General features: G+C 66.7%; 104 protein-coding genes, 4 tRNA genes and 1 pseudogene (1 of these 109 cut by a window edge). 40 read left to right on the forward strand and 69 right to left on the reverse strand.

Going from position 1 to position 112210, the window contains the following annotated elements; genetic code table 11:
- The first annotated feature begins 40 nt into the window (after window positions 1–40).
- Both AC3WON_RS09070 and AC3WON_RS09075 read left to right on the forward strand, forming a co-directional pair.
- On the forward strand, window positions 41–937 hold the full coding sequence (locus AC3WON_RS09070) for an ABC transporter permease (protein ID WP_011615051.1): 897 nt from the start codon (window positions 41–43) through the stop codon (window positions 935–937).
- A 1-nt stretch (window position 938) separates the two neighbouring features.
- Window positions 939–1733 carry an ABC transporter ATP-binding protein gene (locus AC3WON_RS09075; RefSeq protein WP_011615050.1) on the forward strand — a complete coding sequence of 265 codons (795 nt, stop codon included), beginning with the start codon at window positions 939–941 and terminating at the stop codon, window positions 1731–1733.
- A gap of 94 nt (window positions 1734–1827) precedes the next feature.
- Here the strand turns inward: AC3WON_RS09075 and AC3WON_RS09080 are convergent, their stop codons facing one another.
- From AC3WON_RS09080 to AC3WON_RS09090, 3 genes are all read right to left on the reverse strand, one after another.
- Entirely contained in the window at window positions 1828–2805 is a 978-nt protein-coding gene (locus tag AC3WON_RS09080; protein WP_492320528.1) for a Bug family tripartite tricarboxylate transporter substrate binding protein, read from the reverse strand.
- Window positions 2806–2948: 143 nt separating this feature from the next.
- Complete coding sequence (locus AC3WON_RS09085) at window positions 2949–3773, reverse strand: phosphate/phosphite/phosphonate ABC transporter substrate-binding protein (protein WP_492320527.1); 825 nt, start codon at window positions 3771–3773, stop codon at window positions 2949–2951.
- A complete protein-coding gene (locus AC3WON_RS09090; protein WP_492320526.1) occupies window positions 3770–4771 on the reverse strand; it encodes an ornithine cyclodeaminase family protein in 1002 nt (333 codons plus the stop codon). The genes AC3WON_RS09085 and AC3WON_RS09090 overlap by 4 nt, the downstream gene beginning before the upstream one ends.
- A 194-nt stretch (window positions 4772–4965) precedes the next feature.
- On the opposite strand from AC3WON_RS09090, the gene AC3WON_RS09095 reads away from it, so the two are divergent.
- The gene (locus AC3WON_RS09095; protein WP_492320525.1) at window positions 4966–5853 is read left to right on the forward strand and encodes a LysR family transcriptional regulator; all 888 of its coding nucleotides are present in this window, start codon (window positions 4966–4968) and stop codon (window positions 5851–5853) included.
- An 18-nt stretch (window positions 5854–5871) separates the two neighbouring features.
- Here the strand turns inward: AC3WON_RS09095 and AC3WON_RS09100 are convergent, their stop codons facing one another.
- The 3 genes from AC3WON_RS09100 to AC3WON_RS09110 are packed head-to-tail and all read right to left on the reverse strand — an operon-like array spanning window position 5872 to window position 8305.
- Window positions 5872–6141 carry a hypothetical protein gene (locus tag AC3WON_RS09100; protein WP_492320524.1) on the reverse strand — a complete coding sequence of 90 codons (270 nt, stop codon included), beginning with the start codon at window positions 6139–6141 and terminating at the stop codon, window positions 5872–5874.
- Window positions 6138–7550: a LutB/LldF family L-lactate oxidation iron-sulfur protein gene (locus tag AC3WON_RS09105; RefSeq protein ID WP_492320523.1), complete on the reverse strand. Its 1413-nt coding sequence runs from the start codon at window positions 7548–7550 to the stop codon at window positions 6138–6140. The genes AC3WON_RS09100 and AC3WON_RS09105 overlap by 4 nt, the downstream gene beginning before the upstream one ends.
- Before the next feature lie 29 nt (window positions 7551–7579).
- Complete coding sequence (locus tag AC3WON_RS09110; RefSeq protein WP_011615043.1) at window positions 7580–8305, reverse strand: (Fe-S)-binding protein; 726 nt, start codon at window positions 8303–8305, stop codon at window positions 7580–7582.
- Window positions 8306–8540: 235 nt separating this feature from the next.
- On the opposite strand from AC3WON_RS09110, the gene AC3WON_RS09115 reads away from it, so the two are divergent.
- The 3 genes from AC3WON_RS09115 to AC3WON_RS09125 all read left to right on the forward strand — a co-directional run bounded on the left by AC3WON_RS09115 (window position 8541) and on the right by AC3WON_RS09125 (window position 11643).
- Window positions 8541–9326, forward strand: coding sequence for an IclR family transcriptional regulator (locus tag AC3WON_RS09115; RefSeq protein WP_013956405.1), 786 nt, complete (start codon window positions 8541–8543; stop codon window positions 9324–9326).
- A 139-nt stretch (window positions 9327–9465) separates the two neighbouring features.
- Entirely contained in the window at window positions 9466–10215 is a 750-nt protein-coding gene (locus tag AC3WON_RS09120; protein WP_492351650.1) for a FadR/GntR family transcriptional regulator, read from the forward strand.
- 15 nt (window positions 10216–10230) lie between these two features.
- Window positions 10231–11643: an FAD-binding oxidoreductase gene (locus tag AC3WON_RS09125; protein ID WP_492351651.1), complete on the forward strand. Its 1413-nt coding sequence runs from the start codon at window positions 10231–10233 to the stop codon at window positions 11641–11643.
- Window positions 11644–11712: 69 nt separating this feature from the next.
- On the opposite strand, the gene pbpG is transcribed toward AC3WON_RS09125, so the two are convergent.
- The 5 genes from pbpG to AC3WON_RS09150 form a co-directional block, all read right to left on the reverse strand.
- A complete protein-coding gene (gene pbpG, locus AC3WON_RS09130) occupies window positions 11713–12936 on the reverse strand; it encodes a D-alanyl-D-alanine endopeptidase (RefSeq protein ID WP_492351652.1) in 1224 nt (407 codons plus the stop codon).
- Window positions 12937–13219: 283 nt separating this feature from the next.
- Entirely contained in the window at window positions 13220–13942 is a 723-nt protein-coding gene (locus AC3WON_RS09135; protein ID WP_492320518.1) for a nitroreductase, read from the reverse strand.
- Window positions 13939–14418 carry an acyl-CoA thioesterase gene (locus AC3WON_RS09140; RefSeq protein ID WP_492351653.1) on the reverse strand — a complete coding sequence of 160 codons (480 nt, stop codon included), beginning with the start codon at window positions 14416–14418 and terminating at the stop codon, window positions 13939–13941. Before AC3WON_RS09140 ends, AC3WON_RS09135 begins: the two co-directional genes overlap by 4 nt.
- Window positions 14419–14474: 56 nt before the next feature.
- The gene (locus AC3WON_RS09145) at window positions 14475–15401 is read right to left on the reverse strand and encodes a DMT family transporter (protein WP_492351654.1); all 927 of its coding nucleotides are present in this window, start codon (window positions 15399–15401) and stop codon (window positions 14475–14477) included.
- Entirely contained in the window at window positions 15398–16318 is a 921-nt protein-coding gene (locus AC3WON_RS09150; RefSeq protein WP_041687266.1) for a histone deacetylase family protein, read from the reverse strand. The genes AC3WON_RS09145 and AC3WON_RS09150 overlap by 4 nt, the downstream gene beginning before the upstream one ends.
- Window positions 16319–16659: 341 nt before the next feature.
- Between AC3WON_RS09150 and phaP1 the strand changes: the two genes are divergently transcribed.
- Window positions 16660–17238, forward strand: coding sequence for a TIGR01841 family phasin PhaP1 (gene phaP1 / locus AC3WON_RS09155; RefSeq protein ID WP_011615034.1), 579 nt, complete (start codon window positions 16660–16662; stop codon window positions 17236–17238).
- A 241-nt stretch (window positions 17239–17479) separates the two neighbouring features.
- Here phaP1 and amrS read toward each other — a convergent pair whose 3' ends face one another.
- The 7 genes from amrS to aceE form a co-directional block, all read right to left on the reverse strand.
- A complete protein-coding gene (gene amrS / locus AC3WON_RS09160) occupies window positions 17480–18568 on the reverse strand; it encodes an AmmeMemoRadiSam system radical SAM enzyme (protein ID WP_492351655.1) in 1089 nt (362 codons plus the stop codon).
- Window positions 18565–18759: a hypothetical protein gene (locus tag AC3WON_RS09165; protein WP_492320513.1), complete on the reverse strand. Its 195-nt coding sequence runs from the start codon at window positions 18757–18759 to the stop codon at window positions 18565–18567. The genes amrS and AC3WON_RS09165 overlap by 4 nt, the downstream gene beginning before the upstream one ends.
- A 93-nt stretch (window positions 18760–18852) precedes the next feature.
- Complete coding sequence (locus AC3WON_RS09170; RefSeq protein WP_492320512.1) at window positions 18853–19290, reverse strand: universal stress protein; 438 nt, start codon at window positions 19288–19290, stop codon at window positions 18853–18855.
- Window positions 19291–19606: 316 nt separating this feature from the next.
- Complete coding sequence (gene lpdA, locus AC3WON_RS09175; RefSeq protein ID WP_492351656.1) at window positions 19607–21391, reverse strand: dihydrolipoyl dehydrogenase; 1785 nt, start codon at window positions 21389–21391, stop codon at window positions 19607–19609.
- 33 nt (window positions 21392–21424) lie between these two features.
- Complete coding sequence (locus AC3WON_RS09180; RefSeq protein WP_492320510.1) at window positions 21425–22102, reverse strand: MFS transporter; 678 nt, start codon at window positions 22100–22102, stop codon at window positions 21425–21427.
- Between the two features lie 73 nt (window positions 22103–22175).
- Window positions 22176–23840, reverse strand: coding sequence for a dihydrolipoyllysine-residue acetyltransferase (gene aceF / locus AC3WON_RS09185; protein ID WP_492351657.1), 1665 nt, complete (start codon window positions 23838–23840; stop codon window positions 22176–22178).
- A gap of 167 nt (window positions 23841–24007) precedes the next feature.
- Window positions 24008–26695 (reverse strand): pyruvate dehydrogenase (acetyl-transferring), homodimeric type, encoded by a 2688-nt coding sequence (gene aceE / locus AC3WON_RS09190; RefSeq protein ID WP_492351658.1) that lies wholly within the window; start codon window positions 26693–26695, stop codon window positions 24008–24010.
- Window positions 26696–27118: 423 nt separating this feature from the next.
- On the opposite strand from aceE, the gene AC3WON_RS09195 reads away from it, so the two are divergent.
- On the forward strand, window positions 27119–29704 hold the full coding sequence (locus AC3WON_RS09195) for a PAS domain S-box protein (protein WP_492351659.1): 2586 nt from the start codon (window positions 27119–27121) through the stop codon (window positions 29702–29704).
- A gap of 170 nt (window positions 29705–29874) precedes the next feature.
- Window positions 29875–30507 carry a response regulator transcription factor gene (locus AC3WON_RS09200; protein ID WP_010813074.1) on the forward strand — a complete coding sequence of 211 codons (633 nt, stop codon included), beginning with the start codon at window positions 29875–29877 and terminating at the stop codon, window positions 30505–30507.
- A 102-nt stretch (window positions 30508–30609) separates the two neighbouring features.
- On the opposite strand, the gene AC3WON_RS09205 is transcribed toward AC3WON_RS09200, so the two are convergent.
- A complete protein-coding gene (locus tag AC3WON_RS09205; RefSeq protein WP_492351660.1) occupies window positions 30610–31302 on the reverse strand; it encodes a hypothetical protein in 693 nt (230 codons plus the stop codon).
- A gap of 159 nt (window positions 31303–31461) precedes the next feature.
- Between AC3WON_RS09205 and folD the strand changes: the two genes are divergently transcribed.
- The 5 genes from folD (at window position 31462) to AC3WON_RS09230 (ending at window position 37743) form a co-directional block, all read left to right on the forward strand.
- Window positions 31462–32313 (forward strand): bifunctional methylenetetrahydrofolate dehydrogenase/methenyltetrahydrofolate cyclohydrolase FolD, encoded by an 852-nt coding sequence (folD, locus tag AC3WON_RS09210; RefSeq protein ID WP_492351661.1) that lies wholly within the window; start codon window positions 31462–31464, stop codon window positions 32311–32313.
- Between the two features lie 103 nt (window positions 32314–32416).
- Complete coding sequence (locus tag AC3WON_RS09215) at window positions 32417–34501, forward strand: M3 family metallopeptidase (protein ID WP_492351662.1); 2085 nt, start codon at window positions 32417–32419, stop codon at window positions 34499–34501.
- A complete protein-coding gene (xth, locus tag AC3WON_RS09220) occupies window positions 34498–35328 on the forward strand; it encodes an exodeoxyribonuclease III (protein WP_492351663.1) in 831 nt (276 codons plus the stop codon). The genes AC3WON_RS09215 and xth overlap by 4 nt, the downstream gene beginning before the upstream one ends.
- Window positions 35329–35414: 86 nt before the next feature.
- Window positions 35415–35933 carry a homoprotocatechuate degradation operon regulator HpaR gene (gene hpaR, locus AC3WON_RS09225; RefSeq protein ID WP_492351664.1) on the forward strand — a complete coding sequence of 173 codons (519 nt, stop codon included), beginning with the start codon at window positions 35415–35417 and terminating at the stop codon, window positions 35931–35933.
- A 19-nt stretch (window positions 35934–35952) separates the two neighbouring features.
- A complete protein-coding gene (locus tag AC3WON_RS09230; protein ID WP_492351665.1) occupies window positions 35953–37743 on the forward strand; it encodes a SulP family inorganic anion transporter in 1791 nt (596 codons plus the stop codon).
- 221 nt (window positions 37744–37964) lie between these two features.
- Here AC3WON_RS09230 and AC3WON_RS09235 read toward each other — a convergent pair whose 3' ends face one another.
- On the reverse strand, window positions 37965–38228 hold the full coding sequence (locus tag AC3WON_RS09235; protein ID WP_010813081.1) for a DUF1488 family protein: 264 nt from the start codon (window positions 38226–38228) through the stop codon (window positions 37965–37967).
- Window positions 38229–38454: 226 nt separating this feature from the next.
- Here AC3WON_RS09235 and AC3WON_RS09240 point away from each other — a divergent pair.
- Window positions 38455–38530 (forward strand) — tRNA-Lys (locus AC3WON_RS09240).
- A gap of 115 nt (window positions 38531–38645) precedes the next feature.
- Here the strand turns inward: AC3WON_RS09240 and AC3WON_RS09245 are convergent.
- Together AC3WON_RS09245 and AC3WON_RS09250 are read right to left on the reverse strand one after the other, a co-directional pair.
- A complete protein-coding gene (locus AC3WON_RS09245; protein WP_492351666.1) occupies window positions 38646–40034 on the reverse strand; it encodes an 8-oxoguanine deaminase in 1389 nt (462 codons plus the stop codon).
- 133 nt (window positions 40035–40167) lie between these two features.
- Window positions 40168–41076, reverse strand: a complete 909-nt coding sequence (locus AC3WON_RS09250) for a LysR family transcriptional regulator (protein WP_492351667.1) — start codon at window positions 41074–41076, stop codon at window positions 40168–40170.
- Window positions 41077–41226: 150 nt separating this feature from the next.
- Here AC3WON_RS09250 and AC3WON_RS09255 point away from each other — a divergent pair.
- From AC3WON_RS09255 to AC3WON_RS09265, 3 genes are all read left to right on the forward strand, one after another.
- A tRNA-Lys gene (locus tag AC3WON_RS09255) sits at window positions 41227–41302 on the forward strand.
- Between the two features lie 341 nt (window positions 41303–41643).
- Complete coding sequence (locus tag AC3WON_RS09260) at window positions 41644–42621, forward strand: tripartite tricarboxylate transporter substrate binding protein BugE (RefSeq protein ID WP_492351668.1); 978 nt, start codon at window positions 41644–41646, stop codon at window positions 42619–42621.
- Between the two features lie 319 nt (window positions 42622–42940).
- On the forward strand, window positions 42941–43264 hold the full coding sequence (locus tag AC3WON_RS09265) for a hypothetical protein (RefSeq protein WP_492351669.1): 324 nt from the start codon (window positions 42941–42943) through the stop codon (window positions 43262–43264).
- A gap of 81 nt (window positions 43265–43345) precedes the next feature.
- On the opposite strand, the gene scpC is transcribed toward AC3WON_RS09265, so the two are convergent.
- The gene (gene scpC, locus AC3WON_RS09270) at window positions 43346–44863 is read right to left on the reverse strand and encodes a succinyl-CoA:acetate CoA-transferase ScpC (RefSeq protein ID WP_492351670.1); all 1518 of its coding nucleotides are present in this window, start codon (window positions 44861–44863) and stop codon (window positions 43346–43348) included.
- Between the two features lie 394 nt (window positions 44864–45257).
- On the opposite strand from scpC, the gene AC3WON_RS09275 reads away from it, so the two are divergent.
- Both AC3WON_RS09275 and AC3WON_RS09280 read left to right on the forward strand, forming a co-directional pair.
- Entirely contained in the window at window positions 45258–45812 is a 555-nt protein-coding gene (locus AC3WON_RS09275) for a MarR family transcriptional regulator (protein WP_492351671.1), read from the forward strand.
- A gap of 168 nt (window positions 45813–45980) precedes the next feature.
- Window positions 45981–50837 (forward strand): NAD-glutamate dehydrogenase, encoded by a 4857-nt coding sequence (locus AC3WON_RS09280; RefSeq protein ID WP_492320496.1) that lies wholly within the window; start codon window positions 45981–45983, stop codon window positions 50835–50837.
- Between the two features lie 17 nt (window positions 50838–50854).
- Here AC3WON_RS09280 and AC3WON_RS09285 read toward each other — a convergent pair whose 3' ends face one another.
- The 4 genes from AC3WON_RS09285 to AC3WON_RS09300 form a co-directional block, all read right to left on the reverse strand.
- Window positions 50855–51214 (reverse strand): hypothetical protein, encoded by a 360-nt coding sequence (locus AC3WON_RS09285; protein ID WP_492320495.1) that lies wholly within the window; start codon window positions 51212–51214, stop codon window positions 50855–50857.
- Between the two features lie 102 nt (window positions 51215–51316).
- On the reverse strand, window positions 51317–51505 hold the full coding sequence (locus AC3WON_RS09290; RefSeq protein WP_010813090.1) for a hypothetical protein: 189 nt from the start codon (window positions 51503–51505) through the stop codon (window positions 51317–51319).
- A gap of 91 nt (window positions 51506–51596) precedes the next feature.
- A complete protein-coding gene (locus AC3WON_RS09295) occupies window positions 51597–51830 on the reverse strand; it encodes a hypothetical protein (protein WP_492320493.1) in 234 nt (77 codons plus the stop codon).
- 40 nt (window positions 51831–51870) lie between these two features.
- The gene (locus AC3WON_RS09300) at window positions 51871–52179 is read right to left on the reverse strand and encodes a DUF6566 family protein (RefSeq protein WP_234788122.1); all 309 of its coding nucleotides are present in this window, start codon (window positions 52177–52179) and stop codon (window positions 51871–51873) included.
- A 304-nt stretch (window positions 52180–52483) separates the two neighbouring features.
- On the opposite strand from AC3WON_RS09300, the gene AC3WON_RS09305 reads away from it, so the two are divergent.
- From AC3WON_RS09305 to AC3WON_RS09320, 4 genes and pseudogenes are all read left to right on the forward strand, one after another.
- Window positions 52484–52744 (forward strand): hypothetical protein, encoded by a 261-nt coding sequence (locus tag AC3WON_RS09305; RefSeq protein ID WP_492320492.1) that lies wholly within the window; start codon window positions 52484–52486, stop codon window positions 52742–52744.
- Window positions 52745–52787: 43 nt separating this feature from the next.
- Window positions 52788–53294: a cupin domain-containing protein gene (locus AC3WON_RS09310; RefSeq protein ID WP_492351672.1), complete on the forward strand. Its 507-nt coding sequence runs from the start codon at window positions 52788–52790 to the stop codon at window positions 53292–53294.
- 199 nt (window positions 53295–53493) lie between these two features.
- A complete protein-coding gene (locus AC3WON_RS09315) occupies window positions 53494–53664 on the forward strand; it encodes a BrnT family toxin (RefSeq protein WP_492351673.1) in 171 nt (56 codons plus the stop codon).
- Window positions 53648–53923 (forward strand): annotated as a pseudogene (locus AC3WON_RS09320) (BrnA antitoxin family protein); the annotation flags it as partial. The gene AC3WON_RS09315 and the pseudogene AC3WON_RS09320, both read left to right, overlap by 17 nt.
- A 551-nt stretch (window positions 53924–54474) precedes the next feature.
- Here AC3WON_RS09320 and AC3WON_RS09325 read toward each other — a convergent pair.
- From AC3WON_RS09325 to phaZc, 14 genes are all read right to left on the reverse strand, one after another.
- Window positions 54475–54786, reverse strand: a complete 312-nt coding sequence (locus AC3WON_RS09325) for a hypothetical protein (RefSeq protein WP_492320489.1) — start codon at window positions 54784–54786, stop codon at window positions 54475–54477.
- A 141-nt stretch (window positions 54787–54927) separates the two neighbouring features.
- Window positions 54928–55004: transfer RNA gene (locus tag AC3WON_RS09330), tRNA-Pro, on the reverse strand.
- Between the two features lie 55 nt (window positions 55005–55059).
- A complete protein-coding gene (locus tag AC3WON_RS09335; protein ID WP_492320488.1) occupies window positions 55060–55485 on the reverse strand; it encodes a MerR family transcriptional regulator in 426 nt (141 codons plus the stop codon).
- Window positions 55486–55601: 116 nt separating this feature from the next.
- Complete coding sequence (locus AC3WON_RS09340; protein ID WP_037024300.1) at window positions 55602–56012, reverse strand: integration host factor subunit alpha; 411 nt, start codon at window positions 56010–56012, stop codon at window positions 55602–55604.
- 101 nt (window positions 56013–56113) lie between these two features.
- A complete protein-coding gene (pheT, locus tag AC3WON_RS09345) occupies window positions 56114–58561 on the reverse strand; it encodes a phenylalanine--tRNA ligase subunit beta (protein ID WP_492351674.1) in 2448 nt (815 codons plus the stop codon).
- Between the two features lie 57 nt (window positions 58562–58618).
- Complete coding sequence (pheS, locus tag AC3WON_RS09350) at window positions 58619–59650, reverse strand: phenylalanine--tRNA ligase subunit alpha (RefSeq protein WP_010813101.1); 1032 nt, start codon at window positions 59648–59650, stop codon at window positions 58619–58621.
- Window positions 59651–59888: 238 nt separating this feature from the next.
- Complete coding sequence (rplT, locus tag AC3WON_RS09355) at window positions 59889–60245, reverse strand: 50S ribosomal protein L20 (protein WP_008650487.1); 357 nt, start codon at window positions 60243–60245, stop codon at window positions 59889–59891.
- A 28-nt stretch (window positions 60246–60273) separates the two neighbouring features.
- A complete protein-coding gene (gene rpmI / locus AC3WON_RS09360) occupies window positions 60274–60471 on the reverse strand; it encodes a 50S ribosomal protein L35 (RefSeq protein ID WP_006575466.1) in 198 nt (65 codons plus the stop codon).
- A gap of 167 nt (window positions 60472–60638) precedes the next feature.
- On the reverse strand, window positions 60639–61160 hold the full coding sequence (gene infC / locus AC3WON_RS09365; RefSeq protein ID WP_078195944.1) for a translation initiation factor IF-3: 522 nt from the start codon (window positions 61158–61160) through the stop codon (window positions 60639–60641).
- Window positions 61161–61208: 48 nt separating this feature from the next.
- Window positions 61209–63116: a threonine--tRNA ligase gene (gene thrS, locus AC3WON_RS09370; RefSeq protein ID WP_454749836.1), complete on the reverse strand. Its 1908-nt coding sequence runs from the start codon at window positions 63114–63116 to the stop codon at window positions 61209–61211.
- A gap of 361 nt (window positions 63117–63477) precedes the next feature.
- Window positions 63478–63554 (reverse strand) — tRNA-Val (locus AC3WON_RS09375).
- A gap of 21 nt (window positions 63555–63575) precedes the next feature.
- Window positions 63576–65795 carry a RelA/SpoT family protein gene (locus tag AC3WON_RS09380; RefSeq protein ID WP_492320486.1) on the reverse strand — a complete coding sequence of 740 codons (2220 nt, stop codon included), beginning with the start codon at window positions 65793–65795 and terminating at the stop codon, window positions 63576–63578.
- Window positions 65796–65810: 15 nt separating this feature from the next.
- Complete coding sequence (locus AC3WON_RS09385; protein ID WP_010813105.1) at window positions 65811–66173, reverse strand: RidA family protein; 363 nt, start codon at window positions 66171–66173, stop codon at window positions 65811–65813.
- Between the two features lie 44 nt (window positions 66174–66217).
- Window positions 66218–67099: a 3-hydroxybutyrate-oligomer hydrolase PhaZc gene (gene phaZc, locus AC3WON_RS09390; RefSeq protein ID WP_492320485.1), complete on the reverse strand. Its 882-nt coding sequence runs from the start codon at window positions 67097–67099 to the stop codon at window positions 66218–66220.
- A 205-nt stretch (window positions 67100–67304) separates the two neighbouring features.
- On the opposite strand from phaZc, the gene AC3WON_RS09395 reads away from it, so the two are divergent.
- Complete coding sequence (locus AC3WON_RS09395; RefSeq protein WP_492320484.1) at window positions 67305–68081, forward strand: 3-hydroxybutyrate dehydrogenase; 777 nt, start codon at window positions 67305–67307, stop codon at window positions 68079–68081.
- A 10-nt stretch (window positions 68082–68091) separates the two neighbouring features.
- Window positions 68092–68574 (forward strand): DUF411 domain-containing protein, encoded by a 483-nt coding sequence (locus AC3WON_RS09400; protein WP_010813108.1) that lies wholly within the window; start codon window positions 68092–68094, stop codon window positions 68572–68574.
- 37 nt (window positions 68575–68611) lie between these two features.
- Here the strand turns inward: AC3WON_RS09400 and AC3WON_RS09405 are convergent, their stop codons facing one another.
- The 3 genes from AC3WON_RS09405 to AC3WON_RS09415 all read right to left on the reverse strand — a co-directional run bounded on the left by AC3WON_RS09405 (window position 68612) and on the right by AC3WON_RS09415 (window position 70571).
- Window positions 68612–68995 (reverse strand): putative zinc-binding protein, encoded by a 384-nt coding sequence (locus AC3WON_RS09405; RefSeq protein ID WP_492320483.1) that lies wholly within the window; start codon window positions 68993–68995, stop codon window positions 68612–68614.
- Between the two features lie 224 nt (window positions 68996–69219).
- Window positions 69220–69858: a CoA transferase subunit B gene (locus AC3WON_RS09410; protein ID WP_010813109.1), complete on the reverse strand. Its 639-nt coding sequence runs from the start codon at window positions 69856–69858 to the stop codon at window positions 69220–69222.
- Between the two features lie 11 nt (window positions 69859–69869).
- Window positions 69870–70571, reverse strand: coding sequence for a CoA transferase subunit A (locus tag AC3WON_RS09415; RefSeq protein ID WP_492320482.1), 702 nt, complete (start codon window positions 70569–70571; stop codon window positions 69870–69872).
- A gap of 182 nt (window positions 70572–70753) precedes the next feature.
- Here AC3WON_RS09415 and AC3WON_RS09420 point away from each other — a divergent pair, with 182 nt between their 5' ends.
- A complete protein-coding gene (locus tag AC3WON_RS09420) occupies window positions 70754–71299 on the forward strand; it encodes a LuxR C-terminal-related transcriptional regulator (RefSeq protein WP_018310311.1) in 546 nt (181 codons plus the stop codon).
- Between the two features lie 15 nt (window positions 71300–71314).
- Here the strand turns inward: AC3WON_RS09420 and AC3WON_RS09425 are convergent, their stop codons facing one another.
- From AC3WON_RS09425 to AC3WON_RS09445, 5 genes are all read right to left on the reverse strand, one after another.
- A complete protein-coding gene (locus AC3WON_RS09425; RefSeq protein WP_492351675.1) occupies window positions 71315–71716 on the reverse strand; it encodes an acyl-CoA thioesterase in 402 nt (133 codons plus the stop codon).
- Window positions 71717–71768: 52 nt separating this feature from the next.
- Complete coding sequence (locus AC3WON_RS09430) at window positions 71769–72797, reverse strand: DctP family TRAP transporter solute-binding subunit (protein ID WP_492320481.1); 1029 nt, start codon at window positions 72795–72797, stop codon at window positions 71769–71771.
- Between the two features lie 49 nt (window positions 72798–72846).
- On the reverse strand, window positions 72847–74151 hold the full coding sequence (locus AC3WON_RS09435; RefSeq protein WP_492320480.1) for a TRAP transporter large permease: 1305 nt from the start codon (window positions 74149–74151) through the stop codon (window positions 72847–72849).
- On the reverse strand, window positions 74148–74750 hold the full coding sequence (locus AC3WON_RS09440; protein ID WP_492351676.1) for a TRAP transporter small permease: 603 nt from the start codon (window positions 74748–74750) through the stop codon (window positions 74148–74150). The genes AC3WON_RS09435 and AC3WON_RS09440 overlap by 4 nt, the downstream gene beginning before the upstream one ends.
- A 270-nt stretch (window positions 74751–75020) precedes the next feature.
- Window positions 75021–75806, reverse strand: coding sequence for an SDR family oxidoreductase (locus AC3WON_RS09445; RefSeq protein WP_010813116.1), 786 nt, complete (start codon window positions 75804–75806; stop codon window positions 75021–75023).
- 311 nt (window positions 75807–76117) lie between these two features.
- On the opposite strand from AC3WON_RS09445, the gene AC3WON_RS09450 reads away from it, so the two are divergent.
- Complete coding sequence (locus AC3WON_RS09450; RefSeq protein ID WP_492320478.1) at window positions 76118–77806, forward strand: electron transfer flavoprotein-ubiquinone oxidoreductase; 1689 nt, start codon at window positions 76118–76120, stop codon at window positions 77804–77806.
- 91 nt (window positions 77807–77897) lie between these two features.
- Window positions 77898–79264 (forward strand): IS3 family transposase gene (locus AC3WON_RS09455; RefSeq protein ID WP_492351677.1). Its coding sequence is split into 2 segments (ribosomal slippage): window positions 77898–78375 and window positions 78375–79264, totalling 1368 coding nucleotides; the frame shifts between segments, so codons are not numbered across the junction.
- A 69-nt stretch (window positions 79265–79333) separates the two neighbouring features.
- Here the strand turns inward: AC3WON_RS09455 and AC3WON_RS09460 are convergent.
- The 3 genes from AC3WON_RS09460 to AC3WON_RS09470 all read right to left on the reverse strand — a co-directional run bounded on the left by AC3WON_RS09460 (window position 79334) and on the right by AC3WON_RS09470 (window position 82456).
- Window positions 79334–80383 carry a lipase secretion chaperone gene (locus tag AC3WON_RS09460; protein WP_492351678.1) on the reverse strand — a complete coding sequence of 350 codons (1050 nt, stop codon included), beginning with the start codon at window positions 80381–80383 and terminating at the stop codon, window positions 79334–79336.
- Complete coding sequence (locus AC3WON_RS09465; protein ID WP_492320476.1) at window positions 80370–81479, reverse strand: esterase/lipase family protein; 1110 nt, start codon at window positions 81477–81479, stop codon at window positions 80370–80372. The genes AC3WON_RS09460 and AC3WON_RS09465 overlap by 14 nt, the downstream gene beginning before the upstream one ends.
- 89 nt (window positions 81480–81568) lie before the next feature.
- Window positions 81569–82456: a flagellar brake protein gene (locus AC3WON_RS09470; RefSeq protein ID WP_492320475.1), complete on the reverse strand. Its 888-nt coding sequence runs from the start codon at window positions 82454–82456 to the stop codon at window positions 81569–81571.
- 242 nt (window positions 82457–82698) lie between these two features.
- Here AC3WON_RS09470 and AC3WON_RS09475 point away from each other — a divergent pair, with 242 nt between their 5' ends.
- Window positions 82699–83412, forward strand: coding sequence for a FadR/GntR family transcriptional regulator (locus tag AC3WON_RS09475; RefSeq protein ID WP_492320474.1), 714 nt, complete (start codon window positions 82699–82701; stop codon window positions 83410–83412).
- Between the two features lie 37 nt (window positions 83413–83449).
- Window positions 83450–84556 (forward strand): NAD(P)/FAD-dependent oxidoreductase, encoded by a 1107-nt coding sequence (locus tag AC3WON_RS09480; protein WP_492351679.1) that lies wholly within the window; start codon window positions 83450–83452, stop codon window positions 84554–84556.
- Here AC3WON_RS09480 and AC3WON_RS09485 read toward each other — a convergent pair.
- From AC3WON_RS09485 to AC3WON_RS09505, 5 genes are all read right to left on the reverse strand, one after another.
- Window positions 84478–85752, reverse strand: a complete 1275-nt coding sequence (locus AC3WON_RS09485; RefSeq protein ID WP_492320472.1) for an MFS transporter — start codon at window positions 85750–85752, stop codon at window positions 84478–84480. The two genes, AC3WON_RS09480 and AC3WON_RS09485, sit on opposite strands and share 79 nt — an antisense overlap.
- Window positions 85753–85764: 12 nt before the next feature.
- Window positions 85765–86874, reverse strand: a complete 1110-nt coding sequence (gene aroC, locus AC3WON_RS09490; protein WP_492351680.1) for a chorismate synthase — start codon at window positions 86872–86874, stop codon at window positions 85765–85767.
- 85 nt (window positions 86875–86959) lie between these two features.
- Window positions 86960–87682 (reverse strand): glutathione S-transferase C-terminal domain-containing protein, encoded by a 723-nt coding sequence (locus AC3WON_RS09495; RefSeq protein WP_492351681.1) that lies wholly within the window; start codon window positions 87680–87682, stop codon window positions 86960–86962.
- A 27-nt stretch (window positions 87683–87709) separates the two neighbouring features.
- A complete protein-coding gene (locus tag AC3WON_RS09500; protein ID WP_492320470.1) occupies window positions 87710–89608 on the reverse strand; it encodes an MFS transporter in 1899 nt (632 codons plus the stop codon).
- A gap of 150 nt (window positions 89609–89758) precedes the next feature.
- Window positions 89759–90205 carry a CBS domain-containing protein gene (locus AC3WON_RS09505; RefSeq protein WP_492351682.1) on the reverse strand — a complete coding sequence of 149 codons (447 nt, stop codon included), beginning with the start codon at window positions 90203–90205 and terminating at the stop codon, window positions 89759–89761.
- A gap of 239 nt (window positions 90206–90444) precedes the next feature.
- On the opposite strand from AC3WON_RS09505, the gene AC3WON_RS09510 reads away from it, so the two are divergent.
- The 3 genes from AC3WON_RS09510 (at window position 90445) to AC3WON_RS09520 (ending at window position 92999) form a co-directional block, all read left to right on the forward strand.
- Complete coding sequence (locus tag AC3WON_RS09510) at window positions 90445–91755, forward strand: O-acetylhomoserine aminocarboxypropyltransferase (protein ID WP_492351683.1); 1311 nt, start codon at window positions 90445–90447, stop codon at window positions 91753–91755.
- Window positions 91755–92579, forward strand: coding sequence for an alpha/beta fold hydrolase (locus AC3WON_RS09515; RefSeq protein WP_492351684.1), 825 nt, complete (start codon window positions 91755–91757; stop codon window positions 92577–92579). Before AC3WON_RS09510 ends, AC3WON_RS09515 begins: the two co-directional genes overlap by 1 nt.
- A gap of 102 nt (window positions 92580–92681) precedes the next feature.
- A complete protein-coding gene (locus AC3WON_RS09520) occupies window positions 92682–92999 on the forward strand; it encodes an Mpo1-like protein (protein WP_492320468.1) in 318 nt (105 codons plus the stop codon).
- 29 nt (window positions 93000–93028) lie between these two features.
- Here AC3WON_RS09520 and AC3WON_RS09525 read toward each other — a convergent pair whose 3' ends face one another.
- Complete coding sequence (locus tag AC3WON_RS09525) at window positions 93029–94375, reverse strand: YihY family inner membrane protein (protein ID WP_492320467.1); 1347 nt, start codon at window positions 94373–94375, stop codon at window positions 93029–93031.
- A 166-nt stretch (window positions 94376–94541) separates the two neighbouring features.
- Between AC3WON_RS09525 and wrbA the strand changes: the two genes are divergently transcribed.
- From wrbA to AC3WON_RS09540, 3 genes are read left to right on the forward strand one after another with little or no spacing between them, the layout of a single operon-like run.
- Window positions 94542–95144: an NAD(P)H:quinone oxidoreductase gene (wrbA, locus tag AC3WON_RS09530; RefSeq protein ID WP_340529997.1), complete on the forward strand. Its 603-nt coding sequence runs from the start codon at window positions 94542–94544 to the stop codon at window positions 95142–95144.
- Complete coding sequence (locus tag AC3WON_RS09535) at window positions 95141–95548, forward strand: DUF2069 domain-containing protein (protein ID WP_035817523.1); 408 nt, start codon at window positions 95141–95143, stop codon at window positions 95546–95548. The genes wrbA and AC3WON_RS09535 overlap by 4 nt, the downstream gene beginning before the upstream one ends.
- A gap of 19 nt (window positions 95549–95567) precedes the next feature.
- A complete protein-coding gene (locus AC3WON_RS09540) occupies window positions 95568–96986 on the forward strand; it encodes an FAD-binding oxidoreductase (RefSeq protein ID WP_492320466.1) in 1419 nt (472 codons plus the stop codon).
- A gap of 13 nt (window positions 96987–96999) precedes the next feature.
- Here the strand turns inward: AC3WON_RS09540 and AC3WON_RS09545 are convergent, their stop codons facing one another.
- The 11 genes from AC3WON_RS09545 to AC3WON_RS09595 form a co-directional block, all read right to left on the reverse strand.
- Window positions 97000–97848: an N-formylglutamate amidohydrolase gene (locus AC3WON_RS09545; RefSeq protein ID WP_492351685.1), complete on the reverse strand. Its 849-nt coding sequence runs from the start codon at window positions 97846–97848 to the stop codon at window positions 97000–97002.
- Between the two features lie 2 nt (window positions 97849–97850).
- Window positions 97851–98888, reverse strand: a complete 1038-nt coding sequence (locus AC3WON_RS09550) for a porin (RefSeq protein ID WP_492351686.1) — start codon at window positions 98886–98888, stop codon at window positions 97851–97853.
- A 165-nt stretch (window positions 98889–99053) separates the two neighbouring features.
- Window positions 99054–100013: an ABC transporter ATP-binding protein gene (locus tag AC3WON_RS09555; RefSeq protein WP_492351687.1), complete on the reverse strand. Its 960-nt coding sequence runs from the start codon at window positions 100011–100013 to the stop codon at window positions 99054–99056.
- Window positions 100010–100972 (reverse strand): ABC transporter ATP-binding protein, encoded by a 963-nt coding sequence (locus AC3WON_RS09560; protein ID WP_492351688.1) that lies wholly within the window; start codon window positions 100970–100972, stop codon window positions 100010–100012. The genes AC3WON_RS09555 and AC3WON_RS09560 overlap by 4 nt, the downstream gene beginning before the upstream one ends.
- A 10-nt stretch (window positions 100973–100982) precedes the next feature.
- Window positions 100983–101939, reverse strand: coding sequence for an ABC transporter permease (locus AC3WON_RS09565; protein ID WP_492351689.1), 957 nt, complete (start codon window positions 101937–101939; stop codon window positions 100983–100985).
- Window positions 101940–101990: 51 nt separating this feature from the next.
- A complete protein-coding gene (locus tag AC3WON_RS09570) occupies window positions 101991–102962 on the reverse strand; it encodes an ABC transporter permease (RefSeq protein ID WP_492320460.1) in 972 nt (323 codons plus the stop codon).
- A 33-nt stretch (window positions 102963–102995) separates the two neighbouring features.
- Window positions 102996–104621 carry an ABC transporter substrate-binding protein gene (locus AC3WON_RS09575; protein WP_492351690.1) on the reverse strand — a complete coding sequence of 542 codons (1626 nt, stop codon included), beginning with the start codon at window positions 104619–104621 and terminating at the stop codon, window positions 102996–102998.
- Between the two features lie 192 nt (window positions 104622–104813).
- Window positions 104814–105572, reverse strand: coding sequence for an IclR family transcriptional regulator (locus AC3WON_RS09580; protein WP_492351691.1), 759 nt, complete (start codon window positions 105570–105572; stop codon window positions 104814–104816).
- 343 nt (window positions 105573–105915) lie between these two features.
- Entirely contained in the window at window positions 105916–106707 is a 792-nt protein-coding gene (locus AC3WON_RS09585; RefSeq protein WP_492351692.1) for a GntR family transcriptional regulator, read from the reverse strand.
- An 83-nt stretch (window positions 106708–106790) separates the two neighbouring features.
- Window positions 106791–107783, reverse strand: a complete 993-nt coding sequence (locus tag AC3WON_RS09590; RefSeq protein WP_492351693.1) for an HpcH/HpaI aldolase/citrate lyase family protein — start codon at window positions 107781–107783, stop codon at window positions 106791–106793.
- A 45-nt stretch (window positions 107784–107828) separates the two neighbouring features.
- Window positions 107829–108890, reverse strand: coding sequence for a MaoC family dehydratase (locus tag AC3WON_RS09595; protein ID WP_492320455.1), 1062 nt, complete (start codon window positions 108888–108890; stop codon window positions 107829–107831).
- Between the two features lie 255 nt (window positions 108891–109145).
- On the opposite strand from AC3WON_RS09595, the gene AC3WON_RS09600 reads away from it, so the two are divergent.
- The 3 genes in view from AC3WON_RS09600 to AC3WON_RS09610 are tightly spaced (at most 20 nt apart) and all read left to right on the forward strand, a layout consistent with a single transcriptional unit that may run on beyond the window.
- Window positions 109146–110312 (forward strand): acyl-CoA dehydrogenase family protein, encoded by a 1167-nt coding sequence (locus AC3WON_RS09600; RefSeq protein WP_492351694.1) that lies wholly within the window; start codon window positions 109146–109148, stop codon window positions 110310–110312.
- Between the two features lie 16 nt (window positions 110313–110328).
- Window positions 110329–111705: an MmgE/PrpD family protein gene (locus tag AC3WON_RS09605; protein WP_492351695.1), complete on the forward strand. Its 1377-nt coding sequence runs from the start codon at window positions 110329–110331 to the stop codon at window positions 111703–111705.
- A 20-nt stretch (window positions 111706–111725) separates the two neighbouring features.
- Window positions 111726–112210: the 5' end (the start) of a CaiB/BaiF CoA transferase family protein gene (locus AC3WON_RS09610; RefSeq protein ID WP_492351696.1), read on the forward strand. 757 nt of this gene lie beyond the right edge of the window; only the first 485 of its 1242 coding nucleotides appear in the window; the start codon lies at window positions 111726–111728; its stop codon lies beyond the right edge, outside the window.

Below are 112210 nucleotides of genomic sequence, written 5' to 3' on the forward strand. Positions count from 1 at the left end.
GCGCCAAGGCAGCCGCCAGCCCCTGCAACAGGATTCCCCCATGTCCCTCTTTTCCCTTCTGGGCGCCCTGGAGATCGGCCTGATCTTCAGCCTGGTGGCGCTCGGGGTGCTGATCTCCTTCCGCATCCTCAACTTTCCCGACCTGACCGTTGATGGCAGCTTTCCGCTCGGCGGCGCCGTCGCCGCGACGCTGATCGCCGCCGGCCAGGACCCGTTCATGGCCACTGCCGTGGCGATCGCTGCCGGCGCGCTGGCAGGCTTCATCACCGGCTGGCTCAATGTGCGCCTGAAGATCATGGATCTGCTCGCCAGTATCCTGATGATGATCGCGCTGTACTCGATCAACCTGCGCATCATGGGCCGCCCCAATGTGCCGCTGATCACCGAGCCCACGCTGTTCACCATCCTGCAGCCCGAATGGCTGCCTGACTACGTGCTGCGCCCGCTGGTGCTGCTCGTGGTGGTGGTGGTGGCCAAGGTCGGCCTGGACTGGTTCTTCAGCTCGCAGCTGGGCCTGGCGATGCGCGCCACCGGCGCCAACCCGCGCATGGCCCGCTCGCAGGGCATCCCTACCGGCCGCGCCACGCTGGCCGGCATGGCGCTGTCCAATGCGCTGGTGGCACTGGCCGGCGCGCTGTTCGCGCAGACCCAGGGCGGCTCCGATATCTCCATGGGCATCGGCACCATCGTGATCGGCCTGGCCGCGGTAATCATCGGCGAAACCATCCTGCCGGCACGCCGCCTGATCTGGACCACGCTGGCCGTGGTGCTGGGCGCCATCCTGTACCGCTTCTTCATCGCACTGGCACTGAACAGCGACTTCATCGGCCTCAAGGCGCAGGACCTGAACCTGGTGACCGCAGCGCTGGTGACGATCGCGCTGGTGCTGCCGGCAACCCGCAAGAAGCTGTTCGCCCGCAAGAACGGAGGTGCCTGAGATGCTGCGCGCACAAGACCTGAAACTCACCTTCAACCCGGGCACCCCGATCGAGACCCGCGCCCTGCGCGGCCTCAGCCTGGAGATCCCGAGCGGCCAGTTCGTGGCCGTGATCGGCTCCAACGGCGCCGGCAAGTCGACCTTCCTGAATGCGATCAGCGGCGACCAGATGGTCGACTCGGGCCGCATCACCATCGATGACACCGACGTCACGCGCCAGCCCGCATGGGACCGCGCCCACCTGGTGGCCCGCGTGTTCCAGGACCCGATGGCCGGCACCTGCGAGGCGCTGACGATCGAGGAGAACATGGCCCTGGCCATGGCCCGCGGCAGCCGCCGCGGCTTCCGCCCGGCGCTGAACCGCACCTCGCGCGAGCTGTTCCGCGAGAAGCTGCGCCTGCTCAACCTGGGCCTGGAAAACCGCCTGACCGACCGCATCGGCCTGCTCTCCGGCGGCCAGCGCCAGGCGGTGAGCCTGCTGATGGCTTCGCTGCAGCCGTCGCGCATCCTGCTGCTGGACGAGCACACCGCCGCGCTGGACCCGAAGACCGCCGCCTTCGTGCTGGAGCTGACCGCGCGCATCGTCGAGGAAAGCAAGCTGACCACGATGATGGTGACGCACAGCATGCGCCAGGCACTGGACTACGGCCAGCGCACGGTGATGCTGCACCAGGGCCAGGTGGTGCTGGACGTGTCCGGCGACAAGCGCAAGGGGCTGGATGTGCCGGACCTGCTGAAGATGTTCGAGCAGACCCGCCACGAGCAGCTGGACGACGACGCGCTGCTGCTGGGTTGAAGAAGACCTGTAGCGATTAAAAAACGGGGAGCTTCGGCTCCCCGTTTTGTTTTGATATGTGCGCCGGCTAGTAGCGCTACCTCGCCTTCAACCCTCAATCGATCGTGATGTTCCGCTGGCGAATCACGCCGGCCCAGCGCGTGCTTTCCTTCTGGATGGCAGCGGCAAGCTGCTGCGGCGTGCCGCCGGCCGCCGCCATGCCCAGCGTGGCCAGTCTTTCCTTGAGCGCGGCGTCGGCCAGCACGGCATCGACATGCTGGCTGAGCTTGCGCACGATTTCCGCGGGCGTACCGGCCGGCGCCATCAACGCGTACCAGGAAACCGCCTCGAACTTCGGGAATCCCTGTTCGGCAATGGTCGGCACCTCGGGCAGGATCGCCGAACGTCTGGCGCTGGCAACCCCCAGCGCGTGCAGCTTGCCGGCCCGGATATACGGCAACGCCACGGAAAGCGGCGCGAACATCATCGTCACCTGGCCGCCGACCACATCGGTCATCGCCGGACTGATGCCCTTGTACGGGACGTGGTTCAGCTTGATATGGGCATCGAGCTGCAGCAACTCGCCCGCCAGGTGGGCCTGGCTGCCCGCGCCGGGCGACGCGAAGCTCAGCTCGCCCGGTTTCTGCGTGGCCAGCTTGCGCAGGTCCGCCAGCGACCGGGCCGGCGTTGCCGCATTGACCACCAGCACGTTTTCGGCGGTGGCCAGCATTGCCACCGGCGCCAGGTCTGCCGGCTTGTACGGGAGATTAGGCATCAGCGTGGGGTTCACCGCAATATTGCCCACCGGTACGACGGCCAGGGTATAGCCGTCAGGCGCGGCCTTGGCCACCATGTCGACGCCGATGGTGCCCGCCGCGCCGGCCTTGTTGTCGACCAGCACGCTCTGGCCAGTGGCCTTGGCGATGCCCTCGCCAACCGCCCGGCCGAGCACATCGGCCGGGCCGCCGGCAGCAAACGGCACCACGATCCGCACCGGCTTGGCGGGATAGCCCTGCGGCTGGGCAAGCGCGGGCGGGGCCGCGAGCCACGGCGCGCAGGCCGCCACGCAGGCGAGCACGCAACGCATGGCCATACGCCGCAGATCTGCTCGTACGGCGGGCTTTACAGCATGTTCTACAGCGGGTTTCACAGTGGAAATCATTACAGTTCCCCTATTCGGCAGTTATCAGGCTTGGCTCCCCCACCGCGCCGGCAGTCTGGTTATCGTGCACCGGTTCAAGACGGCTGCATGCCGGCATCGGTCAATGCAAATCCCGCCTGGTCGGCTTCGCGCGCCATGGCGGGCAACACTGCGTAGTCGGAGGGCCGCACCGCGGCAAAGCGTGCCAGCCCCAACATGGCCAGCAGATCCGTCCCCGCTGCGTCTTCATGCAGCGTCAGCAGCGCAGTACGCACGCGCGCGCTCTGCCACGGATCGATCTGCGCCGCGGCCACCAGCGGCGGGATCGGCGCGGCTTTGGTGACCTCCAGCGTTCTCAGCTGCGCCACGAGCGCGGGCTCGAAGCGGCGCAGCAGGTCCAGCACGTAGCTGTCGACCACACCCACGTCGGCACGCCCGGCGATCAGCGCTTCGATGACTTCGCGCGGCGTCGGCGTGGTCACCTCGGTCGCCCGGTACAGCGCGCGCGTGCCCGCCGGCGCCAGCCGCATCAGGTGGTGGCGTGGTGCGTTGTAGCCCGAGTTTGACTCAGGCAGCATGCATGCCAGCCGTCCGCCGAAGGTCAGCGCCAGCGTCTGCGCCGATGCATCGGCGCGCACGATGAACTCGGTGAAATACACCGGGCGCCCGCCGTAGCGCGGCAGCGACGGCACCGGCGCCGCCAGCAGTTGCGGCGAGGCCGGCGCGCTGGCATAGGGATAGCCGCACATGAACACGCAGCCACAATCCGGCCGCGCCCATAGCGCGCTGACCGGGGCGGGTGCTGCGTGCTCGACATACGGCAGGTCCACGCCGGCGCACTCGGCCACGTGCGCCAGCAGCGCACGCCATGCCTGCCCGGCCGGCGTGCTCACCGAGTACATGCGAGCGTTGGCGATCATGCGTAGACCAGCCTCTGGCCCAGCCCGCGGCTTTCGGCCTTCTTCAGGATGGCGTGGCCCAGCGCAATATCGCTCAGGGACAGCCCGCGGTGCCAGAACAGGTTGGTCTCGTCATCGCTCTGGCGGCCCGGCTTGCGCCCTGCGGCGATTTCGCCCAGTTCGGCATAAAGCGTCTGCTCCGACAGCTTGCCGGCTTCCACATGCGCGCGCAGCGAGCCAAACATGCCCCCCTTGCACTGCCCCCAGTCGTCCACCACCAGCTTGGCCATGATGTCGGTCAGCGACAGCTCGACCGCGCTCATGGTGCCGTAGGGCACGACAAAGGCACCGCGCTTGATCCATTCGGTCTTGAGCATCGGCGTCGGGCGCTCCAGGCGCGAAGCCTCGACCACAATGTCGGCATCGCGCACGCATGACTCCCAGTCTTCGGTCACCACGATCTTCTTGCCGAGATCGCGCTCCAGCCGCGCGGCGAAGGCATTGCGGCTTTCCGGGCGGCGCGAGTGCACGCGGATCTCGTCGAAGTCGAACAGGCTGTCGAGCAGGCGCACGTTCCAGTAAGAAGTGCCGCGCGCCCCGATATGGCCCAGCACCTTGCTGTTGCGGCGCGCCAGGTGCTTTGCCCCGAGCGCGGTAAGCGCGCCGGTGCGCGCATCGGTGATGAAGGTGGCATCGATCATCGCCACCGGAGCACCGGTACGCGGATCGAACAGGTTGAGCATCGCCATTTCCGATGGCAGGCCAAGCTTGTAGTTGTCGACGAAGTCACCCACGATCTTGACGCCGGCCAGCCCCAGCGGCGCCACGTAGCCGCGCAGCACATTGAAGTGGCCGTTGAAGGCGGGGTCGGGAATCAGGTGCACGCGCGGCTCGATCACGGTCTGCCCGTTGCCTTGCGCCACCAGTGCTTGCTCGACCGCGTCCAGGATCTCGGCGTCGGCCATTTCCAGGCGTGCGATGTCCTTGCCGTTGAGATAGGTGAGATGGATGTCGCTCATACAGTCCTTTCCTCCAGGGTTATGCCGGCACACTGCCGGTGCCTCTTGCACCGCATCGCGGCCGCCGCGCTTCCATGTGGTGCCGTGCCTGCGTTGCAAAGGCTCGGCGTGTTTCGATGGAATTCAGTGTAGGTATGGCGCCATTGACTGTCATATGCTTATATGTCCGCCAGCCTTAACATCAGGTTAATGCCATGAAAATGAACCTGCGCCAGATCGAGGTGTTCCGCGCGGTCATGCTGACCGGCTCGATCAGCGGTGCGTCCAAGCTGCTGTATGTGTCGCAGCCGGCAATCAGCCGGCTGATGTCGCACACCGAGCAACGCCTTGGACTGGAATTGTTCCGCCGCACCAAGGGACGGCTTTACCCCACGCCGGAGGCGCGGCGCTTGCTGGGGGAAGTGAATGCGGTCTACGAAGGCATCGAGCGCGTCAACGAGATCGCCGAAGACCTTGCCGCCAACCGCACCGGCAGCCTGCGCATCTCATGCAGCCCCAACCTGGGCCAGACCGTGTTGCCGCGTGCAATCGCCGGCTTCCGCGCGGCGCACCCGGCGGTGCGGGTGGTGGTGCGTACGCAGATTCCGGGCAATATGCTGCGCGCGGTACTGTCGGGGCAGGTGGATCTGGCGGTGTCGAACATGCCGCTGGTGCATCCCAACCTGGAAGCACGACTGCTGGTGAAGAACCCGATCGTGGCCTTGGTGCCGGCAGGGCACCCGCTGGCCGCGCGCAAGTGGGTGCGCCCGGCCGACCTGATCGGCGAAGACCTGATCGGCTACGGGCCGGACGTCCCGTTCGGCCTGCTGGTGCATGAGATGTTCGGCAACGAGGGCGACCAGCCCGATATGCGCGTCCAGGTTGAACAGGCGCATGTGGCGCGCGCGCTGGCGCAGGCCGGCGCCGGCATCGCGCTGGTCGACGCCATGACCGTGTTTGGCGCGGCCTGGCCCAATATTTTCGCGGTGCCGGTGCGCACCAAGGTCAATGCCTCAGTGCAGATTTTCCATATGCAGACCGAGCCGCTGTCGCGGCTGTCGCTGGAATTCGTCGATACGCTGACGGCGATGATGAAGCGCTGACGCGCTGAGTGGCTGGCGTCAGACCGTCGCGGCCTTGTCCAGCCAGCGCCCCATCTGCTCCGTCACCGCCGTGCTGGAGAACGAGCAGCTGTCCTGCGCAAACACCGCGGACATCTCCATGCGGCGCAGCAGCTCTTCCATCGCCTGCCCGTAGACCGGCGGCAGCGCCAGCCCGCTGCCGGCTTCGCGCCAGGCGCGCACCAGGTCGGCGGCGGGCATCGATCCCGCCAGGTGCTGGTCCAGTGCGGCACGCATGCGCGCCAGGGCTTCGCGGTTGGTTGCGCTCATGAACGTGCCCTCCTTTCCTTGTACAGTTCGCGGAACGTGCGGCCCGACGGGGCCGGCATGTCGCGGGTTTCGGTCCAGCCCTTGCCCGCCATCGGCAGGCTGGCAATCAGCTTGTTGCTGCCGCCCATGCGGCCCAGCAGCCAGGCGCCGATGCGAGTGGCAAAGGCGTACAGCTCCGGGCGCTTGGCGACGTAGCCCCACACTTGCAGCGCGAAGCGTTCCTGCCACGGGCGCAGCCCGCGCTCCATCTGCTTCTCGCGCAGCTTGCGCAGCAAGTCGGACAGCGGGATCGAGGCCGGACACACGCGGTTGCACTCGCCGCACATGGTCGCCGCCTGCGGCAGGTCGATCGCATTGGCGAGGCCGACATAGCTCGGCGTCAGCACGCTGCCCATTGGGCCCGGGTAGACCCAGCCATAGGCATGGCCGCCGATCTTCTGGTACACCGGGCAATGATTCATGCAGGCGCCGCAGCGGATACAGCGCAGCATCTCCTGGAAGTCGCCGCCGATCAGCCCGGTGCGGCCGCCATCGACCAGCACGAAATACATATGCTCGGGGCCGTCGCGCTCGCCCTCGGCGCGCGGGCCGGTCAGCAGCGAGAAGTAGTTCGAGATGGCCTGGCCGGTGGCCGAGCGCGGCAGCAGGCGCATCACCGTGGCCAGGTCTTCCAGCGTCGGCAGCACCTTTTCGATGCCGGTCACGGCCACGTGCACGCGCGGCAGCACCGTGCACATGCCTTCGTTGCCCTCGTTGGTGACCACCGCCACCGAGCCGGTCTCGGCAATGATGAAGTTGCCGCCGGTGACGCCCATGTCGGCGCTCAGGAACTCGGGCCGCAGCACTTCGCGCGCCTCGCGCGTCATCTCCGGGATCTCGGTCAGCCGCGGCTTGTGGTGGACCCTGGCGAACAGGTCGGCGATCTCGTCCTTGTCCTTGTGCACCACCGGCGCAATGATGTGCGACGGCGGTTCCGAGTCGTTGATCTGCAGGATGTATTCGCCCAGGTCGGTCTCGATGCTCTGCACGCCCATCTCGCCCAGCACCTGGTTCAGGCGCATTTCCTCGGTCACCATGGACTTGCTCTTGATGACCTTCTTCACGCCGTGCTTCTGCGCGATCTCGGCCACCAGGCGCGCGGCATCGGCGGTGGTCTCGGCAAACAGCACCGTGGCGCCGCGCCTGGTCGCGTTCTCTTCGAAGGTGGCGAGCCAGACGTCGAGGTTTTCCAGCGCGCGGTTGCGGCGCTCTTTCAGTGCCTCGCGCGTGGCGTCGAAGTCGATGTCGAGGATCGCGTCGGCGCGGGCCGTGACGAACTTGGTCGAAAGCTTCTTCAGGTTCTGCTGCAGGCGCTGGTCGGCCAGCTTCTGGCCGGCGCGCGCCTTGAATTCCATGCTGTGGACTTGCATCGTGGCGATTCCCCGGATTTCAGCGGATGTCAGGCGTCGCCCGCCAGCACCTGGGCGATATGCAGCACGCGCGTGCTGCTGTCGCCGGTGCGGCGCAGGCGGCCTTCGATATTGAGGATGCAGCCCAGGTCGCCCAGCACCACCGTATCGGCGCCGCTGGCCTTGATGTTGGCGCACTTCTCGTCGACGATCGCGGTCGAGATATTGCCGTACTTGACCGAGAAGGTGCCGCCAAAACCGCAGCAGGCTTCGCAATCCTTCATTTCGGTCAGCTGCACGCCCGGCAGCCGCGACAGCAGCTCGCGCGGCTGCTGCTTGACGCCCAGCTCGCGCAGGCCGGAACAGGAATCGTGGTAGGTGACATGGCCCGAGAACGACGACGGCAGCGTCTGCACCCTGGCCACGTTGACCAGGAAATCCGTCAGCTCGAACACGCGTTCGCGCAGGCGCTCGTAGCGGCCGTTGAGTTCGGGATCGTTGTGCAGCAGGTCGCCGTAATGCTGCCGGATCATGCCGCCGCAGCTGCCCGACGGCACCACGATGTAGTCGAACATCTCGAACTCGCGCAGGAATTTCTCCGCGAGGTCGCGCGACACCGCGCGCTCGCCCGAGTTGTAGGCCGGCTGGCCGCAGCAGGTCTGCGCCTCAGGCACCATGACCTCGTAGCCGGCGGCTTCCAGCAGCTTGAGCACCGAAAACCCGATTTCCGGACGCATCAGGTCCACCAGGCAGGTGGCGAACAGACCAACTCGCATTGTCGACTTCTCCAGACCCCGAAACCCCGCAATTATGCGCGTTTGCGTCGCACGTGGCGCACAAACCGTTCAGCAAGGGCGTGAATCCGGTGCAATGCACATCACTTCCGGGAGCAACATCACCGGGCGATTCTTACGGTAATGTCATTTCACCTATTGAAATTTTCACAATGCGAGATAGAATCAGGCAGACGCTTAAAAATGCCGCAAAGCAACATTTCTCTTTTTTCCATCTATGTCCGACGCAGACAAGTCACCCGGCAAGACGTCCATCCAGGTCATCGAGCGCATGATGACCCTGCTGGACGCGCTCGCGCAGCACGCCGACCCGGTCAGCCTGAAAGAGCTGTCCCTGGCCACGGGGCTGCATCCCTCCACCGCCCACCGCATCCTCAACGACATGGTGGCCTGCCGCTTTGTCGACCGTTCCGATCCCGGCAGCTACCGGCTCGGCATGCGGCTGCTGGAACTGGGCAACCTGGTCAAGGCACGCCTGTCGGTGCGCGACGCGGCGCTGGCGCCGATGCGCGCGCTGCACCGCGTCACCGGCCAGACCGTGAACCTGTCGGTGCGCCAGGGCGATGAAATCGTCTACATCGAGCGCGCCTACAGCGAGCGCTCGGGCATGCAGGTGGTGCGCGCCATCGGCGGCCGCGCGCCGCTGCACCTGACCTCAGTCGGCAAGCTGTTCCTGGCCGCGGACGAAGCCGCGCGCGTGCGCAACTACGCCACCCGCACCGGGCTGGCCGGGCATACGCGCACCTCGATCACCGACCTGACCAAGCTCGAGCGGGAGCTCAGCTGGGTGCGCTCCAACGGCTATGCGCGCGACAACGAAGAGCTGGAACTGGGCGTGCGCTGCATTGCCGCCGGCATCTATGACGACTCGCGCCGGCTGGTTGCCGGGCTGTCGCTGTCGGCGCCGGCCGACCGGCTGCAGGACAGCTGGCTGCAAAACCTGAAGGACACGGCGCTGCAAATCTCGCGCGGCATGGGCTACGTGACCGAAGCCGCCGCCTGAAGACCGAATCGCCAGCCACCGCCAACGCGCGGGCTGCCATCATGGCAGTCCGCGCGTTTTGCTTTGGGGCTGCGGCCATCTCAATTCAATGGTTTACCCTTAGTTTTCAGATAACCAGCAAACCTTATAATCGGCTCCCATGCGAACCCGTGCCGTCACCCTCACCGAACAGGTCACCCGCCAGCTGCGCGCCGATATCGAAAGCGGCGCCTACCCGGTCGGCAGCCGGTTGCCGACCGGCAGGCAGCTGGCCGAGCAGTACGGCGTCAGCGCCGCGGTGATCCGCGAAGTCACCGAGCACCTGCGTTCGCAGGGCTTCGTCGAGTCACGCCAGGGCGTCGGCTGCACGGTGCGCTCGCGTACCGGCGCGGCGGGATTCCAGCTGCCACGCGAACCCGATATCGACGCCAGCGGGCTGGCCGACCTGTACGACCTGCGCATCGACCTGGAAGGCGCCGCCGCGGCGCTGGCCGCCGTGCGCCGCACCGATGTGGACGTGGCCGCACTGAGTGCACTGCTGCAGCGGCTGCGCGCTCATCTCTATGACCCGCAGCCGGCGGCCGATATCGACGCCGCCTTCCATATCGGCATTGCCGCCGCCACGCACAACCCCTACTACCGCCAGCTGCTGCAGTACCTGAACCTGCAGCTGCATCAGGCCGTGGCCACCGCGCGCGCCAATACGCTGCGCCAGGCAGGCCTGGCCGAGACCGTGCATGCCGAGCATGAAGCGATCGTCGATGCCATCCGCCGTGGCGATGCCGCGGCCGCCCGCGCGGCCGCGGTGATGCACCTGCAATGCGCGGCGCGCCGGCTTGGCCTGGCGCTGCGCACGCGCGCCGATGAAGCGTCGCCAGCGCGCGCAGCCAGCTCCCCTTCCCTTTCCTGAGACGACACCGCCATCATGCAAACCGGCCAATTCGCCCAGCGCCTCACCGAGGCCCTCGGCGCCGACACCGTCCTGACCAACCCCGACGACATCGCCCCGTGGCTGTCCGACTGGCGCGGCATCTATCGCGGCCAGGCCCAGGCCGTGCTGCGGCCGCGCACCGTGGACGAAGTCTCGCGCGCGCTGGCGCTGTGCCAGCAGGCCGCGGTGCCGGTGGTGCCGCGCGGCGGCAATACCGGCCTGTGCGGCGGCGCCACGCCCGATGCACAGACGCAGAACGTGGTGCTGAGCCTGGACCGCATGAACGCGGTGCGCTCGCTCGACACCATCGCCAACACCATGGTTGCCGAGGCCGGCTGCATCCTCGGCAACCTGCGCCGCGCGGCGCAAGACGCCAACCGGCTGCTGCCGCTGTCGCTGGCCGCCGAAGACTCGTGCCAGATCGGCGGCAACCTTGCGACCAATGCCGGCGGCGTGAACGTGGTGCGCTATGGCATGGCGCGCGAACTGGTGCTGGGCGTGGAAGCGGTGCTGCCCAACGGCGAGGTCTTCCATGGCCTGCGCACGCTGCGCAAGGACAATACCGGCTATGACCTGAAGCAGCTGCTGGTCGGCTCCGAAGGTACGCTTGGCGTAATCACCGCGGCCGCGCTGCGGCTGTTCCCGCGCACCGACACGCGCAGTGTGGTGCTGGCGGCGGTGGCCTCGCCGGCGCAGTCGCTGGCACTCTATGAACTGCTGTTTGAGCAATGCGGCGCGCGCCTGCAGGCGTTCGAGTTCTTTACCGGCGATTGCCTGGACCTGGTGCTCACGCACGCAGAGGGCGTGCAGGAGCCGTTCGCGCAACGCTACCCCGCCTATGTACTGGTGGAACTGGCCGACACCACGGACGAAGATGCGCTGAACGCGTTGCTCGAACGCGTTATCGGCGAAGCGCTGGAGCGCGAGCTGTGCCTCGATGCAGCCGTGTCTGCCTCACTCGCACAATTGCAGGCGCTGTGGAAACTGCGCGAGGAAATCTCCGAGGCGCAGCGCGCGGACGGCCCGCACCTGAAGCACGACATCTCGCTGCCGATCGAGCAGATCCCGGCCTTCATGACCTCGATGGAAACGCGGCTGCGTGGGCTCGATCCCGCCATCCGGCCCTTTATCTTCGGGCACTTCGGCGACGGCAACCTGCACTACAACCTTTCGCGCCCGGCCGGCGCGCCCAAGGACTGGGCGGCCACGCGAGGCGATGCGGTGACCGACGCGGTGCTGGACGAAGTAATGCGCTACGGCGGCAGCATCAGCGCCGAGCATGGCATCGGCCAGCTCAAGCGCCATGCCTTCCTGGCCATGAAGGACCCGCTGGAACTGCGGCTGATGCGCGAGATCAAGGCCGTGTTCGACCCGGCCGGGATCATGAACCCAGGCAAGCTGCTCTGACGGCCGCGGCCGCCAGAAAGAAAAACGCGCCGTGGCACGGCGCGTTTTTTTCCGGTCAGGCATTCCGTATCAGATGCCGCGCGACTGCTGCGAAGCCAGGATCGCGTGCGCGCCGCCCGGAGCCTGTGTCAGGTTCGGCGACGACGGGAAACCACGCTGCGGCGACGATGGCGACGGCGCATGCTCCAGCCAGTCCTTGACGCGGTTGGCATCGGCAAAGCGCGACAGCTTGCCGGCCGAGTCCAGGAACACCATCACCACGTTGCGGCCCTGGACCTTGGCCTGCATCACCAGGCACTGGCCGGCTTCGGAGATAAAGCCGGTCTTCTGCAGGCCGATCTCCCAGTTGCCGCCGCGCACCAGGCGGTTGGTGCTGACGTAGTGCTGGGTGCGGCCCAGCACGTTGACCTCATGCTCGGTCTGCGTCGAGAACTCGCGGATGGTCGGGTTGCGGTACGCCGCGTTGACCATGCGCACCAGGTCCGTCGCGCTCGACACATTGCTGCTCGACAGCCCGCTGGAATCGACGAAGTGGCTGTCGTTCATGCCCAGCTCGCGGGCCTTGCGGTTCATCGCCTGGACAAAGGCCGGCAGGCCGCCCGGGTAGTTGCGGCCCAGTGCCGACGCAGCGCGGTTCTCAGACGACATCAGCGCCAGCAGCAGCAGTTCCTGGCGCGTCAGCTGCGTACCAAAGCGCAGGCGCGAGCCGCTGTGCTTTTCGGTGTCGCGGTCTTCCTCGGAGATGGTCAGCACTTCGTCCATCGGCAGGCGGGCGTCCATCACCACCAGCGCGGTCATCAGCTTGGTGATCGAAGCGATCGGCAGCACCGCACTGGCGTTCTTCTGGAACAGCACCTCGTTGGAGTTCTGGTCCATCACCAGTGCCACGCTGGAACGCAGTGCCAGCGCGTCGTCGGTGTCGCGCAAGCCCATGGCTTCGCCCAGCGACGGCTTGGCCGGGGTGAAGGCGGCGCGCACGGGTGCGGCGCGCTGGGCCACGACAATATGGCGCTTGCCATTTTTCAGCACCACCACTTTGCGTGTGCTGCTTGCTTCGCGCTTGGCAACCTTGCCGCTACGCGAGCTCTTGGCAACAGCCTTCGAAGCACTCTTTTTCTCGGCGTTAACCGATTTTGCCTGCTTTTTGGACGTTTTTTGGGTAGTTGCGGACTTGGTGGCCGCTTCGGCCACAGGTGCCGCGACCATCGACACCGATACCAGGACCGCGGTGGCAACAGCGGACAGGGGTGCGGAGCCGAAGAATCTGGAAAAAATGGAATCAGACCGGAACATGATTCGTTCAGCGCATAGGAATGGCGCTAGTGTAGGAAAGAAAGAAATTGTTAGCAAGATTAAAGACTTACAGACGCTCCTTAAAGTTCGATTTGCAAACATTTCCACATTGTGGAAAAAGCAACCAAAAGGTCACGTTTGCATGCGAACCGCCTCTGGCTTGCCCCAGGCGTACCCGGGTTCACCTTGCTGCCCCTTGGAACACTCCCAGCCAATACACGGACGTCGTCTTGTATATCGGCACTCATCGTTACACATTGATACAAACTTTTCTCAAACTTTGCTATGAGAGGAAACGCGCGAACCCGCTGACCGGCTCACGTTCCGTCATCAGTTGGTTCTCGATCGCTTCCGGGTCGGCAAAACCCAGTGACATGCCGCATACCACCATTTCCTCCGGTGGCAGCCGCAGGTGGCTGCCAATGATCTTGTGGAACTGCGTGAACGCCGCCTGCGGACAGGTATCAAGTCCGCGCGCCCGGGCGGCGACCATGATGCTTTGCAGGAACATGCCGTAGTCCAGCCAGCTGCCCTGCTCCATGATGCGGTCGATGGTGAAGATCATCCCCACCGGCGCATCGAAGAAACGGAAATTGCGCGCGTGCTGCTCATGCATGCGCGCCTTGTCTTCGCGGCTGATCTCAAGCAGCCCGTACAGGTCCCAGCCCACCTTGCGCCGCCGCGACAAGTAGGGATCAGCCCACTCGCGTGGGTAGTACGGATACTCTTCCAGGTACTTGCTGTCGCGCTCGGGGTCTTCGTAAGCGCCCAGCACATCGGCGCACAGCTTGGCCTTGGCCTCGCCGGACAGCACATAGACGCGCCACGGCTGCGTATTGGTGCCCGACGGCGCACGGCTGGCTACGGCCAGGATTTCTTCGACGGTCCGGCGCGACACCTGCGTATCGAGAAAGGCCCGCACCGAACGCCGCGTCAGGATCGCGCGATCCACGCAGTCCACGGCATCCTGCGAACCGAATTGCACCTCGTGGGACATCTTGTTCATCTCCTGTTGCCCCGTTCTTCCCCTTGCCCGCCCGTCACCGCGTCGGTCATCACCAACGGCAGCAGCGCCTCGCGCAGCGGCTCCGGCAACGGCACCGGCCGGCGCGTGGCGCGATCGACATAGACGTGGATGAAATGCCCCTGCGCGGCGGCGGTCTCGTTGTCGCCGCTGAACAGCCCGACCTCATAGCGCACGCTCGACGTACCCAGCCTTGCCACGCGCAGGCCGGCCACCACGGTCTCGGGAAAGCTCAGCGACGAGAAGTAGTTGCACTGCGTCTCGATCACCAGCCCGATCGTGTCGCCCGACGTGACATCGAGCACGCCCTGCCGGATCAGGTAGGTATTCACCACGGTATCAAAGTAACTGTAGTAGACAACGTTGTTAACGTGGCCATAGACATCGTTATCCATCCAACGCGTGGTGATCGGCTGGAAGTACGGATAGGCACTGCGCGACTCGGCTTGCGGTTTCATGAGACGTGGACGGGACAGGATGGGATAGGAATACTGAAGTAGCCGCATACGCGACACTACCGGCGGATGACAAGTGCGACACCAAGCGCCGCGAGCACCATCCCGGCAGCGGCCAGCGGCGGAAAGCGCTCACCGAAGAGCAGCCAGGCCATCACCGCGGTAGTGGGCGGCGTCAGGTACATCAGGCTCGACACCTTGGTGGCCGCGCCCCGCCGGATCAGCAGGAACAGCAACGAGATCGCGCCGATCGACAGCGCCACCACCGACCACGCCATGGCACCAAGCATCGCGGCACGCCACTGCACTGCGCGGGTTTCAAAGAGGAACATGAACGGCACGCACGCAAGTGCCGCAGCGGCGAACTGGATCACCGAGCCCATGCGCAGGTCGAACACCGGGCAGAAGTGCTTCTGGTAGACCGTGCCGACGGTGATGCTGAGCAAGGCGCCACCCGCCAGTGCCAGGCTTGCCGGTGTGAGTCCGCTGGCACCGAGCTTGTTGGCCACCACCAGCGCCACGCCGGCGATGCCGAGCAGCAGGCCCAGCCACTGGCGCGCGCCGATGCGCTCACCCATGCGCGTGGCGATCAGCGCGGTCAGGATCGGCTGCATGCCGACGATCAGCGCCGATACGCCGGCAGGCATGCCAAGCTTGATCGCAGCCCAGACGCCACCGAGGTAGCCCGTCTGCAGCAGCAGCCCCGCTACGGCGATATGCCCGACCGCGCGCCAGTCCGTTTGCGCCTTGCCTGGCAGGCGCGGCAGCGGCACGCGCGCCAGCAGCACGAATGGCACCATCAGCACCACCACGCCGGCAAAGCGCAGGAACAGGAAGGTCATCGGCTCCGCATACGGCATGCCGTATTTGGCGACGATAAAGCCGGTGCTCCAGATCAGCACGAACAGCCACGGCATCGACGCCACCCACAGCGTGGTGCGGGCGCTTGACGCTGCTGCGCCGCCTTGCTCCATCACGCCGCTCATGTGGCCAGCAGCGCCTGTGCATGGCGCGCGTGATATTGCGCGGCCAGGCTTACGGTCTGCGCGTGGACCGCAACCGTGTCCTCGATCTGGTTGCCGTAGCCGCCCGCCATCGCCACCGCCACCGGCAACTGGCGTGCATGCGCGGCATCGAACACCAGCCGGTCGCGCCGTGCCAGGCCCGCCAGGGTCAGCCTGAGCCGCCCGAGGCGATCGCCCTCATGCGGATCGGCGCCGGCCAGGTAGATGATCAGCTCGGGATCGAAGCGGCTGAACAGCGTGTCCAGCGCCGCCTGCAGCGCCTGCGCATAGGTGTCGTCGTCGCAGCCGTCCGGCAGGCCGACGTCCAGGTCGCTGGCCTCCTTGCGGAACGGATAGTTCTTCTCGCCATGCAGCGACAGCGTGAACACGGACGGATCGCCTTGCAGGATCGACGCGGTGCCGTTGCCCTGGTGCACGTCCAGGTCGACCACGGCCACGCGGCGCACGGCGCCATCGCGCTGCAGCACGCGCGCCGCAATCGCGGCATCGTTGAACACGCAGAAGCCGCCGCCCTTGTCGGCATACGCATGGTGGGTGCCGCCCGCCAGGTTCACGGCAATGCCTTCGCGCAGCGCCGTCCGGCAGGCCTCGATGGTGGCGCCTGCGGAGCGCCGCGAGCGTTCCACCATGGCCTCGGACCACGGGAAGCCGATCTCGCGCTGGCGCGCCGCGTCGAGCGTGCCGGCTGACGCGGCCTGCACGTACCCGGGCGTGTGCGCCAGCAACAAGGCATCGTCGCCCGCGCGCGGCGCCTCCACCAGGCGCAGCCCCGGCACCTGCGCCGCGACGGCATCGCGCAGCATGCTGTACTTGCGCATCGGGAAACGGTGCCCGGGTGGCAGTGGCAGCACAAAATGGTCGGCGTAGAAAGCGAGCATGGAAGTGGCCTGGGCGGTTCTGTTCACGTCTTTGTTGGTTCCCGGCGCGGGCAATCTGCGATGGTAGCACCCCCTGCCCGGCCATCGCCCGGAGCCCCCCGGAGTGGCGTCACGGCCGCACCCGTGTATCGCCAGCAACGTTGTTTGTGCATTGCACAAAATCCGCTTGACATTGAATCGTGCAGCTCTAAAATAGGAATTGTTGCGGCGCACCAAATAAAAAATGCGCCTTGACCCACCCACACGCCTGGGCTGGCCGAATCGGGCACAACACCGTCACGGCCCTGACATCTAGGCGGCTTAATTTGCTAGACCTTGAAGTTCACCACTGGAGACCAGCAATGATCCTCACCCCGGAACAAGTTGCAGCAGCGCAAAAGGCCAACCTCGAAACGCTGTTCGGCCTGACCACCAAGGCGTTTGAAGGCGTCGAAAAGCTCGTCGAGCTGAACCTGCAGGTCGTCAAGACTTCGTTCGCAGAAGGCGTTGACAACGCCAAGAAGGCGCTGTCGGCCAAGGACGCGCAGGAACTGCTGGCCATCCAGGCCGCAGCCGTGCAGCCGGTTGCCGAAAAGACCCTGGCCTACACCCGCCACCTGTATGAAATCGCTTCGGAAACCCAGAGCGAGTTCACCAAGGTAGCTGAGGCCCAACTGGCCGAAGGCTCGAAGAACGTGCAAGCGCTGGTCGAGAACCTCGCCAAGAACGCCCCGGCCGGTTCGGAATCGACCGTGGCCATCGTGAAGTCGGCGATCTCCGCTGCCAACAACGCCTACGAGTCGGTGCAGAAGGCGACCAAGCAAGCGGTCGAAATCGCTGAAACCAACTTCCAGGCTGCGGCAACGGCTGCCACCAAGGCTGCCCAGCAAGCCAGCGCCACGGCCCGTACGGCCACGGCGAAGAAGACGACGGCTGCCTGATAGCTGCCTTCGTTGAAGATGGACCGGCTGCGGCCGGTCCGTTGGCAAAGCATATCGACGCCTGGCGTTTGCGGTGTGCTTTGCCAACGATGAAGGTAGTGCCCTGACTGAGCTGCATCGGCGCTGCCTTGTCTGCCGATGTCTCCTCGGTACCGCGGTCTCCTTGTCCAAAGGTATCGTTAAACCCGACCTCTACAGGTCGGGCTTTTTTTTGTTCTTCACCTTTCCACCAGCTTGCGCCCTATTCCCCGATGCGCACAGGAATCCGCCGCCGCCCGAACTGACGCTCAAAATTCCCGAAACGTCCCGCAATCTGCGCAAGGCAGTCCGGGCAAGTTCCCGTGGGAGTCAGGCGATAGCTTTCGATCGCGTGCCAGTCGCGCACGATGAGCTGCGCGCGGCAAGCGGGGCAATGGGTGGTGGCACCGGCGGTGTCGTGGACGTTGCCGGTGTAGACGTAATGCAGTCCCTCCGCCAGCGCGTGCTTGCGGGCGCGCACAAGGGTGGAACATGGTGTCGGCGGCACGTCGCGCATCTTGTAGTCCGGATGGAATGCGGTGAAGTGCAGCGGCACGTCGGGACCAAGCTCCCTGGCAATCCACCGGGCCTCGGCGCGAATCTCGTCATCGCTGTCGTTCTTGCCGGGAATGAGCTGCGTCGTGATCTCGAGCCAGACATCGGTTTCGTGCTTCAGGTACTGGAGCGTCTCCAGTACCGGCTGCAGGTGCGCCCCGGTGAAGGCAACATAGAACGCGTCGCTGAAGCCTTTCAGGTCGACGTTTGCCGCATCCATCCTGGCGTAGAAATCACGCCGCGCCTCGGCGCCCATATATCCTGCGGTCACCGCCACCGCCTTGATGCCCAGTTCGTGGCAGGCATCGGCTATGTCCATGGCGTACTCGGCGAAGATCACCGGGTCGTTGTAGGTGAAGGCCACGCTCTTGCAACCGTGCGCCGCCGCCGATGCGGCGATCGCTTCGGGCATGGCCGCATCGGCCAGGGTCTCCATCTCGCGCGATTTACTGATATCCCAGTTCTGGCAGAACTTGCAGGCCAGGTTGCAGCCGGCCGTGCCGAACGACAGGACGGCGGAGCCCGGGTAGAAGTGGTTGAGCGGCTTCTTTTCGATGGGGTCGATGCAGAAGCCCGACGAGCGGCCATAGGCGGTCAGCACCATCCGATCGCCGACCCGCTGGCGCACGAAGCAAGCGCCGCGCTGCTCGCCATGCAGGCGGCAGTGGCGCGGGCACAGGTCGCATTGCATGCGGCCGTCATCCAGGAAATGCCAGTAGCGGCCGGCATAGCTCCCTGAACCGGGCACATCCTTCATAAATGGTCCTTGTGCGGCTTGCTGATCACGGTTACCGACAAGACATCCAGGTCGAAGAACGGGCTGTCCGCCGGAGGCGGGGGCAATCCGGCACCCCATCCGGCGATGGCATGCTTGATGTACTCTGCCATCTGCTCGTCGGCAACGTCCCTGGGCTGGTCGATCATCACGACATAGCGGCGAGTGCTCATGGCAGATCCTTTATGGCGCCCATGACAGGCAACCATGGTGGCATCACGAACGTATCCGGCGTCATCAATGCCGGCGGCCCATTCACGCGACATCTAGCGATAGACCAGCACCGGAATCTTGCTGTGGGTCAGTACCTTCAGGGTTTCGCTGCCAATCAACAGCCCCTTCACACCCCGGCGCCCATGAGACGCCATGACAATCAGGTCACAATCGTTTTCTTCTGCAGCCTTGATGATGGCATCGTAGGGATGATCGTCGACCACGCTGCTGGTGTCGCAGGGCACGCCTGCCGCGGCGGCCTCTCGCGCGATGCCGTCGAGGTATTTCGATGCGTCCTCGAGGACAGCCTCTTCGAACTGCTCTCGCGTGTCGGTGAGCATTTCGGTGTGGTAAGTCGTGATGTGAAAATCCGGGCAGGCGCGCAGCGCCGTAATGCTGGCCTGCGTCTCCTGCGCGAACGCCAGTGCCTTGCGAAAGGCCGCTTCGGCCAGAGCGGAGCCGTCTACCGCAACAAGAAGATGCCTGAACACGTCGTGCCTCCTTGTCAGCTGAACGGTAGCCACCGGGGGCCACCGGATCCCGCCAGCAGGCATCCGGCAGCGATCGGCCGCGCCCGAATATGCAGCGCCGGCCTCGGTCGCCTTGGGGTGCATGGCGGCTCCATTCAGTATAGGCAGCGAAGGTCTTGCACCGCTCCTGTCGCAATCTGCACCTTGGCCGCCGACGCGAGCGGTGCTGGCAGGCAGACCTCGTGGGACGCCGGCAATTCCTGGCGGTTAATTGCATAATTGGCGATGAAAATGCCCGCCTGGCCAGGCGGGCATTCTCGCTTGCAGCGAACGGCGCTCAGCGCTTGCGCGGCGGCGGCACGTCAGTACACGTACCTTCATAGATCTCCGCCGCCATGCCGATCGATTCACCCAGCGTCGGGTGCGGATGGATGGTCTTGCCGATATCCACCGCATCGGCGCCCATCTCGATCGCCAGGCAGACCTCGCTGATCAGGTCGCCCGCATGCGTGCCGACGATGCCGCCGCCGATCACGCGATGGGTTTCCTCGTCGAAGATCAGCTTGGTGAAGCCTTCGTCGCGGCCGTTGGCGATGGCGCGGCCCGAAGCCGCCCAGGGGAACACGCCCTTGCTGTACTTGATCCCCTTCTCCTTGCACTCGTCTTCGGTCAGGCCAGCCCAGGCCACTTCCGGATCGGTGAAGGCCACCGACGGGATCTGCTTGGCATCGAAGTAAGCCTTCTCGCCATGCGCGGCCTCAGCGGCAACGTGGGCTTCATGCACCGCCTTGTGCGCCAGCATCGGCTGGCCGACGATATCGCCGATCGCAAAGATATGCGGCACATTGGTGCGCATCTGCTTGTCGACGTTGATAAAGCCGCGCTCGCTCACGGCCACGCCGGCCTTCTCTGCGCTGATGCGCTTGCCGTTGGGCGAGCGGCCCACCGACACCAGCACCAGGTCGTAGCGCTGCGGCTCGGCCGGCGCGGCCTCGCCTTCGAACTTGACGTAGATGCCGTCCGGTTTGGCTTCCACGCCGACGGTCTTGGTCTTCAGCATGACCTTGCCGAAGCGGTCCTTGTTCTTCTTTTCCCAGACCTTGACCAGGTCGCGGTCAGCGCCGTTCATCAGGCCGTCGAGCATTTCCACGACGTCGATGTCGGCACCCAGCGTGCTGTACACCGTGGCCATTTCCAGGCCGATGATGCCGCCGCCGATGACCAGCATCTTGTTAGGCACTTCGGGCAGCTCCAGCGCGCCGGTCGAGTCGACGATGCGCGGATCTTCCGGGATGAACGGCAGTTTCACCGCCTGGCTGCCGGCAGCGATGATGGCCTTCTCGAAGCGGATCACGGTCTTCTTGCCGGTGCTGCGCTTGCCCTCGCCTTCAGTCAGCTCGACCTCCATGTGATGCGGGTCGAGGAAGTTGCCGATGCCGCGCACCACCTGCACCTTGCGCGCCTTGGCCATGCCGGCCAGGCCGCCGGTGAGCTTGCCGACCACCTGGTTCTTGTAGTGGCGCAGGCCGTCCAGGTCGATCTTGGCTTCGCCGAAGAGGATGCCGTGGGCGGCCAGCGCCTTGGCTTCGTCGATCACCGCGGCATTGTGCAGCAGCGCCTTGGACGGGATGCAGCCCACGTTCAGGCAGACGCCGCCAAGCGTGCTGTAGCGCTCCACCAGCACGGTATTCATGCCCAGGTCTGCGGCGCGGAAGGCGGCCGAGTAGCCGCCGGGGCCGGCGCCCAGCACCAGCATCTCGCACTGGATATCGGCGCCACCGCTGTGGCTGGCGGCAGCAGGAGCCGGGGCCGGAGCCGCCGCCGCGGGTGCGGGAGCCTGCGCCGGTGCCGGAGCTTGCGCGGGCGCCGGGGCGGCCGCGGCCTGCTGGGCCTCGATGGTGCAGATCACCGCGCCCTGGCCGACCTTGTCGCCGACCTTGACCTTGACCTCGACCACCTTGCCGGCGGCCGACGACGGCACGTCCATGCTGGCCTTGTCGGATTCCAGCACGATCAGGGACTGTTCCACCTCGACCGTGTCGCCGGACTTGACCAGCACCTCGATCACTTCCACCGCGTCGAAATCGCCGATATCCGGCACCTTGACTTCGATCACACTCATGTTTGCTCCTCTATGCGCGCCCGCCTCTCGGCTTCAGGGCGCGCCGTCGTTGTTGGTTGCCACGCTGTCGGGTGCCGTACTGCCGGTTGCCGGATTGCCGCCCGAGGCACCGCCAGGCGCCGGCGCCGGTGCGGCGTCACCCTCGTGCAGCCGCACGGTGTGCACCTCGATCGGCCCCGCCGAACTCTTGTCGAACTCCACGCCTGCATCGACGCCGATGCGCGCGATCTCGCCCGCATCCAGGTCCGGCCGGTCATAGACCGCATGCATCGCGCCCAGCGCGTAGTTGCGGCCCGAGCCGATACCCCAGAAGCGGTCGAACGAAAACACCTCGCGGTACGAGTAGACGCCGAAGATGCCCGCCGGATTGGCGATCAGGCATACGATCTGCGACGACTCGTAGGGATCGTCCTCGTCTTCCTTGGTGTTGACGTAATAGTCCGACTTCAGCTTCTCATGCACCTTCAGGAAGGTGCGGAACACGTCATCGCGCGAGCCCAGCCGGCACTCTTCGCCAAGCCCCGCCAGCAGCGTGCGCATGACCGGGAAGTGCGCGGTGGTCCCGGCCAGCGCGATAAAGCCATCGCCCACCGGGAACACCTTCTGGTTGCGCTCATAGGCGCGCGACAGGCGCGTGTCGCCAAAGGTCACCAGCGCGTCTGCCGCGATGGCCACCTCGGCGCCCTTCCTCACGACCACGCAGGTAGTCATGGCTCGCTCCCGGTTGCGCGTGGTGCGCCGGGGCGGGCAGGCCGACGGCCTGGCCTGCCCGGCGCAACCCCGCTTACAGCAGGATCCGGCGGAAATCCGCCAGCAGTTGCCCGAAGTACGTGTTGAAGCGCGCCGCTTCGGCACCGTCGATGACGCGGTGGTCCCACGACAGCGACAGCGGCAGCGTCAGGCGCGGCGCGAACTGCTTGCCGTCCCACACCGGCTTCTGGTACGACTTGCACACGCCCATGATGGCCACTTCCGGCGCGTTGATGATCGGCGTGAAATATGTGCCGCCGAGGCCGCCCAGCGAAGAGATCGAGAAGCAGCCGCCCTGCATCTGGTCCGGCTTGAGCTTGCCGTCGCGGGCCAGCTTGGCGAGCTCGCTCATTTCCTGGCTGATCTCCAGCACGCCCTTCTTGTCGGCGTCCTTGATCACCGGCACGACCAGGCCGTTCGGGGTGTCGGCGGCAAAACCGATGTTGAAGTACTTCTTCAGCACCAGGTTGTCACCATCGAGCGACGCGTTGAAGTTCGGGAACTTCTTCAGCGCCGCCACCGTGGCCTTGATCATGAACGCCAGCATCGTCACCTTGATGCCGGACTTCTCGTTTTCCTTGTTCAGCTGCAGGCGGAAGGCTTCCAGCTCGGTGATGTCCGCTTCGTCATGGTTGGTGACGTGCGGGATCATGACCCAGTTGCGGTGCAGGTTGGCACCCGAGATCTTCTTGATGCGCGACAGGGCCTTGCTTTCGACCTCGCCGAAGCGGGTGAAATCGACCTTCGGCCACGGCAGCAGGCCGAGCTCGCCACCACCGGCGCCAGCCGCGGCGGCCTGTGCGGGCGCGGCGGCCTGGCCGCTCATCACGCCCTTGACGTAGCCCTGCACGTCTTCCTGGGTGATACGGCCCTTGGGGCCGGTGCCCGGCACGCGCGACACGTCCACGCCCAGCTCGCGTGCGAACTTGCGCACCGAGGGGCTGGCGTGGGCGGCCTTGCCGGTTACGCCAGCGGCGGCCGGCGCGGCAGCAGGTGCTGCGGCCGGTGCCGGGGCGGCGGCTGCGGGGGCCGGTGCCGGTGCGGGCGCGCCGGCAGCCGGAGCCGGTGCCGCGGCGGCAGCTGCCGGGGCGGCGGCTGCGGCGGCGCCTTCCAGGATCAGCAGCAGCGTGCCTTCGGCGACGTTGTCACCGACCTTGACCTTGACTTCCTTGACCACGCCGCCTTGCGGCGACGGCACGTCCATGGTGGCCTTGTCGGACTCCAGCGTCACCACGGCGTCTTCGGCGTTAATGGTGTCGCCCGCCTTGACGTGGACTTCGATGACCGGCACGGCGTCGTAGTCGCCGATATCGGGCACCTTGACCTCGATGGTGCCGCCACCGCCAGCGGCCGGGGCCGCGGCTGGGGCTGCTGCGGGGGCAGGAGCCGGTGCGGGGGCTGCGGCGGCCGGCGCCGGTGCTGCGGCAGCAGGGGCAGGTGCGGCGGCGGCGGGCTCGTTGGCCGCCTCCAGCATCACCAGCACCGAGCCTTCGGACACGTTGTCGCCCACCTTGATGCGGACGTCCTTGACCACGCCGGCCTGCGGCGAGGGCACGTCCATGGTGGCCTTGTCCGATTCCAGCGTCACCAGCGCGTCTTCCGCGTTGATGCTGTCGCCGGGTTTCACATGCACTTCGATGACGGGAACGGCGTCATAGTCGCCGATATCCGGCACCTTGATTTCAATCGCTTGACTCATTCAGTGTCTCCTGGGCAGGCCGGCACGCGCGACATCCGCAAGCGGCGAGATTACCTTCGCCGCCCGCTTCTGTCACGCCGCCATGCCGCAAGGCGCCGTCCGGCATCTGGCCGGGGCGCCCGCGGCACGGCGTTGCCGTACTGCGGGGGTTGGTGCAGGCTGCCGGATCAGACCGACATCGGGTTGGGCTTGTTCGGGTCGAGGTTGTACTTCTTGATGGCCTCGGCAACCTTGTCGCGGCCGATCGCACCCTCGTCGGCCAGCGCCTTGAGCGCGGCCAGCGTGACCCAGTAGCGGTCCACTTCAAAGAAGTGGCGCAGCTTCTCGCGCGTGTCCGAGCGGCCGAAGCCGTCGGTGCCCAGCACCACGTAGCGGCGCGGCACGAACGGACGGATCTGCTCGGCAAACGCACGCACGTAGTCGGTGGAGGCGATCACCGGGCCGCGGGCCGACTTCAGGCTCTTGGCCACGTGCGATTCGCGCGGGGTCTCGGTCGGGTGCAGCAGGTTGAAGCGCTCGACGTCGTGGCCTTCGCGGGCCAGTTCGGTGAAGCTCGGGCAGCCCCACAGGTCCGACTCCACGCCCCAGTCCTTCTTGAGCAGGTCAGCAGCGGCGATCACCTCGCGGAAGATCGTGCCCGAGCCCAGCAGCTGCACGCGCGGCGCGTTGCTGTTCTCGACGCCCTTGCGGAACTGGTACATGCCCTTGACGATGTCCTGCTCCACGCCAGCCGGCATTTCCGGATGCTCGTAGTTCTCGTTCATCACCGTCAGGTAGTAGTAGACGTCTTCCTGCTCGGCGTACATGCGGCGCAGGCCGTCCTGCATGACCACCGCCAGCTCGTACTGGAAGGTCGGGTCGTACGAGATGCAGTTCGGGATCGCGGCGTGGAACACGTGCGAGTGGCCGTCTTCATGCTGCAGGCCTTCGCCGTTCAGCGTGGTGCGGCCGGCGGTGCCGCCCAGCAGGAAGCCGCGCGAGCGCATGTCGGCAGCGGCCCAGCACAGGTCGCCGATACGCTGGATGCCGAACATCGAGTAGTAGATGTAGAACGGGATCATCTGCACGCCGTGCGTCGAGTACGACGTCGCGGCCGCGATCCAGTCGCACATGGCGCCGGCTTCGTTGATGCCTTCCTGCAGCACCTGGCCAGTCTGCGATTCCTTGTAGAACATCAGCTGGTCATGGTCTTCCGGCACGTACTTCTGGCCTTCCTGGTTCCAGATGCCGACCTGGCGGAACAGGCCTTCCATGCCGAAGGTGCGCGACTCGTCCGGCACGATGGGCACCACGTGCTTGCCGATCTGCTTGTCTTTCAGCAGCGTGTTCAGGATCCGCACGAAGGCCATGGTGGTGGACACTTCGCGGCCTTCGCCGGTGGCCTTGAGCAGCGCGTCGAACGCGGACAGCTGCGGGACCGGCAGGGCTTCGGCCTTCTGGCGGCGGGCCGGCAGGTAGCCGCCCAGGTTCTGCCGCGCCTGGCGCATGTATTCCAGTTCCTTCGAACCTTCCGGGAAGGTGATGTACGGCACCTCTTCGAGCTGGTCGTCGGCAACGGGGAGGTTGAACTGGTCGCGGAACTTGCGGATCGCGTCCACCGGCATCTTCTTCTGCTGGTGGGCCACGTTCATGGCCTGGCCGGCGTCGCCCATGCCATAGCCCTTGATGGTCTTGGCCAGGATCAGCGTGGGCTGGCCCTTGTGCTCGCTGGCGGACTTGTAGGCGGCGTAGATCTTGTGCGGATCGTGGCCGCCGCGGTTCAGGCGCCAGATGTCGTCGTCGGACCAGTCGGCCACCATCGCCTTCAGCTCAGGCGTGTTGAAGAAGTGCTCGCGGACGTAGGCGCCGTCCTTGGCCTTCATGGTCTGGTACTCGCCGTCGACGCATTCCATCATGCGCTTCATCAGCAGGCCCTTGGTGTCGCGCGCCAGCAGCGAATCCCACTTGCTGCCCCACACCACCTTGATCACGTTCCAGCCGGCACCGCGGAATTCGGATTCCAGTTCCTGGATGATCTTGCCGTTGCCGCGCACCGGGCCGTCCAGGCGCTGCAGGTTGCAGTTGATGACGAAGACCAGGTTGTCGAGCTTCTCGCGGCCGGCCATGCCGATCGCGCCCAGCGATTCGGGCTCGTCGGTCTCGCCGTCGCCCAGAAAGGCCCAGACCTTGCGGTCGCCTGCCTTGGCCAGGCCGCGGCTGTCCAGGTACTTCATGAAGCGGGCCTGGTAGATGGCCATGATCGGGCCCAGGCCCATCGACACCGTCGGGAACTGCCAGAAGTCCGGCATCAGCCACGGGTGCGGGTAGGACGAGATGCCCTTGCCGTCCACTTCCTGGCGGAAGTTGTCGAGCTGGTCCTGGGTCAGGCGGCCGAGCAGGAAGGCGCGCGAATACACGCCCGGAGCCGAGTGGCCCTGCACGAACACCAGGTCGCCGCCGCTGGCTTCCGACGGGGCGCGCCAGAAGTGGTTGTAGCCGACGTCATACAGCGTGGCCGCCGAGGCGAACGACGAGATGTGGCCGCCGACGTTGGTGTGCTTGTTGGCGCGCAGCACCATCGCCATGGCGTTCCAGCGGGTGTACGAGCGGATCCGGTGCTCGATGTCCTGGTCGCCGGGGATGCGGGCCTGCTGCTCGACCGGAATCGTGTTGATGTACTGCGTCTCGGCGTGGAACGGCTGGGTGACGCCGTTCACGCGTGCGTATTCGATCTGCTTGTCGATCAGGAAAGCGGCGCGCGCCGGACCTTCGGCGGCCAGGACGCCCTGCAGGGCGTCGAGCCATTCATGGGTTTCCTGGGGATCGGCGTCGTTGGCGCTCGAGGCGCCGAGAATCTGCTCTGGTACGGCGGACATGACTGTCTCCTGGGTGAATTCTTTGCATCCGCGCCCGCGCTGGCAGCGCCCGGACACGACTTTACGTATGACTCGCACCGACTTGCGGATCCGGCGCCATGCCGCCTTGCATCGGGGCCGCCGCCGGGAAACCTGTTCCGGTTTCTCCGCGCGGCAGGCGCATGGCTGCCGCCCGCATTCTTGGGTCGAACCGATTCTATGGAAGCCCAAAGTCCAGCACAAGTGAAATTTTCAAATTGCGGTATCGTTTTTTATAATGTGGAATTATGCGGCAGCGCACCAAGAATCACTGCCCGGCTGGCCCGCCATGCGCCATAAGCCTGCCCGCCCCGGCCGCAGCAGCAATGTTTTCATTGGCGCTTTCCCCAAGCGACGCACCGCAATAATCTCGGTACACTGGTCGGTCAGCCGTCAATCCCTCCCATGCCGTTTTTCAACCGACTCCTTTCCAGCCTGCGTGCAGCCATGCTTCCTCCCGACGCGTCGGGGTCAGCCAAGGCGGCCGGAGGCGATCCCGCGCACGCCCCTTCGCCGGCTGCCGGACTGGGGCCGATCGAGCCGCTGGGCCCCGACGACGGCGCCCCCGTGGCCGCACCGCGCGGGCTGTGGTGGCTGCGCTGGCGCAACCTGGTGGCCACCAGCTGGTTCATGTTCATCCCGCTGGTTGCCATCGTACTGTTCACGGTGGCCATGGGCGTGATCCTGTGGTCCCTGCACGAGACCGAGCGCCAGCAGCAGCGCGACGCCCTGTACCGCGACGCGGCCTGGGCACAGCAGCGCGTGCGCCTGTCGCTGCTAAGCAACCAGGACCAGCTGGCCTCGCTGGCGCGCGACATCGCCGCCGCGCAGCTTGAGCAAGGCGCCTACCGCACCGCGGCGCAGGAAATCCTGCGCGAAAACCCCGAGATCGTCTTCATCAACTGGCTCGATGCCACCAAGCGCGGCCGCTGGTCGCTGCCGTCGACCTCGGAATTCGCCAGCCGCCTGCGCGAGAACCAGGACCAGCCGCTCGAACCGGAAGTGCTCGACACCTTCGACGCCGCGCGCGAGACCCAGCGCGTGGTCTATTCGCGCCCGCTGGTCAACGAGCGCGGCGACAGCTTCATGCTGATGGAAGTGCCGATCGTGCGCGACAACGAGTTTCTCGGCACGCTTGGCGCGCTGTACTCGATCAACGGCATCCTGACGCACCTGCTGCCGCCCGAGCTGACCGAGCGCTACCGCTTCTCGCTGATCGACAAGAACAACCAGACCCGCGCCAGCACCTCATTGCGGCCGGTGCCGGGCAACGCGCTGTCGTACGAGGTGCTGCTGGATCCGCCGGGCCACTCGCTGTCGCTGCGCGCCGATGCCTACCCGCCGGCGTCGAACCTGCCCAACAACATGCTGCTGTGGCTGGTGGTGGGGCTGTCGTGCTTCCTGCTGTGGAGCCTGTGGAGCATGTGGCGCCACACCAGCCGCCGCTCCGAGGCGCAGCGCGCGCTGCTGGCCGAGACCTCGTTCCGGCGCGCGATGGAAAACTCGATGCTGATCGGCCTGCGCGCGCTCGACCTGAACGGCCGCATCACCTATGTCAACCCGGCCTTCTGCCGCATGACCGGCTGGCAGGAGAACGACCTGGTCGGGCGCCTGCCGCCCTTCCCCTACTGGCCGCCCAACGACCAGCAGGAAATGCAGAAGCAGATCGACCTGACCCTGCAGGGCAAGTCGCCCGCCGGCGGCTACGAGATGCGCGTGATGCGCCGCGACGGCAGCAGCTTCTATGCGCGCATGTACGTGTCGCCGCTGGTGGACAGCCGCGGCCGCCATACCGGCTGGATGAGCTCGATGACGGACATCACCGAGCCCAAGCGCGCGCGCGAGGAACTGGCCGCCGCGCATGACCGCTTCACCACGGTGCTGGAAAGCCTGGACGCCGCGGTGTCGGTGCTGGCCACCGACAAGGCGGAGCTGCTCTTTGCCAACCGCTATTACCGCCAGCTGTTCGGCTGGGAGGCCGAGGGCCACCTGAAGCTGGCCGGCGACGACCTCGACAAGGACCAGGTCTCCAGCGACAACACCGACTATGTCGACGCCTATGCCGGCCTGCCGGCGTCCGAGCTGATGCCGTACGCATCGGATGCGCGCGAAGTGTTCGTGCCGGACATGCAGAAATGGTTCGAAGTGCGCCGCCGCTATATCCAGTGGGTCGACGGCCACCTGGCGCAGATGCAGATCGCCACCGACATCACCGTGCGCAAGGCCGCCGAGGAAATGGCGCGCCAGCATGAAGAGCGCCTGCAGTTCACCAGCCGCCTGACCACCATGGGCGAGATGGCCTCGTCGCTGGCGCATGAGCTGAACCAGCCGCTGGCGGCCATCAACAACTACTGCATGGGCGCGGTGGCGCGGCTGCACTCGGGCCGCAGCACGCCGGAGGACCTGATCCCGGTGCTGGAGAAGACCTCGGCCCAGGCGGTGCGCGCCGGCACCATCATCAGCCGCATCCGCGGCTTCGTGAAGCGCAGCCAGCCGCAGCGGCGCGAGGCCGCGCTGCACGACATCGTCGCCGACGCGGTAGGCCTGGCCGACCTGGAGGCCACGCGCCGCCGCGTCACCATCCTGACCCGCCTGCCGACCCCGCCGCTGACGGTCTATGTCGACCCGGTGCTGATCGAGCAGGTGCTGGTGAACCTGCTCAAGAACGCGGTCGAGGCCATGGCCGGCCTGCCCGCCCTGCACGCCGGCGGCGTGGTGCGCCTGCACGCGCGGGTGGAGCCGGGCGAGATCGGCGACAACGTCCATATCGACGTGATCGACCAGGGCCCGGGCGTGGACGAAGCCACCAAGGAGCGCCTGTTCGAGCCCTTCTTCAGCACCAAGTCCGACGGCATGGGCATGGGGCTGAACATCTGCCGCTCGATCATCGAGTCGCACCAGGGCCGCCTGTGGGTGGAGAACAATGCCGACGGCATCGGCTGTACATTTAAAATCATGCTGCCGCTGCAATCGGCGCTGGCCGAGCATTAAGCCGAAGCACAGGCCCTGTTGCCGGGGCCTTCGCGCCCGGGCATGCCCAAGGATTCCAGAAAAAGCCGGCCCGCCCCGTTTCCCCCACGGATGTGGGGGGCCTGTCTCGCCACAGAGGGCCGCTGCCGGTTACACTTCGCAGCAATGAATTGTTGTCCCGAGGAGACTACATGACCGCAACGCCAAACCCCACGCCCCACCGCGGCGAGACCGTGTTCATCGTCGACGACGATGAAGCCATGCGCGACTCGCTGACCTGGCTGCTGGAGGGCAATGGCTATCAGGTGCGCAGCTTCACCAGCGCCGAGCAGTTCCTCGCCGCCTACGATGCCAGCCAGGTGTCGTGCCTGATCCTTGACGTGCGCATGCCCGGCATGAGCGGCCCGGAACTGCAGGAGCGCATGCTGGCCGAGCAGATCGACATTCCCATCGTCTTTATCACCGGCCACGGCGACGTGCCGATGGCGGTATCGACGATGAAGCGCGGCGCCATCGACTTCATCGAAAAGCCCTTCGATGAATCCGAGCTGCGCGCACTGGTCGAGCGCATGCTGACCAAGGCCCGCACCGACCATTCCGCCGCACGCGAGCAGCGCGCCGCCAAGGACCTGCTGGGCAAGCTGACCACGCGCGAGCAGCAGGTGCTCGAGCGCATCGTTGCCGGCCGCCTGAACAAGCAGATCGCCGATGACCTGGGCATTTCCATCAAGACCGTGGAGGCGCACCGCGCCAACATCATGGAAAAGCTCAACGTCAACACCGTCGCCGACCTGCTGCGCCTGGCGCTGTCGCGCAACAGCTGAGCGGCTGGCGCCTGCCTCTGCCTGACCCGGCGCGGCCCGCGGCCGCACCGGCTGCCCTCTCCGCGCGCCGTCCGGCGCCGCCCCTGCATCCCGTCAGCCCCGTCATCGGTCCAGGTATTCCTCGTCCCGGAACGTGACGACCCACTGTGGCCGATAGACCACAAAAATCGCCACCAGCATGCCGGTCAGGAAGGCCTCGCCGAAGGCCAGGATGACGGCTGCCGTCAGGGTATCGGCAACGCTCCATGGCAGGCCCGGTGCCGTCAGGTGGCGCCAGCCGGCCTCGGGGGGGCGGGGGGCCGCGGGGGCGCCCAGCGCGGCCAGCCCGGCCGTGAAATAGCCGTGTCCGAGGATAAAGACGAACGGATGCCGCGGCAGCAGGCGCCGCATCATCGCCTGCAACGCCGCGGAGATCAGCGCCGGCAGCAGCGCCAGCCAGACGTAGCGCACCCACAGCGAGGGCCAGTCGAACTGGGCCCAGCCATGCCCGGCCAGGTATTCGAGCCCGAACAGCGACACCACGTCGACCACGAACAGCGACAGCAGCGCCAGCGGCAGCCCGAACAGCGTCACCATCAGCGTGGCGCCGAGCAACTGGATCACCAGCCCGCCGACCAGCGTGGCGCGCAACGTCCACAGCAGCGCCACCAGCACCATCGCACCCAGCCAGGCGTTCTGCAGCGCATTGCGCCGCAGCAGCTGCCAGGGCCGGCGCGTCAGCGCCCACAGCAGCCCCGCCAGGGACAGCAACAGCAGCAAGGGATGGGACAGCAGGGATGGAAGCGCGGTGTGCATGCGGCCGATGCTACCAGCGCTGCCCCCGCCCGGCCTTGCACCCGCTCAAGCTCCGTGCGGCAAGCCCCACGCAACCTTTATAATTCCGCCTTTAGCCCAACCCGCGCTCCGGCGCGCGGCGGCACCTCCACCTCCCGGCCACAAACCCGCCCTGCCTCCATGCCTGCCCAACTGATCGACGGCAATGCCCTTGCCAAACAAATCCGCTCCGAAGCCGCCCTGCGCGCCGCCCGCCTGACCGAGCGTGGCCACCGGCCCGGCCTGGCCGTGATCCTGGTCGGCGAGGACCCAGCCAGCCAGGTCTACGTCCGCAACAAGGTCAAGGCCTGCCAGGACAACGGCTTTCATTCCTCGCTCGACCGCTACCCGGCCGACCTGTCGGAGGCGGAACTACTGGCCCGCATCGACGCCCTGAACCAGGACCCGAACATCCACGGCATCCTGGTGCAGCTGCCCCTGCCCAAGCATATCGACAGCCACAAGGTGCTTGAAGCCATCGCCCCGGAAAAGGATGTCGACGGCTTCCATGTGGCCAATGCCGGCGCGCTGATGACCGGTGCCCCGCTGTTCCGCCCGTGCACGCCCTACGGCTGCATGAAGATGCTGGAATCGGTCCAGTTCCCGCTGCGTGGCGCCCGCGCCGTGGTGGTGGGCGCCTCCAATATCGTCGGCAAGCCGATGGCGATGCTGCTGCTGCAGGCCGGCGCCACCGTCACCATCTGCAACAGCAAGACGCGCGACATCGGCGCCCACACCCGCGACGCGGATGTGGTGGTGGCCGCGGTCGGCAAACGCGACCTGATCACCGCCGACATGGTCAAACCGGGCGCGGTGGTGATCGACGTGGGCATGAACCGCGACGACAACGGCAAGCTGTGCGGCGACGTCGACTTTGCCGGCGTGCGTGAAGTCGCCGGCTACATCACGCCGGTGCCGGGCGGCGTCGGCCCGATGACCATCACCATGCTGCTGGTCAATACGCTGGAAGCCGCCGAGCGCGCCGCCGGCTGAGGCCGCGCGTACGATACGCCACCCGGGGCCCTGGAAAATCCGGCGCCCCGGCCCCATCTGCGGGATGATTGCCCGATCGAGGCCAGCCAACCGAGAACACGCCATGGACCAAGCCGCCAACGCTACCAATCCTCTGCTGGACTTTTCCGACCTGCCCCGCTTTGCCGAGATCCGGCCCGAGCACATCAGCCCGGCGCTGGACGTGCTGCTGGAAAGCGCACAGCAGGCCGTCGCCCGCGCTGAAGATCCGGCCACGCCCGCCGACTGGGGCAACGCCGTGCAGGCGCTGGAAGCGGCCACCGAGCCGCTGGGCCGCGCCTGGGGCGTGGTCAGCCACCTGAGCGCCGTGGCCGATACGCCCGAACTGCGCAAGGCTCACGCCGAGAACCTGCCGCGCATGACCGAGTTCTGGTCCTCGCTCGGCCAGAGCCTGGCGCTGTATGACAAGTACAAGGCGCTGGCTGCCAGCCCGGAGTTCGCAGGCATGAGCGCGGCGCGCCACCAGCTGATCGAAAACGAATTGCGCGGCTTCCGCCTGGGCGGTGCCGAACTGCCTGAAGACAAGAAGCCGCGCTTCGCCGAGATCCAGGAGCAGCAGGCCCAGCTGTCCAAGGCCTTCTCCGACCACGTGCTGGATGCCACCAACGCCTACGCGCTGCATGTCGAGGACGAGGCCCGCCTGTCCGGCCTGCCCGACGACGCCAGGGAAGCCGCCCGCCATGCCGCCGAGAAGGATGGCAAGGCCGGCTGGAAATTCACGCTGCACTTCCCGTCCTACTTCCCGGTGCTGCAGTACGCGGACGACCGCGCGCTGCGCCAGACCCTGTATGAAGCCAATGTCACGCGCGCCTCGGAACTGGGCCCGCAGCATGGCCAGGGCCAGGCCGACTGGGACAACACCGCCAATATGCGCGAGCAGCTGGCCCTGCGCCACGAAGAGGCGCAGATGCTGGGCTACCAGTGCTACGGCGAAGTCTCGCTGGTGCCGAAGATGGCCGAATCGCCGGCCGAGGTGCTGAAGTTCCTCGACGAGCTCGCCGTCAAGGCGCGCCCCTACGCCGAGAAGGACTGGGCCGAAATGAAGGCCTTTGCCGCGGCAGAGCTGGGGCTGCCTGAACTGGCGCCGTGGGACGTCGCCTATGCCTCGGAGAAGCTGCGCCAGCAGCGCTATGCGTTCTCCGAGCAAGAGGTCAAGCAGTACTTCCCGGAAGCGAAGGTACTCGAGGGCCTGTTCGGCGTGGTGCAGAAGCTGTTCTCGGTGCGCATCGAGCCTGAGCAGGCGCAGACCTGGCACAAGGACGCGCGCTTCTTCCGCGTCACCACCGCCGACGGCACGCTGCTGGCCCAGTTCTACATCGACCTGTACGCGCGCGAAGGCAAGCGCGGCGGCGCCTGGATGGACGACGCGCGCGGCCGCAAGGTGCTGGAGCAAGGCGGCGTGCAGACGCCGGTGGCCTACCTGACCTGCAACTTCTCGGCGCCGGTGGGCGGCAAGCCCGCGCTGTTCACGCACGATGAGGTGATCACCCTGTTCCATGAGTTCGGCCATGGCCTGCACCACATGCTGACGCAGGTGGGCGAGCTCGGCGTGTCGGGCATCAACGGCGTGGAATGGGATGCGGTGGAGCTGCCGTCGCAGTTCATGGAGAACTTCTGCTGGGAGTACGAAGTGCTGACCGGCATGACGCAGCATGTCGAGACCGGCGAACCGCTGCCGCGCGCCCTGTTCGACCGCATGCTGGCCGCCAAGAACTTCCAGAACGGCATGATGACGCTGCGCCAGATCGTGTTCTCGTCGTTCGACATGCACCTGCATACCGACTTCGACCCGGCCGGCGCCACCTCGGTGCTGGACCTGTCGCGCCAGATCAACGACCGCGTGCACGTGGTGCCGCAGCATCCGCTGTCGCGCTGGCCGAACACCTTCAGCCATATCTTCGCCGGCGGCTATGCGGCGGGCTACTACAGCTACAAGTGGGCCGAGGTGCTGTCGGCCGACGTGTATGCGGCGTTCGAGGAAGCCGCGCAGCTGTCGGGCAGCGTGCTCGACAGCGAGACCGGTGCGCGCTACCAGCGCGAGATCCTGTCGGTCGGCGGCAGCCGTCCGGCGATGGACTCGTTTGTCGCGTTCCGCGGCCGCGCGCCGCAGATCGACGCGCTGCTGCGCCACGGCGGGATGGCAGCATGAGCGCGGCCGCCCTGCCCGCCAGCGGCCCGCTTCGCATTGCCAGCTGGAACGTCAACTCGCTCAAGGTGCGCCTGCCGCAGGTGCTGCAATGGCTGGCCGAGCAGGACCAGGCCGGCGCGCCGATCGACGCGCTGTGCCTGCAGGAACTGAAGCTGCCGGACGACAAGTACCCGCTGGCCGAACTGGAGAACGCGGGCTTCCACAGCATCTACACCGGGCAGAAGACGTACAACGGCGTGGCCATCCTCGCCCGCGACGCCAGCATGCCCGGCCCCGCCGACGTGGTGCGCAACATCCCCGGCTTCGAGGACGCGCAGCAGCGCGTGATCGCTGCCACATACGGCGACCTGCGGCTGGTCTGCGCCTACTTTCCCAACGGGCAGGCGCCGGACTCGGACAAGTTCGTCTACAAGCTCAAGTGGCTGGATGCAATGACGGCCTGGCTGCGCGAAGAAATGAAGCGCTACCCGAAGCTGGCGCTGCTGGGCGACTTCAATATCGCGCCGGAAGACCGCGACGTGCACGACCCCAAGAAATGGGAAGGCCAGAACCTGGTCTCGCCGCAGGAGCGCGCCGCCTTTGCCGCGCTGGTGGAGCTCGGCCTGGCGGATGCGTTCCGCCAGTTCGAGCAGCCGGAGAAGGCCTTCTCGTGGTGGGACTACCGCATGATGGCGTTCCGCCGCAATGCGGGCCTGCGCATCGACCACATCCTGCTGTCGCCGGCATTGACCAGCGACTGCAGCGCCTGCGTGATCGACCGCGTGCCGCGCACGTGGGAGCAGCCATCTGACCACACGCCGGTGGTCGCCACGCTCAGTTGCAGCTGAACGCGCCGCTGGCGCCGCGCGCGGGTTCAGGCAAGTCCGCACAAGCCCCGCTCGCCGCGCGGCGCCGCGCCCGCTACACTGCGGGCATGAGCCACACCCGCCAGGCCATGTTCCGCCACCGCAACCTTCCTCACCTGCTGCTGCAAGCGCGCGAGACATTGCTGGCCGGCTTTCGCCCGATCCTGCGGCAGTTCGGCATCACCGAGCAACAATGGCGCGTGATGCGCACGCTCAATGAGCGCGAGCCGATGGAGCCTAACCAGCTGGCCGAAGCCTGCCTGATCCTGAGCCCCAGCCTGACCCGCATGCTGTGCGGCATGGAAGACGCCGGGCTGGTCGAACGGACCCGCTCTGCCACCGACCAGCGCCGCCAGCTGGTCAGCCTGACGCCGTCGGCGCGCGCCATCATCGTGCAAATGGAGCCGCTGGTCGATGCACGCTACCAGGAACTGGCGCAGCGGCTCGGCCCCGAGCGTCTGACCGAGGTCTACCGTGCGCTCGACGCGATGCTGGCCGGCATGGCGCCGCAGCCGAACCTGCCCGAATCCACCCCGCCCGAATCCGCTGCCTCGCCACCGCCTGGGCGCGGCGGCGAGGCCGGCTGAGCCTGCCCCTTCATTGCCGATGCCCGCGTCCCATCCCGGATCACTCCTGCCGCGCCTGTTCCCATGGAGCCAGCGCGTCGACAAGACCACGCTGCGCGCCGACCTGGTGGCCGGCCTGCTCGGCGCCGTGCTGGTGCTGCCGCAGGGCGTGGCCTTCGCCACGCTGGCCGGCCTGCCGCCGCAATACGGCATCTACAGCGCGGTGGTGCCGTGCATCGTGGCGGCGCTGTTCGGTTCGAGCTGGCACGTGATGTCGGGGCCGACCAACGCCAATTCGCTGGCATTGTTCGCGATGCTGAGCCCGCTTGCGTTTGCCGGCAGTCCGGCCTATATCGGGCTGGCGCTGGCGGTCACCATCGTGGTGGGCGTGATGCAGCTCGCCGTGGGCACGTTGCGGCTGGGCACGCTGGCCAACTTTATTTCGCCGTCGGTGCTGCTCGGTTTCACCTGCGGCGCCGCGACGCTGATCGGCCTGTATGCGCTCAAGGACCTGTTCGGGCTGGCGGTGCCGACCGGCACCAGTGCATTCGGCGTGCTGCGCCACCTGTTCGAGAACATCGACGCCATCAACTGGGGCGCGGCCACCGTAGGCGCGGTCACGCTGGCGGTGACGCTGCTGTGCAAGCGGCTGTGGCGGCGGCTGCCGTTCATGCTGCTGGGGCTGCTGGCCGGCTACGGCGTGGCGCTGCTGCTGAACCAGTCCGGCGCGGGCGGCGCCCACCATGTCAACGTGGTTGGGCCGATCCCGTCGGCGCTGCCGCGCTTCCACATTCCCGATGTGGACTGGCGCAAGCTGCCAGACCTGCTGGGCATCGCCTCGGCGCTGACCATCGTCGCGCTGGGCCAGTCGATCTCGATCGCCAAGGCGGTGGCGCTGCGCTCGGGCCAGCATATCGACGCCAACCGCGAGTTCATCGGCCAGGGCCTGTCCAATATCGCGGGCGGCTTCTTCTCAGGCTATATCTCGTGCGGCTCGCTCAACCGCTCGGTGCCCAACTTCGAAGCCGGCGCGCGCACGCCGCTGGCCAGCGTGTTCTCGGCGCTGTGGCTGGTGGCGCTGGTGGCCGTCAGCGCCCCGCTGCTGGCACAGATCCCGATGGCGGCGATCGCCGCGATGCTGCTGCTGGTGGCGTGGGGCCTGCTCGACACCGCGCGGCTGCGCCGCATCTTCACGCTCAGCCGCACGGAGTTCGCCATTGCCATCGGCACCTTCGCCGCCACGCTGGTGATCCGGCTGGAGATGGCGGTGCTGCTCGGCACCGTGCTGTCGCTGGTGGCCTACCTGTACCGCACCTCGCGGCCGGCCGTGCGCAGCCTGGTGCCCGATGCCGATGATCCCGGCCGGCGCTTCACGCCGCTGGACGAGCTGCGCCGCCCGCAGCCGGAATGCCCGCAACTGAAGCTGCTGCGCATGGAAGGCGCGATCTATTTCGGCGCGGTGCAGTACGTGACGGATCGCCTGCACTGGCTGCGCACGGTCAACGCCGGCCAGACGCACCTGCTGGCGATGACCAAGAGCATGAACTTCATCGACCTGGCCGGTGCCGAGATGTGGGAAAACGAGCTCGCCGAACGGCGCGCGCTGGGCGGCGACCTGTACTTCCACCGCCCGCGCACGCAGGTGCTGCAGACCTGGGCGCAGACCGGCTTTACCGACAAGCTCGGGGCCGACCATATCTTCCCGACCAAGCGGCAGGCGCTGCACACGATCGTCGGCCAGCTCTCGCCGGACATCTGCGCGCAATGCACCGTGCGGATCTTTGAAGAATGCGCGTCACGGCCTGGCGCCGCGGCCCCGGCAGCACAATGAACTGAAGCGCCGGCACGCCGGCATGAGCGGCGGCCGCGCACCAGCGTTCAGCAACAGTACGGCTGCAGGAAAAACCAGGAAACTGAAACGGGAAAACCGGGAATCTGCCTGTGCCGGCGTTGCCGGCTTGGCACGCAAGGCCGGACGGCCCTACATCTGGGAACCTGATAACAGATGGGCGCCCGCGGCATGCCGGGGCCTGGCCGGGGCATCCATCCGCATCAGATCGGCGCCACGTGGGCGCGCTTGACGACGATTGGCTGGGGCGCGCCCTGCTCGATCAGCACCACGGCGGCGCGTTCGATGGTTTCGCGGCCGGCACGGAATGCCTCTTCCAGCGACAGTACCTGGTCGGCACTGAAGCCTTCCCACAGTGCTTCGCGTGTCACCACGCAAGTCACCTTCTCGCCATTGACAAGTGCCTGGAACAACAAGCCTTCATTATTGATGTCGTAGCGCTCTTGCTCTTGGAATTTGATTTCCATCGGTGCAGCCCTCCATATGCAAGTGGAGAAACATCCTAACATGGCTCCGGCAAAATCGTATGGATAGAGCCCATGCGAATGCGCTCATTGCGAAGACCATCACGGCCGTCTTCAAGTTCCATCCGCGCGTATGTGTGGCTCCCGGTCACAACGATGAGGGTTGTTCTGGCAAGTGCATCAAACATTTGACAGCGCCGGAAATCATGCTAAAATCTCGTTCTTCGTTGGGGCGTTAGCTCAGTTGGTAGAGCAGCGGACTCTTAATCCGTAGGTCGAGTGTTCGAGTCACTCACGCCCCACCACCGAATACAGAAAGGCCGGAAGCAGCAATGCTTCCGGCCTTTTGCTTTGTGCGCTTGCTTGATTGGCTTATCCGCTGCGGCGCAGGCACATGCCCACGCCACAGCAGTCCGTGCATCAGGCGCCCTGGCTGGCCCGCTCGAACAGCGTACGTGCCAGCGCGCGATGGCGCAGCAGCACGTTGGGCAGGTCGGCCGTCAGCAGTGCACCGTCGCGCACCACTTCCCTGCCGTTGATCACGCTCGCCGCGACATTGGCCGGCGTGCAGAACACCAGCGCCGCCACCGGGTCATGGCCGGCGCCGGCAAAGCCGACCTGCGACATGTCGAAGGCGACAAAATCCGCCGACATGCCCGGCGCCAGCGCGCCGATATCGTCGCGGTTGAGCACGCGCGCACCACCCAGCGTGGCAATCTCCAGTGCCTCGCGCGCGCTCATGGCGGCCGGCCCGTAGCCAACGCGCTGCAGCAGCATGGCCTGGCGCGCCTCGCCCAGCATATGCGCGCCGTCGTTCGACGCGCTGCCGTCCACGCCCAGGCCCACCGGCACGCCGGCATCGCGCATGGCCCGCACCGGTGCAATGCCGGACGCCAGCCGCATGTTCGAGCACGGGCAATGCGCCACGCCGGTCCCGGTGCGGGCAAACAGTGCGACGCCCTCGTCGTCCAGCTTGACGCAGTGCGCATGCCACACATCGCGGCCGACCCAGCCCAGGTCCTCGGCATACTGGGCCGGCGTCAGGCCGAATTTCTCACGCGAGTAGGCAATGTCGTTGTCGTTCTCGGCCAGGTGCGTGTGCAGCGACACGCCATAGTGCCGCGCCATATTGGCCGATTCGCGCATCAGGTCGCGCGACACCGAAAACGGCGAGCACGGTGCCAGCACCACGCGCAGCATCGCGTGGCGCGCACTGTCGTGGCACTGCTCCACCAGCCGCTGGCTGTCGCGCAGGATGGCGGCCTCCTCTTCCACCACCACGTCCGGCGGCAAGCCGCCCTTGCTGCGGCCCACGCTCATCGAGCCGCGCGCGGCGTGGAAGCGCATGCCCATCTCCTGCGCCGCGGCAATCGAGTCATCCAGGCGCGAGCCGTTCGGGAACAGGTAGAGGTGGTCGCTGGTGGTGGTGCACCCGGACAGCATCAGCTCGGCCATCGCAGTCTTGGTCGACACCGCGATCATTTCCGGCGTCAGGTGCGACCACAGCAGGTACAGGTTGGTCAGCCACGAGAACAGCTCGGCGTCCTGCGCCGCTGGCACCGCGCGCGTCAGGCTCTGGTACATGTGGTGGTGGGTGTTGACCAGGCCGGGCGTGACCACGCGGCCGCGCATGTCGAGCACCTGCGCGCTGCCGTCGTCGACCATGCGCCGGTACTGCGGCGGCAGTTCCGAGGTGGGACCGACCCAGTGCACGGCGGGGCCTTCGGCAACCAGGGCGCCATCGCGGATCTCGCGGCGCTGCGCATCCATGGTGACCAGCACGTCGGCGTTCAGGGCAATCAGGGTCATGGCGGAATTCCTTCTGCAAAACGAATTGGGGGACGGGATGGCCGCCAGTCTACGGTGGCGAGGTGCCATCCCCCAAGCGCAGAATTCCGATCATCCTGTCCACAAAAAGTGGACACCCGCGACACCCTGTTGCTCAGCGCGCCTGCGCGAACAACACCGCCAGCGCGTCGCCGATGCGCTCGGCCATCAACTCGGCCGCGGCGCTGAGCGGGCCGCGAGCGCGCGCCACCAGCGTCAGCGTCTGGCCCTGCAGGTGGCGGTCGCGCAGCGGCACGTAGACCAGCGCCTGGCGGGCGCGCTCTTCCATCACATCGAGCGGGTTCAGCAGCGCGATGCCGGTGCCCAGCATCACCAGTTGCCGGATCAGCGCGGTCGAGGTGGACTCCGCCACCGGCGAGACCTCGATCGCATTGCGGGCAAAGGCCGCGTCAAGGATGGCGCGGATCGACAGCGACGGCGCCGGCAGGATCAGCGGATAGCCGACGCATTCGCTCAGCAGCGCCGATTGCCGGGCCGCCAGCGCATGGCCCGGCGGCACTACCACGCCGATCCGCCAGTCGCTAGTGGCCAGCGCGCGGAAAGCGGGCAGCTCAGGCAGGTCATAGCCAAGGCCCAGGTCGGCGTCGCCCTGCTCCACCGCCGCGATGATGTCGGCCACCGGCAGGTCGGCCACGCGCACCACAATGCCCGGGTAGCGCTGGCGGAAGTCATGCACCAGCGATGGCATCAGCGAGCCCGCCAGGCCGGCCGTGACCGCCACGGTGACCTCGCCGCGGCGCGCACCCTTGAAGTCCTCGATGCGCTCGCGCAGCGCATCGTGCTCGCGCAGCGTCTGGCGCACGTGGGCCAGCACCATCTCGCCCAGCGGCGTCAGCCGCAGCCGCTTGTTGATGCGCTCGAACAGCGGCGCGCCCAGTTCCGCCTCCAGGTCCAGGATCTGGCGGTTGACCGCGGTCGGCGCCACATGCAGTTGCTCGGCCGCCTTGCGGATCGAACCGCGGCGGACGACCTCGTCGAGATAGCGCAGGACTCTGGCGTGCATGGGCTGGGCAAGCTGGTGGATCGGAACCACCGCGCGGCGGGATAAGCGCGGTGGCCTGGCATTGTAGCGGCCAGTGCAGCCTGGCTCGCAAAAATTGCGCGAAGGCTATTGCGTCTTATCCGATACCTTGCTACAATCTTTTTCTTCGTTGGGGCGTTAGCTCAGTTGGTAGAGCAGCGGACTCTTAATCCGTAGGTCGAGTGTTCGAGTCACTCACGCCCCACCAGCGAATTCAGGAAAAGCCGGAAGCCTTGCTTCCGGCTTTTTTCATTTCCGCCGCGCTGCTTTGCGCGCGCGGTCGGCATCGCTGCCGGTTTCTTGATACGCGGGTTCTCACCAATTCCCCTGCGCCCGCTTTCCCGGTTGAATCGCATCCGCGCACATTGTGGAACATAGTTCCGTATCGCGGAACTATCGCAAGGTGCCGGCCGTCGCCGCATCCCGGCACGGCCCGGTCATGCCAGCGCGGGGATCCGTGACAGCGCGGGGCGCAGACGAAAGGTCTGGGTCCGAAGAAACGCCTGCAGCCCGCCTGGCGAATCAGTGAAAGAAGAACGGAGGCACTCCTTGAAAGCAGTTTTCAACGCCGGCGCAGCCGCCTGCATCGCGGCCCTTGGCCTGGCCCACGGCCTGGCCAAGGCCCAGTCCTACCCCAACAAGCCGATCCGCCTGATCGTTCCGTTCGCGGCCGGCGGCACCACCGACATCGTTGCGCGCGCGGTCTCCGACGGCCTCGGCCGCGAGCTGGGCCAGCCGGTGGTGGTGGAAAACCGCGGCGGCGGTGGCGGCGCTATCGGCGCCGACGCGCTCGCCAAGTCCGCCCCGGACGGCTACACGCTGGGCATCGCCACCGTCAGCACGATGGCGACCAACCCCGCCACCAACCCCAAGAACCCGTACGACCCGCTCAAGGACTTCGCGCCGATCACCAACCTGGTCAACGTGCCGAACGTACTGACGGTCAACCCGAAGGTGCCGGCCAAGACCCTGAAGGAGTTCGTCGCGATGCTGCAGGCCAGCCCCGGCAAGTACAGCTACGCCTCGGCCGGCAAGGGCAGCATCTCGCACCTGGACGGCGAGCTGTTCAAGGACATTACCAAGACCGACATGGTCCATATCCCCTACCGCGGATCGGGCCCTGCGCTGAACGACACGCTGGCCGGCCAGGTCAACGCGCAGTTCGACAACCTGCCGTCGTCGATGCCGCATATCCAGGCCGGCAAGCTGCGCGCGCTGGCAGTGGCGGCGCCCAAGCGGGTCGAGGGCCTGCCAGACGTGCCGACCTTTGCCGAAGCCGGCATGAAGGACATGAACAACATGGCCTGGTACGGACTGGTGGCCCCGGCCGGCACGCCCACGGCAATCATCACGCGCGTGCATGATGCCGCGGTCAAGGCGCTGCAGGACCCCAACGTCAAGCGCCGCCTGGCCGACAGCGGTGCCTACACCGACGGCAACACCCCGGCGCAGTACGCCGCCCAGATCAAGCGCGAGCTGGACCTGCGCAAGAAGATCGCACGCGACCAGAACATCACACTGGAATAACCGCACGGCGAAACCGTCCCGCGAGGGGTCATGACCGGCTGCCACCTGGCAGCCGGTTTTTTTATGGCTGCCGGTTGAAAATGTGCCATCAGTCACCCACATCTGTCCCAGGATCGTTGCATTTGATCCGGCGCAGTACGCAGGCAACGCCATCGGTATTCAATACTTGTAGAAGAAACTTTCACTTTGCGGACAAGCGCTGACTCGGTACATTAACCGGGTGTTCCGCCACATGTGCCCGGCCGTCACCGGCCAAGCTCGGCCCCAAAACCGGATTCGCGCAGGCGCTGCGCGACCGTCAATCGCGAGGATAAGCAAGATGCTGAAGAAGACCGTTTCGACCCTGATCGTTGCAGCACTGGCCGCGCTGGGCGCGACGCAGGTCTATGCGCAGAAGAACTACACCGAAGGCGGCGATCTCTACGGTGGCAGCCACACCAAGAAGGCCAGCCCGAACCAGAACCCCGCCAAATCCGGCAAGTTCGACCCGTACACCGATGGCGCCAAGCAATCGACCAAGTCGGACCTGACCAACTCGGGCAAGAAGTTCGACCCGAACACGGATGGCGCCAAGTCCGGCAAGTTCGATCCGTACACCGACGGCGCCAAGGCGCCTGCCAGCCAGGGCGGCAAGGCGCAGTAAGCCTGCCCCGCCTCCAACCGGCGGCACCAAGGCAAACAGCCCGCTTGCGCGGGCTGTTTTGCTTTTTGGCGGAGGCGGCGCTCAGGCAGCCATCGCCTGGGCCGGCTGCGCGGGCAGCATGGTGCCGCGGTCGCGGAAGCCGACATGCCAGGACAGCGCCTCTTCCAGCAGGTGCGGGGTCTGGCCGCCATGGGTGCTGGCGCGCCGGAAGTAGTCGCCCAGCAGCTCGCGGTATTGCGGGTCGGCACAGTTGTCGATGACCGTGCGCGCGCGTTCGCGCGGCGCCAGGCCGCGCAGGTCGGCCAGGCCGTGCTCGGTGACGATGATGTCGACGTCGTGCTCGGTATGGTCCACGTGCGCCACCATCGGCACGATGCTCGAGATATCGCCGCCCTTGGCCACCGCCTTGGTCACGAATACCGACAGGTGCGCATTGCGCGCAAAATCGCCGGAGCCACCGATGCCGTTCATCATGTGCGTGCCCCCCACATGCGTGGAGTTGACGTTGCCGTAGATGTCGCACTCCAGTGCCGTGTTGATGGTAATCAGCCCGAGCCGGCGCAGGATCTCAGGATGGTTGCTGATCTCCTGCGGACGCAGCAGCAGGCGCGAGCGATAGCGGTCCAGGTTCGACAGGAAGCGCTGGTACACCTCGCGCGTCAGCGTCACCGAAGAGGCCGAGGCAAACGCCAGCCGCCCCGCATCCAGAAGTTCGATGGTGCTGTCCTGCAGCACCTCGGAATACATCTGCAGGTCACGGAACGGTGAATCGACCATGCCGTGCAACACCGCGTTGGCAATGGTGCCAATGCCCGCCTGCAGCGGCTGCAGCGAGGGCGAGAGCCTGCCGGCGCGGACTTCGCGCAGCAGGAAATCGTTGAGATGGCCGGCGATATTGCGGGTATCGGCATCCGGCGGCAGCGCGTTGGACGGGCTATCGTCCTTGGCGGTGATGACGATGGCCGCGATCTTCTCGGGATCGATGGGGATATACGGCAGGCCAATGCGCTGCTCGGGCGCAATCAGCGGGATCGGCTGGCGGTACGGGCGCTGCACCGGGAAGTAGATGTCGTGCAGCCCTTCCAGCTCCAGCGGCATGTTCAGGTTGATCTCGACGATCACCTTGCGCGCCAGCATGGCGAAGCTGGCCGAGTTGCCGACCGAGGTGCTGGGGATGATGCCGCCCTGCTCGGTAATCGCCACCGCTTCCACCACGGCAACGTCCACCGGTGCGATCTGGCCGGAGCGCAGTTGCTCCACGGTCTCGGACAGGTGCTGGTCGATGAACATCACTTCGCCTGCGTTGATCTTGCGGCGCAGCGTCGCGTCGGACTGGAACGGCAGGCGGCGCGCAATCACGTCCGCCTCGGCCAATACCCGATCGATGTCATTGCCCAGCGACGCGCCGGTCATCAGGGTGATGCGCAGCGGCTCGGTGGCCGCGCGCCGCGCCAGCGCAAACGGGACTTCCTTGCAGTCGCCCGCGCGCGTGAAACCGCTCATGCCAACCGTCATGCCATCGCGGATCAGCGCGGCGGCTTCGTCGGCCGAGACTACCTTGTCGTGCAGCCTGGCCAGGCGAATGCGTTCCTTGTACATCCTTATCTCCGGTCTGGCGGCCGGGCCCGTGCCCGCGCCGCGCGCCCCTGCTGGCCTGAAGGCTCGTTGGCGGGGTCTCCGGCAGTCAGTGTAGCCAGCCGCATATATTCTGGCTGTGATTTAAAGTCATGGCTTCCAGTCGCTTTATTCATAGTCAAAGCCATGCCAGGGGTCGTGCGGGATACTATGTCCCTGTGGTGCCACAGGGCATTCCCGACCTGTCACAATTCCGGCAAAAGATTCTGGTAGTGTCTGGCCCATCGGTCGACCGTGCCCCGCCAGAGAGGCTGCGGCGTCCGTGCCGCCCGGGCCGGCCATGCTCCGGCCCCTGGTACCCGCACGACGGATGCCAGCGCATCGCAGTGGCGGCAAACCAAAACAGGAGACGCCATTCATGCAGCCAAGACCCCTCGAACCCAGCGAGCCGGTTGTCCTTGCCCTGGTTGATGCCGTAACCGCCTGGCAGGGTGCGTTGGAACAGACGCTGTGCGCCTCTGGCCTGAACTACGCCCAGTGGCTGCTGCTGCGGGCCATCCGCCAGGATGCGTTCGTGCGCGGCTCGCCCTTGACGGGCCCGATGCCGATCGATGCCGCTCGTTCCGAGAAGATGCTGGATGAACTGCAGCGCGACGGCTGGGTCGAATACGCCGGCACCCAGGCGCCCCGCATTGCAGCAAGCGCAGCCAACCGGCTGCAGCGCACCGCGCAGGCCCTCAGCGCGCTGCACAGCGTGTCGGTGGCAGCGTTCAGTCCGCAAGAGCGTGCTGCGCTGGGCACCCTGCTGGAGCGGATGAAGACCACGCTGAGCGACCACACCACGCGCCAGGTTCGCGCCGGCACCGAAGCCGCCCGGCAGGAGACGGCTGCCGCGCCCTCGCATTGCCCCGGCCTGCCGCCGGTCGCGCACCGCCCCACCTCTTGCCCCACCCTCGCCGCCACGCGCCTCTGAGCGCCGCGCAAGCCGTCCCGCGGGCAGCAGCGGGAGCCGCCCACCTTTCTTCACGCGCCATCGTCATACCCGCCACTTTTCTTGCGCCGGGCAAGCGGTTTTTTCCTAAAGTATGAGCATGCCCCGGCACATGCCGCGGGCCGCCCATCGACACCGCGAGGAGGGATCATGCCGCAGGAGAACGAAGACAAGGTCGCGCACCTGCTGGACGAACTGGCCAGCTTCGCGCGCGAGCGGCTGCCGGCGGCGATGTTCGCCGTGGTCGAGCCCTTCCTGCTGCACTACTACGACCAGGCCGACGCCGAGGACCTGCTCCAGCGCGACGTCGACGATCTCTACGGCGCCGTGATGGCGCACTGGCAGACCGCCCAGAAATTCACCCCCGGCAGTGCGCGCATCCGCGTCTACAACCCCAACCTGGAAGAGCACGGCTGGCACTCGGACCACACCGTGGTCGAGATCGTCAATGACGACATGCCCTTCCTGGTCGACTCGGTGACGATGGAGATCAACCGGCAGGGACTGGCGCTGCACTCGGCCATCCATCCCGTGTTCCGGGTCTGGCGCGACGCGCGCGGCGGCATCGAGCGGATCGCCCCGGGTGGCGCCGGCGAGACCGGGGACAGTTCGCGCCTGGAATCGTTTATCCATTTCGAGATCGACCGCAGCGGCGAGGCCGCGCGGCTGGAAGCGCTGCGCAGCGCCATTGCGCAGGTGCTGGTCGACGTGCGCGCGGCGGTGGAAGACTGGCCGAAGATGTGCGACATCACCCAGGCCACCATCGCCGCGATGGCGCAGGCGCCCGACGCGGCCTCGCCGGAAAGCGCCGAAGCGCGCGCCTTCCTGGACTGGATGATGGATGACCACTTCTCCTTCCTCGGCCAGCGTGACTACCAGCTGGTGTCGCAGGACGGCCGCTACTTCCTGCGCGGCGTGCCGGGCTCGGGCGCGGGCATCCTGCGCGAAAGCCTGCGCGAGCCTGATGCCGAAGACCTCACGCTGCTGCCCGCCGCGGCCACCGCGATCATCGAAGGGGCCTCGCCGATCTTCCTGACCAAGGCCAATTCGCGCGCCACCGTGCACCGGCCGGGCTATCTCGACTATATCGGCGTCAAGCTGCTCGATGAAAACGGGCAGCTGTTCGGCGAGCGGCGCTTTGTCGGCCTGTACACCTCGACTGCCTATATGGCGCCGATCGCGGAAATTCCGCTGGTGCGGCGCAAGTGCGCCAATATCCTGGCGCGCGCGGGCTTCCTGGCCAAGGGGCACCTGTACAAGTCGATGGTGACCATCCTTGAGCAATATCCGCGCGATGAACTGTTCCAGGCCACCGAGGACGAACTGTTCGACATCACCACCGGCATCCTGCGGCTGCAGGAACACCAGCGCACCCGGCTCTTTGTGCGGCGCGACCGCTTCGACCGCTTTGTCTCGTGCCTGGTGTTCGTGCCGCGCGACAAGTACAACACCGACCTGCGCCAGAAGATCCAGAAGCTGCTGACCGCGGCTTTCCACGGCACCAGTTGCGAGTTCACGCCACTGCTGTCCGAGTCGCCGCTGGCGCGCATCCAGCTCACCGTGCGCGGCGAGCCCGGCACCATGCCGCACGTTGATACGCGCGAGCTGGAGGCGCGCATCGTGCACGCCAGCCGCCGCTGGCAGGACGATCTCGCTGAAGCCCTGCATGAAAGCCACGGCGAAGAGCAAGGCAACCGGCTGCTGCAGCGCTACGGCGGCTCGTTCCCCGCCGGCTACCGTGAGGACTACCCGGCCCGCACCGCGGTGCGCGATATCGAGCTGATGGAGCACGCGCTGCGCGGCAACGGCATGGCGATGAACCTGTACCGGCCGATCGAGGCCGCGCCGGGGGTGTTCCGCTTCAAGGTGTACCGTGCCGGCGAGCCGATCGCGCTGTCGCACAGCCTGCCCATGCTGGAACACCTGGGCGTGCGCGTGGATGAAGAGCGCCCCTACCTGATCGAACCCGACAGCGGCGCGCCGGTATGGGTGCACGACTTCGGGCTGGAGATTGCCGACAGCGGCAGCGCGGCGGAATTCGACATCGCGCGCGTCAAGGCCTTGTTCGAGGATGCCTTCGCGCGCGCCTGGCACGGCGAGATCGAGAACGATGACTTCAACCGCCTGGTGCTGCGCGCCGAGCTGGCCGCACGCGACGTCACCATCCTGCGCGCCTATGCCCGCTACCTGCGCCAGGTGGGCTCGACCTTCAGTGACGCCTATATCGAGCGCGCGCTGACCGGCAACGCGGCCATTGCCGCCATGCTGGTCGGCCTGTTCGTGGCGCGCTTCGACACCTTCAGCGAGGTTGCCACCGACACCGCCCGCCAGGCGCGCTGCGACAAGCTGCTGGCCGATATCGGCGCGGCGCTGGACAAGGTGCCCAACCTGGATGAGGACCGCATCCTGCGGCTCTTCCTGGGCGTGATCAACGCCACCGTGCGCACCAACTATTTCCACCGCGGCGAGGAAGGCCAGCCGCGCCCGTATGTGTCGTTCAAGTTCAATCCCGCGCTGGTCCCCGGCCTGCCCGAGCCGCGCCCGATGTTCGAGATCTGGGTCTACTCGCCGCGCGTTGAGGGCGTGCACCTGCGCGGCGGGCGCGTGGCCCGCGGCGGACTGCGCTGGTCAGACCGGCGCGAGGACTTCCGCACTGAAGTGCTGGGCCTGATGAAGGCGCAGATGGTCAAGAACACGGTGATCGTTCCGGTGGGCTCCAAGGGCGGCTTCGTGGTCAAGCGCCCGCCCCCGCCCACCGACCGCGATGCATTCCTGCAGGAGGGCATTGCCTGCTACCAGACCTTCCTGCGCGGGCTGCTGGACCTGACCGACAACCTCGTCGGCGGCCAGCTGGTGCCGCCACCCGAGGTGGTGCGCCACGACGACAACGACCCCTACCTGGTGGTCGCCGCCGACAAGGGCACCGCGACGTTCTCCGACTTCGCCAACGCGATCTCCGCCGAATACGGCTTCTGGCTGGGCGATGCCTTTGCGTCCGGGGGCTCGGTCGGCTATGACCACAAGAAGATGGGCATTACCGCGCGCGGTGCGTGGGAATCGGTCAAGCGGCATTTCCGCGAGATGGGTGTCGATATCCAGACCACGGACTTCACCGTGGCCGGCATCGGCGACATGTCGGGCGACGTGTTCGGCAACGGCATGCTGCTGTCGCCGCATATCCGGCTGGTGGCGGCTTTCGACCACCGGCATATCTTCCTCGATCCCGACCCGGACACGGCAAGGAGCCTGCAGGAGCGCACGCGGCTGTTCGGCCTGCCCCGCTCCAGCTGGGCCGACTACGACGCCACGCTGATCTCCGCCGGCGGCGGCATCTATCCGCGCAGCGCCAAGACCATCGCGCTGTCGCCGCAGGTGCAGGCGGTGCTGGGGGTCACGGCAGCCACGCTGTCGCCGGCCGAGCTGATCCACGCCATCCTGATGGCGCCGGTCGACCTGCTCTACAACGGCGGCATCGGCACCTACGTCAAGTCCAGCCAGGAAACCCACCTGCAGGCCGGCGACCGCACCAACGACGCGGTGCGTGTCAACGGCAATGACCTGCGCTGCAAGGTGGTCGGCGAAGGCGGCAATCTCGGCTTCACCCAGCTGGGCCGCATCGAGTTCGCGCGCAAGGGCGGGCGCATCAACACCGACGCCATCGACAACTCGGCCGGGGTGGACTGCTCGGACCACGAGGTCAATATCAAGATCCTGCTCGGGCTGGTGGTTGCCGACGGCGAAATGACCGAGAAGCAGCGCAATAAGCTGCTGGCCGAGATGACCGACGAGGTCGGCCTGCTGGTGCTGCAGGACAACTACTACCAGACCCAGGCACTGTCCGTGGCCGGGCGCAGCAGCCCCGCGCTGCTCGACGGCGAGGCGCGCCTGGTGCGCTGGCTGGAGCGCGCCGGACGGCTCAACCGGCCGCTGGAGTTCCTGCCTTCGGAGGAAGAAATCGCCGAGCGCAAGCTGGCCGATGAAGGCCTGGCATCGCCCGAGCGTGCCGTGCTGCTTGCCTACAGCAAGATGTGGCTGTACGACGAACTGCTGGCCTCCGACGTGCCGGAAGACACGCTGGTCGCCGGACTGCTGTCGGACTATTTCCCGGTGCCGCTGCGCCAGCGTTACGCCGACGCGATGCAGCGCCACCCGCTGCGGCGCGAGATCCTGTCGACGCACCTGACCAATATGCTGGTCAACCGTATCGGCGCCACCTTCGTGCACCGGATCATGGAAGAGACCGACGCACGCCCGGCCGATATCGTGCGCGCCTGCCTGATCGCACGCGATGTCTTCGGCCTGACCACCCTGTGGCAGGAGATCGATGCGCTGGACAACCGTGTGGCCGATGCCGAGCAGGCGCGCATGTTCGGGGCCGTGGCGCTGCTGCTGGAGCGCGCGTGCCTGTGGTTCATCCGCTATCTGCGCAGCGGCAGCAAGGCCGCCGAGGACCTGGCGCGCTTTGCCCAGGCCGCGCAATGGCTGGCCCCGCAACTGCCGCGGCTGCTGCCGCCGGCCGATGCGACGGCACTGTCAGAGCGCACCCGGGCCTTGACGGATGCAGGGGTCGACGAAGCGCTGGCTGTGCGCGTGGCCGGCAGCGAGATCTCCGCCGCCGCGCTCGATATCGCCGAAGTGGCCACCGCATGCGAACGCAGCCTGGACCTGGTGGCGGGGGTTTATTTCGCGCTGGACAGCCACCTGAGCTTCAGCTGGCTGCGCGAGCGCGCGCTGGCGCTGCCATCGGACACGCACTGGGACCTGCTGGCACGCACCACCACGCTGGAAGACCTGGGGCGGCTCAAGCGCGCACTGACCGTCAGCGTGCTGTCACAGGCGGGTGAACTGGATACGCCCGAAGCCATGATCGATGCCTGGCGCTCCAGCCGTCATGGCGCGCTGGAACGCTTTACGCGCATGCTGGCCGACCAGCGCGCCTCGGGGGCTGCGGGGCTGTCGATGCTGTCGGTCGCGGTGCGCGAGATCGGCATGCTGGAACGCGCATAGCGCTGGCCAGCCCGCGCTTATTCGTCTGCTTCCGCGTCCGTGTCGAGGTCCGCATCGTCACCGATGCCGGCGCCGGCGCCACGCGGGCGCAGTTCCAGCCCGAGCAGGACCAGCAGGTCGAAGGCATCGGAAAGCAGGTGTTTCTGCCTGGGCAGCAGGCTGGCGTACGGCATGTCGTAGATCGACTGGTGCGCGGCACGCTCGCCCTTGAGGCCGCGGTCACGCGCGATATCCGACAGCAGCGCGGCAAACCCTGAGAGGTCCTGCGCTGCCAGTGCTGAATTCAATACCTTGGCGATCACTTCCGGCGAAGCGTTCGCCCAGCCCATGCGTTCAGCATTGGAGGCAGAGTCTTGAGGAAGGTCGGCAAAGTCCATGATTGTGTATAACGGTCCCGCCTGAGCAAGCTTAAGGCGGCAACCATGTGGATTTGACCCCACATGCGTGGGGTGACATGGCTTGCCGTCCGCCGATCCGGGCTAGCGCGGTACCGGCTTCGCCGCCACCTGGCGGTAGACCGTGCTGCCGTCGCGCGCGGTGCGTGCCTGGACGTGATTGCGTGCGCCGCACTGCGGGCAACGGAACACGGGACCCTGCCCTTCATTGCGGATCTGCACCTCATTCGGCTCCCAGCGCGCACCGCAAGCCTGGTTCCCACAAACAAACATGAAATCTCCTTGAAACAGACGCCCGAGAGCCTGAGCCGGGCGCGATACGGGGCATGGCCGCACTGCCCGGTGGCGGCGCGGCCATGCCTGCTCAGCCGTGATTATCAGGCCAGTCGACCGGGCGCGCGCCCATTCGCCACATATTCGGCGGCTCACCCAATGCCGTGCTCTGGTACATCCAGGCGCCGCAGCCGGTGCAGCGCCAGCGGCTGTCGACCTTGCACCGGTTGCTCATGGCCGCAATGCCCGAGGCAGCCAGGTGCTCGTGTGGCGGCACGCTGGACGGTTCGCCCACCAGCTGATGACACAGGTCACAGGCGTGCATCGGCATCTCCTGTCATGGCGATGATTGCGCGCCGGCGCCCTCAGCCATTGTGCTGCACCCATTGCCGCGCCCACGAAATCGCCGCGGCGCGCGCATCTTCGGGCGTGGCGTGCGTGGCCGGCGGCGCGCCGCCCTCCAGCACCACGGCGCCCGACTCCCAGATATCGCACAGGGCCTTGAATCGCCCCATGCCCAGCGCGTGGCAATACACGTGGATCACGAAGCCGCCGTACTCCACCACGTCAGTGGCAGTATCGGTCAGCGCCTGATCCGCGGTGGGATCGGACGGCACCAGCGGCACATCGGGCTGGCGCAGCACCCGCCGCTCCGCGGCCGTGCGCACCAGCATGGCGCAGGCACCGCCCACCGCCGCGCCCAGCACCACGCCCAAACCAAACCAGCAAGCCCTGCTCCCGCACCTCGCCATGGCATCCCCCGCAGCGACCCTGCCGGTCCTGGCACGACCATGCTGTGCGACCGGCATCGCTTTCAGGTTATACCAATACAGGCCGACACCGCTTGCCACCAACTTCCACGCGGCAATGGCACAGCGCCGCAGGGTGTGGCGGCGCACGAAAATGAGAATCGTCGGGGATGACCGAAGCGCTGGCCAGAGCTATACTGTACATCCATACAGTATTCGGATACTGCCCATGCCCTTGTACCAGTCCGATTCCATCCTGCTCGAGGCCTACTACTTCGGCGACGACAGCGAATCCCTGCGCCTGCCTTGCGGCAGTGTCTGCGTGGACGCCGGCGCCATCCTCGTCGACGGCATCGAGCCACTCCAGTTGCAGGCCCTGCGCTGGACGCCGGATTTCCTGTCCTTCGACGCCCAGGGCACCCGTCACCGCTACCCGGTCAGCCGCCCCACCCTCGTCGGCCCCGGCCAGGCACGCTTCGCACTGCTTTAAGCTACGGCTTCCGCATCGCCGATGCGCCACGCCGCTTGCCCACATGCCAGACCTCAGCCCGACCGCCAGCCAACTGATCCGCTCGCTCGACCTGCAGCCGCATCCGGAAGGCGGCTACTACCGCGAGACCTATCGCGGCGAAGAGCAGGTCGTCTGCCAGGACGATCGCACACGCGCAGCCTGCACCGCGATCCACTACATGCTGTGCGGCAACGACTATTCCGCGTGGCATCGCATCCGGTCCGACGAACTCTGGCACTACCACGCAGGCTCCCCCGTGGACGTGCACCGGATCGTGGACGGCACCATCGTCACGCAGCGCCTGGGCGACCCGCTGCGGCATCCCGGCGCGGCCTTCCAGGCAATGGTGCCCGCCGGCCAATGGTTTGCCGCCGAACGCGTGGATATGGCCGATGGCATGGACTTCGCCCTGGTCGGCTGCACCGTGGCACCAGCCTTCCAGTTCAGCGAATTCGAACTGGCCGACGCAACGGCGCTTGCCGGCCTGGCAAGCGGACATGACGCGCTGTTGCGCAGGCTGGCGCGCTAGCCTCCACCCAAAAAACAGCCCGCGGCGGCGGGGTGCGGGCGGGCTGGTGAGTACAGCGGGACCAGTCTAAGCCAGGGTACCGGCGCGCCATGACGGGAGAACCCGGGTATCTCGCCGCCTTTTCTGGCAACGGTCGAGCAGCGCGTATAGCCCAACAGGCACTCAGGATGCGGATTCATATCCTGCAGCACAGATAATCTTGGGCCCACCCATTATTTGCAGCTACAATTATTCTGCATGGACATCACTCGGCGTCATTGATGAGCGCATCTATTGCGTGGTGTTCACCCAGCGCGGGAATGCAATGCATATCATCAGCCTGCGCAAGGCCAACAAACGCGAGGCAAGGAACTATGTCGACCAAGCCTAAGATCGTCGTGCCGACCGACGAAGAGGACGCGGCCATCAACCGCGGCATCGCTGCGGATCCGGACACGTACGAGGTCTCGGCGAAAGAGATGCAGGCCATGAAGCCGCTCGGCAAGCGCGGCCGCGGTCGACCCAGGCTCGCCAGCACCAAGGAACTGGTGAGCATTCGCTATGACGCGGACATACTGGATGCATTCCGCGCCAGCGGGGAAGGTTGGCAGACGCTGATGAACGCAACGCTGAACGTTGCGCTTCAACAGGCCATGGACATTACCTACGTTGGGGGCCCACTGCATGGAACCACGGTCCGTGACAACCCCAACACCTTGTCATCCGTTCTCACCTATCGCCCGGTAACAGCCTTCGCGAACGACCCTGCGCATCAGGCAACGTATCGTCGGGTAACCCTCGAACGTGCCATTGGAAACAACGTCGAACGCCGCGAGTTCTTTGTGAGTGACAGTCTCACCGACAGCGAAGCCGATTCCCTGGTCCAGCGAGAAGACCTTTGGCCTATGTCAGAGCCACACCATGCCTGAGTATTGGATGCGGTCCAATAGGGCAGCTTGGCGGGCTACCCGGAGTCAGCCAGCACCGGCCGCGTCCAACCAAGCTCGCTGATGCAATCGGCGACCTGCCCTTCCCGGGCGTCCGAGTGCTTGCGTGCGTTGCGCATATATGGCGCAAGCTCCACAGGAAAAGTAAGAACGACAGCAGCGATCGCTATCGTTGCAACAGGTTAGGTAGAAAGCGGGCCTGCTTTTCGCAGTAACAGCCAGCGCCGCGCATGGCGGGCCGAAAGGTCATGCACTTATCCACGCTTGCATTCGACCTTCTCTTCGTATTCACCGTCGTCCTTCCATTCGCGCTCGATCAGGCAAGGGCCGTCGCGGTACTTCTGCTTCCGCTCATAGCCACGCGGGCCGCCCTTGCATTTGCGCTCTTCCTTGTATTCGCCATCGCGCTTCTGTTCGCGTTCGATTTCACAAGGGCCGCTACGGAATTTCTCTTGGTACTCACCGCCACGATATGCGCTCGGGTAGCCGCGGTCATCGGCGCGTGCGGCAGCCGCGGCCGTCAGCCAGAGGAGCGCAAGGGTAGCCACACAGAGCTTTCGGAACATAAGTGGGGAATCGGTCGGGAGGATGGCAGAGCATAGCAACGGGCATCGGCGACGGCTGTATCAAAGCGTTACCGCACTGGCCGGCCATTTCCACGCAGAAAATAAAAAACCCGCCTGGCTATTCACCAAGCGGGTTCTGTCTGGTCGGGGCGAGAGGATTTGAACCTCCGACCACCTGCACCCCATGCAGGTACGCTACCAGGCTGCGCTACGCCCCGAAGCAAAAGATTATAACAGAAGCATTTCCCGTATGACTAGCTCCCGACGTCGAAATTATCCGTGCTTCGCGATCTCCCGCAGTTGCGCGAGCAGGTGCTGCACTTCGACCAGTTCATTGCGCAGGCCGCCGATGTCGACCGACAATGCCGCCGCATTTTCTTCGCCAGCCTCTGCGGCCTCAGGCGCTGCCGCTGCCCCACTGTGATGACGGCCTTCATCGAGGCGATTGCGCGCGCCGTTGATGGTGAAGCCCTGTTCGTAGAGCAGTTCGCGGATGCGGCGGATCAGCAGGACTTCATGGTGCTGGTAGTAGCGGCGGTTGCCGCGGCGCTTGACGGGCTTGAGTTGCGTGAACTCCTGTTCCCAATAGCGCAGGACGTGCGGCTTGACGGCGCAAAGCTCGCTCACCTCACCGATGGTGAAGTAGCGCTTGGCCGGAATCGGCGGCAACGCGATGCGATCGCTGGATTTGTCCGACATGTGGTGTGTAGACGAGCGTCAGGCCATGCCGGCCATGCGGTTGGCGCACACCAGGTGCGCGCCCAGAAGCATACCGATGCCGGCTTCGGGAAGCAATCCGCCGTTCGGGTGACGCGTCAGCCGACGATGCCCGCGCGTTCTTCCACCAGGCCCTTGAGTTTCTGGCTGGCGTGGAACGTGACCACGCGGCGAGCGGTGATTGGAATGACTTCGCCGGTCTTGGGATTGCGGCCGGGCCGCTGCGGCTTGTCGCGCAACTGGAAATTGCCGAAGCCGGACAGCTTGACGCTGTCGCCCTGCTCCAGCGCTTCGCGGATGACGTCGAAGAAGGCCTCGACCATATCCTTCGATTCGCGCTTGTTCAGGCCCACCTGGTCGAACAGCATCTCGGCGAGTTCGGCCTTGGTCAGCGTGGGAACTTCGGTCGCGCGCGCATCCGGCATCGCGTCGTCAAGGGAGGAAGCCTGCCGGTCGCTCATCTCACCCAGTGCTGCAGCGGTCATGGAATTCGCGTCTCGATCATTCATGTCGATCGCTCAAGTGTGTGTCTGGCGATCCGCCCGGGGCAAGCCCGGGCGCCCTTGTTTATCGTGTGTCCGTCGCGTACTTGTTGCGTACTGGCGATGGCTCAGCCGCGCAGCCGGGCCTGGAAGGCCTCTGTCAGCGCGTCGACCATGCAGCGCACTGCGCTGTCGACGGTTTCGTCCTGGAGGGTCGACCCAGTATCTTGCAAGGTCACCCGGAACGCAAGGCTTTTCTCGTCCGCGCCAATGGCAGCGGAAGCGCCCTTGGGACGGAACTCGTCGAACAGCACCAGGCTCTGGCAGTAGCGGCCGTAGCCCTGCTTTTCCAGTGCCGCGCGCATGGCGTCGAGCAGGTCCTGCACGCGCACCGATTGCTTCACGACCATGGCCAGGTCGCGCACGGCGGCCGGGAACTTGGAGATCTCGGTGTACACCGGCAGGCCGGTGTCGCGCAGCGCGTCAAGCGCCAGCTCGAACACGACCGGGGCGTGCGTCAGCTCGTATTCCTGCAGCCAGCGCGGATGCAGCTCGCCGACCACGCCCACCGCCTTGCCGTCGAGCAGCACGCGCGCGGCGCGGCCCGGGTGCAGCGCCGGGTGCGACACCGGCTCGAAGCGCGGCACGCGCGGATGGAACAGTGCCTCGACATCGCCCTTGATGTCGAAGAAGTCGACGTTGCGCGCGGGGATGCCCCACTGCTCTTCGAACGCCGGGCCATAGGCAATGCCCGCGACCATCATCGGCTGATCGTAGCCGGCCACCGTCAGGCCGCCATCCTTCACGCTGGCGTCGCGATGGAACACGCGGCCCACCTCGAACAGGCGCACGCGCGCAGCCTTGCGGTTCAGGTTGTAGCGCACCTTGTCGACCAGGCCGCCGATCAGCGTCGAGCGCATCACCGCCAGCTGGCTGGCGATCGGGTTCAGCAGGCGGATCGGGTTGTCGTTGGCGGCGAAGTCGCGCTCCCACTTCTCTTCGACGAAGGCGAAGTTGATGACTTCCTGGTAGTCGCGCGCGGCCACGGCATGGCGCACCACGTGGCTGGAGCGGCGGGCCTCGTTGGTCGGGCGCATCTCGCTTTCGGCGATCGGCGGACGGGCCGGGATGCGCTCGAAACCATAGATGCGGGCCACTTCCTCGATCAGGTCTTCCTCGATCTCGATATCGAAGCGGTAGCTCGGCGGCGTGACTTCAAACACCTCGCCCTCGGCGCCCTGGGTGCGCGTGAACGGCAGCTGCAGGCGCTGGAATACATCGGCGATGGCCGCAGGCGACAGCTCGATGCCCAGCACGCGCTCGGCGCGCGCCACGCGCAGGCTGACCGGCTTGCGCTGCGGCAGGTTGACCACGTGGTCGTCCACCGGGCCGGCCTGTCCGCCGCAGATCTCGAGGATCAGCGCGGTGATGCGCTCGATATGCTCGACCGTGGTAGCGTAGTCCACACCGCGCTCGAAGCGGTGTCCGGCATCGGTCGAGAAGTTATAGCGGCGGCCACGGCCCTGGATCGCAGCGGGCCACCAGAATGCGGCCTCGAGATAGATGTCCGTGGTGTCCAGCGTCACGGCGGTGCTGTCGCCGCCCATGATGCCGGCCAGGCTTTCGATCTCCTTGTCATCGGCGATCACGCCGACCTGCTCGTCGACCTCGATGGTATTGCCGTTGAGCAGCTTGATCTGCTCGCCCTTGCGGCCCCAGCGCACGTCCAGGCCGCCGTGGATCTTGCTCAGGTCGAACACGTGCGACGGACGGCCCAGTTCCAGCATCACGTAGTTCGAGATATCGACCAGCGCGGAAACACTGCGCTGGCCCGAGCGCTCCAGGCGCTGCACCATCCATGCCGGCGTGGCCGCGCGCGCATTCACGCCGCGGATCACGCGGCCGGAGAAGCGGCCGCACAGGTCCGGCGCCGACACCTTGGCCGGCAGCTTGTCCTGGATCGTCACCGCCACCGGCGTCATCTCCGGCAGGTTCAGCGCAGCGCCGGTCAGCGCCGACACTTCGCGCGCCACGCCGTGGATCGACAGGCAGTCAGCCTTGTTCGGCGTCAGCTTGATGACAAAGACCTGGTCGTCCAGGTCGAGGTACTGGCGGATGTCCTGGCCGACCGGCGCGTCTTCCGGCAGCACCATCAGGCCACCGTGGTCCTCCGACAGCTTGAGTTCGCGCGCCGAGCACAGCATGCCGTAGCTGTCCACGCCGCGCAGCTTGCCGATCTTGATCTCGAACGGCTTGCCGCCATCCTCGGACGGCGGCAACACGGCGCCGACCAGTGCGCACGGCACCAGGATGCCGGGCTTGACGTTGGGCGCGCCGCAGACGATCTGCAGGGTCTCGCCGGTGCCGGCATCGACCTGGCACACGTTGAGGCGGTCGGCGTTGGGATGGCGCTCGGTCGACAGCACGCGCGCGACCACCACCTTGTCGAACGGCGGCGCGACCGAGCCGACCTCTTCCACTTCCAGGCCGGCCATGGTCAGCGTGTGCGACAGCGCGTCGGTGGAGATCTTTTCAGGGTTGGCGAAGGTGCGAAGCCAGGATTCCGAGAATTGCATGGCGCTTCTGATCCGGTAAGTATTCTGTGTGGTCGTTGACGAGGGGACGGCGGCGCGTCAGGCGAACTGGCGCAGGAAGCGCACGTCACCCTCGAAGAACAGGCGCAGGTCGTTGATGCCATAGCGCAGCATGGTCAGGCGCTCCAGGCCGGAGCCGAACGCGAAACCGATATAGCGCTCGGGATCGAGGCCCATGTTGCGCAGCACGTTCGGATGCACCTGGCCCGAACCGGAGATCTCCAGCCACTTGCCGTTGCCGAAGGCCATGTCGATCTCTGCCGACGGCTCGGTGAACGGGAAGTACGACGGGCGGAAGCGCACCTGGATGTCATCGCGCTCGAAGAACTTGCGCAGGAAGTCGGTGTACACCCCCTTCAGGTCGGCAAAGCTGACGTCCTCGCCGATCCACAGGCCTTCGACCTGGTTGAACATCGGCGAGTGCGTGGCGTCGCTGTCGACACGGTAGGTGCGGCCCGGGCAGATCACCTTGATCGGCGGCATCGCCTTGCCGGCGTACTTCTCGACATGCATCTTGGCGTAGCGGACCTGCATCGGGCTGGTATGCGTGCGCAGCAGCAACAGCTTGTCTTCGCTGTCGCGGCCATCCACGTAGAACGTGTCCTGCATCGAACGCGCCGGATGGTTGTCCGGATTGTTCAGCGCGGTGAAGTTCATCCAGTCGGTCTCGATCTCGGGGCCGTCGGCCACATCGAAACCGATCGAGCCGAAGATCTGCTCGACGCGCTCCCACGTGCGCATCACCGGGTGCAGGCTGCCGCGGCTGACCGCACGGCCAGGCAGCGTGACGTCGATGGCCTCGGCGGCCAGGCGCGCGTTCATCAGCGCATCGGCCAGCGCCTGGCGGCGTGCCTGCAGGGCAGCTTCAACCTGCTGCTTGATCTGGTTGATGCGGGCGCCTTCCGTCTTGCGGGTTTCCGGGTCGAGCTTGCCGAGGCCCTTGAGCAGTTCGGTCAGCGCGCCGGTCTTGCCCAGGAAGCGGGCCTTTTCGTTTTCCAGCGTGGCGTTGTCGTTGGCAGCGGCGAAGGCGGCCTGGGCATCGGCGACAATTTGATCCAGATCCTGAGACATGGCGGCGGTCGTGGGATTTTTGGCGTCGGGCCGGTACGCACCGGTCCGACGTGGGTTGGCACTACGTGCGGTGTTCGTTTCGAATGCGGTCTCGGCAACCGGATAGCGGCAACTGAAACGGCATTCGAAATAAAAACGGGGCTCGGTGAGGAGCCCCGTTTCAGCGGACCTTGCGGTCGGCGGTCGACCTTGCGGTCGGTGCTTGCCCGGCAGCGCTTACGCGCTGCCGCAGCCGGCATCAGGCAACGGTGGCTTTCACCTGGTTGACGATGGCGGCAAAGGCAGGCTTGTCGTGAATAGCCATGTCCGACAGCACCTTGCGGTCCAGTTCAATCGAGGCCTTCTTCAGACCGTTCATGAACACGCTGTAGGTCATGCCATGCTCACGCGTCGCGGCATTGATACGCGCAATCCACAGAGCGCGGAACACGCGCTTCTTGTTGCGGCGATCGCGGTACGCGTACTGGCCAGCACGCATGACCGCCTGCTTGGCGATGCGGTAGACATTATTGCGACGGCCGCGGTAACCCTTGGCAGCATCGATGACTTTCTTGTGACGGGCCCGTGCAGTGACCCCACGCTTTACTCGAGGCATGTAATTCTCCTTTCGTTTTCGTCAGGGGTTATGCGTAAGGCATCATCGCGCGCACCGACTTCAGGTTCGTCTCATGGACGTCCTGAGTACCGCGCAGTTGACGCTTGTTCTTGGTGGTCTTCTTGGTCAGGATGTGACGCTTGAAGGCCTGGCCACGCTTGAACGAACCGTTCGGACGGGCAGTAAAGCGCTTGGAGGCGCTTTTCTTCGTCTTCATCTTCGGCATGAAAAACTCCAGCTCATATGACATGCATGCAGGTGGACGGCTCACGCCGACGCTTGCAAGACCCGCATCCACTTGTTGTTGCACAGCGGCCCTTGCGGACCACGCGCGACTTCCGCGCGAAGCAACGCCGGGATGCCTGGCATCCCGGCCGCTGCACCGCGCAGGAATTACTTCTTCTTCTTGGGGGCGAGCACCATCACCATCTGGCGCCCTTCCATCTTCGGCATCTGCTCGACCTGGCCGATTTCTTCCAGGTCCGCCTTCAGGCGTTCGAGCATGCGCGCGCCGATTTCCTGGTGCGCCATCTCGCGACCACGGAACCGCAGCGTGATCTTGGTCTTGTCGCCGTCTTCCAGGAAGCGCTTCAGGTTGCGCAGCTTGACGTTGTAGTCGCCATCATCCGTACCCGGCCGGAACTTGACTTCCTTGACCTGGATGATTTTCTGCTTCAGCTTCGCCTCGTGGGCGCGCTTGGCTTCCTCGTACTTGAACTTCCCGTAATCCATGATCCGGGCGACGGGCGGAACCGCGTTCGGCGCGATCTCGACCAGGTCCAAGTCCTTATCTTCAGCCAGCCGGAGCGCGTCCATGAACTTGACGATGCCGAGCTGTTCGTTATCAACCCCTACCAGGCGCAGCTCAGGCGCGCTGATTTCCCGGTTGATGCGATGACCTTTGTCCGTAGCGATGTTGCGTTACCTCAAGAAGACAAAAAAACAAGCCGTGCTCACCACCCATCAGGCTTTGCTGGCGACGTCGTTTTGCAGACGCTCAACAAACGCGGAGACGGGCATCACACCCAGATCCACGTTGCCACGGGCACGCACGGCCACTTGACTGGCATCCCGCTCCTTGTCGCCCACTACCAGCAGGTAGGGAACCTTTTGAAGCGAATGCTCGCGGATTTTATACGTAATTTTCTCATTACGCAAATCAGCCTTGGCCCTAAACCCTTGTTTTTGCAGCAATTGCACGACGCTTTCGGCGTATTCCGCCTGCGAATCCGCAATATTCATGACCACCACCTGCTCCGGGGCCAGCCAGGCCGGCAGCGCACCGGCGTGGTTTTCCAGCAGGATGCCCAGGAAACGCTCGAACGAACCCAGGATGGCCCGGTGCAGCATCACCGGGCGCTTGCGCGAGTTGTCCTCGGAGACGTATTCGGCATCCAGGCGCTCCGGCAGCACCAGGTCAAGCTGCAGCGTGCCGCACTGCCACGAGCGGCCGATCGCATCCTTGATGTGGTACTCGACCTTGGGGCCGTAGAACGCGCCCTCGCCCGGCAGCTCTTCCCAATCCACGCCGCAGGCGCGCAGCGCCAGGCGCAGGCCCTCTTCGGCGTGATCCCAGATCTCGTCCGAGCCGGCACGCTGGTCCGGGCGCAGCGACAGCTTGACCTTCACATCCTTGAAGCCGAAGTCGTCGTAGACCGAGAACGCCAGTTCGTTGAAGGCCTTGGCCTCCGCCACGATCTGCTCTTCCGTGCAGAAGATGTGCGCATCATCCTGCACAAAGCCGCGCACGCGCATCAGCCCGTGCAGCGCGCCCGACGGCTCGTTGCGATGGCAGGCGCCGAATTCGGCCAGGCGCAGCGGCAGGTCGCGGTACGAACGCAGGCCGTGGTTGAAGATCTGCACATGGCCCGGGCAGTTCATCGGCTTGATCGCGTAATCGCGCTTCTCCGACTCCGTGACGAACATGTTCTCCTTGTAGTTCTGCCAGTGGCCGGACTTTTCCCAAAGCGAACGATCCATCACCTGCGGCGTGCGGACCTCATCGTAGCCGGCGTCCGTCAGGCGGCCGCGCATGTACTGCTCGACGGCCTGCCACACCTGCCAGCCCTTCGGGTGCCAGAACACCATGCCGGGCGCCTCTTCCTGCAGGTGGAACAGGTCGAGCGTCTTGCCCAGCTTGCGGTGGTCGCGCTTCTCGGCCTCTTCCAGCATGTGCAGGTAGGCTTCCTGGTCTTCCTTCCTGGCCCAGGCCGTGCCGTAGATGCGCTGGAGCATCTCGTTGTTGGCGTCGCCGCGCCAGTAGGCGCCGGCCACCTTCATCAGCTTGAAGACCTTCAGCTTGCCCGTGGACGGCACGTGCGGGCCACGGCACAGGTCGACGAAGCTGCCTTCGCGGTACAGGCCGATTTCCTGGTCGGCGGGGATCGAGGCGATGATCTCGGCCTTGTACTTTTCGCCCATCGACTCGAACAGCGCCACCGCTTCGTCGCGGTTCCATACTTCGCGCACGACCTTCTCGTCCTTGCGGGCGAGTTCCGTCATCTTCTTCTCGATGGCGGCCAGGTCTTCGGGCGTGAAGGGACGCTTGTAGGCAAAGTCGTAGTAAAAGCCGTTTTCGATCACCGGGCCGATCGTCACCTGCGCTTCCGGATAGAGCTCCTTGACGGCATAGGCCAGCAAGTGCGCCGTGGAGTGGCGAATCACATCGACGCCATCGGCGTCCTTGTCCGTGACGATGGCCAGCCCCGCATCGCGATCAATCTTGTAACTCGTGTCGACCAGCTGGCCGTCCACCTTGCCGGCCAGCGCGGCCTTGGCCAGGCCGGCGCCAATGCTCTGCGCGACTTCGGCAACCGTCACCGGGCCGGGAAACTCGCGGCGGGACCCATCCGGCAGCGTGATTGCGATCATTTCGACTCTCCAGGATTCCGCCGGCGGCGTCTTGCGCTTCGCCCGAGCGGATCAAACTGCATCTTGTGGCACCGGCCCTGAATGTCTGCGGGACCGGCGATTTATTCTTTGCTGCCCTGCCCTGCGGCACCGGAAACGCGGCAGCTTATCAGGGCGCTGGCAGGCGACAGACGAAAAAAAACGCGGCCAAGGCCGCGTTTCTCTTTGTCAAACCCGATCCAACCGGGTCGAAGGCGCACCTCGACTACTGTCGCTTGCCAGCGGTAGTAGTTCGCGGTGTCATAACCATGATGCCCTTCCGTTCCGTATGGGGTTGAATCGGACTTGCCGCACTTCTTTTTACTGCTTTACTGCAATTCGTTGGTAGGCTCGATTGGACTCGAACCAACGACCCCCACCATGTCAAGGTGGTGCTCTAACCAGCTGAGCTACGAGCCTAGCGAAGCCGCAAGTATAGCATCACTTTCTTTTCGCCTGCAACACCCCCTGCACGTCTTCGATCAACTGCAGCGCGCGCTGCAGCTGCGTGGCCTCGGACACTTCGGCAGTGAACTGCATGCGCGCAACGCCCTTGCTGGAGAGCGTCTTGACGCCGGTGACGTTGATCTTCTCGCGCGACAGCACTTCGGAGATATCGCGCAGCAGCCCCTGGCGATCGATCGCCTCGACATGGATGTCGACCGGGTAGACCGCGGCGTGGCTCTTCTGGCCCCACTCGGTCTGGATCACCCGCTCCGGCGCGCGCCCGGCCAGTTGCTGGAAGGTGTGGCAGCTGCGCCGATGGATCGACACCCCGCGCCCGCGCGTGACAAAGCCGACGATGTCGTCCGGCGGCGCCGGCTTGCAGCAGCGCGACATCTGCGTCATCAGCGAATCCACGCCCACCACCAGCACGCCGCTCTTGGCGCCGCGCGCCACGCTGGTCGCGCGGCTCTTCTTGGTGACAGCGTCTTCCTCGCTCAGCGGCACCTGGACCTCGCCCTCCGGGTGTCGCAGCGCGTGCTCCACGTGGCGCAGGCTGAACTCGTCCTTGGCCACTGCCGCAAACAGGTCCTCCGGCGTCTTGAAGCCCAGCCGCGTGGCCAGGTCTTCCAGCTTGACCGCGGTCTTGCCTTCGCGCTGCAGGGTCTTGTCGATCAGCACGCGGCCCTGGGCGATGGTCTCCTGCGAATCGAGCGCATTGAACCAGGCCCGCACCTTGGCCCGCGCGCGGCTGCTGGCCAGGTAGCCCAGGTCCGCGTTGAGCCAGTCGCGTGACGGGCCGCCCTGCTTGACCGCGATGATCTCCACGGTCTGGCCGTTCTTCAGCGGCGTGTTCAGCGGCACCATGGTGCCGTCCACGCGCGCGCCGCGGCAGCGGTGGCCGAGGTCGCTGTGCAGGTAGTAGGCAAAGTCCACCGCGGTGGCGCCCTGCGGCAGCGCCACCACGCGCGCCTGCGGCGTCAGCACGTAGATGTGGTCGTCGATCGCGGCGTGCTTGATCTGCTCCCATGATTCGTCGTGCGCCACGCTGTGGTCGGCATCGTCCTTCCACGCCAGCAGCTGGCGCAGCCAGGCAATCTTCTCGTCATAGCGCTCGCTGGCGGAGAACTGCCCGGCATAGCCGCGGCTGCCCGCTTCCTTGTAGCGCCAGTGCGCGGCCACGCCGTATTCCGCGAAGTGGTGCATCTCGTGGGTGCGGATCTGCACCTCGAAGGCGCGCCCGTCATCGCCGATCACCACCGTATGCAGCGACTTGTAGCCGTTGGCCTTGGGCCGCGAGATGTAGTCGTCGAACTCGCGCGGGATCGGCTGCCAGATATGGTGGACGATACCGAGCACCGTGTAGCAGTCCTTGATATCGTCGACGATCACGCGGAAGGCGCGCACATCGTACAGGTCGGCAAAATCCAGCTCCTTGCCGCGCATCTTCTTCCAGATGCTGTAGATATGCTTGGGCCGCCCGCTGACCTCGGCACGGATGCCGGCGGTCGCCAGCTCGGACTGCAGCCGTTCGATGGCGCTGCCGATATAGCCTTCGCGCTCGATGCGCTTCTCGTCCAGCAGTTTGGCGATGCGCTTGTAGGTATCGGGCTGCTCGAAGCGGAACGCCAGGTCCTCCAGCTCCCACTTCATCTGCCAGATGCCGAGGCGGTTCGCCAGCGGCGCGTAGATGTCCAGCGTTTCGCGCGCCACGCCGGGCAGCGGCGCCTGCTTGGTCTCGGCCAGCCAGCGCAGGGTCTGCAGCCGCGAGGCCAGGCGCACCAGCACCACGCGGATATCCTGCGCAAACGCCAGCAGCATCTTGCGCAGCGCCTCGACCTGCTCGTGGCGCGCCTGCGCTTCGTTCTTCGAGGGCTCGGCATCGGGGCGGCTGCCGGCAATGGCGCCGATGCGCAGCAGCTGCCGCACACCGTCGACCAGCCGTGCCACCTCGTCGCCAAAGCGCGGCGCGATCTCGGCCTCGGTGCCGGGCACGAAGGCCACCAGCCCGAACAGGCAGGCGGCGGCGCGCGCGGCGTCGTCGACGCGCAGGCCGTCGAGAATGCGCAGCATGCCCTGCGCGTGCGACTGCACGGTCTCGCCGGTGGGCAGCGCGACCTCGGCACCATGCTCGCGCACGTAGGCCAGTGCGCGCTCGACCAGTTCGGCATCCGGAATGCCCGCGACCCGACCGGTCAGGTCGGTGGACGTCACCATGTCACAACGCCTGCATCAGTTGAGCGCAGCGGTCACCACCACTTCGATCAGGTAATCGGGATTGGCCAGGCGGGCTTCGACGGTGGCGCGCGGGGGCGTGTTGCCTTGCGGCACCCAGGCGTCCCAGACTTCGTTCATCTCGCCGATCTGGTCGACATTGGTCAGGAAGATCTGGCACGACAGGATGCGGGTCTTGTCGCTGCCGGCCTCGGCCAGCAGCCGGTCGATATGGCCGAGGACCTCGCGCGTCTGGCCGCGGATATCGGCCTTGGGATCGACCTCGGGCACCTGACCGGCGAGATACACCACGCCGTTATAGACCGCGTATTCGGACAACCGCTTGCCCACGTGGGCGCGCTTCAGTTCAAGGTTACTCATGACAATGCGTTGACTGATAAAAACAAGGCCGGCATGCGATGCAATCAGGCCCCGGTAAAGAACTGCCGGGCGATCGCAATCTGCGCCGGATCGACAAAGGTCGGGGCATGGCCCACGTCGGGCACTTCCACCGAGCTCACATGCTTGCCGCGTGCCACCATTTCGGCCACGGTCTCGCGCAGCAGCAGGTCCGACTGCGCACCGCGCACCACCAGCACCGGGCCTTCGATGGCCTCGAAGCTGCGCCAGAGCGCGGCCTCGCCGGCGGCAATGGCCTCGGGCGTGGACTTGCGGAACGGCACCGCCAGTTGCGGGTCGTAATGCAAGCCCCATTCCAGGCCGTCGGTGCCCTGCACCGGCTTCAGGATGGCGGCGTTGAGCTCGCGCCACTGCTCGGGCGTATGGCGGCCGAACGATGCGCCGATGGTCTGCAGGTAGGCCAGGCCTTCCTCGAAGGACTTGAAGCGCACCGGCAGCCCCAGGTAGGCGCCGATCCGTTCCACCGCCGACGGCGCCAGCTTCGGGCCCACGTCGTTGAGCAGCAGCTTGCGCACCGGCGATTTCGGCAGCCCCGCCAGGCCCATGCCGATCAGCCCGCCCATCGAGGTGCCGAACCAGTCCACCTTCTCCACATTGAGCCGCGCAATCAGCGTGACCATGTCGGACACGTACTGCGGCACCACGTAGCCGTTGGCATCGGCCAGCCATTCCGAGCGGCCGCGCCCGGCCACATCGGGGCAGACCACGCGGTAATCGCCGCACAGCGCACTGGCGACGGCGTCGAAATCGCGGCCGGTGCGCGTCAGCCCATGCGCGCACACCAGCACGCGCGGATTGGCGGGGTCGCCCCACTCGTGGTAGGCCATGCGGTGCAGGCCCGCCGGACTGATGCACTGGACAAAACCGAGACGCGGACTGGCAGACATCTGGACTCCCTGACGAACCGGACCGCGGACCGCAAAAAGACGGCGCTGCCGGAGGTTGAGCAAAGCTGGATTGTACGCCGCAGCGGGTACAATGCCACAGCACAGTGTCAGCGCCCCGCATGCGCGGCCGCGCACCGCCACGGCGCGCTCCGCCAACCCTGTGGCATCCCTTCTGTGGCATCCCTTTCTCTCGACGGAGGCTTACATGCTCAACGGCAAGACCGCACTGGTGACTGGCTCGACCAGCGGCATCGGGCTCGGCATCGCGAAAGCGCTGGCGGCCCAGGGCGCCAACATCATCGTCAACGGCTTTGGTGACGCGGACGCCGCAAAGGCAGAGATCGCGCAGGCCGGCCAGGGAATCCGGGTCGGCTACCACGGCGCTGACATGAGCAAGGCGGCCGAGATTGAAGACATGATGCGCTACGCGCAGTCCGACTTCGGCGGCACCGACATCCTGGTCAACAACGCCGGCATCCAGCACGTGGCCGCGATCGAGGATTTCCCGCCCGAGCGCTGGGACGCGATCATCGCCATCAACCTGACCTCGGCCTTCCACACCACGCGCCTGGCGCTGCCCGGCATGAAGCAGAAGGACTGGGGCCGCATCATCAATGTCGCCTCCACCCACGGGCTGGTGGCCTCGGCGCAGAAGTCCGCCTACGTGGCGGCCAAGCACGGCATCGTCGGCTTCACCAAGGTGACCGCGTTGGAAACCGCGCAGACCGGCGTCACCGCCAACGCGATCTGCCCGGGCTGGGTGCTGACGCCACTGGTGCAGAAGCAGGTCGAAGCCCGCGCGCAGAAGGAGGGCATTCCGGTGGAACAGGCCAAGCGCGAGCTGGTGCTGGAGAAACAACCCTCGGGACAGTTTGTCACGCCCGATGAGCTGGGCGCGCTGGCCGTGTTCCTGTCGTCCGAAGCGGCCCGCCAAGTCCGCGGCGCGATCTGGAACATGGACGGTGGCTGGGTGGCGCAGTAAGGAGCAAGCGATGCAACGACGCAGTTTCCTGCGCGCGCTGGCGCTGGGCGCGGTCTCGGCCGGGGCGCTGGCACCGGTGGCCGGCGCGCTGGCGCAAGCCGCCAAGCCGCTTGCCATCGACGTCTACAAGAGCCCGCTGTGCGGCTGCTGCGAGGATTGGGTCAAGCACCTGCGCAGCAACGGCTTCACCGTGACGGTGCATGATGTCGAGGACACCGGCGTGTACCGCAAGCGTTTCGGCATGCCGGAACGCTTTGGCTCCTGCCACACCGGGTATATCGGCGGCTACGCCATCGAGGGCCACGTGCCGGCGGCGGATATCCGCAAGCTGCTGGCCGCAAAACCCAAGGCCGTCGGCCTGGCCGTGCCGGGCATGCCGGTCGGCTCGCCCGGCATGGAACAGGGTCCGCGCAAGGACCCCTTCGACGTGCTGATCGTAAAAGCGGACGGCGCCGCTTCGGTGTTCGCCAGCTACAACAAGCAGGCAGGCTGACCTGCGGCTACCGGGCGCGCCACGGCGCGTCCGGGCTTCAGCCTGCGGCGGCCAGGCTCGCCAGTGCCGCCTCTACCTCTCCCCAGATCGCTTGTTCCTCGGCCTCGGTGCATGCGCCGTGCTGGCGCTTGGTCGCGCCGAGTCGGTTCAGCACCAGGTGCCGGTCCGCCGCCACGCCCACGCTGGCCAGGCAGGCCTTGACACAGGCCAGCGGGCAGCCATCCAGCGCCAGGATCGGCCGCCCCGAGCGCGCCACTCGCGTCAGCGCCGGCACGCCGCCGCCCACGCCGCTGATGCAGGACATTTCGGCACGGCCGCCGCGGTCGAGCCGTACCGCGCAGGCATTGGCCAGTTGCGCGACGCTGGAGCAGCCGGAGCAGGCGTAGACCAGTGGCAAGGATTGGTTCGGGGAAGCCGGCATGGCGCACCTTCCGTGAGGGTTCGACCGCGGCAGGGTCTGCGCCTTGCCGGAGAGCAGCCAGCTTAGTGCGCAGCGATGTTGCCGGGCTATTCGCCGGAAGAGCTAGGGAGTGCAGCCGGCTGGCGTAGCCCGGCCGGGCAATTCCAAAGCGAAGCGACCCGAAAAAAAGCCCCTGCGGCGCATCGCACCTCAGGGGCCCTGCCAGGCTTCGGAGCTCAGCCCGCTTACAGCAGCGGAGCGCCCGTCTTGGCCTGGATTTCCTCGCGGCTGACACCCGGAGCCGTTTCCACCAGCTTCAGGCCTTCGTCGGTCACGTCGATCACACCCAGGTCGGTGATGATGCGGTTGACCACGCCCACGCCGGTCAGCGGCAGGTTGCAGTCCTTCAGGATCTTGATGTCCTCGGTGCCGTCCTTCTTCTTGGCGGTGTGTTCCATCAGCACCACGACGCGGCCGACGCCGGCGACCAGGTCCATTGCGCCGCCCATGCCCTTGACCATCTTGCCCGGGATCATCCAGTTGGCCAGGTCGCCCTTCTCGCTGACCTGCATCGCACCCAGGATCGCCAGGTTGATGTGGCCGCCGCGGATCATCGCGAACGAGTCGGCCGACGAGAAGATCGACGAGCCCGGCAGCGTCGTCACGGTCTGCTTGCCGGCGTTGATCATGTCGGCGTCGACTTCGTCCTCGGTCGGGAACGGGCCGATGCCTAGCAGTCCGTTCTCGGACTGCAGCCACACTTCCATGCCTTCGGGCACCCAGTTGGCCACCAGCGTCGGCAGGCCGATGCCCAGGTTGACGTAGAAACCGTCCTGCAGCTCGGTCGCGGCGCGCGCGGCCATTTCGTCACGTGTCCATGCCATGATGCGTCTCCTTAGCTGGCCGCGCGCACGGTGCGCTGCTCGATGCGTTTCTCGGGGGTGGTGTTCAGCACCAGGCGCTTCACGAAGATGCCGGCCAGGTGGATTTCATCCGGATCCAGCTCGCCGGTCTCGACGATATGCTCGACCTCGGCGATGGTGACCTTGCCCGCCATGGCGCACATCGGGTTGAAGTTGCGCGCGGTGCGGCGGAACACCAGGTTGCCGGCCCTGTCAGCCTTGTATGCCTTGACCAGCGCCACGTCGGCGGTCAGCGAACGCTCCATCACGTACTGCTGGCCGTCGAATTCGCGGATTTCCTTGCCTTCGGCGACGATGGTGCCGACACCGGTCTTGGTGAAGAAGGCCGGGATGCCCGAGCCGCCGGCGCGCAGCTTCTCGGCCAGCGTGCCTTGCGGCGTGAATTCCAGCTCAAGTTCGCCCGCCAGGTACTGGCGCTCGAACTCCTTGTTCTCGCCCACGTAGGACGAGATCATCTTCCTGATCTGGCGCGTGGCCAGCAGCAGGCCCAGGCCGAAGCCATCGACGCCGGCGTTGTTGGAGATGCAGGTCAGCTGCTTGGCGCCGCTGTCGCGCAGCGCGGCAATCAGCGCCTCGGGGATGCCGCACAGGCCGAAACCGCCCACGGCGATCGTCTGGCCGTCGCGGACGACGCCTGCAAGCGCTTCTGCGGCGCTGGCGTAGACCTTGTTCATGCTTCGCTCCTTCCTCGGTAGTTCCCTGTCGCTCTTCCCGCCACCGGGTTGTGCAGCGGGCGACGCAGGGAAATTGTAACGGTACAATCGGCAACAGGCGGGCGACAGTCGCCGCAACTCGTCCGACCGACAGCATACGCAAGCACAGCCGGCTACGCCATTACGTAAAAATACATAAGCAGATGCCCGCAATCGACTACCAGACCGCCTTCCAGCTCGCCCCCGTGGGCCTGGTGCTGTCACGCGAACGCGTGATCGAAGACTGCAACGAGGAGGTCTGCCGCATTTTCGGCACCACGCGCGAAGCGCTGCTGGGCCAGTCGTTCCAGGTGCTCTACCCCACCGCCGACGAGTTCGAGCGCACCGGCGCGCGCATTGCGCCGATCATGGGCACGCGCGGCATGTACTCGGACGAGCGCATCATGAAGCGCGCCGGCGGGGAATTGTTCTGGTGCCATGTCACCGGGCGCGCGCTGGACCGCACGCAACCGCTGGGCGCCGGGATCTGGACTTTCGAGGACCTGTCGCAGAAGCGCCAGGTCACGGCCGAGCTGACCGCGCGCGAACGCGAGATCGCGGCGCAGCTGGTGGAGGGAAAGACCAGCAAGCAGATCGGCAAGCTGCTGGCGATCAGCCCGCGCACGGTGGACATCTACCGGGCGCGGCTGATGAAGAAGTACGGGGCCAGTACCTCGGTGGACCTGGTGCAGCGGCTGGTCAACCACTGAGCCCCGTGGCGGGCGTCAGCCCTCGATGATCGCGCGGATCTCTGCCGGCACCGGCACCGACTTCTCCTGCGTGTAATCGCACCACACCACCTTGGCCCCGCCCTCGGCCCAGACCACGTCGGGCAGGTCGGTGCGGCGGATTTCCATGCGGGTTTCGAAGCTGGTGCGGCCGAGCTGGCCGGCGTAGACGCGGCACTCGATGTCGCCCGGGTAGCGCAGCTGCTTCAGGAAAGTCATGTGCGCATTGATGATGACCGGCCCCTGCCCGCCTGTATCCTTGCCGCCACGGCCCAGCGACGCGAACCACTCGATGCGCGCCTGCTCCAGGTACTGGAAATAGACGGTGTTGTTGACATGGCCCATGGCATCCATGTCGCCCCAGCGGATCGGCATGACCACCGTATAGACGTGCTTCATCACAGCCTCCAGAAGAACAGGCCCGCCGAGTCTGGCGGGCCCTCTGCGTGGCTTAGCGCTTGGCGATCGCGCCTTCGGCCTTGGTCACCAGCTCGGTGCCGATCTGCTTCTTCCACTTGTCGTAGACCTTGGCGGTGGCCTTGCGGAAGGCGTCATGCTCGGCCGGCGTCAGGTGCGTAACCTTGACGCCGTGCGCCTCCATGTCCTTCCAGGCCGGCGCGCCCGGCTCGGCCAGGCCCTTGCGGGCCAGCGCGATTTCCTGCTTGCCGGCGTCGATGGCAGCCTGCTTCACGATCTCGCGGTCGGCCGGGGTCCAGCTTTCCCAGATCTGCTTGTTGACCACGAAGATCAGCGGGTCAGCCACGTAGCCCCAGGTGGTGACGAACTTCTGGCCCACCGTGTACAGCTTGGCGGCGGCGAACACCGACTGCGGGTTCTCCTGCCCGTCGACCGCGCCCGAGGCCATCGCCGGCTGCGCATCGGCCCAGCTCATCTGGGTCGGGTTGGCGCCCAGCGCGTTGAAGGTCTCGATGTACAGCGGCGAACCGACCACGCGCAGCTTCATGCCCTTGAGGTCTTCCGGCTTGCGGATTTCGCGCTTGGAGTTGGACACCTCGCGGAAGCCATTCTCGCCCCAGGCCAGCGGCACCACGCCGGCTTTTTCCAGCGTGGTGAAGATCGACTTGCCGACTTCGCCCTGCGTGAGCGCGTCCAGCGCCTTGTAGTCGGGCATCAGGAACGGCAGCGAGAACAGGTTCAGTTCCCTGACCTGCGGCGACCAGTTGATGGTCGAGCCCACCGCCATGTCGATCACGCCCTGGCGGATCGCCGAGAACTCGCGGGTCTGGTCGCCGGCCACCAGCGAGGTGCCCGGGTACAGCTTGATATTGATGCGGCCGTTGGTGCGCTGCTTGACCAGGTCGGCCCAGATCTCGCCGCCCTTGCCCCACGGGAAGGCCGGGCCGAGCACCAGCGACATCTTGTACTCGGACTTGTAGGTCTGGGCCATTGCGCCGGCGGGGGCGAAGGCGGAAGCGGCAATGGCGGCAGCCGTTGCGAGCATCAGGGCACGACGTTTCATTTCATCTCCTCTCGGGAAAGCGTCAATTCTTGTTGGTGAATGCGGAACATCAGTAGCCGAGGTACTCAGGCAGCCAGGTCGCCAGCGGCGGATAGGCCAGCACCATCAGCATGGCGATAAACATCGCCAGCAGCATCCAGATCACCCAGGGCACGGTTTCTTCCATGCGCACCCGGGCAATCCGGCACGACACCATCAGGTTCACGGCCAGCGGCGGCGTGAACTGGCCCAGCGCCACCTTCAGCGTCAGCACCACGCCGAACCACACCGGGTTCCAGTGGAAGGCATTGACAATGGGCAGCAGCAGCGGCACGAAGATCAGGAAGATCGAGATGCCATCCAGGAACATGCCCACCGTCATCAGCAGCAGCACGATCAGCGCCAGCACGCCGTACTCGCCCAGCCCGGAATTGGCGATGGCGTGCGCGAGCGGGTCGATCACGCCCAGCGTCGACAGCGCATAGGCGAAGATGCCGGCCAGCGCCACCACCAGCAGGATCACCGCCGAGGTCTCGGCCGCCTCCTGGAAGATGGTGAACAGGTCGCGCATGCCGATGCTGCGGTACACCACCATGCCGACGAAGAGGCCGTAGACCACCGCCACCACGGCGGCTTCGGTCGGCGTGAACCAGCCGGCGCGCATGCCGCCCAGGATCAGGAACGGCGCCACTAGCCCCCACGCGGCCTCGCGCAGGCTCTTCCAGAACGGCGGGCGCGCCAGCGCGGCCTCGATCGCGCCCATGCTGTGCCTGCGCGCCAGCCACACCGCCGGAACGATCAGCGCCACGCCGGCCAGGATGCCGGGGATCATGCCCGCGGCGAACAAGGCCGGCACCGATGCACCGGGCACCAGCACGCTGTAGATGATCAGGGCCACCGACGGCGGGATCAGGATGTCGGTCGCGGCTGCCGCGCCCACCACCGCGGCGCTGTACGAGCCCGGATAACCGGCGCGCGACATCGCCGCGATCATCACGCCCCCCACCGCGGCCGCGTTGGCCGGGCCGGAGCCCGAGATGCCGCCGAGGAACATCGCCACCAGGATCGCCACCAGCGGCAGCATGCCCGGGCCGCGGCCAACGATGGCGATGGCAAAGGTCACCAGCCGCTGCGCCACGCCGGAGCGGTCGAAGATCGACCCGACCAGCACGAACATCGGGATCGCCAGCAGCGGATACTTGGCCAGCCCCGCATAGAAGTTCTGCGGCACGGCCAGCAGGCCAAACATCTGGGTGTCGAGGTTGGACAGGCCGATCGCGACCAGGCCGCCCAGGCCCAGCGACACGCCGATGGGCACGCCCAGCAGCATCAGGCCGATAAAGACCACGAACAAAGTGATGGCGACGAACGTCATTGCACCTTCTCCGTCGTGGTGGCCTTGCCTTCATGCAGCGCCTTGAGCGTGCGCACGTTGCGCAGCACCAGCCCCAGCGCGCGCAGCGCGATGCCGGCCGACAGCACCGGCAGCCAGATCGAGTACCACCAGCTCGGCACGCCGATGCCCGGCGAGGTCTCGCCGAAGGAGTACTCATCCCAGGTAATGCGTGCGCCCAGCACTGCCAGCGCGATGAACATCACCGCCACGGCCAGCGCCGACAGGAACGCCAGGCGCAGCTGGCGGGCCTCGCTGCCGCGTTCGAAGAAGAATTCGATGCGGATATTACGGTCGCGCGCCACCGCGGCGCTGCCGGCGACCAGCGCCAGCACGATCATCAGGAAGACCGAGAACTCCTCGGTCCAGGCAAACGACTCGTCGGTGAAATAGCGGACCACCACGTTGGCGAAGGTGATGCCGACCAGCAGCACCATCACGATCACGCCAATCCAGTCCTCGATGCGGGGCGATACCCGGAAATCAGCGTCCTGCGCTTCGTCGGCCGCCTGCGGGATCACCGCGGAATCGACGACGTGTTGCGGCACGGCGTTGCGCCGTGCCTCTTCTTGTTGCTCCATCTCCCCGGCCTCCGGTCCGGGCCGCTCGGGCCATGCGGCCACCGCGGCGTTTTTCTATTTGTATGTAAAGACTTAATCTGCAGACATGGCGGATTATGCCAAGACTGGCCTGCCATGCACGAATTTTCTTTGATGATTGATGTGTGCTGACTACGGCGCACCCAAGGGGACCGGATAAGCCCTGGGGCGTGCAAACCGGCCATCCCACGGCGCTTTTGGCGCGCAACCGGGAAGCTGGGGCCTTGCGCCCCCGGGTCAGCGATCAGGCGGTCAGACCATGCCGTCGTCGGCGGTGATGACAGCCCCGTTGATGAATTGCGACTGGTCGGATGCCAGCAGCAGCAACAGGCCGTCGAGATCCTCCGGCTTGCCCAGGCGCTTGCGCGGCAGCATCTGGATCAGCTTCTGGCCCGCGTCCGAGTCCCAGTGGTGGTGGTTGATCTCGGTATCGATATAGCCCGGGCAGATCGCATTGGTATTGATGCCATGGCGCGCCCATTCCAGCGCCATGGCCTTGGTCATGTGCACCACGGCCGCCTTGCTCATGCAATACACGCCGATCTGCGACAGCACCTTCAGCCCCGCCACCGACGCGACATTGACGATCCGCGCCTGTGGCAGCGGGCTGCCGTTGCGCTCGGCACCCTTGGCGCGCGCGATCATGCGCTTGGCCACTTCCTGGGCGACGAAAAAGGCGCCGCGGGTATTAGTGTCGAACACGAAATCGAAGTCATCGGCGGTCACATCGGTCAGCTTCTGCGTGGTCGACACGCCGGAGTTGTTGACCAGGATGTCGATGGAGCCGGCCTCAGTCTCCGCATGCGCCACCGCGGCGCGGATGCTGTCCGGGTCGGTGACGTCCAGCCGCACCACATGGGCGCTGCCGCCCTCGGCCTCGATCGCCGCGCGCAGTTCCTTGAGCCGCTCGGTGCGGCGCGAGGCCAGCACCACCTTGGCGCCGGCGGCGGCCAGCACCGTCGCGAAACGCGAGCCCAGCCCGCTTGAAGCGCCGGTGACCAGCGCGACCTTGCCTTCCAGATTGATCGACAAACCCATGATTACCTCTTGTGCGGGAGCTCCTCCGGCCTATTCGGGAGCAGAAGGCAGCATATCAAAAAAAAGAACGACCGTTCCAAAAAAATCCTTGCCTGTGGGTGGCGAGTCCCGGACAATGCCGGAGATTCTAAGAACTTGACCAGCAAAGGGAAAGAGGGAAAACGCGCGATCCGGGAGTCTTTGGACCCCAAATCGCTGCCAACTCACCCACCCGCGGCTCCCGTCCGCGCGCTGGCCCGGTTCTCGGCAAAACGATCACCGCATTTCCCACAATTGCAAGCAAGCAGCAAAGAAATAGAGGGTTAGAGACAATGGATCAGCAACAGCTCCTGGAGCAGTTCGGCCCGCGCGAAGCCATGGAATACGATGTGGTCATCGTCGGCGGCGGCCCCGCCGGCCTGGCCACCGCCATCCGCCTGAAGCAACTCGCGCAGGAGAAAGGCGCCGACGTCAACGTGTGCGTGCTGGAAAAGGGCTCCGAGCCCGGCGCCCACATCCTGTCGGGCGCCATCATGGACCCGCGCGCCCTCAATGAACTGATCCCGAACTGGAAGGAACTGGGCGCGCCGCTGAACCAGGCAGTCACCGAAGACAAGTTCCTGTTCCTGAACGAGTCCGGCTCCAAGGGCACGCCTCCGGCCCTGCTGCCCGAGTGCTTCCACAACGAAGGCAACTACATCATCAGCCTGTCGAACTTCGTGCGCTGGCTGGGCCAGCAGGCCGAGGCGCTGGGCGTTGAGATCTTCCCGGGCTTCCCCGCCGCCGAAGTGCTCTTCAACGAAGACGGCTCGGTCAAGGGCGTGGCCACCGGCAACATGGGCATCAACAAGGAAGGCGAGCCCACCGACAACTTCCAGCTGGGCATGGAACTGCATGCCAAATACACCATCTTCGCCGAAGGCGCGCGCGGCCACCTGGGCAAGCAGCTGATCGAGAAATTCAAGCTCGATGCCGGCAAGGATCCGCAGAGCTACGGCATCGGCCTGAAGGAGCTGTGGGAGATCGACCCGGCCAAGCACAAGCCCGGCCTGGTGGTGCACACCGCCGGCTGGCCGCTCGACCCCGCCACCTACGGCGGCTCGTTCCTGTACCACATGGAAGACAACAAGGTCGCGGTCGGCTTTGTGGTCGGCCTGGACTACACCAACCCGTGGCTGTCGCCGTTCGAGGAATTCCAGCGCTTCAAGACGCATCCGGAAATCCGCCAGTACTTCGAGGGCGGCAAGCGCCTCTCCTACGGCGCGCGCGCCATCACCGCCGGCGGCCTGCTGTCGCTGCCCAAGACCGTGTTCCCGGGCGGCGCGCTGGTCGGCTGCGATGCCGGCTACCTGAACGCCTCGCGCATCAAGGGCAGCCACGCCGCCATCAAGACCGGCATGATGGCCGCCGAGGCCGCCTATGACGCGCTGCAGGCCGGCCGCCAGCACGACGAGCTGGCCGCCTACCCGGCCGCGTTCGAGCAGAGCTGGCTGCACAAGGAACTGCTGCAGGCCAAGAACTTCAAGCAGTGGTTCAAGAAGGGCCGCACCACCGCCACGTTGATGACCGGCATCGAGCAATGGCTGCTGCCCAAGCTGGGCATCCGCAACCCGCCGTGGACCATCCACCGCGTGAAGCCGGACCATGTGTACCTGAAGCCGGCGGCCGAGTGCCAGAAGATCGAGTATCCGAAGCCGGACGGCAAGCTGACCTTCGACCGCCTCAGCTCGGTGTTCATCAGCAACACCAACCATGAAGAGAACCAGCCGGCGCACCTGACGCTCAAGGACGCCAGCGTTCCGGTCAACATCAACTGGGACAAGTACGCCGGCCCCGAGTCGCGCTACTGCCCGGCAGGTGTATATGAGTTCGTGCAGGACGAGACGTCGGGCAAGGAGCGCCTGCAGATCAACGCGCAGAACTGCGTGCACTGCAAGACCTGCGACATCAAGGATCCGACCCAGAACATCGTCTGGGTGACGCCGGAAGGCGGCGGCGGTCCGAACTACGTCGGGATGTAAGCCTGCCGCGCCAGCGGCAGAAAAAAACGGCACCGGAAACTGAACTGCACCCCAAAAGTTGGACGTTGATCCAATCTTTGGGGTGTTTTTCATGACGAAGTACGACGAGGCATTCAAGCGCAAGGTAGTTCAGGAGTATTTGTCTGGGGGGATTGGGATCCGGGCACTGAGTCAGAAGCATGGGATTGGTCATTCGATCGTGCGACGCTGGATTGGTGCGTGGCAGCACCATGGAGAGGCCGGGCTACGCAAGAAGCGTGAGGCGTTTGGCGCCGAGTTCAAGCTGACGGTGCTGCAGCATATGTGGCGCCACGAGTTGTCCTATGCTCAGACAAGTTCCCTCTTCGACTTGCGCGATACCCGCGGAGTCAGCCGTTGGGAGCGCCAGTATCATGAGGGCGGTTTCGAAGCCCTCATGCCGCGCCGCAAAGGCCGGCCACCCAACATGTCCGAGCCCAAACAGCCTGTCCAACCCACTCCCGAGTTGCCCCAAGACGGACGTTCACGTGAAGATCTGCTCAAGGAAAACGAGTATCTGCGCGCGGAGGTGGCGTACCTAAAAAAGTTGGATGCCCTGCTCCGGGCCAAGGAGCAAGCGGCGCCAAAGAAAAAGCGCAAGTCGTGAACGCTTTGCGCGAGCACCACCCGCTGCCAATCCTGCTCAAGATCGCCGCTCTGGCGCGCAGCACGTTCTACTACCAACTTACGGCAAGCAAGGCCGGAGATCGTCACGGGGAACTCAAGGAGCGCATCCAACGTGTGTATGCCGAGCACAAGGGCCGATATGGCTACCGCCGGATTACGGCGACGCTGCGTCAGACGGGGACGTTGATCAATCACAAGACCGTGCAACGGCTGATGTCGGCGTTGCGGTTGAAGTCGCTCGTGCGGCCCAAGAAGTACCGCTCATACCGAGGGCAGGTGGGGCGAGTCGCCCCCAATCTGCTTCAGCGCCAGTTCGAGGCGAGCAAGCCGAACGAGAAGTGGGTGACGGATGTGACCGAGTTCAACGTAGGCGGCAAGAAGCTGTATCTCTCGCCCGTCCTGGACCTATACAACGGGGAGATCATCGCTTGGCAAACCAGCGAACGACCTGACTTCGCACTGATCCAGGAGATGCTCGACAAGGCATTGCGAAGACTGCGGCCAGAGGAATCCCCTTTGCTGCACTCGGATCAGGGCTGGGCCTACCAAATGGCAGCGTACCGCCACAAACTGGCCGCACGAGGCCTGCATCAGAGCATGTCTCGCAAGGGCAATTGCCTGGACAACGCGGCCATGGAGAGCTTCTTCGGCACGCTCAAGTCAGAGTGCTTCCGGCTTGAGCGTTTCGCCGATCTCGACCAACTGCGCAAAGGCATAGCCGAATACATCCGGTACTACAATCACGACCGCATCAAGCTCAAACTAAAAGGGCTGAGCCCCGTGCAATACAGGACTCAGCCCTTGGCGGCCTAACTTACCCGTCCAACTTTACGGGGTCAGTTCAAAACCCGGTGCCGTTTTTCTTTGGGCGATGCAGCGCGGCTATCGTGCCTGCCGCCGCGCGGCCATCGCCTTGTCGACCACCTCGGCCTGCAGCGCCTCGGCGGGATTGCCGAAGGCCTGGCTGCGCAGCACATCCAGCTGCTGCCGGCGGTCCTGCTCCGACAACCCCGCGAATGACTCGATCTGCGCGCGCCGCGCGGCGTAGTCGTCGTAGCGCTGCTGCCAGGCCTGCCCGGCTTGCGCCTGCTGCTGGTAGCGCTGCGCCACCTCGGCACCGTAGGCCTGCGCCAACGCCGCACCGATGTCCTGCGCACTGCGGCCGGCGGCCTGCATGCCGGCGATGGTGTCGCTGATCGCCTGCGGACGCGCGCTGGCCTCCCGTGCCGCACGCAGTGGCTCGGGCAGCGTGGCTTCGAGTTCGGCCAGCCGCTGCCGCCGCTGCGCGTCATCCAGGCCGGATTGCGCCGCGATGTCGAGCCGCGCCAGCATGGCATCGTCATACGCCTGCTCGTCGCCGAACCAGATTGCCGCCACCTCCGGCAGCAGGTGCTGCCGCGCGCCGTTGCGCCCGGCCTGCAGCGCGCGCAGCTGCTGCACTTGTGCCGCATCCAGCGTGCCGTTCGTATCCGCCTGCGGCTTGCGCGCGGCCAGCGCTTGAATCTCGGCAAGATAAGCCAGGTAGCGCTGCCACAGCTGCCACGCCTGCCCTGCCGCGGGCTGCGGCACGCGGCGGCGGATATCGTCGTACACCAGCCGGTCCAGCGCGTCGGCGCCGCCGGCGTCGTGGCGGGCGCTGAGGAAGTAGTCGAAGTAGGTGCGCAGCGCGCGCGTCAGGCGCAGGTTGCCTTGCGCGTCGAGTTCGGGGCCCGCGGGCACGTCGACGCCGGACAGCGATGGCAAGGCAGCCACGCCGGCGGGTCCGGCGTCTGCCGATGTCGCCGAAGGACTCGCAGCGGTGGTGATCGCTGCCGGGCGCTGCGGCACGGCAACCGGGCCAGACGGCATCGTCAGCCAGTACACCGCGGCCGCCGCCGCGCCGGCCGGCATCAAGGCCAGCCAGGGCCGCGGCGAGCGCTCAGAGCTGGTCATTGCGCAGCCGGTTGGCGTGGCTGAGGATGACCGTGCGCGGATCGACGTCCTGGTACAAGCCGGCCATCTGGTTCACCTCGTCGAGATGGTTCCAGTAGTAGCCCGTGGCCAGCACCCGGCCCCACTTGCTGCTGCAGACCGAGACCAGCCCGTCATTGGGGCCGGCGCCCTTCAGGTCCATCAGCCCGGCCGAGGCCGACATCATCACCGTGGTCGGGTCCAGCAGGTTGGAGCGCAGCAGGCTGAACGGCCCACCCTGCCCGGTCCAGGAATACGCGGCCTGGGTATGAGTGACGAGGTTGCCCGCGGCATCGCGCGCCTGCCGTTGCTCGGACACCGCGCCAGCAGTATTGCAATCCGGCCCCAGTGCCGATTTCGTGCCGGGCACCAGCGTGGCATTGAGGCGCGCATTCTGCTCGGCGGCGCCGCGCGTGGTCAGGATCCTGAGCGAGGCCAGCGCATCCTGGTCCAGCGCCTGCCCGTTGCCGATGCCATTGAACCAGCCCACCGTATCGAACACGCCCTGGATGATGCCGACGAGTACCGGCCCGGCGATCGGAATACTGTTGACGCCATTGATCAGGTCCAGCACGGTGTCGGCCACTTCGCTGCCGCGATGCGGGCTGCCGACGGTGGTGACCGAGGCCACGTCCTGCGGCGACATCGCCGCCAGCATGCGCGAGGTCGGCCCGCCCTGGCTGTGGCCGATCAGGTTGACCTTGTCTGCGCCGCTTTCCAGCTTGACCGCGCGCACATAGGCCTGCAGCGCCAGGGCGCGCTCTTCGTCGCTGTTGAACGACGGCACCGTGGCCACATAGACTTGCGCGCCGTTGGCCCGCAGCACTTCGGGGATGCCATACCAGTAGTCGAGCACACCACCCATCTTGGCCGCGCCGGTCAGTCCGTGGACCAGCACGATCGGGTAACGCGTCTTCGCGTAGTCGCCGCTCGCGGCCAGGGCTGATGCTGGCTGCGCCAGCATGGCCGCTGCGACCAGCGGGGCTGTGCCTGCGAGCCTGCGCAAGGCCTTGCCGGCCTTCTGCTCGCGTAGCGCGGGCGTGCGTCGTCCGCACGCGTGGTGTCCGCTGTGCTCCATCTTGTCTCCTCGGTGGTGGGACTTTTTATGTTGGAAGCAGTAAAGACTGGCCGCCCCGACGAGACAATCAAAACATTAGCGGATTCCCTCTAAACGGCCGCTACAGCCGCGGGCTGCAAGGGCATGCGGGTGCTGGAAAGCAGCTGTTCGTAGATGTAGCACTGCAGCAGCGTCAGCTCGCGCTCGGCCAGCACGTCGAAGGCCACGCCGAAGGCCGGGAAGTCGGCATCGTCGCTGGCCGCGCCGGGGGGTGCGAGGCGGATCCAGCCATCGATGGTGACCTCGCTGTCCAGTGACGCCGTGCGCATCTTGAAGCGCAGCCGCACGCGGCTGCCCGGCGCCGGCGCCGGCGCGGTGGTCTGCACCAGCGCGCCACCGGTGCTGAGGTCGGACAGCAGCGCCAGCCGCGCCGTGCCGGTGTCGATGCCGTCGTCATCGCCGGGCTCGGTCAGGTAGGCGGCCAGCCGGGTTGGCACGCGCGCAGCCTTGCGTACCGGCGTTGCGTGCTTCTGCACCGGCGCCGACAGCACCAGGTAGCGAAACGGGCTGCGGCACACGGCGGTGATGGTCGAGGTGAAGCTGTGGATGGCGTGTCCGGAGAAGCCGCGCAGCAGCACGGCATCGCCCGCCTGCAGCGGCAGGTCGCGCCCGCCGAGCTGCGGCCAGGTGACAAACAGGCCCTGCTCGATAAAACCGATCAGGCGGCTCGCGGCCGGGCGCGCGGCCTCGCCCTCATGCTTGACATGCAGCAGCGTGCCGACCTGCAGGCCAAGCGGCCCGGTGGTCGGACGCAGTTCGTCATCGGCATCGTCGTGGCTATCTTCGCGGCAGACCACGCCATGGCGGAACACCAGCGCCAGGTCGCGTTCATCGGGAATGACACTGCCGCTGCCGAGCACCAGGTTGCCCTCGCCATCGAGCAATGACCAGGGCAGTGGGTATCCGACGGGAAGATCGTTAGGTGTGAGCTGGATCATGGCTGTTCGCAGTAGGCCCCCGCATTGGATGCCAACGGGGCATGGCAAGCCTTGGGCGGAGCCGACGCGCAGGATCCGCCACCTGTATCAGGCTTCTATCGGCGCCGGAGCGGCGAAATTAAGCCCTCGGCGATTGAGCAGAAACGCATGTGTAGCATTCGCTCCCTACGGAGACCTTGACGTCTCGCAAAGTTGAGCCGAAAATCTCCAAAAGCTGTCTGACAGCCTGACATATCAAAACCATGACCATCCTGCCCCGCCCGGCCTCGCTCGCCAGCCGCATCGCCCAGACCCTGCACGACGACATCCTCGCCGGCCGCTACGGCGCGGGCGCGCGCCTGCCAGCAGAGACGAGCCTGGCCGATAACTTCGGCGTGAGCCGGCCGATCGTGCGCGAGGCCATCGCCCAGCTGAAGGCCGATGGCGTGCTGGTGACGCGCAAGGGCTCGGGCGCTTATGTGTCGGAGACCCCGGGCGGCCAGGCATGGCGCGTGGCCAGCGCGCCCGACGGCGGCCCGACGCTGGCGCAGCTGTTCGAACTGCGCCGGGTAGTGGAAACCGCCTGCGCCGAAATGGCCGCGCAGCGGCACACGGATGCCGATATCGATGCCATCCGCGGCGCGCTGGCGGCGATGCAGGCACAGGCCGACGGCCAGGGCGACATGGCCAGCGCTGCGGCGGCCGACATGGCCTTCCACCATGCCATTGCGGAAGCCGCGCACAACCCTTGCTTTACCGGCCTGACCGATTTCGTCAGCCAGCAGATGCTGGCCGCGCGCCAGCGCGCCTGGGAGAACACCGCGCGGCTGCGTGTGACGACAGGCGCGCCGCGCGCCGCCGACCAGGAACACGCGGCGCTGGCCGAAGCGATTGCCGCCGGCGATGCCGCGGCCGCCCGCAGTGCCGCGCAACAGCACCTTGCGGCCGCCGCCGCCCGCCTTGGCCTGACCGCCTGAGCCCCCCAACACACAGACATTGGAGCAAGGAACAACCATGGAAACAGTGGATTGCGTCGTCATCGGCGCCGGCGTGGTGGGACTGGCGGTGGCGCGCGCACTCGCGCTGCAGGGCCGCGAAGTGATCATCCTGGAAACCGAGAACGCCTTCGGCACCATCACCAGCGCGCGCAACAGCGAGGTCATCCACGCCGGCATCTACTATCCGGCCGGCTCGCTCAAGGCACAGCTGTGCGTGCGCGGCAAGGCCATGCTGTACGACTACTGCGCCAGCCACCACGTGGCGCACCAGCGCTGCGGCAAGCTGATCGTTGCCACCAGCGAGGCCCAGGTGGCAACGCTCGAAGGCATCCGCGCCAAGGCGGCGGCCAACGGCGTGGACGACCTGCGCCTTGTCAGCCGCGCCGAGGCGCAGGCGCTGGAGCCGCAACTGCAGTGCCATGCCGCGCTGCTGTCGCCGTCGACCGGCATTGTCGACAGCCATGGCCTGATGACCACGCTGCTGGGCGACGCGGAAAACGCCGGCGCGATGCTGGCGGTGCAGTCGCCGGTGCTGGGCGGCGCGGTGACGGCGGACGGCATCCGGCTGGAGATCGGCAGCGAGGATGGCAGCGCCACCACGCTGCTGGCGCGCACGGTGGTGAACTCGGCCGGGCTGACCGCGCCGGAACTGGCGCGCCGCATCGACGGCATGCCCGAGACCCATATCCCGCCGCAGTACTACGCCAAGGGCTGCTATTTCACGCTGGCCGGGCGCGCGCCGTTCTCACGGCTGATCTACCCGGTGCCCGAGGCGGCCGGGCTGGGCGTGCACCTGACCATCGACCTCGGCGGCCAGGCGCGCTTCGGCCCCAATGTGCGCTGGATCGACGACATCGAATACGGCGTGGATCCGGCCGACGCCGACGGCTTCTATGACGAAGTGCGCCGCTACTGGCCGGGGCTGGCCGACGGCGCGCTGCAACCCGGCTATGCCGGCATCCGCCCCAAGATCAGCGGGCCGCACGAGGTTGCCGCGGACTTCCGCATCGACGGCCCCGCCGTGCATGGCGTGCCGGGGCTGGTTCACCTGTTCGGCATCGAGTCGCCGGGGCTGACCTCGTCGCTGGCGATCGCCGAGCGGGTCTGCGCGGCGCTGGCCTGAACCGCGCCATCGCCTTTCGCGCGGAAGCTCATCACCGCACAGAACGCGCCGGCCGCCGCGGCGATAGCGGCCAGCCCGAAGGTATGCTCGGGCGCCAGCGCGTTCCAGGTCCAGCCCATCGCCAGCCCGCCCAGCGTGCCGCCGACGCCGTAGGAAATGCCCGTATACAGCGCCTGCCCGCGCCCCTGCAGCGGCCCGGCAAACCAGGCCTGCAACCGCTTCAGGCTGGCGCTGTGGTGCGCGGCAAAGGTGGCCGCGTGCAGCACCTGCACCAGCGCCATGAGCCAGGCAAACTGGGCAAGGTAGCCGGTCAGGCCGAAGCGCAGCGCCGCCAGCACGAAGGTGCCGGCCAGGATCGTGCGCAGCGCATAGCGCGCGAACAGCAGGCCCTGGTAGTAGAAGAAAACGATCTCGGCCACCACGCCGATGGTCCACATCACGCCAATGGCGAACTTGCTGTAGCCCAGCTGCGCCAGCCACAGCGAATAGAACACATAGAGCGCCGCGTGCGCGAACATCATCAGGAAGGCTGACGCCAGGAACCAGGCCACGTCCGGACGGCGCAGCAGCGGCAAGGCGCGCGGCGGCGCCGTGCGCGGGCCGTCGTCGGCGGCGTCATGCATGGTCAGCACCACGCCGGCCAGGATCGCCAGCAGCGCGCTGGCCACCCACGGGAAGGCGCGCATGCCGACTGCTTCGAACAGCGCCCCGCCGGCCAGCACCGCGCCGATAAAGCCGACCGAGCCGAACATGCGGATGCGGCCGTAGCTATGGTCGAAGGCGCCGTAGCGGCGCAGCGTGGAGATGGTCAGGGCATCGCCCAGCGGCGACATCGCGCTGGTCAGCAGGCTCAGCGTCAGCATCATCGCCATCATGCCGCCGTAGCTGCCGACACCCGGCAGCATCAGGAAGGCCAGCAACGAGGTGAACGCGCTCACGCGCAGGATACGCACGCGCGTGTGCATCACGTCGGACAGCCAGCCCCACAGGTAGGGCCCGACGATGCGGCTGACCTGGAAGCTCGCCATCAGCACGCCGATCTGCACCGGGTTGAAGCCGCGGTCGGCGAAATACAGGCTGACGTACGGCGAGATCAGGCCGACGTAGCCGTAATAGCCAAGATAGAAGAGCCCGAAACGGGCGTAGTCGGGGCGGCCGGCGCCAGTGGCACCGCCGCCCGCGAAAGGCGTGGCCAACGCGAGGTCAGGTCAGGGGGTCTGGCCGGCCTGCGCGGGAATGCGCGGCGTATCGACCTTGACGTCGCCGCACTGGGCACGGTGGCGCAGGGCGTGGTCGATCAGCACCAGCGCCAGCATGGCCTCGGCGATCGGCGTGGCGCGGATGCCCACGCACGGGTCGTGGCGGCCGAAGGTCTCGACGGTGGCGGCATTGCCGGCCTTGTCGATCGATTCGCGCGGGGTGCGGATGGAAGACGTCGGCTTGATCGCCAGCGACACGGTGACGTCCTGGCCGGTGGAAATGCCGCCCAGCACGCCGCCGGAATTGTTGGTGCGGAAGCCCTCGGCGGTCAGCTCGTCGCCATGCACGCTGCCGCGCTGGGCCACGCTGTCGAAGCCGGCGCCAATCTCCACGCCCTTGACCGCGTTGATGCCCATCATGGCGTGGGCGATATTGGCGTCGAGCCTGTCGAACAGCGGCTCGCCCAGGCCCACCGGCACGTTGCTGGCCACCACCTCGATGCGCGCGCCGACGGAGTCGCCGTCGCGGCGCAGCGCGTCCATATAGGTTTCGAGCTCGGGGATGATGTCGGCGTTGGGCGCGAAGAACGGGTTCTCCGGCACGTGCGACCAGTCCGTGAACGGCACTGCGATCTCGCCCAGCTGCGACATATAGCCCCGGATCTCGGTGCCATACTTTTCGCGCAGCCACTTCTTGGCCACCGCCCCGGCCGCCACCACCGGCGCGGTCAGGCGCGCCGACGAGCGGCCGCCGCCGCGATGGTCGCGGATGCCGTACTTCTGCCAGTAGGTGTAGTCGGCATGGCCCGGGCGGAAGGTTTCGACGATATTGCCGTAGTCCTTGCTGCGCTGGTCGGTATTGCGGATCAGCAGGCAGATCGGGGTGCCGGTGGTCTTGCCCTCGAACACGCCGGACAGGATCTCGACCTGGTCGGGTTCCTGGCGCTGCGTGACGTGGCGCGAGGTGCCGGGCCGGCGGCGGTCCAGGTCGCCCTGGATGTCGGCCTCGGTCAGCGCCATGCCCGGCGGGCAGCCATCCACCACCGCGCCGATGGCGGGCCCGTGCGATTCGCCGAAGGTGGTAACAGTGAAAAGCAGGCCAAGGGTATTGCCGGACATGGTGGAAACCGCACAGGAATTGGGGAAGGCCTCCATTGTAAGGCCAATGGCGGGGCTCGGGCGGCCGCAGGGCGGCCCGGCAGGCTCAGGCGGCGGCGCTTGCCGGGGCCAGTTCGGGGTAGAACTCGGCGCGCATCCGCTCCATATAGGCCACCAGGTTGGCATGCCCCTCGGCCGCGGTGCGGATCGGAGTGTCGAATACGGGGCACAGCAGGCTGCCGGCAAAGGCAAACAGCGTGGCGTCGGCCCCGCATGGCGCGTTGCCCATCAGGTAGGGCTTGTTGCCCAGGATGTCGGCGATCGAGGTCACGCCCTTGCTGGCCAGCGCCACCAGGTCTTCTTCGCTATGCCGGCCCAGACCCTGCCCCCACAGCGTCTTGCGCACCTTGTAGCGCACCAGGCGCTCGGCCAGGCCGCGCACCGGCGCCGGCACGCCGCGGAAGAACAGGGCCGGCCCCTTGTCGAAGTTGGCCTGGTCCAGCCAGCGCACCCGCGCCACCGCCCAGTACAGGTGGTCTTCCATCAGCTTCTCGGCGGCCCAAGCGATGCCGCGCTCGGCCGCGCTCAGGCCGGCGTCGAAGTCGATGTGGTAGGTCTTCTCGATATGCCAGCGGATCAGGGTGGAATCCGCCACGATCCGGCCCATGTCGTCCAGGTAGGGCAGCTTGCCCCTGGGCGCGCGCCGCAGGCTGCCGCGGCGCGCCTGGTAAGGCAGTCCGGCCAGCTTGAGCAGCATCTCGGCCTTGGTGACGAAGGGGCTGGCGTCGGGCAGCCCGAAGGCGGGGCCAAAGGTGTAGAGCGTGATCATCGTGGACTCGGGTTCCGCACAACGGAGTTAGCGCCAGTCGCCGCGCAGGGCCTGCACCATCTGCTGCAGCCCTTCCGGGGTGGCGGCCTCGGGCGGCACGGGCTCGCCCACCACCAGTTCCAGCCGGTTCAGGATGCCGCGCCGGAACGGCCGCGACATCGCCGGTGCCCCCTTGCGCGAGAAGAAGCTGCCCCACAGCCCGCGCAGCGCCATCGGCACCACCGGCACCGGCGTGCGCCGGATGATCTGCTGCACGCCCTGCTTGAACGGGTTGATCTCGCCGGTGGCGGTGATCTTGCCTTCGGGGAAGATGCAGACCAGATCCCCCTCGCCCAGCGCCTGCGCCACGCTGTCATAGGCACGCCTGAGCATGTCCGGATTCTCGTGCGCCGGCGCGATCGGGATCGCGCGGGCCTGGCGGAAGAACCACGACAGCAGCGGCACCCTGAAGATGTTGTGGTCCATCAGGAAGCGCACCGGACGTGGGCTGCAGGCCATCAGCACCACCGCGTCGGCAAAGCTGACGTGGTTGCAGACCAGCACGGCCGGGCCGTCGGCGGGAATGCGCTCAGCATTGACGCGGCGCAGCCGGTAGAGGGTATGGACCAGGATCCACGCGATAAAGCGCAGCAGGAATTCCGGCACCAGCGAGTAGATGTAGACCGCCACCACCGCATTGAGCAGCCCCACCACCAGGAACAGCTGCGGGATGCTGTAGCCCGCCTGCGTCATCGCCACGCCCAGCAGCGAAGCGGCAATCATGAAGAAGCTGTTCAGGATGTTGTTGGCGGCGATGATGCGGGCGCGGTGCGTGGGCGCGCTGCGGCTCTGGATCAGCGCGTACAGCGGCACGCTGTAGAAGCCGCCGAACATGGCCAGCAGGAACAGGTCCGCCAGCACGCGCCAGTGGCGCGGCTCGGCCAGGAAGCCGCCGATGCCGCTCAGCGCCACGGGTGCCTGCCCCTGGCTGGCAAAGTACAGGTCGACCGCGAACACCGTCATGCCGATCGAGCCAAACGGCACCAGCCCGATCTCGACATGGCGACCGGACAGGCGCTCGCACAGCAGTGAACCGGTGCCGATGCCCAGCGAGAACACCGCCAGCAGCAGCGTCACCACGTTCTGGTCGCCGCCCAGCACATCCTTGGCATAGCTGAAGAACGAGGTCAGGAAGGTGGCGCCCAGGAACCACAGCCACGAAATGCCGAGCAGGCTCAGGAATACCGTGCGGTTGCCGCGCGCCAGCACCAGGTTGCGCCAGGTCTCGGAGAACGGGTTCCAGTTGATGCGCAGGTCCGGCTGCGGCGCCGGCGAAACCGGGATGCGGCCCGACACCAGCCGCCCCGCCACGGCGATCACCACGCATACCGCGCCCACGTACATCGGCCCCACGATGGTTCCGCCCTGCTGCAGCCCGGCCAGTTCGCCGCCGATCAGCGTCCCGATCAGGATCGCGACAAAGGTGCCCATCTCCACCATGCCGTTGCCGCCGACCAGTTCGCTTTCATCCAGGTGCTGCGGCAGGTAGGCAAACTTGACCGGCCCGAACAGCGTGGAATGCAGCCCCATCAGGAAAGTGCCGGCGTACAGCAGCGGCGCGCTGTGCCAGGCAAAGCCGGCCAGGCCCAGCACCATGATGGCGATCTCCAGCGACTTGACCAGCCGGATCAGGCGCGACTTCTCCAGCTTGTCGGCAATCTGCCCGCTGGTGGCCGAGAACAGCACGAACGGCGCGATAAAGATGGCCGAGATCAGGAAGGCCGCGCTGCGCGCCTCAACGCCCTCGAACAGCGCCGTGTGGTAGGTCACCAGCGAGGTGAAGGCGACCTTGAAGACGTTGTCGTTCATCGCCCCGAGGAACTGGGTCCAGAAGAACGGGGCGAAGCGGCGCAGGCCGAGCAGTCGGAACTGGCTGGGTTGGCTCATGGATGGGCCGGTCGGTCAGCGGACCGCCGCGGAAGTGGGAACGCCGGCAAGTTTGCCGGAGCCGGCGCCCGGCCGCCACCCTGCCACGGCCGCGTGGCGCCAATCGAGGGTATTTCCGAAGGAAGCTTCAGGCCGGGCGGCCCGGCGCCATCACTCGGCGCGCTCTTCCGGCCAGTCGCGGATATAGGCCTTGAGCATCTTGTTCTCGAAGCTCTGGTCCTCGACCACGGCCTTGGCGACGTCGTAGAAGGAGATCACGCCCATCAGCGTGCGGTTGTCGAGCACCGGCAGGTAGCGGGTGTGACGCTCCAGCATCATGCGGCGGACCTCGTTGACGTCGGTCTCCATGGTGCAGGTCAGCGGCGCATCGTCCATCACCTTGCGGATGCTGGTGCTGCCGACGTTGCCATTGTTGCGGGCCAGCGTCTCGATGATCTCGCGGAAGGTCAGCATGCCGACCAGGTCGCCGTACTCCATCGCCACCAGCGAGCCGATATCGTGCTCGGCCATGGTGTGGACGGCTACCAGCAAGGAGGTGTCAGGCGTCACGGTATAGAGCGTATTGCCCTTGATCTGGAGGATGTCGCTGACTTTCATGTTGGTCTCCGCTGCCTGCGCTCAAACTGAGGGCATCGCTCCGGCCGGGGGCACAGGGGGCGATACCGGTCACATTGTTATCTGTCTATGGGTGTGCGGGCGCGCGCTGCATCACGGCGCCCCGTTGGCCGATCCTAGCCCAAACCCGCCGTCAAAGTAAAGCGGGAGGCCGGTTTGCGGGCGTCGGCGCGCGCACGGTGCTACGATGCTGGCCGGAGACAACTCAAGGCCGACCGATCATGTCCGGAACCCGATTCGACACGCTGGCACTGCACGCCGGCGCCGCGCCAGACCCCGCCACCGGGGCCCGCGCCACCCCCATCCACCTGACCACGTCCTTCGTGTTCCGCGACAGCGAGCACGCCGCGTCGCTGTTCAACATGGAGCGCGCGGGGCACGTCTACTCCCGTATTTCCAACCCCACCGTGGCCGTGCTGGAAGAGCGCATCGCCGCGCTGGAGAACGGCGCCGGCGCCATCGCCACGGCCTCGGGCCAGGCCGCGCTGCACCTGGCGGTGGCCACCCTGATGGGCGCGGGCTCGCACGTGGTGGCCTCGTCGGCGCTGTACGGCGGCTCGCACAACCTGCTGCACTACACGCTGCGCCGCTTCGGCATCGAGACCACCTTCGTCAAGGCGCGCGACATCGACGCCTGGCGCGCCGCGATCCGGCCCAATACCCGGCTGCTGTTCGGCGAGACCCTGGGCAACCCGGGGCTGGACGTGCTGGACATCCCGACGCTGGCGCAACTGGGCCAGGACAACGGCATCCCGCTGCTGGTGGATTCCACCTTCACCACGCCCTACCTGCTGCGCCCGTTCGACCACGGCGCCGGCCTGCTCTACCACTCGGCCACCAAGTTCCTGGGCGGCCATGGCACCACCATCGGCGGCGTGCTGGTGGAAGGCGGCACCTTCGACTTCGAGGCCTCGGGCCGCTTCCCGGAACTGTCCGAGCCGTACGAGGGCTTCCACAACATGGTGTTCACCGAGGAAAGCACGGTGGCGCCCTTCCTGCTGCGCGCGCGCCGCGAGGGCCTGCGCGACTTCGGCGCCTGCATGAACCCGATGGCCGCCTGGCAGCTGCTGCAGGGCGTTGAGACGCTGCCGCTGCGCATGAGCCGCCATGTCGACAACACCCGCAAGGTGGTGCATTTCCTGGTCTCGCACCCGATGGTGGAGTCGGTGTCCTACCCGGAACTGGAATCGCACCCCGACTACGAACTGGCCAAGCGCCTGCTGCCGCGCGGCTGCGGCGCGGTGTTCAGCTTCAACCTGAAGGGCAACCGCGTGGCCGGCCAGCGCTTCATCGAGAGCATGTCGCTGTTCTCGCACCTGGCCAATGTGGGCGACGCGCGCTCCCTGGTGATCCACCCGGCCTCGACCACGCACTTCCGCATGGACGCGGCGGCGCTGCAGTCGGCCGGCATCACCGAGGGCACGATCCGGCTCTCGATCGGGCTGGAAGACCCGGATGACCTGATCGACGATCTCAAGCGCGGCCTGAAGGCGGCCGAGAAAGCGATGAGCGGCAAGGGAGGGCAAGCCTGATGGAACTGACCATTGCCGGCCAGCCGGCCTACGCCTATACCGGCGGCAAACCCTTCGATCCCGCCCTGCCCTGTGCCGTGTTCGTCCACGGCGCGCAGAACGACCACAGCGTGTGGGCCCTGCAGACGCGCTGGTTTGCCAACCACGGCTTCTCGGTGCTGGCGGTGGACCTGCCGGGCCACAACCGCAGCAAGGGCGCGCCGCTGGCCACCGTCGAGGCCATGGCCGACTGGGTCATGGCGCTGGTGGCGGCCGCCGGCGTGAAGACGCCGGCCTTCGTGTTCGGCCACAGCATGGGCTCGCTGATCGCACTCGAATGTGCGGCGCGGCATGCGCAGGCGGTGCGCGGTATCGGCCTGCTGGCGACGGCCTACCCGATGAAGGTCTCGGACGCGCTGCTGGACGCCTCGCTCAACCGCGAAGGCGACGCCATCGCCATGGTCAACACCTGGTCGCATTCGAGCCTGGCCAACAAGCCGTCTTCGCCGGGGCCGGGCGCGTGGATGCACGGCGGCAGCCAGCGGCTGATGGAACGCGTGTCGCGCAACAACCCGCAGGCCCATGTGTTCCACAATGACTTCTCGGCCTGCAATGCCTACGCCCATGGGGAAGAGGCCGCCGCCGCAGTGGCCTGCCCGGCGCTCTTCATCACCGGCACCAAGGACATGATGACGTCGCCCAAGGCAGCCCAGGCGCTGGCCGGCAAGATGGCCAAGGCAAGCCTGGTCACGGTGCCGTGCGGCCACGCGCTGATGGGCGAACGCCCGGATGAAGTGCTGGACGCGCTCGCGGCCTTTGCGCGCAAGGTGGTCGCGGCCGGCTGAGCCTGGCCCCGGATGGCTGGCCGGCCACGCCGGCGGCCAGCGTCCCGACACCCCGGTGCAGAAGGTCTACACTGCACAAAACAAGACCTGCCGGAGACAGCCATGGCCCACGCCCGCGCGCGCGAGTTCGAGAACTTCGCGGCCTTTTATCCCTACTACCTGAGCGAACACCAGAACCGTACCTGCCGGCGCCTGCATTTTGCCGGCTCGACGGTAGCGCTGCTGTGCCTGGTGGCACTGGTGGTCACCGGCAATGCATGGTGGCTGCTGGCCGCTGTGCTGGCAGGTTATGCCTTTGCCTGGGTCGGGCACTTTGGTTTCGAGAAGAACCGGCCCGCTACGTTCCGGCATCCGCTCTACAGCCTGATGGGAGACTGGGTGATGTATGCCGATATCTGGCGCGGCAAGATTCCGTTCTAAGCAACCTCACTGCCGCAGGGGGGCGGGCCTTACACCTGCCCATGCCAGCCCGGCGGCACCACTTCCAGCGTGCGCCGCTGAGGGTGGCTCCCCCCATCCCCTTCAGTCGGCGGCAGATTGGCCGGCTGCTGCCGGAACACCGCCTCAAGCGTCTGATCCAGCTGCGGATTGTCCAGGACCGACTTGAGCGCATCCGCCCCTTGCAGCTGCTGCGCCAGCGCGGTGCGCGGCAGCCGCGGCAGGTTCAGCACCAGCCGGTCATGCAGCGTGCGCAACGTCACCTGTGACGGATTGCACAGCAGTGCCCAATGGGCCTGACCACGCTCCTGCTGCAAGCGCCCGACCAGATGCATGGCCTTGAGCTTGCCCAGCAGGTCCGACAGGTAATCGGCCTCGACCCGCAGCTTGCGGCCCAGGTCCAGTTCGCCAACGCTGCGCGGCACCTCGTCGCGCGCGCGGTAGAGCAGCAGCAGCACGCCCAGCGCATCGAAGAACTCGCTGCCGGCAAAGGTGCGGCGGCGCCAGTAGCCCTGCCGGATCACCGGCAGGTTGGCGGCAATGGTCGCACCCAGCAGCGTCACCAGCCAGCTCAGGTAGATCCACAGCAGGAACAGCGGCAACGCGGCGAAGGTGCCGTAGACCGCGGTGTAGGCCGGGATCTCGGTGATGAAATAGCCGAAGCCGCGCTTGGCGAACTCGAACGCGACCGCCGCCACCAGGCCAGCCACGATGGCATCGCGCCATTCGACATAGGCATTGGGCACCGCCGTGTACAGGAAGGCGAAGGCCAGCGCCGACAGCAGCACCGGCGTCGCGCCCACCAGCAGCCCCAGCCCCACCGGCATGGTGCCGACATAGCCCGCCGAGACCGAGATCAGGTAGGAGCTGATCGACAGGCTCGCGCCGATCAGCACCGGCCCGAAGGTCAGCACCGCCCAGAACACCAGCACCCGCTGCGCCAGCGGGCGGCGCTGCTTGACGCGCCAGATCGCGTTGAGCGCGTCTTCCACGGTCAGCATGGTCAGCACCGAGGTGACCATCAGCCCGCCCAGGCCCATTGCGGTCAGCCCGCGCGCGCTCTTGGCGAACATGCCGAGGTAGCGCTGGATCGATTCACTGACGTTGCCGGGGATCAGGTTCTGGAACAGGAACGCCTCGATGGCGTTGCGGAAGTCGCGGAACACCGGGAACGCGGCCAGCAGCGCGAACGCCACCGTCAGCACCGGCACCACCGCCAGCACGGTGGTGAAGGTCAGGCTGGCCGAGACCTGCGGCAGCCGGTCTTCGCCGGCGCGGCGCAGCGCATAGCGCGCCAGGGCGCGTACCTTCTGCAGGTTCCATTCCCGGCGCAGGCGGGCAACGCGAGGTCCAATCATGCGCAAACAACCTCCTGGATCTGGTTCTGACGGATAAACAGGCGGCCCGCGGCACCGGGGGCGCGAAGCCGATGGGAGATGGCGCGGGGGGCGCATCTATAATACGCGCATTGCTTCCGGCACCTTTCGCGCAACACCACCCCGCCACCGCCGGCCATCCCGCTCCATGACCGACATCCTCGTCCTGTATTACAGCCGCCACGGCAGCACCCGCAAACTAGCCGAACTGATTGCCAACGGTATCGACAGCGTCCCCGGCGCCCAGGCCCGGCTGCGCACGGTGCCGCCGGTTTCCACCGTGTGCGAGGCCACCGCGTCCGATATCCCGGCCGACGGCCCGCCCTATGCCGAGCTGCGCGACCTGGAGGAATGCGCCGGCCTGGCCCTGGGCAGCCCCACCCGCTTCGGCAACATGGCCGCGCCGATGAAGTACTTCCTGGACGGCACCGTGGCGCAGTGGCTGTCGGGTGCGCTGACCGGCAAGCCGGCCTGCGTCTTCACCGCCACCGGCAGCCTGCACGGCGGGCAGGAAACCACGCTGCTGTCGATGATGCTGCCGCTGCTGCACCACGGCATGCTGATCCTGGGCCTGCCGTATTCGGAGAAGGGCCTGATGACCACGGCCTCGGGCGGCACACCCTACGGCCCCAGCCACCATGCCCACGGCGACAACCGCGGCCCGGTCACGGAAGACGAATCGGGACTGGCCATCGCCATGGGCCGGCGGCTGGCGCAGACCGCGCTGCGCCTGGCGGGAGGCGCGGCATGAGCCCCATCCCCGAGAGCGACCAGGCGCTGCACAGTCCCTGGCTGTACCGGTTCAGCGTGGGCAGCCTGCTGGCGCTGATGGTGCTGTGCATTGCCTGGGAATGGTTCCTGGCGCCGCTGCGCCCTGGCGGGTCGTGGCTGATCATCAAGTTCCTGCCGCTGCTGCTGCCGCTGCGCGGCGTGCTCACGCGCAACCGCTACACCATGCAGTGGTCGTCGATGCTGATCCTGCTGTTCTTCACCGAGGGCATCGTGCGCGCCACCAGCGACCGCGCGCCCTCGTCCACGCTGGCGTGGGTGGAGGTGGCGCTGACGCTGGTGTTCTTCACCAGCACCATCCTGTACCTGCGCCCCTACAAGCGCCGCGCCCGTGCGGCGGGCAAGCCAGCCGCGCCCAAGTCCTGACCCTCACTCCGCCATCGCCATGACCTCGCCTCAAGACTCCTTCCTCGCACTGTGCCGCGCCGCGCTGGGTGCGCAGCACGTGCTGACCGATGCAGCCGACAAGGCACCCCACCTGACCGACTGGCGCAAGCGCTATCGCGGCGAGGCGCTGGCGGTGCTGCGCCCCGGCACCACCGAGGAGGTCGCGGAGGTGGTCCATGCCTGCCATGCGCACAAGATCGCCGTGGTGCCGCAAGGCGGCAACACGGGCCTGTGCGGCGGCGCCACGCCGGTGGCCGGGCAGGAGCAGGTGGTGGTCTCGCTGCAGCGGCTGCACCGCATCCGCCAGGTCGATCCGCTCAACAACACCATCACGGTCGAGGCCGGCGTGGTGCTGCAGCACCTGCAGGAGGTGGCGCGCGAGCACGGCCGGCTGTTTCCGCTGAGCCTGGCGGCCGAAGGCAGCTGCACCATCGGCGGCAACCTGTCGACCAATGCCGGCGGCACCGCGGTGCTGCGCTACGGCAATACGCGTGAGCTGTGCCTGGGCCTGGAAGTGGTGACGCCGTCGGGCGAGATCTGGCACGGCCTGCGCGGGCTGCGCAAGGACAACACCGGCTACGACCTGCGCGACCTCTTTATCGGCGCCGAAGGCACGCTCGGCATCATCACCGCGGCGGTGATGAAGCTGTTCCCGCTGCCGCGCGCCTCGGTCACCGCGCTGGCCGCGGTGCAGAGCCCGCGTGCCGCGCTGGCGCTGCTGGCCATCGCACAGTCGCATGCGGGCGCCATGCTGACCGGGTTCGAGCTGATGTCCGCGCTCAGCATGACGCTGGTGACGCGGCACTTCCCGCAGCTGCGCTATCCGTTCGCAGACATCCACCCGCAGCTGGTGCTGCTGGAACTGTCCGACAGCGAAAGCGAAGCCCATGCGCGCGGCATCTTCGAAACCATGATGTCGGCCGCCTTCGATGCCGGCGTGGTCGCCGACGCGGTGGTGGCGGAATCGGTGCAGCAGTCGCGCGATTTCTGGAACCTGCGCGAGCATATCCCGCTGGCGCAGGTGGAAGACGGCAAGAACATCAAGCACGATATCGCCGTGCCGGTGTCGCGCGTGGCGGACTTTATCGAGACCACCGACGCGCTGCTGCAGAACGCCTTCCCCGGTGCGCGCATGGTGACCTTCGGCCACCTCGGCGACGGCAACCTGCACTACAACGTGTCGCCGCCGGAAGGCGTCGACCACGAAGAATTCCTGGCGCACCAGGACCAGGTCAACCGCATCGTGCACGACAGCGTGCGCTCGCATAACGGATCGATTTCCGCCGAGCACGGGCTGGGCCAGCTCAAGCGCGAGGAAAACCGGCTTTACAAGAGCGAGGTCGAGCTGGCGATGATGCGCGCGATCAAGGGCGCACTCGATCCGCAGGGGCTGATGAATCCGGGCAAGGTGATCTGAGCGCGCCGCGCCATCATCGCACCAGTGCCTCGCGGATATATGCCGCCACCGCCTCCAGCAACTGGTCGAGATGGCCGCGCAGCACGGCGAAGCCGCCGTGCTGCGCGAACCTTGCCTCGTCCATATAGAGCGCGCGGTTGATTTCGATCTGCAGGCTGTGGCAGCCGCGCGCCGGGTCGGCATAGGCGCGGATCAGCTCCGCGCCCTTGTATGGCCAGTTGATGCCCACCCGGTAGCCGTAGCCGCGCAGGCACTGCGCCACCAGCTCTATAAACACCGGCGAGCAGGTGGCGCCGTCGCCGTTGCTGATCACAAAGTCAGGCCGCTCCGCGCCATTGTCCACGTTCATCGCATTGCCGCGCGATTTCATCGAATGGCAGTCGATATGCCACACCGCGCCCGAGCGCGCATGATGCTGCGCCAGCAGGCCGGACAGTGCTGCGTGGTAGGGATCGTAGTAGGTCTTCAGCAGGTATTCCGCCATGTCCGGCGACAGCCGCGCGGCGTACACCGGCACGCCCGGCAGCGCCAGCCGGCGCAGCACGCCCATGCCGCGCCCGGACTTGTCGCTGGGCTGCACCGCATAGGGCATGGCGCCGTCGATCAGCGCCGGATCGATGTCGTCGCGGGCGCGGTTGACATCCACCATCCAGCGCGGAAAGCCCGCGCACAGCAGCGTGCCGCCCACCATCGGCGCATGCGCGAACAACTGGTCGACATAGGCGTCCCAGCCCGTCAGCAGGGCTTCGGGGGGCGCCGCCAGCGGCAGGGTCTCGGCATGCACCAGCCCGCTGTGCGGGGAGTCCACCACCAGCGGCAGCGCCGCGCCGGCCGGTTCAGTCAGCGAATAAGGAAGGGCCATTATCAGAATTTGTGCTGAATGCCGATGCCGACCGTGGTCACGGTGTCACCGGGCTTGTGCGAGTTGGGATCCTCGCGATCGAAGAAGACATAGGGCATGGTGCGTTTGCTCAGGCTGTAGCCATAGCCGGCCTGCACCTTCTTGAGCCGGCCTTGCGGGTCGCGCTGTACCGCGCGCTCCATGTAGTTCACGGTGAGCTTGTGGGCGCCATAGGGCACGGTGAAGCCGACCAGCCAGTAAGGCACGTCGGTGCGAGTGGCGGCAGTGCCCGCGTAGCGGTCGCGCCCATAGATGCCGTAGATATTGACCACGGTAAAGTCGTACGACGCCGCGGCCTGCACCTTGTCGCGGAAATCATTGGCCACCAGCCCGCCGGTCTTGGCATCGCGCGAATAGCCCACGCCCGCGGCAAAGTTGCCGGCAGCGTAGTTGAGGCCAAGGTCGTACTGGCGGAAGTCATCCTCGGCCTGCACCGGCGACCTGGCGTTGGGCGTGGCCGGATCGGGTCCCGCCAGGTTCACGCGCGCCCGCACTGAAAAGCCGCCGAACTCCGGCGTCATATAGCCCAGCGCGTTCGACACACGGTTGCGCGCGTTCAGCACCTTGGTGCCGATGGCGGTGGCGCCCGCATCATGGATGACGAAGTCGATGTTCTGCGTCACCTGCGAATAGATCGGCGATCCGACGATGGTGGCAGAATCCAGCCGCCCCATCGCGATCGCTCCGAAGCCTCCCTGCAGTCCGACAAAGGCATTGCGAAACTGCGGGTTGGTGGCCGTACCGCTGTCGGCGGCAAAGCCCTGCTCCAGCCCGAACGCGGCGCGCAAGCCCCCGCCCAGGTCTTCGCTGCCGCGCATGCCCCAGCGCGAGGCGTTGTCGACCATCTGCGTGGCACGGCCGTCCGGCCCCTTCTGGTATTCGATATCGGTGTCGAGGCGGCCATACAGCGTCACCGATGCGTCGGCCGCCGCCGACAGCAGCGCCAGCGCGCCGCCGATGCAGGCGCATGCGAGCGCGCTCTTGGTCTGGATACCCTTCATGCTTCTGCTCCCTCTCTTGTTGTGTGCCAACGCACAATTCCCCCTCGGGTGATCCCAACTGCCGCGTTGTCTGTCCGCGCAGCGCGCACGCTCCCCGCCCGCCGCGCGCGCGGCGGGATGGCATCGATGCACAGGGGGAGCGTGGGCCGGCCGGGCGGCGGCTATCTAGTCATTCAAGTGGCAGGCGGACAGCCGCCCACCGATATCGCGCAGCACCGGCACTTCGGCCGCGCAACGCGCGCTCGCATGCGGGCAGCGCGGATGGAAGGCACAGCCCGTGGGCGGCGCCAGCGGGCTGGGCAGTTCGCCGCGGATCGGCTGGTGCGCGGGCGGGCTGGCGCCCAGGCGCGGCGCGTCGGCCAGCAGGGCACGGGTATAGGGATGGTTGGGCGCAGCGAACACGTCGCGCGCAGCGCCGCTCTCGACGATGCGGCCCAGGTACATGATCACCACGCGGTCCGACATATGCTCCACCACCGCCAGGTTGTGGCTGATGAAGACATAGGTCAGTTCGTGCTCGCGCCGCAGCTGCATGAACAGGTTGATGATCTGCGCCTGCACCGAGACGTCGAGCGCGGACACGGCCTCGTCGCAGATCAGCAGGCGCGGGCGCAGCGCCAGTGCGCGGGCAATGGCCACGCGCTGGCGCTGGCCGCCGGAGAATTCATGCGGAAAGCGCTCGGCATAGCTGGGATCAAGCCCCACCTGCTGCAGCAGATCGCCGGCGAACGACGCCGCGCGCGCACGCTTGACCATGCCGTGATAGACCGCGCCTTCGGTAATGGCCTGGCCGATACGCAGCCGTGGGTTGAGCGAGGCATAGGGGTTCTGAAACACCATCTGCACGGCGCGGTGATAGCCGGCGGACGCGATATCGGCGCGCCTGCCTTCCCACGCAATCTCGCCGCCTGTCTGCGGCAGCAACCCCGCAAGCATGCGGCCCAGCGTCGACTTGCCGCAGCCGGACTCGCCGACAACGCCCAGCACCTCGCCCTTCTTCACCTGCAGCGAGACATCATTGACGGCATGCACCGCCTGCACCGGCTTTCCGGCCATGCGTCCCAGCAGGCCGGGCTTCATGGAGAAGCGTTTCTGCAGGTTGCGCGCTTCGAGCATGACTGTCATGCCACCTCCAGGGGATAAAAGCAGCGCAGCGTCCGGCCGCGCACAGTGGTTTCGGCGGGCGCCTGGCGGCATGCGTCCTGCGCGCGCTGGCAGCGCGGCGCAAAGGCGCAGCCCGGTGGCAGCGCGGCCAGCGCCGGGGCCGCGCCCGGGATCGCGCGCAGCGTTGCGCCGCGCATGGCCGGCGTGGGCAGCGAATCCAGCAGCCCGCGCGTGTACGGATGCAGCGGCCGCTCGATCAGGTCGGCGACCGGGCCCTGCTCCACCACCCTGCCCGCGTACATCACGCAGACGCGGTCGACCAGGTCCTTGACCACGGCCAGGTCATGGCTGATCCAGATCGCGGCGGCACCGGTCTCGCGCACCAGCTGCTTCATCTCGTAGAGGATCTGCGCCTGGATGGTGACGTCCAGCGCGGTGGTGGGCTCATCGGCAATGATCAGGTCCGGGCGGTTGATCAGCGCATTGGCGATTGCCACGCGCTGGCGCATGCCTCCCGACAGCTCATGCGGATAGGCGCGCATGCGCTCCTCCGGCGCCGGGATGCCCACGCGCGTGAGCGCGTCGACTGCCTGCGCGTGCGCTTGCGCGCGGGTGCGGCGGTGATGCACCAGCACGGTCTCGGCCAGCTGGTCGCCCACGCGCATCACCGGGTTGAGCGACATCATCGGGTCCTGGAACACCATCGCGATGCGGTCGCCGCGCAGCGCCTGCCACTGGCGCGGCGAACACGCCAGCAGCTCCTGCCCCTTGAAGCGCACCGAACCGCCAGTGACGCGCCCGGGCGGGTCCAGCAGGTTCATCAGCGAAAACGCCGTCACCGACTTGCCCGAGCCCGACTCGCCGACGATGCCGAGAATTTCGCCCGGCTCCAGCGCGAACGACACGCCATCCACCGCCTTCACCGCCCCGCGCGCGAACGCGAAGCTGGTGCTCAGGCCGGTAACTTCCAGTAGTGCCATGCCGGGCTCCTTACCCTTCCAGCCGCGGATTGAGCACGCGGCGCAGGCGGTCGCCCACCAGGTTGATCGAGCCGATCAGCAGCACCAGGGCCACGCCCGGGAAGATGCTGATCCAGTACTTGTTCGACAGCATGTATTCGAAGCCATTGGCGATCAGCATGCCCAGCGACGGCTGCGTGCGCGGCAGCCCGATGCCGAGGAAGCTCATGGTGGCCTCCAGCGTGATCGCATGCGCGATCTGCAGCGTGCCGGTCACCACCAGCGGCGCCATGCAGTTGGGCAGGATATGGCGGAACATCACGCGCAGCGCCGGCAGCCCCTGGCCAAGCGCGGCCTCGACATATTCCTTGCGCCGCTCCACCTGCGCCGCGCCGCGCACGGTGCGGGCAAAGTAGGCCCACTGCACGATCACCAGCGCCAGCAGGGTCTTGTCCACGCCCTGCCCCAGCACCGCCAGCAGGATCAGCGCCACCAGCACCGCGGGCAGGCTCAGCTGCAGGTCGACCACGCGCATGATGGCGGCATCCGCCACCCCGCCGAAGTACGCCGCGGCCAGGCCCACGGCGCTACCCACCATCAGCGCCACCATCGCGCTGATCACGCCCACGCCCACGCTGATGCGGATGCCATAGAAGATGGCGCTGAGCAGGTCGCGCCCGGCGCCGTCGGTGCCCAGCCAGTAGTGCGGCTGGCCTTCGTAGCCGATGCTGCCCGGCGGCAGTTCGGAATCGATCACCGAAACCGTGGCGAGGTCATAGGGATTCTGCGGGCTGATCACGTGGGCCAGCGCGGCCACCAGCAGCAGCGCCACCAGCAATGCCAGCGCGGCGGCAGAGACGCGCTTGGCGCAAAAGCGCCGCAGCAGCGAGGGCCGTGCCGCAGGCGGTGCGGCGGCAGGCGCCGGTTCCGCCGCGGCCGGCGCAAGCGCGGGCACGGCGGTGTCGGCTTCAGATACAGGCAGGGACATCGGTTCAGTCTCGTTATTTTGGAGGGAGAAAAGCGGCAGCGGAGGCGGGGTCTAGGCCGGCTTGTGCCGCAGGCGCGGGTCCAGCACCACGTAGAGCAGGTCGACCACCAGGTTCAGCACCACGAACAGCACCAGCGTGACCAGCAGGTAGGCCACCACCACCGGGCGGTCCAGCGCCAGCACCGAATCGATGATCAGCTTGCCCATGCCGGGCCAGGAGAACACCGACTCGGTCACCACCGAGAACGCGATCAGGTGGCCGAACTCCAGGCCGACCACGGTGACGATCGGGATCAGCACATTGGGCACCACGTGGCGCAGCACCAGCCGCGCGCCGCCCACGCCCTTGGCGCGGGCAAACTTGATGTACTCCTGGCCGGCCACTTCGCGCGTGCCGGCCTCGGTGAGGCGCGCGACCAGCGAGATCTTGAACAGCGACAGCGTCAGCGCCGGCAGCAGCAGAAAGCGCATGCCTTCCCAACTGGTCACCGACAGCGGCACGCCCAGCACCGTGCTGACCGGCCCGCGCCCGCCCGAAGGCAGCCAGCCCAGGTTCACCGAGAACACCAGGATGCCGATCATGCCGATCCAGAAGGTCGGCATGATCACGCCGCCGAGCGAGCACGCCATCAGCATCCGCGCCAGCCGGCTATGCGGCTTGAGGCCCGCAAACACGCCCATCGGGATGCCGATGCCCAGCGACAGCAGCAGCGCCGTCACGGCCAGTTCCAGCGTGGCCGGCACGCGGCTGACGATCAGCTCGATCGCCGGCCGGTTGTAGATGAAGGAATCGCCCAGGTCGCCGTGCAGGGCGCCCTGCAGGAAGCGCAGGTATTGCTGCGGCATGGGCAGGTCCAGGCCGAGCGCGTGGCGCGCCTCGGTGATTTCCTGCTCGGTGGCGGTGGGGCTGACCAGCAGGTGCACCGGGTCGCCGATCAGGTTGACCGCGCAGAAGGTCAGCACCGACATGATCCACAGCACCGCAAGGCTCTGCAGCAGCCGTTTGAGAAGGGTTTCGAACATGATGGTTAAGGGCGGGAGAGTCCGTGGCGCGGGTCAGCGTTGCGGGGCGGCGGGCGGCGCCGGGCGGATATTGCTGGCATAGGTGAAACCGTCGCTGCGCGGCTGCACCGCGAGCCCGTCGCGATAGGCCCACGCGGCGCGCAGGTGATGCAGCGGCACGATGCCCGCGTCGGCGGCCAGCTGCTCGGCCGCGCGCTGCTGCACCTGGTCGCGCGGCGCCGGCGCCATGGTATGCATCGATTCCTCGATCAGCGCATCCACTGCCGCGTTGGCATAGCCGCTGCGGTTGTTGGCGCCCAGCCCGGCGGCCTTGTCCTGCGCATGCGCCACCGCCACCAGCGGCTCCAGTGAATCGCCGCTGACCGCGCCGATGCCCAGCAGGAAGGCGCTGAACTCAGGCTTGCCGCCCTCGCCGCCCGAGGTGGCGCGGGTGATGTAGACCGAATACGGCAGCGTGCGCACCTCGGTGCGGATGCCGGCGCGGGTCAGCATCTGCCCCACCGCCTCGCAGGTCTTGGCGTCGTTCAGGTAGCGGTCGTTGGGGCAATGCAGCGTCAGGCGGAAGCCCTCGGGATAGCCGGCCTCGGCCAGCAGGCGGCGCACCCGCGCGGCATCGGCACGCGGCGCCGGCACCGCCGGGGCAAAGCCGAAGAAGCCCTGCGGCACCATCTGCCCGGCCGGCACGGAATCGCCCCTGGTCACGCGCGCCGCGATCAGGTCGCGGTCGATGGCCAGGCTGATGGCCTGGCGCACCCGGGCATCGCGCAACGGATTGGCCGCCAGCGGCTGGCCCGCGTTGTCCTGCACATAAGGCGACACCGCGCGCGCCTGGTCCAGCTGCAGGTAATTCAGCATGTACGAGGTCGCCGATACGGTGCGGATACGGCCGTTGGTGCGCGCAAAGGCTTCGGCGATGCTGGCCGACGAGGCGTCGATCACATCCACCTGCCCCGACAGCAGCGCCGAGGCCCGCGCCGGCTCCTTCGGGATGAACTGGAACACCACCCGCTGCCAAGGCTGCGGTGCGCCCCAGTAGCCCGGATTGCGCGCCAGCGTCAGCTGCTGGCCGTGCTCCCAGGCCACCAGCCGGTAAGGGCCGGTGCCGATGCTGGCACTGCCATGGGCAAAGTCGGCCTCGCGCACGGCCTTGCCCAGCGAGCGCGGCAGCATCGCCACCATGCCGATGTTCTGCGGCAGCACCGGGTTGGGCGAGCGCGTGCGCACGCGCAGCGTCAGCGGCCCCGTCACCTCCACCGCCGCGACGGACTTCAGGTAGGTGCGGAAGGTACGCGCGCCGGGCAGCTTCATGGCGCGCTCGATCGAATAGCGTGCGTCCTCGGCAGTGAACGGCTCACCATTGCTGAAGCGCACGTCCGGGCGCAGCTGGAATTCCCAGTTGCGATCGTCCAGCTGGCGCCATGCCGTGGCCAGCTGGGGCACCAGGCGCAGCGCATTGTCCAGTCCGACCAGGGTCTCGTACACGTGGCCCCACAGGTTGCGGCCGGCGGCGTCCAGCACATGGGGATCGGCGGCGCTGATCTCGGCCTTGTAGCCGATGCGCAGGTCGGCGGCATGCGCGGCGTGGCCGGCCGCGAGCAGCGCGAGGGTGGCCAGGGCAGCCGCAATACGTGACGCCAGGTGGACAGCAAGCTGAGACATGGGGATCTGGTTTGTTTGTCGAAACATTGTTTCATTCAGTGATACCGCGTATCGAAGAATAAGACATCGAGGCCACTGTCGATAAGCAGGGTTTACCCCCTGTGATTCGCGCGGGCAAAGAAAAAGCGGCGCCGAAGCGCCGCTTTTGAGATATCGGGGATTTGCGCGGTCCTGCCCCGCGCCCAGCCGGATTCAGCCGCCGGTATGGCCGAGCGCGCGTGACAGCGCGGCGGCCTCCGCCACCACCATCGCCACATGCCGGTCCAGCGCCTCCTGCGTGGTCCGGCTGGCCGGGCTGGCGATGCTCAGCGACGCCACTGCCGCGCCGCTGTGGTCGCGCAGCGGCGCGGCGGCAGAGACAGCATCGGCATCGCGCTCGCCGAGCGATACGGCGTAGCCGGTGGCGCGGATCGCCGCAAGCTCGTCGCGCAGGGACTGCGGCTCGATGATGGTCTTGGCGGTGAAACGTTCCAGCTGGTGCGCCAACACGGCGTCCAGCACCTCGGGCGCGGCGAAGGCAAGCAGCAGCTTGCCGGAGGCCCCCACATGCAGCGGCCGGCGGTTGCCGATCTCGGTATGCACGCGCACCGATTGGGTCGACTCATGCCGCGCCACACACACCGACTCCAGCCCGTCGCGCACGCGCACGATCACGTTCTCGCCGCAGGCCGCGCCGATCGCCGCCAGCCGCGGCGCCACCAGCTTGACCAGGTCGAACTGCTCGCGCGCGGCATTGCCCACCAGCAGCGCGTTGTAGCTGAGCTTGTAGACCGCCGCCGGCGACTCGCGCGCGATCAGGCCGCGGTGCTCCAGCGTGGTCAGCAGGCGGAAGGCGCGCGCCTTGGTCAGTCCGGCGCGCCTGGCCAGCTCGGTCACGCCCAGCGACGGATGCTCGGCCACCAGCATCAGCAAACCCAGCGCTTCGTCCACCGCTTCAACGATGTAAGTCATCGATCCTTCTTGCCATGTTCATAAATGTCCCATCGCGGATTGTAGCCGCCACAAGCATGCGGTATGCACTGCGTCACACGGACAGGCGATTCAGGAGCGCCGCGAAGGAAGATGAATCAGGCAGCCTCCGGCGATGAGCGCATCACCTGCGAATCCCCCAACTGGGAATTTCGAACGCAAGCCCCGGCTTTTGATCGGCAGTACCCGCGCGCTGCAAGCGCTCGGCATGCAGCCGGGCGCTGTGCTCTGACCGCCAGACGGTGGAGTTCCGCCAGGCAATGCCGCATTCTGGCGCGCATGAGGCCGCGCGCCCGAGGCAATCACCAGCGTCCCGCAACGCGGCCTAGACCTGCACCCGGCTGCGCTTGAGCTGGAACGCCACGGTCACCCGGTCCGCCGGATAGATCGTGTCGGTGATCTCCAGGATCCTGCCCTGCGCGTCCTTGTAATGGCGGATCAGCCGCAGGCCGGGCGAACCCGGCTCGGCGCCCAACGCCCTTGCCAGCCGCCCATCGATCAGCACGCCGTGGATGACCTGCCGGATCTCGGCGATGGCCACGCCGCAATCGCGTTCGATCAGCGCGCTGACCAGCAGCTTGGGGTTGTTGCGGATGGTATCGGCCAGGTGCGCCAGCGAGGCGTCGATGTAGATGTCGGCGTGCGCAACCGGCGTGCTGCCCTTGCGTGCATCGACCCGCGTGCCGGAAAAACGCAGCCATTCGCTGCCGATCGGCGCCTCCAGCAGGCGGGCCTCGGCGCGGTCCAGCGTGACGCTGTGCACCGCCTCGATGCTGCGGATCTCGGTGGCTGCCACCCGCACCAGATCTTCGGCGGTGCCGAACGACTGAGTGTACGAGGCCTCGGGACTGGCGCTCTCGACGATGGTCCCCACCGCCTTCTTGCGCGAGATATAGCCCCAGTCCTGCAGCAGCTTGAGCGCCGCGCGCACCGTATGGCGGCTGACCCCATGCTGCCCGGCCAGCTCATGCTCGGTCGGCAGCAGGCTGCCGACCACGCGGCGGCCCTCGACGATATCCCGGACCAGGGTGCTGGCCAGCTCGGCATAGCGGGTCGAGGCCGCCCCGCCAGGAGCCACCGGTGCTTCCGCCCGCTTGTCGTTCAGTTGGTTGCGCATGGCGATGAGCTGGCCCCAGGCCGCTCCATGGAAATGGGTCCGCGCATTGTAAGGCAAGCGGCGGCGCCCCGGGACCGCGCGCCTCAGGCCGCGAAGAAGCGCTTGTCGGCTTCGGCCGGCACCGTCATGCCGGTGACCTTGGCCTTCTCCAGCACGCCCCAGAAATAGCGATAGGTGGCACGGTCATGCAGCTCGCCCTGGTGCTGGATCGGGCCCCAGTCCGCGTCCTGCGCCGCGCACAGGATGCCGGCCGCGTCCTCCACCTCGGTGAAATCGGGACGCATGGCATTGACGATGGGCAGGATCTGCGCCGGATAGATGCTCCACATGCGCAGGAAGCCAAACTGGTTGCGCGCGCGCGTGGCATCGCCGCCGATCACCTCGGCATCCTTCAGGTTCAGGCAGACGTTGTGCGCCGGCACGATGCCGTTGGCCAGCGCCGCGGCCACCATGTCGGCCTTGGCGCGCGCCAGCAGCGCGTGCTCGAACTGGCCGGGGCTGCGCATCGCCGCCGCCGGGATGGCGCCGTGGTGGCCGCTGACAAAATCCATCAGGCCGAAGTCCAGCACCTCGATATTGGGCAGCGCCGCGATCTGGAACACATCGCGCAGCGCGCCGTGCGTTTCCACCAGCACGTGGACCGGGATCTCGCGGCCAAGCCCGGCCTTGCGCGCGGCCTGGCCGATGTATCCGATCACCTCGGCCACCTGCTGGTGGCTGGTGGCCTTGGGCACGGTGAGATAGGCCAGGCGGCTGCCGGCCTCGCCCACGATGATGTCGACGTCCTGCCGCCAGGCCGGATGCGCGGGATCGTGGATGCGCGCGCCGGCGCGGCCGTGGCGGTTGCGCTCCGACGCGATCATGCGCGCCACCATGGCGGCATGCTCGCGCTCCTGGCCGGCGGCGGCGCCGTCTTCGCAATCGCAGGTCACGTCAAAGACGGGGCCGTACTCGACCTGCAGGTCGAAAGCCTTGCCGATCAGCTTTTCGCTGCCGGCAAAGTGCTCGCACGCGGCCAGCACCGGGAAGGATTTCTCGCCGGCAAACAGCGCGTCGCGCGGATGGGTGGTGGTCATGGATGGCTCCTGGAAGCGGATGTTGGAATGGGTACGCAAGCCGGCTCAGCGGCCGCGGCGCGGCATGGCGATGGTGTAGTCGAGGTCCAGCACCACGTTGGCCGGATGGGCGGGCTTGCCGTCGGCGGCGGGCGGAAACACCACCGTGCCGGCTGCTGCGTTCTTGATGCCGATGGTGCGCAGGCGCAGCGCGCCGACATGCGCCAGCCCGAGGTCGAGCTTTTCCACCACCTGGGTGGCGCAGGCGATGGTGTCGCCGGCATAGGTGGGATTGACGTGGCTGCCGCCGTTGATCGCCAGCATCGACAGGCCGTTCTCCAGGCCGTCATAGGAGAGCGCCTTGCACAGCGAGATGATGTGGCCGCCATATACCAGGCGCTGGCCGCCCCTGGCCGCCATCGCAAAGCCGTCGAAATGCGCCCGGGCCGTGTTCTGGTAGAGCCGGGTGGCAATGCTATGGTCACTGTCGTTGACCGTCATCGCGCCGGGGTGGTCAAGGCGCTCGCCCGCCGCGTAGTCTTCCCACAGGTCCTGCACGCCGGTCATGGCGCAGATCTCGCGCACGCCGGGGCCGTAGCCGCCATGCCAGAGCCGCGCTGCCGGCACCACCGGCCCGGTCGCGGGCAACACGGCCTCGCCGCAGGCGGCGGCGTGGTCGCGCTTGTGCACCATGACCCAGCGGATCCAGGTCAGCACCGCTTCACCGTGCTGGTTGTGCGCGGTAGAGCGCACATAGACCACGCCGCTCTTGCGGTTCGAGTTCTCCTTCAGGCCGATCACCTCGCTCTCCACCGACAGCGTATCGCCCGGATAAACGTGGGCCAGGAAGCGCACATCGGCATAGCCCAGGTTGGCCACGGCATTGAGCGAGATGTCCGGCACGGTCTTGCCGAACGCGGTGTTGAACACCAGCAGGTCTTCCAGCGGCCGGCGCGCCAGCCCGAGTTGCGCCGCATTGGTGTCGGCAGTGCCCGGCGCCGCGCGGCTGCCGGTCAGGCCGATGTACAGGCTGCGGTCGCCTTCGGTCAGCGTGCGCGGCGTGGCGTGGCGCATGCGCATGCCCACGCGGAAGTCTTCAAAAAAATTGCCGCTCCGGTTCTTCTGCATGGCTCCTTCTCTCCTCGACTGGCGGAAGATCTCGTCTCCCACTATCACTATGTCCGTACATAATGGACGGAGCGACTACGTCTGTCAATGATCGGGAGAAGGTTGAAGGTATCCGGGAAAATTAGGGGAAATTATCCCACCCAATACGGGTGGCCCGGCCGATTTGACTTGTCACCCAAGCGCTCTTATCTCTTACTATGTACGTACATAAAGCCGGATACCGGACATCGCAGGAACCGACCAAAGGAGCGCAACGTGCAAAATCTGACCGACGAGCGGCGCATGATCCAGGACGCCGCGAGGCAATTCACCATGGACCGCGTCCTGCCAATCGCCAACAAGCTGGACCCCGAGAAAGGCCAGATCCCGCGCGAGCTGATCGATGAAATGGCCGAACTGGGCTACTTCGGCATCCTGATTCCCGAGGAATACGGCGGCCTGGGCCTGGGCGCCTATGAGTACTGCCTGGTGGCCGAGCAGCTGTCGCGCGGCTGGATGAGCGTGGGCAGCATGATCGCGCGCGGCAACGGCCTGATCGGCGCGCTCAAGGGCCTGTCGCCCGAGAAGAAGGCGGACTACCTGCCGCGCATGGCGCGCGGCGAATTCCTCGGCGCATTCTCGCTGTCGGAGCCCAACGCCGGCTCCGACGTGGCCAATATCTCGTGCCGCGCCGTGCGCGACGGCGACGACTGGGTCATTACCGGCAGCAAGTACTGGTGCACCTTCGCCGACGAGGCCGACTTCATCTTGGTGGTCTGCCGCACCGACCCCGTGATCGACCCCAAGGCCCGCCACCGTGGCCTGTCCGCCTTCATGATCGAAAAGCCGCGCGGCCAGCTGCCCGAGGGTGTCAAGGGCAGCCCCATCCCCAAGATCGGCTACTACGGCTGGAGCACCTGGGAGCTGGCTTTCGACAACTGCCGCGTGCCGGCCGACAAGATGGTCGGCGAGGAAGGCAAAGCCTTCTACCTGACCACAGCCGGCCTGGAAACCGCCCGCGCCCACACCGCCGCGCGCTCGATCGGGCTGGCCCAGGGCAGCCTGGAAGATGCCATCCTGTACGCACGCGAGCGCGCCCAGTTCGGCAACCCCATCGGCAACTTCCAGGCGATCCGCTTCAAGCTGGCGGACATGGCCACGCAGATCGAAGCCTCGCGCGCGCTGCTCTACGCCGTGTGCGAGCAGATCGACGACGGCCAGCGCTGCTCCACCGAAGCGGCCATGGTCAAGCTGTTCGCCAGCGAGATGTCGGAGCGCGTCACCAGCGAAGGCCTGCAGGTCCACGGCGGCGCCGGCTACACCACGCACTTCGCGGCCGAGCGCTACTGGCGCGATGCACGCCTGACCAAGATCTTCGAGGGGACCTCCGAGATCCAGATGCGCATCATCTCCGATGCGATGCTGGGCAAGGTCGAAGCCTGAACGCCGGAGCCTGACCATGCACGCCTCCACGCCATCGACGGATCTTGCCGGCGCCGGCATCAGCCGGCAGGCGGCGCGTTTCGCGGTCGACCGCGCATTGCGCTTTCCCGAGCAGGCGCTCGGCATTGCCCGCCTGTCAGTCTATGACTTCTTCGCGGTGGCGCTGGCCGGCGCCAGCGAGCCCGTCAGTCAGGCGGTGCGCGGGCTGGTCCGGGGCGAAGCCGGCGCCCCGCGGGCCAGCGCCTTCGGCATGGCCGAACGTGTGCCGGCGCGCGCAGCGGCGCTGCTCAATGGCGCGGTCTCGCATGCACTGGACTACGACGACACCCACTTCGACTTTGTCGGGCACCCGACCGTCGCCGTGTTGCCCGCCGCGCTGGCGCTCGGCGAGCAACAGCAGGCTGACGGCAAGGCCGTGCTGGAAGCCTTCCTGACCGGCGTCGAGGTGACCTGCCGCGTGGGCGGGTGGCTGGGCCGGCCGCACTACAACGCCGGCTTCCACCAGACCGCCACCTCGGGCGCCTTTGGCGCCACGGCGGCAAGCGCGCGCCTGCTCGGGCTCGATGCGGCGCAGGCTGGCTACGCATTTGGCCTGGCCGCCACCCGGGCGAGCGGCCTCAAATGCCAGTTCGGCACCATGAGCAAGCCCTTCCATGCCGGCATGGCTGCATCCAGTGGGGTCGAGGCGGCCACGCTGGCCGCCCTCGGCTTCATTTCGCGTCCCGACGCAATCGAGTGCGCCGGCGGCTTTGCGGCCACGCACGGCGCGCGCGAAGGCAACGTGGCTGCCCCCTTCGACGGATTGCCGGACGTCTTCCGTTTTGCCGATGTGCAATACAAGTTCCACGCCTGTTGCCACGGCACCCACCCTGCCCTGGAGGCGCTGCTGGCGCTGCGCGCGGACCACGCCTTGCATGCGCAGGACATCGAACGGGTCACGCTGCGCATCGACCCGCAGTGGCTGCCGGTCTGCTGCATCGAACGGCCGCGCACCGGCCTGGAAGCCAAGTTCAGCCTGTCGCTGACCGCGGCGATGATACTGGCCGGCATCGACACCGCTGCGCTCGATTCATTTGCCGACGCGCGCTGCGAAGACCCCATGCTGCTCGGCCTCGCCCGCCGCGTGATCATCGAAGCCGATCCGGCGATTGCCGACACGGCCTGCCACGCGCGCGTCGACACGCGCGCCAGCAACGTCCACACCACACACGTCGAACTGAGCGATCCGATGCCTTACGCGCACAAGGCCGCCAAGCTCAGGACCAAGGCCGCGGCCCTGGTCGGCGCGGCACAAGCGGAAGCGCTGTGGACCTTCGTCGAGGAACTCGATGCGCTGCCGGCTGCCGCGCTGTATCCCCGCATCCACGCTTTCATGGCCGGCGCCTCCGCCTGAGCCACCCCTCGGAGTCAAGCATGCAGCAATCACAACCGTCCGCTTCCAAGCCCGCTGGCGCTCTCGCCGGCCTGCGCGTGGTAGACCTCACCCAGATGCTGGCCGGCCCGTTCTGCACGCAGGTGCTGGCCGACCACGGTGCCGAAGTCATCAAGGTCGAAGCCATGACCGGCGACGGCACGCGCGTCACCGGCCCCTTCTGCGCCGACGACACGCTGCGCGACTTTGGCGGCTATTTCCAGAGCGTGAACCGCAACAAGCAATCGATCGCCGTCGACCTGAAGACCGAGGCGGGCCGCGAGATCGTGCGCAAGCTGATCGACCGCGCCGACATCGTGGTCGAAAACTTCCGCGCCGGCGTGATGGAGCGCCTAGGGCTGGCCTATGAGACCCTGCGCGAGACCAATCCGCGCCTGGTCTACGGCACCGTGCGCGGCTTCGGCGATCCGCGCAGCGGCGCAAGCCCCTATGCGCAATGGCCGGCCTATGACGTGGTCTCGCAGGC

The sequence above is a fragment of the Cupriavidus sp. FW305-46 genome (assembly GCF_058787075.1).

Bases quoted from the DNA above. Each gene is read 5' to 3' on its own strand.
- AC3WON_RS09070 (WP_011615051.1), top strand. From the start codon at position 41: ATGTCCCTCTTTTCCCTTCTGGGCGCCCTGGAGATCGGCCTGATCTTC.
- AC3WON_RS09075 (WP_011615050.1), top strand. From the start codon at position 939: ATGCTGCGCGCACAAGACCTGAAACTCACCTTCAACCCGGGCACCCCG.
- AC3WON_RS09080 (WP_492320528.1), bottom strand. From the start codon at position 2,805: ATGGCCATGCGTTGCGTGCTCGCCTGCGTGGCGGCCTGCGCGCCGTGG.
- AC3WON_RS09085 (WP_492320527.1), bottom strand. From the start codon at position 3,773: ATGATCGCCAACGCTCGCATGTACTCGGTGAGCACGCCGGCCGGGCAG.
- AC3WON_RS09090 (WP_492320526.1), bottom strand. From the start codon at position 4,771: ATGAGCGACATCCATCTCACCTATCTCAACGGCAAGGACATCGCACGC.
- AC3WON_RS09095 (WP_492320525.1), top strand. From the start codon at position 4,966: ATGAAAATGAACCTGCGCCAGATCGAGGTGTTCCGCGCGGTCATGCTG.
- AC3WON_RS09100 (WP_492320524.1), bottom strand. From the start codon at position 6,141: ATGAGCGCAACCAACCGCGAAGCCCTGGCGCGCATGCGTGCCGCACTG.
- AC3WON_RS09105 (WP_492320523.1), bottom strand. From the start codon at position 7,550: ATGCAAGTCCACAGCATGGAATTCAAGGCGCGCGCCGGCCAGAAGCTG.
- AC3WON_RS09110 (WP_011615043.1), bottom strand. From the start codon at position 8,305: ATGCGAGTTGGTCTGTTCGCCACCTGCCTGGTGGACCTGATGCGTCCG.
- AC3WON_RS09115 (WP_013956405.1), top strand. From the start codon at position 8,541: ATGTCCGACGCAGACAAGTCACCCGGCAAGACGTCCATCCAGGTCATC.
- AC3WON_RS09120 (WP_492351650.1), top strand. From the start codon at position 9,466: ATGCGAACCCGTGCCGTCACCCTCACCGAACAGGTCACCCGCCAGCTG.
- AC3WON_RS09125 (WP_492351651.1), top strand. From the start codon at position 10,231: ATGCAAACCGGCCAATTCGCCCAGCGCCTCACCGAGGCCCTCGGCGCC.
- pbpG (WP_492351652.1), bottom strand. From the start codon at position 12,936: ATGTTCCGGTCTGATTCCATTTTTTCCAGATTCTTCGGCTCCGCACCC.
- AC3WON_RS09135 (WP_492320518.1), bottom strand. From the start codon at position 13,942: ATGAACAAGATGTCCCACGAGGTGCAATTCGGTTCGCAGGATGCCGTG.
- AC3WON_RS09140 (WP_492351653.1), bottom strand. From the start codon at position 14,418: ATGAAACCGCAAGCCGAGTCGCGCAGTGCCTATCCGTACTTCCAGCCG.
- AC3WON_RS09145 (WP_492351654.1), bottom strand. From the start codon at position 15,401: ATGAGCGGCGTGATGGAGCAAGGCGGCGCAGCAGCGTCAAGCGCCCGC.
- AC3WON_RS09150 (WP_041687266.1), bottom strand. From the start codon at position 16,318: ATGCTCGCTTTCTACGCCGACCATTTTGTGCTGCCACTGCCACCCGGG.
- phaP1 (WP_011615034.1), top strand. From the start codon at position 16,660: ATGATCCTCACCCCGGAACAAGTTGCAGCAGCGCAAAAGGCCAACCTC.
- amrS (WP_492351655.1), bottom strand. From the start codon at position 18,568: ATGAAGGATGTGCCCGGTTCAGGGAGCTATGCCGGCCGCTACTGGCAT.
- AC3WON_RS09165 (WP_492320513.1), bottom strand. From the start codon at position 18,759: ATGAGCACTCGCCGCTATGTCGTGATGATCGACCAGCCCAGGGACGTT.
- lpdA (WP_492351656.1), bottom strand. From the start codon at position 21,391: ATGAGTGTGATCGAAGTCAAGGTGCCGGATATCGGCGATTTCGACGCG.
- AC3WON_RS09180 (WP_492320510.1), bottom strand. From the start codon at position 22,102: ATGACTACCTGCGTGGTCGTGAGGAAGGGCGCCGAGGTGGCCATCGCG.
- aceF (WP_492351657.1), bottom strand. From the start codon at position 23,840: ATGAGTCAAGCGATTGAAATCAAGGTGCCGGATATCGGCGACTATGAC.
- aceE (WP_492351658.1), bottom strand. From the start codon at position 26,695: ATGTCCGCCGTACCAGAGCAGATTCTCGGCGCCTCGAGCGCCAACGAC.
- AC3WON_RS09195 (WP_492351659.1), top strand. From the start codon at position 27,119: ATGCCGTTTTTCAACCGACTCCTTTCCAGCCTGCGTGCAGCCATGCTT.
- AC3WON_RS09200 (WP_010813074.1), top strand. From the start codon at position 29,875: ATGACCGCAACGCCAAACCCCACGCCCCACCGCGGCGAGACCGTGTTC.
- AC3WON_RS09205 (WP_492351660.1), bottom strand. From the start codon at position 31,302: ATGCACACCGCGCTTCCATCCCTGCTGTCCCATCCCTTGCTGCTGTTG.
- folD (WP_492351661.1), top strand. From the start codon at position 31,462: ATGCCTGCCCAACTGATCGACGGCAATGCCCTTGCCAAACAAATCCGC.
- AC3WON_RS09215 (WP_492351662.1), top strand. From the start codon at position 32,417: ATGGACCAAGCCGCCAACGCTACCAATCCTCTGCTGGACTTTTCCGAC.
- xth (WP_492351663.1), top strand. From the start codon at position 34,498: ATGAGCGCGGCCGCCCTGCCCGCCAGCGGCCCGCTTCGCATTGCCAGC.
- hpaR (WP_492351664.1), top strand. From the start codon at position 35,415: ATGAGCCACACCCGCCAGGCCATGTTCCGCCACCGCAACCTTCCTCAC.
- AC3WON_RS09230 (WP_492351665.1), top strand. From the start codon at position 35,953: ATGCCCGCGTCCCATCCCGGATCACTCCTGCCGCGCCTGTTCCCATGG.
- AC3WON_RS09235 (WP_010813081.1), bottom strand. From the start codon at position 38,228: ATGGAAATCAAATTCCAAGAGCAAGAGCGCTACGACATCAATAATGAA.
- AC3WON_RS09245 (WP_492351666.1), bottom strand. From the start codon at position 40,034: ATGACCCTGATTGCCCTGAACGCCGACGTGCTGGTCACCATGGATGCG.
- AC3WON_RS09250 (WP_492351667.1), bottom strand. From the start codon at position 41,076: ATGCACGCCAGAGTCCTGCGCTATCTCGACGAGGTCGTCCGCCGCGGT.
- AC3WON_RS09265 (WP_492351669.1), top strand. From the start codon at position 42,941: ATGCTGAAGAAGACCGTTTCGACCCTGATCGTTGCAGCACTGGCCGCG.
- scpC (WP_492351670.1), bottom strand. From the start codon at position 44,863: ATGTACAAGGAACGCATTCGCCTGGCCAGGCTGCACGACAAGGTAGTC.
- AC3WON_RS09275 (WP_492351671.1), top strand. From the start codon at position 45,258: ATGCAGCCAAGACCCCTCGAACCCAGCGAGCCGGTTGTCCTTGCCCTG.
- AC3WON_RS09280 (WP_492320496.1), top strand. From the start codon at position 45,981: ATGCCGCAGGAGAACGAAGACAAGGTCGCGCACCTGCTGGACGAACTG.
- AC3WON_RS09285 (WP_492320495.1), bottom strand. From the start codon at position 51,214: ATGGACTTTGCCGACCTTCCTCAAGACTCTGCCTCCAATGCTGAACGC.
- AC3WON_RS09290 (WP_010813090.1), bottom strand. From the start codon at position 51,505: ATGTTTGTTTGTGGGAACCAGGCTTGCGGTGCGCGCTGGGAGCCGAAT.
- AC3WON_RS09295 (WP_492320493.1), bottom strand. From the start codon at position 51,830: ATGCACGCCTGTGACCTGTGTCATCAGCTGGTGGGCGAACCGTCCAGC.
- AC3WON_RS09300 (WP_234788122.1), bottom strand. From the start codon at position 52,179: ATGCTGGTGCGCACGGCCGCGGAGCGGCGGGTGCTGCGCCAGCCCGAT.
- AC3WON_RS09305 (WP_492320492.1), top strand. From the start codon at position 52,484: ATGCCCTTGTACCAGTCCGATTCCATCCTGCTCGAGGCCTACTACTTC.
- AC3WON_RS09310 (WP_492351672.1), top strand. From the start codon at position 52,788: ATGCCAGACCTCAGCCCGACCGCCAGCCAACTGATCCGCTCGCTCGAC.
- AC3WON_RS09325 (WP_492320489.1), bottom strand. From the start codon at position 54,786: ATGTTCCGAAAGCTCTGTGTGGCTACCCTTGCGCTCCTCTGGCTGACG.
- AC3WON_RS09335 (WP_492320488.1), bottom strand. From the start codon at position 55,485: ATGTCGGACAAATCCAGCGATCGCATCGCGTTGCCGCCGATTCCGGCC.
- AC3WON_RS09340 (WP_037024300.1), bottom strand. From the start codon at position 56,012: ATGAATGATCGAGACGCGAATTCCATGACCGCTGCAGCACTGGGTGAG.
- pheT (WP_492351674.1), bottom strand. From the start codon at position 58,561: ATGCAATTCTCGGAATCCTGGCTTCGCACCTTCGCCAACCCTGAAAAG.
- pheS (WP_010813101.1), bottom strand. From the start codon at position 59,650: ATGTCTCAGGATCTGGATCAAATTGTCGCCGATGCCCAGGCCGCCTTC.
- rplT (WP_008650487.1), bottom strand. From the start codon at position 60,245: ATGCCTCGAGTAAAGCGTGGGGTCACTGCACGGGCCCGTCACAAGAAA.
- rpmI (WP_006575466.1), bottom strand. From the start codon at position 60,471: ATGCCGAAGATGAAGACGAAGAAAAGCGCCTCCAAGCGCTTTACTGCC.
- thrS (WP_454749836.1), bottom strand. From the start codon at position 63,116: ATGATCGCAATCACGCTGCCGGATGGGTCCCGCCGCGAGTTTCCCGGC.
- AC3WON_RS09380 (WP_492320486.1), bottom strand. From the start codon at position 65,795: ATGGTGACGTCCACCGACCTGACCGGTCGGGTCGCGGGCATTCCGGAT.
- AC3WON_RS09385 (WP_010813105.1), bottom strand. From the start codon at position 66,173: ATGAGTAACCTTGAACTGAAGCGCGCCCACGTGGGCAAGCGGTTGTCC.
- phaZc (WP_492320485.1), bottom strand. From the start codon at position 67,099: ATGTCTGCCAGTCCGCGTCTCGGTTTTGTCCAGTGCATCAGTCCGGCG.
- AC3WON_RS09395 (WP_492320484.1), top strand. From the start codon at position 67,305: ATGCTCAACGGCAAGACCGCACTGGTGACTGGCTCGACCAGCGGCATC.
- AC3WON_RS09400 (WP_010813108.1), top strand. From the start codon at position 68,092: ATGCAACGACGCAGTTTCCTGCGCGCGCTGGCGCTGGGCGCGGTCTCG.
- AC3WON_RS09405 (WP_492320483.1), bottom strand. From the start codon at position 68,995: ATGCCGGCTTCCCCGAACCAATCCTTGCCACTGGTCTACGCCTGCTCC.
- AC3WON_RS09410 (WP_010813109.1), bottom strand. From the start codon at position 69,858: ATGGCATGGACACGTGACGAAATGGCCGCGCGCGCCGCGACCGAGCTG.
- AC3WON_RS09415 (WP_492320482.1), bottom strand. From the start codon at position 70,571: ATGAACAAGGTCTACGCCAGCGCCGCAGAAGCGCTTGCAGGCGTCGTC.
- AC3WON_RS09420 (WP_018310311.1), top strand. From the start codon at position 70,754: ATGCCCGCAATCGACTACCAGACCGCCTTCCAGCTCGCCCCCGTGGGC.
- AC3WON_RS09425 (WP_492351675.1), bottom strand. From the start codon at position 71,716: ATGAAGCACGTCTATACGGTGGTCATGCCGATCCGCTGGGGCGACATG.
- AC3WON_RS09430 (WP_492320481.1), bottom strand. From the start codon at position 72,797: ATGAAACGTCGTGCCCTGATGCTCGCAACGGCTGCCGCCATTGCCGCT.
- AC3WON_RS09435 (WP_492320480.1), bottom strand. From the start codon at position 74,151: ATGACGTTCGTCGCCATCACTTTGTTCGTGGTCTTTATCGGCCTGATG.
- AC3WON_RS09440 (WP_492351676.1), bottom strand. From the start codon at position 74,750: ATGGAGCAACAAGAAGAGGCACGGCGCAACGCCGTGCCGCAACACGTC.
- AC3WON_RS09445 (WP_010813116.1), bottom strand. From the start codon at position 75,806: ATGGGTTTGTCGATCAATCTGGAAGGCAAGGTCGCGCTGGTCACCGGC.
- AC3WON_RS09450 (WP_492320478.1), top strand. From the start codon at position 76,118: ATGGATCAGCAACAGCTCCTGGAGCAGTTCGGCCCGCGCGAAGCCATG.
- AC3WON_RS09460 (WP_492351678.1), bottom strand. From the start codon at position 80,383: ATGACCAGCTCTGAGCGCTCGCCGCGGCCCTGGCTGGCCTTGATGCCG.
- AC3WON_RS09465 (WP_492320476.1), bottom strand. From the start codon at position 81,479: ATGGAGCACAGCGGACACCACGCGTGCGGACGACGCACGCCCGCGCTA.
- AC3WON_RS09470 (WP_492320475.1), bottom strand. From the start codon at position 82,456: ATGATCCAGCTCACACCTAACGATCTTCCCGTCGGATACCCACTGCCC.
- AC3WON_RS09475 (WP_492320474.1), top strand. From the start codon at position 82,699: ATGACCATCCTGCCCCGCCCGGCCTCGCTCGCCAGCCGCATCGCCCAG.
- AC3WON_RS09480 (WP_492351679.1), top strand. From the start codon at position 83,450: ATGGAAACAGTGGATTGCGTCGTCATCGGCGCCGGCGTGGTGGGACTG.
- aroC (WP_492351680.1), bottom strand. From the start codon at position 86,874: ATGTCCGGCAATACCCTTGGCCTGCTTTTCACTGTTACCACCTTCGGC.
- AC3WON_RS09495 (WP_492351681.1), bottom strand. From the start codon at position 87,682: ATGATCACGCTCTACACCTTTGGCCCCGCCTTCGGGCTGCCCGACGCC.
- AC3WON_RS09500 (WP_492320470.1), bottom strand. From the start codon at position 89,608: ATGAGCCAACCCAGCCAGTTCCGACTGCTCGGCCTGCGCCGCTTCGCC.
- AC3WON_RS09505 (WP_492351682.1), bottom strand. From the start codon at position 90,205: ATGAAAGTCAGCGACATCCTCCAGATCAAGGGCAATACGCTCTATACC.
- AC3WON_RS09510 (WP_492351683.1), top strand. From the start codon at position 90,445: ATGTCCGGAACCCGATTCGACACGCTGGCACTGCACGCCGGCGCCGCG.
- AC3WON_RS09515 (WP_492351684.1), top strand. From the start codon at position 91,755: ATGGAACTGACCATTGCCGGCCAGCCGGCCTACGCCTATACCGGCGGC.
- AC3WON_RS09520 (WP_492320468.1), top strand. From the start codon at position 92,682: ATGGCCCACGCCCGCGCGCGCGAGTTCGAGAACTTCGCGGCCTTTTAT.
- AC3WON_RS09525 (WP_492320467.1), bottom strand. From the start codon at position 94,375: ATGATTGGACCTCGCGTTGCCCGCCTGCGCCGGGAATGGAACCTGCAG.
- wrbA (WP_340529997.1), top strand. From the start codon at position 94,542: ATGACCGACATCCTCGTCCTGTATTACAGCCGCCACGGCAGCACCCGC.
- AC3WON_RS09535 (WP_035817523.1), top strand. From the start codon at position 95,141: ATGAGCCCCATCCCCGAGAGCGACCAGGCGCTGCACAGTCCCTGGCTG.
- AC3WON_RS09540 (WP_492320466.1), top strand. From the start codon at position 95,568: ATGACCTCGCCTCAAGACTCCTTCCTCGCACTGTGCCGCGCCGCGCTG.
- AC3WON_RS09545 (WP_492351685.1), bottom strand. From the start codon at position 97,848: ATGGCCCTTCCTTATTCGCTGACTGAACCGGCCGGCGCGGCGCTGCCG.
- AC3WON_RS09550 (WP_492351686.1), bottom strand. From the start codon at position 98,888: ATGAAGGGTATCCAGACCAAGAGCGCGCTCGCATGCGCCTGCATCGGC.
- AC3WON_RS09555 (WP_492351687.1), bottom strand. From the start codon at position 100,013: ATGACAGTCATGCTCGAAGCGCGCAACCTGCAGAAACGCTTCTCCATG.
- AC3WON_RS09560 (WP_492351688.1), bottom strand. From the start codon at position 100,972: ATGGCACTACTGGAAGTTACCGGCCTGAGCACCAGCTTCGCGTTCGCG.
- AC3WON_RS09565 (WP_492351689.1), bottom strand. From the start codon at position 101,939: ATGTCCCTGCCTGTATCTGAAGCCGACACCGCCGTGCCCGCGCTTGCG.
- AC3WON_RS09570 (WP_492320460.1), bottom strand. From the start codon at position 102,962: ATGTTCGAAACCCTTCTCAAACGGCTGCTGCAGAGCCTTGCGGTGCTG.
- AC3WON_RS09575 (WP_492351690.1), bottom strand. From the start codon at position 104,621: ATGTCTCAGCTTGCTGTCCACCTGGCGTCACGTATTGCGGCTGCCCTG.
- AC3WON_RS09580 (WP_492351691.1), bottom strand. From the start codon at position 105,572: ATGACTTACATCGTTGAAGCGGTGGACGAAGCGCTGGGTTTGCTGATG.
- AC3WON_RS09585 (WP_492351692.1), bottom strand. From the start codon at position 106,707: ATGCGCAACCAACTGAACGACAAGCGGGCGGAAGCACCGGTGGCTCCT.
- AC3WON_RS09590 (WP_492351693.1), bottom strand. From the start codon at position 107,783: ATGACCACCACCCATCCGCGCGACGCGCTGTTTGCCGGCGAGAAATCC.
- AC3WON_RS09595 (WP_492320455.1), bottom strand. From the start codon at position 108,890: ATGCAGAAGAACCGGAGCGGCAATTTTTTTGAAGACTTCCGCGTGGGC.
- AC3WON_RS09605 (WP_492351695.1), top strand. From the start codon at position 110,329: ATGCACGCCTCCACGCCATCGACGGATCTTGCCGGCGCCGGCATCAGC.